At 58.6% G+C, this 113,652-nt stretch carries 108 protein-coding genes and 1 tRNA gene (2 of these 109 only partly in view); 62 read left to right on the top strand and 47 right to left on the bottom strand.

The features are described from left to right. From BFW87_RS12320 to BFW87_RS12355, 10 genes are all read left to right on the top strand, one after another. Positions 1 to 3,787, top strand: partial view of a two-partner secretion domain-containing protein gene (locus BFW87_RS12320; protein ID WP_078740088.1) — the 3' portion only. The gene continues 4,616 nt to the left of window position 1, outside the view; 3,787 of the gene's 8,403 nt are visible here — the last part of the coding sequence; the start codon falls outside the window, past its left edge; the stop codon is at positions 3,785 to 3,787. A gap of 6 nt (positions 3,788 to 3,793) precedes the next feature. After that, on the top strand, positions 3,794 to 4,252 hold the full coding sequence (locus tag BFW87_RS12325; protein ID WP_078740089.1) for an SMI1/KNR4 family protein: 459 nt from the start codon (positions 3,794 to 3,796) through the stop codon (positions 4,250 to 4,252). A gap of 310 nt (positions 4,253 to 4,562) precedes the next feature. Further along, complete coding sequence (locus BFW87_RS31515; RefSeq protein ID WP_139372426.1) at positions 4,563 to 4,955, top strand: hypothetical protein; 393 nt, start codon at positions 4,563 to 4,565, stop codon at positions 4,953 to 4,955. Positions 4,956 to 5,125: 170 nt separating this feature from the next. After that, on the top strand, positions 5,126 to 5,482 hold the full coding sequence (locus tag BFW87_RS12330; RefSeq protein ID WP_254865879.1) for a hypothetical protein: 357 nt from the start codon (positions 5,126 to 5,128) through the stop codon (positions 5,480 to 5,482). A gap of 154 nt (positions 5,483 to 5,636) precedes the next feature. Then, positions 5,637 to 6,086 carry an SMI1/KNR4 family protein gene (locus BFW87_RS12335; RefSeq protein WP_078740090.1) on the top strand — a complete coding sequence of 150 codons (450 nt, stop codon included), beginning with the start codon at positions 5,637 to 5,639 and terminating at the stop codon, positions 6,084 to 6,086. A 162-nt stretch (positions 6,087 to 6,248) separates the two neighbouring features. Next, complete coding sequence (locus BFW87_RS12340) at positions 6,249 to 6,791, top strand: hypothetical protein (protein WP_078740091.1); 543 nt, start codon at positions 6,249 to 6,251, stop codon at positions 6,789 to 6,791. Between the two features lie 178 nt (positions 6,792 to 6,969). Continuing rightward, positions 6,970 to 7,404: a hypothetical protein gene (locus BFW87_RS31520; protein WP_139372427.1), complete on the top strand. Its 435-nt coding sequence runs from the start codon at positions 6,970 to 6,972 to the stop codon at positions 7,402 to 7,404. Between the two features lie 136 nt (positions 7,405 to 7,540). Then, positions 7,541 to 8,164 (top strand): T6SS immunity protein Tdi1 domain-containing protein, encoded by a 624-nt coding sequence (locus tag BFW87_RS12345; protein ID WP_078740092.1) that lies wholly within the window; start codon positions 7,541 to 7,543, stop codon positions 8,162 to 8,164. A 99-nt stretch (positions 8,165 to 8,263) separates the two neighbouring features. Then, positions 8,264 to 8,860, top strand: coding sequence for an imm11 family protein (locus BFW87_RS12350; protein WP_078740093.1), 597 nt, complete (start codon positions 8,264 to 8,266; stop codon positions 8,858 to 8,860). A gap of 68 nt (positions 8,861 to 8,928) precedes the next feature. Then, entirely contained in the window at positions 8,929 to 9,441 is a 513-nt protein-coding gene (locus tag BFW87_RS12355; RefSeq protein WP_078740094.1) for an SPOR domain-containing protein, read from the top strand. 74 nt (positions 9,442 to 9,515) lie between these two features. On the opposite strand, the gene BFW87_RS12360 is transcribed toward BFW87_RS12355, so the two are convergent. Further along, positions 9,516 to 9,773, bottom strand: a complete 258-nt coding sequence (locus tag BFW87_RS12360) for a hypothetical protein (protein WP_078740095.1) — start codon at positions 9,771 to 9,773, stop codon at positions 9,516 to 9,518. 511 nt (positions 9,774 to 10,284) lie between these two features. Here BFW87_RS12360 and BFW87_RS12365 point away from each other — a divergent pair. The 6 genes from BFW87_RS12365 (at position 10,285) to BFW87_RS12390 (ending at position 15,772) form a co-directional block, all read left to right on the top strand. Further along, positions 10,285 to 10,677, top strand: a complete 393-nt coding sequence (locus tag BFW87_RS12365) for a DUF2846 domain-containing protein (RefSeq protein WP_176159749.1) — start codon at positions 10,285 to 10,287, stop codon at positions 10,675 to 10,677. Positions 10,678 to 10,754: 77 nt separating this feature from the next. Beyond that, entirely contained in the window at positions 10,755 to 11,450 is a 696-nt protein-coding gene (locus tag BFW87_RS12370) for a hypothetical protein (RefSeq protein ID WP_078740097.1), read from the top strand. Between the two features lie 39 nt (positions 11,451 to 11,489). Then, a complete protein-coding gene (locus BFW87_RS12375; RefSeq protein WP_139372428.1) occupies positions 11,490 to 11,906 on the top strand; it encodes a hypothetical protein in 417 nt (138 codons plus the stop codon). 64 nt (positions 11,907 to 11,970) lie between these two features. Then, positions 11,971 to 12,423 (top strand): hypothetical protein, encoded by a 453-nt coding sequence (locus tag BFW87_RS12380; RefSeq protein WP_078740099.1) that lies wholly within the window; start codon positions 11,971 to 11,973, stop codon positions 12,421 to 12,423. Next, entirely contained in the window at positions 12,410 to 12,802 is a 393-nt protein-coding gene (locus BFW87_RS12385; protein WP_078740100.1) for an SMI1/KNR4 family protein, read from the top strand. Before BFW87_RS12380 ends, BFW87_RS12385 begins: the two co-directional genes overlap by 14 nt. Before the next feature lie 384 nt (positions 12,803 to 13,186). Further along, positions 13,187 to 15,772: an autotransporter family protein gene (locus BFW87_RS12390; protein WP_078740101.1), complete on the top strand. Its 2,586-nt coding sequence runs from the start codon at positions 13,187 to 13,189 to the stop codon at positions 15,770 to 15,772. Between the two features lie 288 nt (positions 15,773 to 16,060). Here the strand turns inward: BFW87_RS12390 and BFW87_RS12395 are convergent, their stop codons facing one another. Further along, positions 16,061 to 16,648 (bottom strand): hypothetical protein, encoded by a 588-nt coding sequence (locus BFW87_RS12395; RefSeq protein ID WP_078740102.1) that lies wholly within the window; start codon positions 16,646 to 16,648, stop codon positions 16,061 to 16,063. A 16-nt stretch (positions 16,649 to 16,664) separates the two neighbouring features. After that, positions 16,665 to 17,276, bottom strand: a complete 612-nt coding sequence (locus tag BFW87_RS12400) for a hypothetical protein (protein WP_078740103.1) — start codon at positions 17,274 to 17,276, stop codon at positions 16,665 to 16,667. A gap of 437 nt (positions 17,277 to 17,713) precedes the next feature. Between BFW87_RS12400 and BFW87_RS12405 the strand changes: the two genes are divergently transcribed. From BFW87_RS12405 to BFW87_RS12415, 3 genes are read left to right on the top strand one after another with little or no spacing between them, the layout of a single operon-like run. Then, positions 17,714 to 18,394 carry a CsgG/HfaB family protein gene (locus BFW87_RS12405; protein WP_078740104.1) on the top strand — a complete coding sequence of 227 codons (681 nt, stop codon included), beginning with the start codon at positions 17,714 to 17,716 and terminating at the stop codon, positions 18,392 to 18,394. A 29-nt stretch (positions 18,395 to 18,423) separates the two neighbouring features. Further along, on the top strand, positions 18,424 to 18,786 hold the full coding sequence (locus BFW87_RS12410; protein WP_078740105.1) for a DUF4810 domain-containing protein: 363 nt from the start codon (positions 18,424 to 18,426) through the stop codon (positions 18,784 to 18,786). Further along, positions 18,783 to 19,433, top strand: coding sequence for a DUF799 domain-containing protein (locus BFW87_RS12415; protein ID WP_078740106.1), 651 nt, complete (start codon positions 18,783 to 18,785; stop codon positions 19,431 to 19,433). Before BFW87_RS12410 ends, BFW87_RS12415 begins: the two co-directional genes overlap by 4 nt. A 51-nt stretch (positions 19,434 to 19,484) precedes the next feature. On the opposite strand, the gene BFW87_RS12420 is transcribed toward BFW87_RS12415, so the two are convergent. Beyond that, positions 19,485 to 20,852 carry a M10 family metallopeptidase C-terminal domain-containing protein gene (locus tag BFW87_RS12420; protein WP_254865880.1) on the bottom strand — a complete coding sequence of 456 codons (1,368 nt, stop codon included), beginning with the start codon at positions 20,850 to 20,852 and terminating at the stop codon, positions 19,485 to 19,487. Between the two features lie 33 nt (positions 20,853 to 20,885). Here BFW87_RS12420 and BFW87_RS32270 point away from each other — a divergent pair, with 33 nt between their 5' ends. The 4 genes from BFW87_RS32270 to BFW87_RS12435 all read left to right on the top strand — a co-directional run bounded on the left by BFW87_RS32270 (position 20,886) and on the right by BFW87_RS12435 (position 24,588). Further along, a complete protein-coding gene (locus tag BFW87_RS32270) occupies positions 20,886 to 21,344 on the top strand; it encodes a hypothetical protein (RefSeq protein WP_254865881.1) in 459 nt (152 codons plus the stop codon). Positions 21,345 to 21,647: 303 nt separating this feature from the next. Then, complete coding sequence (locus tag BFW87_RS12425; RefSeq protein ID WP_078740107.1) at positions 21,648 to 23,276, top strand: vWA domain-containing protein; 1,629 nt, start codon at positions 21,648 to 21,650, stop codon at positions 23,274 to 23,276. 140 nt (positions 23,277 to 23,416) lie between these two features. Continuing rightward, positions 23,417 to 23,989 (top strand): RNA polymerase sigma factor, encoded by a 573-nt coding sequence (locus BFW87_RS12430; protein WP_078740108.1) that lies wholly within the window; start codon positions 23,417 to 23,419, stop codon positions 23,987 to 23,989. Next, entirely contained in the window at positions 23,986 to 24,588 is a 603-nt protein-coding gene (locus tag BFW87_RS12435) for a hypothetical protein (RefSeq protein WP_078740109.1), read from the top strand. The genes BFW87_RS12430 and BFW87_RS12435 overlap by 4 nt, the downstream gene beginning before the upstream one ends. 207 nt (positions 24,589 to 24,795) lie before the next feature. Here the strand turns inward: BFW87_RS12435 and BFW87_RS32510 are convergent, their stop codons facing one another. Beyond that, positions 24,796 to 25,143, bottom strand: a complete 348-nt coding sequence (locus BFW87_RS32510) for a KTSC domain-containing protein (protein ID WP_368483944.1) — start codon at positions 25,141 to 25,143, stop codon at positions 24,796 to 24,798. Positions 25,144 to 25,906: 763 nt separating this feature from the next. Here BFW87_RS32510 and BFW87_RS12445 point away from each other — a divergent pair. The 4 genes from BFW87_RS12445 (at position 25,907) to kwaB (ending at position 29,863) form a co-directional block, all read left to right on the top strand. Beyond that, positions 25,907 to 27,514 carry a YecA family protein gene (locus BFW87_RS12445; protein ID WP_078740110.1) on the top strand — a complete coding sequence of 536 codons (1,608 nt, stop codon included), beginning with the start codon at positions 25,907 to 25,909 and terminating at the stop codon, positions 27,512 to 27,514. Between the two features lie 50 nt (positions 27,515 to 27,564). Further along, entirely contained in the window at positions 27,565 to 28,083 is a 519-nt protein-coding gene (locus BFW87_RS12450; protein ID WP_078740111.1) for a transcriptional regulator, read from the top strand. 218 nt (positions 28,084 to 28,301) lie between these two features. Then, positions 28,302 to 28,892: an anti-phage protein KwaA gene (gene kwaA / locus BFW87_RS12455; protein ID WP_078740112.1), complete on the top strand. Its 591-nt coding sequence runs from the start codon at positions 28,302 to 28,304 to the stop codon at positions 28,890 to 28,892. Continuing rightward, positions 28,889 to 29,863 (top strand): anti-phage protein KwaB, encoded by a 975-nt coding sequence (kwaB, locus tag BFW87_RS12460; RefSeq protein WP_078740113.1) that lies wholly within the window; start codon positions 28,889 to 28,891, stop codon positions 29,861 to 29,863. The genes kwaA and kwaB overlap by 4 nt, the downstream gene beginning before the upstream one ends. A 233-nt stretch (positions 29,864 to 30,096) precedes the next feature. Here kwaB and BFW87_RS31970 read toward each other — a convergent pair whose 3' ends face one another. Next, the gene (locus tag BFW87_RS31970) at positions 30,097 to 30,279 is read right to left on the bottom strand and encodes a hypothetical protein (RefSeq protein WP_163001582.1); all 183 of its coding nucleotides are present in this window, start codon (positions 30,277 to 30,279) and stop codon (positions 30,097 to 30,099) included. A 74-nt stretch (positions 30,280 to 30,353) separates the two neighbouring features. On the opposite strand from BFW87_RS31970, the gene BFW87_RS12470 reads away from it, so the two are divergent. Then, a complete protein-coding gene (locus tag BFW87_RS12470) occupies positions 30,354 to 32,618 on the top strand; it encodes a restriction endonuclease (RefSeq protein WP_078740546.1) in 2,265 nt (754 codons plus the stop codon). Positions 32,619 to 32,823: 205 nt separating this feature from the next. On the opposite strand, the gene BFW87_RS12475 is transcribed toward BFW87_RS12470, so the two are convergent. From BFW87_RS12475 to BFW87_RS12520, 10 genes are all read right to left on the bottom strand, one after another. Beyond that, complete coding sequence (locus BFW87_RS12475; protein WP_254865882.1) at positions 32,824 to 33,033, bottom strand: hypothetical protein; 210 nt, start codon at positions 33,031 to 33,033, stop codon at positions 32,824 to 32,826. A gap of 64 nt (positions 33,034 to 33,097) precedes the next feature. Next, positions 33,098 to 33,940 (bottom strand): chromosome segregation protein SMC, encoded by an 843-nt coding sequence (locus BFW87_RS12480; protein ID WP_078740116.1) that lies wholly within the window; start codon positions 33,938 to 33,940, stop codon positions 33,098 to 33,100. A 98-nt stretch (positions 33,941 to 34,038) separates the two neighbouring features. Further along, the gene (locus BFW87_RS12485) at positions 34,039 to 36,927 is read right to left on the bottom strand and encodes a DUF927 domain-containing protein (RefSeq protein ID WP_078740117.1); all 2,889 of its coding nucleotides are present in this window, start codon (positions 36,925 to 36,927) and stop codon (positions 34,039 to 34,041) included. After that, positions 36,924 to 37,196 carry a DUF3077 domain-containing protein gene (locus tag BFW87_RS12490; protein ID WP_017734497.1) on the bottom strand — a complete coding sequence of 91 codons (273 nt, stop codon included), beginning with the start codon at positions 37,194 to 37,196 and terminating at the stop codon, positions 36,924 to 36,926. The genes BFW87_RS12485 and BFW87_RS12490 overlap by 4 nt, the downstream gene beginning before the upstream one ends. After that, positions 37,193 to 37,477 (bottom strand): hypothetical protein, encoded by a 285-nt coding sequence (locus tag BFW87_RS12495; protein WP_078740118.1) that lies wholly within the window; start codon positions 37,475 to 37,477, stop codon positions 37,193 to 37,195. The genes BFW87_RS12490 and BFW87_RS12495 overlap by 4 nt, the downstream gene beginning before the upstream one ends. Before the next feature lie 528 nt (positions 37,478 to 38,005). Beyond that, the gene (locus BFW87_RS12500; protein ID WP_078740119.1) at positions 38,006 to 38,344 is read right to left on the bottom strand and encodes a hypothetical protein; all 339 of its coding nucleotides are present in this window, start codon (positions 38,342 to 38,344) and stop codon (positions 38,006 to 38,008) included. Beyond that, positions 38,341 to 38,607 carry a helix-turn-helix transcriptional regulator gene (locus BFW87_RS12505; RefSeq protein ID WP_078740120.1) on the bottom strand — a complete coding sequence of 89 codons (267 nt, stop codon included), beginning with the start codon at positions 38,605 to 38,607 and terminating at the stop codon, positions 38,341 to 38,343. The genes BFW87_RS12500 and BFW87_RS12505 overlap by 4 nt, the downstream gene beginning before the upstream one ends. Before the next feature lie 87 nt (positions 38,608 to 38,694). After that, entirely contained in the window at positions 38,695 to 39,606 is a 912-nt protein-coding gene (locus BFW87_RS12510) for a hypothetical protein (RefSeq protein ID WP_078740121.1), read from the bottom strand. 246 nt (positions 39,607 to 39,852) lie between these two features. Then, on the bottom strand, positions 39,853 to 41,088 hold the full coding sequence (locus BFW87_RS12515; RefSeq protein ID WP_078740122.1) for a tyrosine-type recombinase/integrase: 1,236 nt from the start codon (positions 41,086 to 41,088) through the stop codon (positions 39,853 to 39,855). Positions 41,089 to 41,255: 167 nt separating this feature from the next. Next, positions 41,256 to 41,332 (bottom strand) — tRNA-Arg (locus BFW87_RS12520). Positions 41,333 to 41,701: 369 nt separating this feature from the next. Between BFW87_RS12520 and gabD the strand changes: the two genes are divergently transcribed. From gabD to BFW87_RS12535, 3 genes are all read left to right on the top strand, one after another. Then, positions 41,702 to 43,144 (top strand): NADP-dependent succinate-semialdehyde dehydrogenase, encoded by a 1,443-nt coding sequence (gene gabD, locus BFW87_RS12525; protein WP_078740123.1) that lies wholly within the window; start codon positions 41,702 to 41,704, stop codon positions 43,142 to 43,144. A gap of 182 nt (positions 43,145 to 43,326) precedes the next feature. Continuing rightward, positions 43,327 to 44,604 (top strand): 4-aminobutyrate--2-oxoglutarate transaminase, encoded by a 1,278-nt coding sequence (gene gabT, locus BFW87_RS12530; RefSeq protein WP_078740124.1) that lies wholly within the window; start codon positions 43,327 to 43,329, stop codon positions 44,602 to 44,604. Positions 44,605 to 44,743: 139 nt separating this feature from the next. Beyond that, positions 44,744 to 45,952 (top strand): HDOD domain-containing protein, encoded by a 1,209-nt coding sequence (locus BFW87_RS12535; RefSeq protein WP_078740125.1) that lies wholly within the window; start codon positions 44,744 to 44,746, stop codon positions 45,950 to 45,952. A 143-nt stretch (positions 45,953 to 46,095) separates the two neighbouring features. Here the strand turns inward: BFW87_RS12535 and BFW87_RS12540 are convergent, their stop codons facing one another. Together BFW87_RS12540 and desA are read right to left on the bottom strand one after the other, a co-directional pair. Next, the gene (locus tag BFW87_RS12540) at positions 46,096 to 47,097 is read right to left on the bottom strand and encodes a sensor domain-containing diguanylate cyclase (protein WP_078740126.1); all 1,002 of its coding nucleotides are present in this window, start codon (positions 47,095 to 47,097) and stop codon (positions 46,096 to 46,098) included. 386 nt (positions 47,098 to 47,483) lie between these two features. Next, complete coding sequence (gene desA / locus BFW87_RS12545; protein ID WP_078740127.1) at positions 47,484 to 48,668, bottom strand: delta-9 fatty acid desaturase DesA; 1,185 nt, start codon at positions 48,666 to 48,668, stop codon at positions 47,484 to 47,486. 166 nt (positions 48,669 to 48,834) lie between these two features. Here desA and dibA point away from each other — a divergent pair, with 166 nt between their 5' ends. The 6 genes from dibA (at position 48,835) to BFW87_RS12575 (ending at position 55,197) form a co-directional block, all read left to right on the top strand. After that, a complete protein-coding gene (dibA, locus tag BFW87_RS12550; protein ID WP_078740128.1) occupies positions 48,835 to 50,748 on the top strand; it encodes a phosphodiesterase DibA in 1,914 nt (637 codons plus the stop codon). 301 nt (positions 50,749 to 51,049) lie between these two features. After that, the gene (gene oscA, locus BFW87_RS12555) at positions 51,050 to 51,232 is read left to right on the top strand and encodes a sulfur starvation response protein OscA (RefSeq protein ID WP_010565387.1); all 183 of its coding nucleotides are present in this window, start codon (positions 51,050 to 51,052) and stop codon (positions 51,230 to 51,232) included. Positions 51,233 to 51,299: 67 nt separating this feature from the next. Then, positions 51,300 to 52,310, top strand: a complete 1,011-nt coding sequence (locus tag BFW87_RS12560; protein ID WP_078740129.1) for a sulfate ABC transporter substrate-binding protein — start codon at positions 51,300 to 51,302, stop codon at positions 52,308 to 52,310. A 198-nt stretch (positions 52,311 to 52,508) separates the two neighbouring features. Next, entirely contained in the window at positions 52,509 to 53,327 is an 819-nt protein-coding gene (gene cysT, locus BFW87_RS12565; protein WP_078740130.1) for a sulfate ABC transporter permease subunit CysT, read from the top strand. Between the two features lie 13 nt (positions 53,328 to 53,340). Continuing rightward, positions 53,341 to 54,213, top strand: coding sequence for a sulfate ABC transporter permease subunit CysW (gene cysW / locus BFW87_RS12570; protein ID WP_078740131.1), 873 nt, complete (start codon positions 53,341 to 53,343; stop codon positions 54,211 to 54,213). A 3-nt stretch (positions 54,214 to 54,216) separates the two neighbouring features. Further along, positions 54,217 to 55,197, top strand: coding sequence for a sulfate/molybdate ABC transporter ATP-binding protein (locus BFW87_RS12575; RefSeq protein ID WP_065899550.1), 981 nt, complete (start codon positions 54,217 to 54,219; stop codon positions 55,195 to 55,197). Between the two features lie 111 nt (positions 55,198 to 55,308). Here BFW87_RS12575 and BFW87_RS12580 read toward each other — a convergent pair whose 3' ends face one another. Then, positions 55,309 to 55,833, bottom strand: coding sequence for an Mpo1 family 2-hydroxy fatty acid dioxygenase (locus tag BFW87_RS12580; RefSeq protein ID WP_078740132.1), 525 nt, complete (start codon positions 55,831 to 55,833; stop codon positions 55,309 to 55,311). An 83-nt stretch (positions 55,834 to 55,916) separates the two neighbouring features. On the opposite strand from BFW87_RS12580, the gene BFW87_RS12585 reads away from it, so the two are divergent. Further along, positions 55,917 to 56,603, top strand: coding sequence for a Crp/Fnr family transcriptional regulator (locus tag BFW87_RS12585; protein ID WP_078740133.1), 687 nt, complete (start codon positions 55,917 to 55,919; stop codon positions 56,601 to 56,603). A 38-nt stretch (positions 56,604 to 56,641) separates the two neighbouring features. Next, entirely contained in the window at positions 56,642 to 57,007 is a 366-nt protein-coding gene (locus BFW87_RS12590) for a response regulator (protein ID WP_078740134.1), read from the top strand. A gap of 123 nt (positions 57,008 to 57,130) precedes the next feature. On the opposite strand, the gene BFW87_RS12595 is transcribed toward BFW87_RS12590, so the two are convergent. After that, positions 57,131 to 58,135: an AraC family transcriptional regulator gene (locus BFW87_RS12595; RefSeq protein WP_078740135.1), complete on the bottom strand. Its 1,005-nt coding sequence runs from the start codon at positions 58,133 to 58,135 to the stop codon at positions 57,131 to 57,133. Positions 58,136 to 58,234: 99 nt separating this feature from the next. Between BFW87_RS12595 and BFW87_RS12600 the strand changes: the two genes are divergently transcribed. After that, positions 58,235 to 59,329, top strand: a complete 1,095-nt coding sequence (locus BFW87_RS12600; RefSeq protein ID WP_078740136.1) for a fatty acid desaturase — start codon at positions 58,235 to 58,237, stop codon at positions 59,327 to 59,329. On the opposite strand, the gene BFW87_RS12605 is transcribed toward BFW87_RS12600, so the two are convergent. Both BFW87_RS12605 and BFW87_RS12610 read right to left on the bottom strand, forming a co-directional pair. Then, positions 59,220 to 60,155 (bottom strand): LysR family transcriptional regulator, encoded by a 936-nt coding sequence (locus tag BFW87_RS12605; RefSeq protein ID WP_078740137.1) that lies wholly within the window; start codon positions 60,153 to 60,155, stop codon positions 59,220 to 59,222. The two genes, BFW87_RS12600 and BFW87_RS12605, sit on opposite strands and share 110 nt — an antisense overlap. Positions 60,156 to 60,251: 96 nt before the next feature. Next, positions 60,252 to 61,421, bottom strand: a complete 1,170-nt coding sequence (locus BFW87_RS12610; RefSeq protein WP_078740138.1) for a CynX/NimT family MFS transporter — start codon at positions 61,419 to 61,421, stop codon at positions 60,252 to 60,254. Between the two features lie 107 nt (positions 61,422 to 61,528). Here BFW87_RS12610 and BFW87_RS12615 point away from each other — a divergent pair, with 107 nt between their 5' ends. The 11 genes from BFW87_RS12615 to BFW87_RS12665 all read left to right on the top strand — a co-directional run bounded on the left by BFW87_RS12615 (position 61,529) and on the right by BFW87_RS12665 (position 71,001). Continuing rightward, positions 61,529 to 62,380, top strand: a complete 852-nt coding sequence (locus BFW87_RS12615) for a LysR family transcriptional regulator (protein WP_078740547.1) — start codon at positions 61,529 to 61,531, stop codon at positions 62,378 to 62,380. 414 nt (positions 62,381 to 62,794) lie between these two features. Beyond that, positions 62,795 to 63,616, top strand: coding sequence for an energy transducer TonB (locus BFW87_RS12620; protein WP_078740139.1), 822 nt, complete (start codon positions 62,795 to 62,797; stop codon positions 63,614 to 63,616). 51 nt (positions 63,617 to 63,667) lie between these two features. Then, positions 63,668 to 64,390 carry a MotA/TolQ/ExbB proton channel family protein gene (locus tag BFW87_RS12625; protein WP_139372437.1) on the top strand — a complete coding sequence of 241 codons (723 nt, stop codon included), beginning with the start codon at positions 63,668 to 63,670 and terminating at the stop codon, positions 64,388 to 64,390. A gap of 1 nt (position 64,391) precedes the next feature. Further along, positions 64,392 to 64,793, top strand: a complete 402-nt coding sequence (locus BFW87_RS12630) for an ExbD/TolR family protein (RefSeq protein ID WP_017136714.1) — start codon at positions 64,392 to 64,394, stop codon at positions 64,791 to 64,793. Positions 64,794 to 65,111: 318 nt separating this feature from the next. After that, positions 65,112 to 65,693: an alpha/beta hydrolase gene (locus tag BFW87_RS12635; RefSeq protein WP_078740141.1), complete on the top strand. Its 582-nt coding sequence runs from the start codon at positions 65,112 to 65,114 to the stop codon at positions 65,691 to 65,693. A gap of 50 nt (positions 65,694 to 65,743) precedes the next feature. After that, the gene (locus BFW87_RS12640) at positions 65,744 to 66,670 is read left to right on the top strand and encodes a sigma 54-interacting transcriptional regulator (protein WP_078740142.1); all 927 of its coding nucleotides are present in this window, start codon (positions 65,744 to 65,746) and stop codon (positions 66,668 to 66,670) included. 126 nt (positions 66,671 to 66,796) lie between these two features. Beyond that, a complete protein-coding gene (locus BFW87_RS12645; protein ID WP_063033612.1) occupies positions 66,797 to 67,579 on the top strand; it encodes a MetQ/NlpA family ABC transporter substrate-binding protein in 783 nt (260 codons plus the stop codon). A 492-nt stretch (positions 67,580 to 68,071) separates the two neighbouring features. Further along, entirely contained in the window at positions 68,072 to 68,737 is a 666-nt protein-coding gene (locus BFW87_RS12650; RefSeq protein ID WP_003187615.1) for an amino acid ABC transporter permease, read from the top strand. Continuing rightward, positions 68,718 to 69,377 (top strand): amino acid ABC transporter permease, encoded by a 660-nt coding sequence (locus BFW87_RS12655; protein WP_078740143.1) that lies wholly within the window; start codon positions 68,718 to 68,720, stop codon positions 69,375 to 69,377. Before BFW87_RS12650 ends, BFW87_RS12655 begins: the two co-directional genes overlap by 20 nt. Continuing rightward, positions 69,374 to 70,150, top strand: a complete 777-nt coding sequence (locus tag BFW87_RS12660; protein ID WP_078740144.1) for an amino acid ABC transporter ATP-binding protein — start codon at positions 69,374 to 69,376, stop codon at positions 70,148 to 70,150. Before BFW87_RS12655 ends, BFW87_RS12660 begins: the two co-directional genes overlap by 4 nt. Beyond that, positions 70,147 to 71,001 (top strand): transporter substrate-binding domain-containing protein, encoded by an 855-nt coding sequence (locus BFW87_RS12665; protein WP_078740145.1) that lies wholly within the window; start codon positions 70,147 to 70,149, stop codon positions 70,999 to 71,001. Before BFW87_RS12660 ends, BFW87_RS12665 begins: the two co-directional genes overlap by 4 nt. 99 nt (positions 71,002 to 71,100) lie before the next feature. Here BFW87_RS12665 and BFW87_RS12670 read toward each other — a convergent pair whose 3' ends face one another. Beyond that, a complete protein-coding gene (locus BFW87_RS12670) occupies positions 71,101 to 72,261 on the bottom strand; it encodes an AAA family ATPase (RefSeq protein WP_078740146.1) in 1,161 nt (386 codons plus the stop codon). A gap of 121 nt (positions 72,262 to 72,382) precedes the next feature. Between BFW87_RS12670 and BFW87_RS12675 the strand changes: the two genes are divergently transcribed. The 4 genes from BFW87_RS12675 (at position 72,383) to BFW87_RS12690 (ending at position 80,006) form a co-directional block, all read left to right on the top strand. Then, positions 72,383 to 73,465: an efflux RND transporter periplasmic adaptor subunit gene (locus BFW87_RS12675; RefSeq protein WP_078740147.1), complete on the top strand. Its 1,083-nt coding sequence runs from the start codon at positions 72,383 to 72,385 to the stop codon at positions 73,463 to 73,465. Next, the gene (locus BFW87_RS12680) at positions 73,462 to 74,532 is read left to right on the top strand and encodes an efflux RND transporter periplasmic adaptor subunit (RefSeq protein ID WP_078740148.1); all 1,071 of its coding nucleotides are present in this window, start codon (positions 73,462 to 73,464) and stop codon (positions 74,530 to 74,532) included. The genes BFW87_RS12675 and BFW87_RS12680 overlap by 4 nt, the downstream gene beginning before the upstream one ends. Continuing rightward, complete coding sequence (locus BFW87_RS12685; protein ID WP_078740149.1) at positions 74,529 to 77,588, top strand: efflux RND transporter permease subunit; 3,060 nt, start codon at positions 74,529 to 74,531, stop codon at positions 77,586 to 77,588. The genes BFW87_RS12680 and BFW87_RS12685 overlap by 4 nt, the downstream gene beginning before the upstream one ends. A 231-nt stretch (positions 77,589 to 77,819) precedes the next feature. Then, a complete protein-coding gene (locus tag BFW87_RS12690) occupies positions 77,820 to 80,006 on the top strand; it encodes a glycoside hydrolase (protein WP_078740150.1) in 2,187 nt (728 codons plus the stop codon). 106 nt (positions 80,007 to 80,112) lie between these two features. On the opposite strand, the gene BFW87_RS12695 is transcribed toward BFW87_RS12690, so the two are convergent. The 12 genes from BFW87_RS12695 to BFW87_RS12750 form a co-directional block, all read right to left on the bottom strand. Next, the gene (locus BFW87_RS12695) at positions 80,113 to 80,739 is read right to left on the bottom strand and encodes a class I SAM-dependent methyltransferase (RefSeq protein WP_078740151.1); all 627 of its coding nucleotides are present in this window, start codon (positions 80,737 to 80,739) and stop codon (positions 80,113 to 80,115) included. A gap of 38 nt (positions 80,740 to 80,777) precedes the next feature. After that, positions 80,778 to 81,422: a methionine ABC transporter permease gene (locus BFW87_RS12700; protein ID WP_078740152.1), complete on the bottom strand. Its 645-nt coding sequence runs from the start codon at positions 81,420 to 81,422 to the stop codon at positions 80,778 to 80,780. Next, complete coding sequence (locus tag BFW87_RS12705) at positions 81,412 to 82,527, bottom strand: methionine ABC transporter ATP-binding protein (protein ID WP_078740153.1); 1,116 nt, start codon at positions 82,525 to 82,527, stop codon at positions 81,412 to 81,414. The genes BFW87_RS12700 and BFW87_RS12705 overlap by 11 nt, the downstream gene beginning before the upstream one ends. Further along, positions 82,524 to 83,339, bottom strand: a complete 816-nt coding sequence (locus BFW87_RS12710) for a MetQ/NlpA family ABC transporter substrate-binding protein (protein WP_078740154.1) — start codon at positions 83,337 to 83,339, stop codon at positions 82,524 to 82,526. Before BFW87_RS12710 ends, BFW87_RS12705 begins: the two co-directional genes overlap by 4 nt. A gap of 149 nt (positions 83,340 to 83,488) precedes the next feature. Then, positions 83,489 to 84,841, bottom strand: a complete 1,353-nt coding sequence (locus BFW87_RS12715; protein WP_078740155.1) for an LLM class flavin-dependent oxidoreductase — start codon at positions 84,839 to 84,841, stop codon at positions 83,489 to 83,491. Next, a complete protein-coding gene (locus BFW87_RS12720; RefSeq protein ID WP_078740156.1) occupies positions 84,841 to 86,034 on the bottom strand; it encodes an SfnB family sulfur acquisition oxidoreductase in 1,194 nt (397 codons plus the stop codon). Before BFW87_RS12720 ends, BFW87_RS12715 begins: the two co-directional genes overlap by 1 nt. Before the next feature lie 24 nt (positions 86,035 to 86,058). After that, positions 86,059 to 87,300 (bottom strand): SfnB family sulfur acquisition oxidoreductase, encoded by a 1,242-nt coding sequence (locus tag BFW87_RS12725; protein ID WP_078740157.1) that lies wholly within the window; start codon positions 87,298 to 87,300, stop codon positions 86,059 to 86,061. A 186-nt stretch (positions 87,301 to 87,486) separates the two neighbouring features. After that, positions 87,487 to 88,257, bottom strand: a complete 771-nt coding sequence (locus tag BFW87_RS12730) for a hypothetical protein (protein WP_078740158.1) — start codon at positions 88,255 to 88,257, stop codon at positions 87,487 to 87,489. Positions 88,258 to 88,629: 372 nt separating this feature from the next. Beyond that, a complete protein-coding gene (tcyN, locus tag BFW87_RS12735) occupies positions 88,630 to 89,376 on the bottom strand; it encodes an L-cystine ABC transporter ATP-binding protein TcyN (RefSeq protein WP_078740159.1) in 747 nt (248 codons plus the stop codon). A 3-nt stretch (positions 89,377 to 89,379) separates the two neighbouring features. Further along, on the bottom strand, positions 89,380 to 90,045 hold the full coding sequence (gene tcyL, locus BFW87_RS12740; protein ID WP_016972173.1) for a cystine ABC transporter permease: 666 nt from the start codon (positions 90,043 to 90,045) through the stop codon (positions 89,380 to 89,382). Further along, positions 90,045 to 90,839 carry a cystine ABC transporter substrate-binding protein gene (gene tcyJ / locus BFW87_RS12745; RefSeq protein ID WP_078740160.1) on the bottom strand — a complete coding sequence of 265 codons (795 nt, stop codon included), beginning with the start codon at positions 90,837 to 90,839 and terminating at the stop codon, positions 90,045 to 90,047. The genes tcyL and tcyJ overlap by 1 nt, the downstream gene beginning before the upstream one ends. A gap of 279 nt (positions 90,840 to 91,118) precedes the next feature. Then, on the bottom strand, positions 91,119 to 92,117 hold the full coding sequence (locus BFW87_RS12750) for a D-cysteine desulfhydrase (protein WP_078740161.1): 999 nt from the start codon (positions 92,115 to 92,117) through the stop codon (positions 91,119 to 91,121). Positions 92,118 to 92,283: 166 nt separating this feature from the next. On the opposite strand from BFW87_RS12750, the gene epsC reads away from it, so the two are divergent. Both epsC and betT read left to right on the top strand, forming a co-directional pair. After that, positions 92,284 to 93,210, top strand: a complete 927-nt coding sequence (epsC, locus tag BFW87_RS12755; protein ID WP_078740162.1) for a serine O-acetyltransferase EpsC — start codon at positions 92,284 to 92,286, stop codon at positions 93,208 to 93,210. 411 nt (positions 93,211 to 93,621) lie between these two features. Next, on the top strand, positions 93,622 to 95,583 hold the full coding sequence (betT, locus tag BFW87_RS12760) for a choline transporter BetT (RefSeq protein ID WP_176159750.1): 1,962 nt from the start codon (positions 93,622 to 93,624) through the stop codon (positions 95,581 to 95,583). Between the two features lie 3 nt (positions 95,584 to 95,586). On the opposite strand, the gene BFW87_RS12765 is transcribed toward betT, so the two are convergent. The 3 genes from BFW87_RS12765 to BFW87_RS12775 form a co-directional block, all read right to left on the bottom strand. Beyond that, the gene (locus BFW87_RS12765; protein WP_078740164.1) at positions 95,587 to 95,835 is read right to left on the bottom strand and encodes a hypothetical protein; all 249 of its coding nucleotides are present in this window, start codon (positions 95,833 to 95,835) and stop codon (positions 95,587 to 95,589) included. Between the two features lie 110 nt (positions 95,836 to 95,945). Beyond that, complete coding sequence (locus tag BFW87_RS12770; protein ID WP_078740165.1) at positions 95,946 to 96,854, bottom strand: SDR family oxidoreductase; 909 nt, start codon at positions 96,852 to 96,854, stop codon at positions 95,946 to 95,948. 20 nt (positions 96,855 to 96,874) lie between these two features. Beyond that, complete coding sequence (locus BFW87_RS12775; protein WP_078740166.1) at positions 96,875 to 97,606, bottom strand: SDR family oxidoreductase; 732 nt, start codon at positions 97,604 to 97,606, stop codon at positions 96,875 to 96,877. A 120-nt stretch (positions 97,607 to 97,726) separates the two neighbouring features. On the opposite strand from BFW87_RS12775, the gene BFW87_RS12780 reads away from it, so the two are divergent. From BFW87_RS12780 to mgrA, 3 genes are all read left to right on the top strand, one after another. Then, positions 97,727 to 98,617, top strand: coding sequence for a LysR family transcriptional regulator (locus BFW87_RS12780; RefSeq protein WP_078740167.1), 891 nt, complete (start codon positions 97,727 to 97,729; stop codon positions 98,615 to 98,617). A 161-nt stretch (positions 98,618 to 98,778) separates the two neighbouring features. Continuing rightward, the gene (locus BFW87_RS12785; protein WP_078740168.1) at positions 98,779 to 100,107 is read left to right on the top strand and encodes an OprD family outer membrane porin; all 1,329 of its coding nucleotides are present in this window, start codon (positions 98,779 to 98,781) and stop codon (positions 100,105 to 100,107) included. 108 nt (positions 100,108 to 100,215) lie between these two features. Next, the gene (gene mgrA / locus BFW87_RS12790) at positions 100,216 to 101,253 is read left to right on the top strand and encodes an L-glyceraldehyde 3-phosphate reductase (protein WP_078740169.1); all 1,038 of its coding nucleotides are present in this window, start codon (positions 100,216 to 100,218) and stop codon (positions 101,251 to 101,253) included. Positions 101,254 to 101,532: 279 nt separating this feature from the next. Here mgrA and tauD read toward each other — a convergent pair whose 3' ends face one another. From tauD to BFW87_RS12825, 7 genes are all read right to left on the bottom strand, one after another. Continuing rightward, a complete protein-coding gene (gene tauD, locus BFW87_RS12795) occupies positions 101,533 to 102,369 on the bottom strand; it encodes a taurine dioxygenase (RefSeq protein WP_078740170.1) in 837 nt (278 codons plus the stop codon). Between the two features lie 11 nt (positions 102,370 to 102,380). Beyond that, entirely contained in the window at positions 102,381 to 103,217 is an 837-nt protein-coding gene (tauC, locus tag BFW87_RS12800) for a taurine ABC transporter permease TauC (RefSeq protein WP_078740171.1), read from the bottom strand. Then, a complete protein-coding gene (tauB, locus tag BFW87_RS12805) occupies positions 103,214 to 103,993 on the bottom strand; it encodes a taurine ABC transporter ATP-binding subunit (RefSeq protein WP_078740172.1) in 780 nt (259 codons plus the stop codon). Before tauB ends, tauC begins: the two co-directional genes overlap by 4 nt. A 16-nt stretch (positions 103,994 to 104,009) precedes the next feature. Next, entirely contained in the window at positions 104,010 to 104,987 is a 978-nt protein-coding gene (gene tauA / locus BFW87_RS12810; RefSeq protein ID WP_078740173.1) for a taurine ABC transporter substrate-binding protein, read from the bottom strand. Positions 104,988 to 105,244: 257 nt separating this feature from the next. Next, positions 105,245 to 106,828 (bottom strand): glutamate--cysteine ligase, encoded by a 1,584-nt coding sequence (gshA, locus tag BFW87_RS12815; protein ID WP_078740174.1) that lies wholly within the window; start codon positions 106,826 to 106,828, stop codon positions 105,245 to 105,247. Between the two features lie 214 nt (positions 106,829 to 107,042). Continuing rightward, positions 107,043 to 107,426 (bottom strand): PaaI family thioesterase, encoded by a 384-nt coding sequence (locus BFW87_RS12820; RefSeq protein ID WP_078740175.1) that lies wholly within the window; start codon positions 107,424 to 107,426, stop codon positions 107,043 to 107,045. Further along, the gene (locus tag BFW87_RS12825; protein WP_078740176.1) at positions 107,426 to 109,756 is read right to left on the bottom strand and encodes a Tex family protein; all 2,331 of its coding nucleotides are present in this window, start codon (positions 109,754 to 109,756) and stop codon (positions 107,426 to 107,428) included. The genes BFW87_RS12820 and BFW87_RS12825 overlap by 1 nt, the downstream gene beginning before the upstream one ends. A gap of 355 nt (positions 109,757 to 110,111) precedes the next feature. Here BFW87_RS12825 and ompR point away from each other — a divergent pair, with 355 nt between their 5' ends. Further along, complete coding sequence (ompR, locus tag BFW87_RS12830; protein WP_003187669.1) at positions 110,112 to 110,852, top strand: osmolarity response regulator transcription factor OmpR; 741 nt, start codon at positions 110,112 to 110,114, stop codon at positions 110,850 to 110,852. A gap of 117 nt (positions 110,853 to 110,969) precedes the next feature. Continuing rightward, a complete protein-coding gene (locus BFW87_RS12835) occupies positions 110,970 to 112,283 on the top strand; it encodes an ATP-binding protein (RefSeq protein ID WP_078740177.1) in 1,314 nt (437 codons plus the stop codon). A 169-nt stretch (positions 112,284 to 112,452) separates the two neighbouring features. On the opposite strand, the gene rimK is transcribed toward BFW87_RS12835, so the two are convergent. Then, a complete protein-coding gene (gene rimK / locus BFW87_RS12840; protein WP_003171022.1) occupies positions 112,453 to 113,358 on the bottom strand; it encodes a 30S ribosomal protein S6--L-glutamate ligase in 906 nt (301 codons plus the stop codon). After that, positions 113,355 to 113,652: the 3' portion of a retropepsin-like aspartic endopeptidase RimB gene (gene rimB / locus BFW87_RS12845; protein WP_078740178.1), read on the bottom strand. 185 nt of this gene lie beyond the right edge of the window; 298 of the gene's 483 nt are visible here — the last part of the coding sequence; its start codon lies off the right edge, out of view; its stop codon occupies positions 113,355 to 113,357. Before rimB ends, rimK begins: the two co-directional genes overlap by 4 nt.

A 113,652-nucleotide genomic window follows, 5' to 3' on the forward strand; every position in this document is an offset into this window, starting at 1 on the left:
ACTCGGCTACAACAGCGACAACGCCTGGCGCCGCCTTGGTGACGGCCAGTACGAAACGCGCCTGATCCGCGACGCCGTCCTCGCGCAAACCGGCCAACGCTTCCTCGCCGGTGGCCTCTACAGTGACGCCGACCAGTTCCGCTACCTGATGGACAACGGCCTCGCCAGCAAAGACGCCCTGCGCCTGAGCCTCGGCGTGACGCTCACCAGCCAGCAAATCGGCGCCCTGACCCACGACATCGTGTGGATGGAAAACCGCGTGGTCGACGGCCAGACCGTCCTCGTGCCGGTGCTCTACCTGGCCCAGGCCGAATCACGCAACGTGCGCGGCAACAGCCTGATCCAGGGCCGCGACCTCAACCTGGTCACCGGCGGCGACCTGATCAACGTCGGCACCCTGCGCGCCAGCAACAACCTCTCCGCCGTCAGCAGCGGTAGCATTTACACCGGCGGCCTGATGGAAGCCGGCAACAACCTGAGCCTGCTGGCCCAAGACAGCATCCGCAACGCCATGGCCGGCGAAATTCGCGGCAACCAGGTCAGCCTCGCCGCCCTCAAAGGCGACATCACCAACGACAACACCGCAATTCAAGTGCGTGACGGCGTCGGCATGCGCACGCTCACCGACGCCAGCGCCGGCACCATCGTCGCTCGCGAAAACCTTGCCATGGACGCTGGCCGCGACCTCACCAACCGAGGCGCACTCACCGCCGGTAAAGACGCCAACCTCACCGCCGGCCGCGACCTCAACCTGATCGCTGCCAGTGACACCCGCGTGAAACACGAAACCCGCGACGGCGGCGAAAAATCCACCGTTACCACCGACGTCAAAAACCTCGCCGCCAGCGTCACGGCGGGTGGCGATATCAACCTGAAGGCCGGGCAGGACGTAAACATCATCGGCAGCACGGCCACGGCCGGCAAAGACCTGAACATCCAGGCCGGGCGCGACTTCAACGTGGCGTCGGTCAGCGACATGCACAACGTCGACGGCAAGGAAAAGCACGGCAAGAAACGCATCAAGACGGCGGATGAGCAGACTACCCAAGTGGCCAGCGTGCTGACGGCGGGCGGGGATTTTGTCAGCCAGGCCGGGCGTGACACCACGATAGTGGCGAGCAAGATCAGTGCGGGGAATGAGGCTTATCTGTATAGCGGGGATAAGTTGAGTTTGTTGGCGGCGCAGGACAGCACTTACACCCTCTACGACATGAAAAAGAAGGGCGGCTGGGGCGCGAAGGAGACCAAGCGCGATGAGGTGACTCGCGTTACCAACGTTGGCACTGAGATCAAGACGGGGGGTGACTTATCGCTTGTCAGTGGCGGCGACCAGTTGTATCAGCGCGCCAAACTCGACAGCGGTAATGACCTGACGATAGCCAGCGGCGGCGCAGTGACGTTTGAAGCGGTTAAAGACCTGCATCAAGAGAGCCACGAGAAGAGTAAGAGCGACCTGGCTTGGACGAGCGCCAAGGGTAAGGGTTATACCGACGAGACGTTGCGCCAGAGTGAGCTGAAGGCGCAGGGCGAATTGGCGATCAAGGCTGTTGATGGGCTGAAGATCGATATCAAGCAGATTGATCAGAACACGGTTAGCCAAACGATTGATGTGATGGTCAAGGCAGATCCGCAGTTGGCTTGGTTGAAAGAAGCCGAGAAGCGTGGGGATGTGGATTGGCGGCATGTGCAGGAGCTGCATGACTCGTTCAAGTACAGCCACTCGAGCCTGGGCCAAGGGGCGATGCTGGCGATCATCATAATAGTTACGGCGCTGACTGCGGGAGCCGCGAGTGGAGCGTTGGGAACCGCATTTGCCGGTGCCGGAACCGCTGGTACCGGAACGGCCATGGCTGCTGGAGGCATCTCGGCCACGACGGGCAGCTTCGTAGCTGCGGGATGGGGCAATGTGATGGCCTCTGCTGCGCTGACTTCGGTAGCCAGTAACAGCGCAGTCAGCTTCATCAACAACGGGGGCAATCTGGGTGCAACCCTGAAGGACGTGACCTCCTCAGACAATCTGAAAAGCTATGCCGTATCAAGTGTTACAGCTGGCCTGACCTCCTCATATTTCGACGGATGGACGGGTACCACTACCGATACGGTGACCGGCAAAGTTACGGGCCCTGCACTCAATACGTGGTCGGGTGTGGGGCAGTTTGCAGGAAACCAGGTCCTGCAAGGCGGCACGTCGACCTTACTCAATAAGGCATTGGGTCAAGGCGGCAGCGCAGGAGATGCGTTGAAAAACGCGCTGTTCAATACCCTTGCAGCTGCCAGCTTCAATGCAGTTGGTGACTATACGAAGGATGTATACGCCACCGGTACACCACAGAAAATCGCTATCCACGCGATGGTGGGTGGGCTTCTTGCCGAGATTACTGGAGGCGACTTCAAAACTGGCGCTTTGGCAGCAGGGGCCAATGAAGCTCTGGTTGGGCATCTGAATGATTTGGTTAAAGGTGATCAGAACCTTCTAAGCATGAGCTCCCAACTGGTGGGCCTGCTCGCGGCTGCGTCTCAAGCGGACGGTGATGCCAGTAAGCTAGAGAAGGGCATATGGGTGGCGAAAAACGCCACGCAATACAATCATCAACTTCACAAGTCTCAAACTGATGCGTTGGATGAGCAACGTCGGTTCCATCCAGAAAAAGCTGATCGTTTGAACGCAGCGGCTTGCGCTTTGGTTAGTTGCGCAGAGTCGATCCCGACTAACGATCCGTCTTATAAGGATTTCAAGGAGCTCCAAGATCGCGGCGCCACTTTTGGTGCGGAGATCGCCTTGCTGGAAGCAACCGGCCAATTTGGCGGGCGTAGTTTTCAGGACTGGAGCGACGACACGCTCAACGCGCATGGCAAGGCTGTGCAGGTTGTTGGCGCTAGTAAAGATACCGCCCTTGGCCTTACGGGAGGGGCTGCGGCCTATGCGGGAATGTTGGTTTCGTCACCCGCATGCGTTGGTATCGTGACATGTGCCGTACCACTTGGGTTGGGAGCCCTGGGCACCACCTCAATGGTCGGAGCTTGGGATTCCGCCAGCCAGATTACGGCGGACTTCAAGTCCAGCGAGCCCGATAGGGTTGCGGCGTCTTTTTATCCTGAAAGTTTTCCGGGAGAGTCGAGTGCAACGTCTGATCTAGCGTGGGGGACGGTGAAATCTGCAGCTCAGGCGGCTTTGTTTGGCGGAGCGGGTAAATACTTCAGTGGTCAATTAGCTGGAGAGCTCGCTACTGTAAACAAGGTGGGTGCAAAAGGGCCAGGTTCTGCTGGTACGGGCACGGCGGCGGTTAGTGATGTTGCAAGTACAACGCCTAAAGCTGGTGTTTTTTGGAATAAAACAACAGTTCTAGATAGGACTGTTTATCAACGTAACGACCTCTTTGACCCAGAGGCCGTGTCGACCTGGAGAGTACGAGGTAAAACTGTTCAAGGCTCAAACCTTGAGAGGATGGGCTCGGGTCGAGCACCAATTGGGTATGATGGGAAATCAGTTGAGTTACATCATCTCTCGCAAACTGAAGTTAATGGATTCGCTGGCACTCGTGGTTCGCTTGCAGAAGTTGGTTCTGTTTTCCATAGCCAGAATAGCAGTGTTCTTCATGTCCCATCCAATGCCGCTCAAAGCTTTAGGTATACTCGTTACAAGGACTCTGCAGAATACAGAAGCCCTACGACTGATTATGTTTCAGTTCCTACGGATTTAAATGCAAAAACATTGACAAAGCAGGCTAAAGAGTTTAACTCTTATCAGTCGGATTATTGGAAGTTGCGGGCTCGGAGCGGGGAGTAATTAGACGTGGAATATTCGAGAATAATTAATCTTATTAAAGAGTCGGATTTCGTTGAGTTCGCTGATTATGGTGACGGGATTGCTGATGAGTGGATTTATAAAGCTGAAACTCGTCTTGGGTTGAAGTTGCCTGATAGCTATAAATGGTGGCTGAAGTGTTATTCTGGCGGTGAAATATCTGGGGAAGAGATTTATAGTATCTACGAAATGGATTTTGATAGTGTAAGGGGTGGTGATATCGTTTATATGTCAATCGTTAACGGTCGAAATGGGTTGTGTGGGAAGGAAAGGCTATTTATCTGTGAGCCGCCGGGTGCAGGGGAATCATTTTATTTTGCCACGGACGATGGTCTTAATGATGGGGAGTATCCTGTTTATAGGCTTGATCTTTCTGATCAAACTTCCAGTTTGTATGCGAAAAACTTTATCGACTTTTTAGAAAAAAGAATAATTTCTTTCGGTTGAGTAATGATTGTGCGTTTAAAAATGGTTGAGAAGGGCTAGGTGCAAAGGACTGCGGCAAAGGGGGCAGATTTATTTGATTGTCTTTATTTAATTTAAATAAAGCCGTCCCTTTTGATAAAATAGAATATAGCAGTAGAGATTTGTTGATAAGCAGTATTATCGATAAGTAAGTGCTGACGGAAAAGTGATCGGGCCTTGGATTTTAGATGAAAAGGTATCAGCATGTCGAATGATGTATGTGGGTATGTTTTTCCGCCGCCCAGCCCGGAAGCTTGGACGGCTTTAGATAAGTATATTTCAGAAAGCGATCTTGGGATATTCAAAATTAGCAGTTCTGAGTTGTTTGATTATCCATCTTGCTTATTGCCAAGTGAAAAAAACCTTTGTTTTTTTAATTGGAGATAGACCTGGGTATCCCAATGCCACGTATTTGACGGATTATAATCAGTATGATCCGCTGTATTCGGATATTGGGTTCCCTAGTGATCCGATAGAAAGAGTTGAAATTCTATTAGCGGCAATTTTTGAAATTATTTCGATTTGCAATTCTAAAAAGATTGTATTTTCAATTTCAGACAGTAGTCAAATAGAAACAATTAAGCAGGTTGATATTTCCGAAGCTGCTGATGTTGTTTTATCAGACTTTAAGCGGGTCCAGGCACCTCCGGATACCTTGTACGAAGTTTTTATAGGAGTAACGTGAGTTGGACAGGGAGAAATAGGGGGGCAGACCTTGATTAATGCAAAAGCGTATAGTGATGGTCTGACCCCTATTTTCACTATTTTCAGGTTTGCCGGATCAATCATTCAATCCAAGAAAATAGGTTTGATATGGACGCTCGGTTAACGTCACTTTGCAAAGAAATGCTGAAGATGAGCTCTGAACAGGCCGCAGCTTGGCTGATGAGTGAGTATCCTATCGATTCTGGAAATTGGAGTGAGGCGTTGGTACTTCTACCTCACCGATCTTGGAAGAAGCCCGAACAAAAACTGCTGGCTGATTACTATTTTAAGAATGCCCCTTTTTCAAGCGGTAAAGGATATGAGGCGTTTGCCTCAGTCATGTCGATTAAACTAATGATTTTATGTGTCAAGAGCGCTGTGCCAAAGGATCCAGCCAGAAGTAATTTGATGCTCTATTACCTGATTCCGGTACTAGAGCGGTTTGCGAAAAATGAATCTGATCGAATAGCTATAAATGACTTTGTTTACAATGTTTTAGCAAAGTAAACAAATAAGAGGCGGTTACGAGTAGTGCTATTTTTTTTGCGCAAAAAAGAAAGGAGAGATATTTAAGAGGAAAAGGGCGCAGATTTATTTAATTGAAGTGTTTTGTTTGATTTCAATAAATCTATCCCCTTTTTTTGATTTTTGGTAAATAATTATGAAAAATAAAAAAGTGCTAGAATTATTGATTGATTCCATAATGTCCTCTGATGACTATGAGGGCAATTACGGCTACCGGGTGACTGACGTGAATGCGGCGTTATGTAACGTCGATGAGTCGGATCGGCAGAATGCCCCCAATGACTATCTGGAGTTTCTCACAGAGTTTGGTTTTGGTGAGCTGGACGCAGCCTTTCATCTTGATGATGGTCCGGAAAAATATTCGACTCTATGTGGTAGAGAAATAGAAGGTTCTGAGGGTATGTACGTATTCGGCGGGAACTCGAGTGACGTACTGTATGCTTTCGACGCAAAGAAAGATTGGCAAATCGTAGAGATTAGTTCTGAGCTAGATGAGGTTGATATTTTGGCATCAAACTTTTCTGATTTTATCTTGGAGCGGCTGCATTACATCGTTTCTCTGATAGAACGGCGTGCAGCGCACTGATTATTTGTGCCAAGAGAAAAAGTAGTGAGGGGAAAAGGGGATAGATTTATTTGATCGAGGTGTTTTGTGATTTAAATAAATCTGTCCCATTTTTTCCGCGTAAGGACAGATTTATATTCGCTGCATGAATTTCTGCCAAAAAATCACTAGGAGTATTAAGTCATGAGCTTCGAACATAAAGCATTTATTTTTGATTTCGGCACGTTCGCTCGCGAACTTAAGCCAATGCTGGAGTCCTCTTTGTGTTCGGGAGATTTTGATAAAATTAGAAGCTTTATTATAGTTAATAAAAGTATTTTAGTTGATCCTTACGAAGGCGAACCACTGGATGAGAAGTGGGAAGACATGATTGAAGATAGAGATGTTCACCAATATGGTGATTTTGCGCTAACTAAATATTATTCGCCTAAAGATGATCAGGGGTTAGGTGGTGAGTGGGAAAATTTTCAAGACCTGATCTCGAATGTGAAAACGTTCGAATTTTCACCTTTGTTGGGCTTGCCATTAACAGTAAATGGCAATTTTTTTGATCCTGGGAAAATGGGTTCTTACTTTCAGTCTGAAGATGACGTGGGCGAAAGTTTGCGTAAACTTATAGAAGTTGAGCGCCAAGTCGAAATTCACCTGCTGGATGATATAAAAGGGTATAAGGACCTTCTTGAACAAGCAGTCATTGAAAAAAAGGGGCTGTACGTAACTTTTTGATTAAGTTTTTCAGAGGGCGGGAATGCGGAAAAAGGAAAAGGGGACGAAAAGGAAAAGGGGACAGATTTATTTAGTTAAAGTGTTTTGTTTAATTTAAATAAATCTGTCCCCTTTTTCCATACGCGAAACCAGATTCATGAGTTGAATAAATAATTATTTGATGGGATGTGAGTGAAGTATGAATCCAAATGATTATTTAGGCGGGTCATTGATTGAGGCTTTAGTGAATTTTAGGAAGTCTATACCCATAGTCGATTACGCAAAGGTTGAAGAAGATGAATTTTTAAAATTGCCCGCGTGCGGTGTTTACTTCCAGGCGGGTAGCGATGGAATTATTACAGCTTACAGAGTTTATTATCAGGCCGTCGATGAGTTTTATCGTGCGAACTCGGATACAAGAAGGGAATGTCTGGATGTTGAGACTATTGATAGCCTAATCGATCTACTCGGACAACCTGCACGGGATGTGCCTTCCATACGAATTCCTGGCAGAGCGCCTACCCGTCCCGGATACGAGTTTTTATTAGAGAAAAAAGTGATAACTGTTCATTACGATTCTGGAAGTCGATTTGTCACCTATGTACATGTTAGAAATAAGTCTGGCAATGTGTGAGGAGAAAAAATAGGAATGGAAAAGGGGACAGATTTATTTAATTGAGGTGTTTTTTAATTTAAATAAATCTGTCCACTTTTTTTGTTCTTTTTTTTCGGGAACCAAAATTAACAATGTGGAAATTGGAGGCCAGTAAATGTACGAGATTTTTCGCAATGTGTTTTCCTCTGATTACCGTGTAGATAACGAGAGCCTTTCAGTTTCTGCTGTTAATACTGATACCCGCGGTTTGGCTGAGCTAATGCTGGAGTTTGGAGGGTGTTCATTTGAGAACGCTCTATATCGCGTGATGAAGCCCAGTTTAACTAATGAGTGGAATCGCACTGTAGAAGATGCATTTCCCAACTTTTTTGGGCGTGTACAATGCTTTGGCTTTGATTGGTTAGGGCGTATATTTGCTCTCGACTCTGGGAGACTGGAAGGCGGGCAGCCTGGCGTCATTATGTTTGAGCCTGGTACTGGGCAGGCTTTAGAAATTCCTTGTGATATCGTGAGTTTTCATAATCATGAATTGGTTGAGTATCGAGAAGAAGCGCTGGCACTTACGTTCCATAATCAGTGGCTTGCACGAGGCGGTGCTCCTAAATATGAAGATTGTATCGGGTATAGGAAACCATTATTTCTCGGTGGCCAAGACACAGTGGATAATTTGGAATTCTCAAATCTTGATGTTTACTGGACAATAACAGGCCAAATGATAAGAAAATCTAGAGGACTTCCGCCGGGCACTCCGCTGGGCGAGGTGGTTTCTAGAAAATAGGGGATACACCCTGATGGAAAAGGGGAAGGATTTATTTAATGGAAGTGTTTTGTTTAATTTAAACAAATCTGTCCCCTTTTTTGCTTGCTAGGGATTAATATGAAATATTATTTGCTGCGTCAGGATCTTTCCATTCCCGAAAAGTGGATGCTCGGTGATGTAAGGCATGTGGATAATTGGGATTTTATTAATCCGCCAGTTAACTTTATGGAGCCTGGCAGATATACGCTTTATGTTAGATTTGAAGGTATCGAAATTGACTATTCTGTAGCAGGCTACGCGAGTGTTCCGGTCCTGAGTGAAAAGGCTCGAAATTCACTCGTAGGTTTACCTGAAGTTGACCAGCCGTATCAAAATGTCGTTTTTGAACCTGTTAAGATAGAGGGGAAGCAGGTTTTCCATAATTATTTTTTAATGATTATAGAGACGCAAATAGATTGTGTGGATGAAGATCGCTCCAAGTTCACGAAATTTTCACATAGTGATCCTGTGCGACCGGATATGGCAGGTCAATACCGCGCGTTTTATAATTTAGTAATAGACGAGTCGAAAGTGGGAGATTTCCATGTCTTCAGAGTTAAAAAATACCTAGGGGCAATTATCGTCAGCGAAGACGTGAAATGTCGCTTTGAGGCAGCAGGTGTAGTCGGTGCGGCATTTGAGTTGGTAAATGGCGATAAGGTGACTGTCGCGTAAGAAATGGAAAGAAAAGAAAGAAAAGGGTCTGACCCTGCACCACTCAATTATCAAAACAAGGAAGTTCAATGGGCATCCCGCTCCCCCTCTGGCTCATTCTCACAGCAGTCACCGCTTACATTGCGAGCACACGCGGGCGTTCAGGGCCCAGGTGGTTTGCAATCGCGCTCTTCCTTCCTGGCGTCGCACTGGTTGCCGTGTTGTTAATGCCCCGGATTGCAAAAACCGGTATTGACGCCTTGGTACATCCGGACCTGCGCCCTTGTCCCGCCTGCAATCAAACCATCCAGGCGGCCTCTCGCTGTAAGCACTGCGGTGATGAAGTGGAGCCGATTGCCCTGAGAGATCGCAGCGGTTGGGTCGCGCGCATGACGGCCGATACGGATGAGGCATTTGAACGGCTGGCGGTACAGCTGTCGCTCATCGATATACCGACAGTGCTTGATGAGCCACCACACCTTTACGCGGGGCCGTTTGAGGAGCAAGCCGAGGCGCAAAACGTACTCAAATTCCTGAAGTCTGAACACGGCTTGGATGGGTTGGTGACGTGGCGGTCAGTGACACGAGAACCGGGGATATAGCCGTAAAAACTGGCTGTGGGGAAACAACCAGGTTTGCGCACAAATCGGGCGGCACAAAGGCCGCCCGTTTTCACTCAGGATGGATCGGTATTGAGCCTGCGACTGATGACGTCCAGCAAATCACACCCATCGCGCAGCGGAATAGCCAGCAAATGGGCGAAGTCTTGAAGCACTACGGCATCGCTGCTGAGCTGTTCGCGAAAGGCGAGGTTTTCCAGCAGTTGGGTGACGGCGCGAATGCGGAATACGGCGGCGTCGTGGAGGACGTCGAGGGGCGCCTGGGTGTCGATGAGCAGAGCGGGGACGGTGCAGTCGTGGCCCGTGAGGGGCATGTATTGATTCATGGATAAAATCTCGGTCAGTAAAGTTAAGCCGTCTCCTATCGTCGCCAAACGAATGGGTGACAGCTGTACGCAGGTTGGCGAACCGGGACCGAGTTCCGGCAGACCCGAAGGTCTCCCGCGCACAGCTGCCATAAAGCAGCAGTGCGGGTACGGAAGCCCCTGCAAGCAAGCAGAAAGCTTTCGCATACGGTCAACGGATCGCCAAATCCGATCGCCCTCGTTGGGCGACGGCCGGGACTATAAGCCCCCAACCCAAACCCACGCAAGGCGTCAAACTGATGGCACAATAACATCGCCTCACGTCTTCGCCATCTTTGCCGACACATTGGCGATGACTCAACGCATCAAAGCACCCGCACCGGCCTCTCGCCGGCGCACCCAACCCGTTTCACCGTTAACCACAAGGAAGAAGTACATGATCAAGCTGTTCTGCAAAGCTGCTGTCGTATTGTCCCTGGCCACCCTGTTCGGCTGCTCCTCGACGCCATCGGTCGAGAAGATGCAGGCCGACGTGGCCAACTATTCGTTGCCCAAGGCTGCCGTCGCCGACAAAGGTTTGGTGTACGTTGTGCGCCCAAGCAACGTCGGGATGATGGTGCGCTTCAACGTGTTCCTGGATGACAAGGAAGCCGACTCGGAGATGGGTTACAACCGCGGTAACCAGTACATTTACTTCTTCGTGACGCCGGGCCAGCACGTGATCAGCTCCAAGGCTGAAAACTGGGCCGACATGCCGATCAACGTCAAGGCCGGTGAGGTGGTTTACCTCAAGCAGGAAGTGGATATGGGCTTCGCCATCGCCCGTAACAGCCTCAAAGTGTTGAGCGATTTGGAAGGCCGTTATCTGGTCAAGGATGCGTCCCTGGGCACCGTGGCAAAAGAAAGCAAGTGATCTGAACAGGCGTGAAGCGGCCGGGCTCTGTGCTCGGTCGTTGTCGCTGTTGACTCTCCAAACATTAAAGGACTGATGTGAAAAACCTCCTCTTGATCCTCCTCTCTACCCTCATTCTCGGCGGCTGCGTCAGCCAGCCTCTGACCCCCGAGCACCGCGCGCAGGTCAAGACCGTCAAGGTGTTGCCCGTGAAGTGGGAGTCGCAACAGATGGTCTACATGGGCCGCGAACAAGCCTGGGGCGCGGCGGTCGGTGCCGGGCTCGGCGCGGGCGTCGGCATGGCGGCCGGGGCTTCGAAGGTTGGCACGGCGGCGCTGTCGGGCGCGGGTTTTGCGGCGGGCATGAAGGCCGGCGAGTTGGCCGCGTTGCCGACGCCTACGGCGATTGTCGCGCTGGTCAACGCCGAGCAGATTGATGTGGGCGTGTTGCTCAAACAGAATTTTATCGACGCCTTGGGCAAGACCTCGTCGCTCAAGGTAGTAGGCGACGATGAGCCCGCCGATGCGCAGATTCAGCTGACGGTCACGGAGTGGGGCTTTCGCTTGACCCAGGGCTTCAGCAGCGTGGTGTACCCCACGCTCACCGTGGTGGCGCGCATGGACCGTGGCAGCGAGATGCTCTGGCAAACGGTCGAAACGGTCACCCCGTTCAATGGTCAGAACGTCTACGGCTACACGCCAGACACCTATCGCACCGACCCTGAAGCCTTGCGCCGTGCGCTCACGGGTATTACGCAGATTTCCAGCGGGTATCTGGTGAAGGAGCTCAAGTAATGCGGCCTTTTCGACTTTGCCTTGAGGCGGGAGGCTCAGATGGTTCGTTTTAAGGAAGTCGGATGTCGGGTGGCACAGGGGTTATGCCTGCTGCTGATGTTCGCCAGTGCACTGGTTTCGATGTTGTTGTGGGGCAATCTCACGACCGTCACGGCCTCTGTTTTTGGGTGGGTGACGGGTGTATTTCTGTGGAGTGCCATCGCGCTGCTGTTTGCGTTTGTCTTCGAGCGTTCGCGTACCCCACGCGCAACGGTGCGTCATATGGCGACTCGGCTCGGCGTGGTATTGGTGCTGGCTGCGGGCGTGGCGTACCTGGCAGATTGGGTGTGGTTCGCGCCGGAGCGCGATGCCATCGATGCGCAGTTGAGGGGCCCGTCGTGTGGTCAATACACCGGCACCGTCGAAAAAGGCTGGGAGCTGATTTGCGCCGAGCGGCGTCGGCGTGAGTCTAACTGAAGCCGTCAGCGGAGCATGGCAACGCTCGCTGACTCAGAACTGACAATGTGTTGTTGAGGTACGCATGGAAACAGTCGACGAGACACCCCAAGCCCTACTTGCGCGCAGGCTGGTCGAATTTGAGCGGTTCAGATTCGAGCGCCTGCCGGTATTGCATGAGTTCTGTACGGCCCTCGGGTTCGAGCAGCCTCATGAGGTGTTGATGACGCCCGAAAAATTTTTGACCCGGCTGGACAGCGGTTTCCAGAACGCCGTCATCAGCGAAGAAAACAGGGTCTGGTTCATCACACGGATTGGCTACTACATCGGTGAGTATCTGGCGGTGGTTTACCGTGGATATTGGCTGGTTGACGAAGACCCGGCGTCACCCGCTTTTGCCAGGTATGTCGTGGGTGGTTTTTCGCTTGAAGGCGTTGTGGCGCCGACGGTGGACCCGTTCAGCGTAGCCCAGTGCTACGCAGACACTCCCGCACCACGGTTTCTTGCCGAGGAGATGAAGAAAATTGCCGCCCTATAATTTTACCGAAGGCCGGTTGGATGCCCCAGCCGATGCCGCGTGTGTCGACAGCCTCGTCGCCACTTTGGGCGTCGCGCTGCCGCAGGACTATCTCGATTTCCTGAAGCAACACAATGGCGGCGACGTTCTTATCGGCGAGGAATATTTCGTCTTCTGGCAGGTGCAGGAACTGGCGGAATTCAATCGCGATTATCAGGTTGAACTCTATGCGCCTGGCATTTTTTTGTTTGGCGCGGATGGTGGGGGTGAGGGGTATGGCTTCGACATCGAGGATGCGGCAATGCCAATTGTGCGCGTCCCGTTTATCGGGATGGAACGTCAATACGCCGAGCCGGTTGCACCGAGCCTGACCGAACTGTTCGCGCGGTCAGCCCCTTGAGCCTGCCCGCGATACTCGCAGCATGCGCCGACGGGACTATTCCTGTGCCCCTCTGCACCCTGCCAGCGCCCGCTTATGGGTACGTCTATTGACCTAACCGCAACGCAGCTTGAACATTTTGTGTATCCCAGTGTCTTTTACCCCGCCTACCCGCAACCGGTAGCCCTGCATGGACTGCAGCGTTTTTAAATGACATTAAGGATTAATGTGAACCTCGCCCCCCGTTTCCCCTCTCTGCCACCGCCTGCTGCGGTGCACTTGCGCGCGCCTGCGTTGCAGGAAAGCGTGCCGGGGGAATGCATTCGGATCAATTGATCCTTCGCTCAGCACACCTACTGCCGCCGGGCTTATTGGCGGCTTTGACTGTAGTTCATGGAGTTTGAAATGAAGCGTAAGCCGTTCCGTAAAAGCCTGTTGGCAATCATGGTCAGCGCCATCAGCACGCACGTGTTGGCGGTGGAGTTTGACCTGGGGCAGGGTAAGCATATTTGGGCCAGTGAGACCTTCAATGAGCCTGTGACCATCACCGGGCAGTTCTCCCAAGTTGTCGACCCCACCACGACCCTGCCTGCCGGTTTGGGCTTTGCCAATACCCGCATTCAGGGTTCGCTGGTCAATCGCGCCGACATTACGCTGGACTCGCAGGGGAACACGATTCGGGCCATCGCCATTGACCCGATGTACTGGACCGGCCCGTCAAACCTGAACCCCGGCACGATTACGGGGGATGTGGTTCAGGCCGGCAATATCCTGATGAGCCACGGTGGTTATGAAGGGCTGGAAATCGGCGCCACCACCATCGGAGGCAGTGTGATCAACACCGGCACAATCCGCTCGACGGCACCTGTGCAAGCCGAGCCTTCACTGTTTTTCCAGGGCGGCGGCGAGGGGATTTACCTGCATGGCACCACCATTGGCGGTGACGTTTCCAACACGGGCGTGATCGACATGCAAGGTGAGGGTGCGATTGGTTTGATCCTCGACATCAATGGCGCCACCCCCACCACCATCGGCGGCAAGATCCTCAACTCGGGCTCGATCATCGCCACCGGTGAAGGCGCCTGGGGGGTTGAAGTGGAGACTGAAACCAGCCCGCTGCGCATCGAAAACAGTGGCCTGATCTCCGCCAATGGCAACGACGCGAGAGGCATGTTTTTTTACCACGGCACTGTCGATTACATCCTCAACACCGGCACCCTTGAAGCCAAGGGCAGCGACGCAGGCGCCTTCGAGTTTTCGGGTGCGACGTTCGCTCAGAACAGTGCGTCGGGCGCTCGCGGCATCGTCAACCGTGGAACCATCAGTGCCGATGGTACGGCCATTCGCGTGACCGCCAGCCAAACCTCGCCCTTCGAGATCAACCAGCAAGCCGGCGAGATTCGCAGCAACTCCGGCACTGCCATTGATGCCGCCAACCTGGCGACGCTGAACTGGACCGGCGGCAAAATCACCGGTGACCTGCTTAACCTGAGCGCGGTGAACGTCGCAGGCCAGGCTGATTTCAACGGCCAGCGCATCATTGCGCCGGTGTCGATCAATGCAGGCTCGCTGAACCTCTCGGCGCCAGGTGCTGTAATCACTGGCGATCTTAACGTCGCCAGCGGTGCGGGGGTTGATATGCGATTGGCCGACAGCGTGGTGCCGACCACGCCGTACCTGACGGTCAATGGCAACGCTACTTTCGCTCAGGCGTCGAAGCTGACCGTGAGCGCGCAACCCGGCGACTTCGCCCGCACCCACAACGGCACCCAATACACCTTGTTGCAAGCCACCCGCGTGCAGAACAACGGCCTGTCGGTGGCCAGCTCTTCATCGCTGTTGGACGTGCTCAGCTACTCGGCGGATGCGCAGACCGTCAAGGCTGTGGTGGCGGTTAAAGACAATCAGCAAGTGCAGCAGGAACTGGCCGGTGTTGGCGCCAGCGCTGCAGCCGCCACGGCGGTCAACACCTTTAAAAACGATGTGCTGGGCGGGCTCGGCAGCAACGATCAAGTGTTCCAGGCCCTGGCCAATGCGGGCACGGCGCAGCAGTTGGCGCAGGTCAGCGAACAGCTCAAACCGGACGTCAACCGCGGCGCGCTGGACGTGGCGTTGTCGGGCCAGACCGTGGTCAACGGCGCGATCTTCAACCGTCTCACCGACCAGCGTGAAAGCCATCAAACCGGTGGTGTGTGGGTGCAGGGTTTGAGCAGCAACATGGATCAGGACGGCCGTGGCGGCAACAACGGCTACTCGGCCAACAGCAGCGGCATGGCTGTGGGTGTGGACGGGCGCGTGAACGACACCACTACCTTGGGCGTGGCGTACAGCTACCTCAATTCGAATATCCATTCCGACCTGGGCAACAAGACCGATGTCGATGGCCACGCGCTGTCGCTGTATGGCAACTGGGCGCTGCAGAACTGGTTTGTCGACGGCAGCCTCAGCTACGGCCATAACGACAACGACAGCAAGCGCCATGTGGCGGGCACTACGGCCAAGGGCAGCTACGACAGCAATGTGTTGTCGGCCAGCGTGATCGGCGGCTACAGCTTCAAGCCGTCGCAAGCGGTGGTGATCGAGCCGCGCGTGGCCGCGCGTTACGCCAATGTGCGCATGGATGGCTTCGACGAGAAGGGCTCGTCTGCGGCGCTGAGCACGCGATCGCAGCGTTATGAAGTGGGCGAACTAGGCGCCGGTGTGCGCCTGGCGGGTAACCTGCCGATGGGCACAGGCAGCCTGCAACCGGAAGCGACCTTGATGGCGTATCACGACCTGATGGGCGACCGCGTGGCGCAAACCTCAAGCTTCGTGGCCGGTGGTTCAGCGTTCACCGTCACTGGCGCTTCAGTGGCGCGCGACAGCTATGAAGCCAGCGTGGGCGTGAACTATCAGGTATCCGACTTCACTGTCGGCGCCAGCTACACCCGCCAGGCGCGCAGCGGCTTCGACGCAGACGGCGTAATGCTCAAGGCCCGCTACGCGTTCTAAACCACAGCGCAGAACCCCTGTGGGAGCGGGCTTGCTCGCGAAAGCGGAGTGTCAGTTGATACATCATTGGCTGACCCACCGCCATCGCGGGCAAGCCCGCTCCCACACTGGGGTCGGGGTGTATCAGGACAATTTGCGCTCTATGGCCGGGCATACCGCGCTCCAAGCCACACCGCAGAACCCCTGTGGGAGCGGGCTTGCCCGCGAAAGCGGAGTGTCAGTTGACACATCATTTGCTGACCCACCGCCTTCGCGGGCAAGCCCGCTCCCACATTAGGTTGGGGGGTATCAGAACAATTTGCGCTGCACGGCTTCATCCAGTGTGCTGCGTGTCAACGCATCAACCACTTCACCGGTATTGGCCTGGAACGGGATCCCGAAGATCAGCACCAGGTGCATCCAGGTGCGCACGGATTCGCTTTTACTGACCCGGCCCAACTCTTTGCCGTCTTTGTCCTTGAACACGGTTTCCAGGGTGAACGTGTTCTTCGCTGTGGACGGAATAATGAAGAATGTCGCCCCCGTGATGATCGCTGAGGCCATGCTGAACTGCTCATTGTTATGCAGAGTGGCGTCTGCATAGATATCCGAGTCGACCTTGTCGGTGCTCACCCGCGAGAAGCGGTTGGACTGGCGGAACGCGTCGGCCACGGCCTTTTCCCACACCGCCGCGGATGCACCGGCGGCGGTATTGCCGGGGCCGCCATTGACTTGGTTCAGCGCCGTCGTGCGTACAAACGCCGTCGGCTTTTGCACCGGGGCATTGGCGGTGGGTGGCCAGGTTTGCACCGGTGGCAGTTCGTGTTGCGAGTAGGACACGCAACCGGTCAGCAAAACGGCCGCGAGGACCAGGCTGTGTTTGATCATTCCTTTCATGTGTTGCTCCCTGAAATTATGGTTTGGCCAGTTTGGCGGTAGCGCTGTCGAGCAGGTTGGCGACCAGCTCGTTCAGCTGTTTGGCGCCCATGGTCGGTGCCCAGTATTCGCGGCCGTAGAGGCCCACGTTACGTTCGAACTTGACCTCTTGCTTGGCGCTCGCCAGTTCCTTGCCGTCGCGGTCGACGATCACCAGGTCGCCGGCCACGTCGAAGGTGTCGACGAAAATCGGCCCGTTGACCCAGATCCAGATTGTCAGCGTCAGCAAGGCCCCCGGCACGTAGGCGGGGTGAACGCCGCGATGGCCCTTGAGCGAGGTCATGTTGAATTTGAGCGTGACGTCGTTTTCGCCCAGCTTCACCGGGTACTCGGTCACTTGCTTGAAGTAGCCGGCGGTGCGCACGTACCCGTTGAGTTGGGCACTGAGCGAGCGGCTGATCGCGGTTTTGTTGGCATCGTTCACGTCGGCGGCGCTGACCATTACGTCGGCGACCTGCGCACTGCGCGGGCTGCTGACGGCAGCCGGGTGGAGCGGGGCGCCAATAGGGCCGGTGACGGTGCAAGAGACGCAGCCGGTCATCGAAAGCGTTGCAATCAGGGCCGCAGCCCGGAAGAGAGTTTTCAACACGCACTTTTCCTGATAGTGAACAAGCCAAGTCAGTGTCTCGACCTCTGGCGGCATAACTTTAGAGCGCGCTGCCGTTGGGCGGCGAGATGCTGCTGGGCAGCAAAACCGCTTGAGTACCGCGATCAACCCCGTAAAATGCCGCCGCACATGCTAAAGGGCATTTTTCAAGGATGAATCAAGAAATGCGCATTTCTGCTTATCTCCCGGCCTCCTGCTTTTCAGCGGGCAGCGCCTCCCCAGCCGGACTGCTCCGCGCCGGGCATCCTCTCCAAGACAGTTACCTGCCTGCTCGACACTGCTGATGTTGAAGCGGTGGGCAAATGCGCGCGCATTTCCAGACGCGTCTGACAGCTGCGACATGGCTGATGGCGTACACAACATCCCTTGCCGCCGGTTTACCTGCGGCAACGGCTGATTTCTCACTCCAGGAGCACCCCGTGAAAACACTCTGCAAAATCCTGCTGTCGGGCCTCACCGCCGCAGCGCTGCTGACCGTGGCCGGTTGCGCCACCGAGAGCAACCGCGCGATGCCGGTAGAGCAAGTCGCCAGCGCCAACGTCGCCTATTCGGGCGTGCGTGTGCCGATTGCCGTGGGCAAGTTCGATAACCGCTCCAGCTACATGCGCGGCATCTTCTCCGACGGCGTTGACCGCCTCGGCGGCCAGGCCAAGACCATCCTGATCACCCATCTGCAGCAGACCAACCGCTTCAGCGTGCTGGACCGCGACAACATGGGCGAAATCTCCCAGGAAGCCGCGATCAAAGGCACCGTGCAGAAGCTCAAGGGCGCTGACTACGTGGTCACCGGCGACGTGACCGAGTTCGGCCGCAAAGAGACCGGCGACCGCCAGCTGTTCGGCATTCTTGGCCGTGGCAAAACCCAGGTGGCCTACGCCAAAGTGGCGTTGAACATCGTCAACATCAGTACTTCCGAAGTGGTGTATTCCACCCAGGGCGCCGGTGAATACGCCCTGTCCAACCGCGAAATCGTGGGCTTCGGCGGCACCGCCAGCTACGACTCCACCCTAAATGGCAAGGTCCTCGACCTGGCCATGCGCGAAGCGATCAACCGCCTGGTAGACGGCATCAACGCCGGCGCCTGGAACCCGCGCAACTGATCAGCCACACCCACAGGAGCAGTACACGGATGAACAAGGCAGTGAAGTTGGCGCTGATGCTGACAGCAATCGCGACGGTCGCCGGGTGCCACACGGCGCCTCAACCCCTATATCAATGGGAAAGCTACCAGCCGCAGGTTTACGAGTACTTCAAGGGCGAGCCCAAGGAAGCGCAGGTGGAAGCACTGGAACGTGATCTGCAAAAGATCAACGCCAGTGGCCGCAAGGCGCCGCCGGGTTACCACGCCCATTTGGGCCTGCTGTACCTGGGCATGGGCAAGGATGACCAGATGGTGCAGGAGTTGCGCACCGAGAAGGCGCTGTTTCCTGAATCTGCCGCCTACATGGACTTTCTGCTGAAAAACGCCAAGACCGGAGTCGCCACTAAATGAACCTGTTGAAACTCACCGGCGCCCTGTTGGCCCTGGCTTTGCTCGGCGGTTGCGCGGCCCCCAAAACCATCGACTACACCGCGTACAAACAAGCGCGGCCGAAGTCGATCCTGGTACTGCCGCCGCTCAATGAGTCGCCGGAAGTGCAGGCGTCCTACAGTCTGGTTTCTCAGGTCACTTACCCGTTGGCCGAAGCCGGTTACTACGTGTTGCCAATTGCCCTGGTGGACGAAACCTTCCGCCAGAACGGCCTGACCACCGCCAACGACATCCAGGCCGTGGCACCGGGCAAGCTGCATGACATCTTTGGCGCGGACGCGGCGTTGTACATCACTGTCAGCGAGTACGGCACCAAGTACATGCTGATCTCCAGCGACACCTCCGTAACCGCCTCGGCCAAACTGGTCGACCTGCGCACCGGCACCACCCTGTGGACCGGCTCGGCGCGGGCTTCCAGCGAGGAAGGCAACAACAACGGCGGCGGCCTGGTTGGCATGCTGATCACGGCGGCAGTCAAGCAAGTGATCAACAGCTCCACCGATGCCGCGCACCCGATTGCCGGTATCACCAGTGCACGCCTGCTGTCGGCGGGGCAACGCACCGGAATTCTGTACGGGCCGCGTAATCCGAAGTACGGCACTGACTGATATGTCGAAAAGCCTTTGCTGGCCCTCCGGTCAGCAAAGGCCTGTGCACCCTCAGTTCATCAGAACATCCTTGGGCTTGATCACCTGCGTGCTCTTCACCAGAAAGTCCGGGCTGCGGTTACCGGTCAGGTCGATGGCGACGAAGTAGCGGTAGGTTTGCGGGTTGTAACTGACAATGGTCTCGCCGGCGCGTCCGGTGAATGCGTCCGCCAGCATGAGGCGCGTGTTGGCTTCTTTTCCGATCCCGCGCAGGTCCAGCTTGTCAGTGCCGCTGGTGAAATCGGTGAACAGCCGGGCGTTGGCGAATGTTGAGTCGCTCGCCTTGTTAAAGACGAAACCGGGCCTGGCGGGCGAGGTATCCATTCGTTTTATCAGGGGCGGCACAAAGTTGACGTTGTGAGGCGCCACCATATCCTCGGGTTTGACTCGCCCGTGCGTCTTGATCACCAGGTCGGGTTTGCCATTGCCTGTCAGGTCGATTTCGACCATCCCTGCACCGGTTTTTTCGTCGTAGGTCAGTCGCGCCTGGCCGGCTTTTCCACTCCAGTTGTCTGCAAATGACAGCGAGGTCAGCCCTGCGTTTTTCAAGGCTTGGGACACGTCGATTTTGTCGACGCCGCTGGTGAAGTCCATGATTTCGTCCGGAGCTTCAGGCGTGGAGTCGCTGGCGTGGTTGTAGACGAAGGTGTCGGCGCCACGGCCGCCACGCAAGCGATCCGCGCCGCCGCCACCCGTGAGCCGGTTGTCGGCGTCGTTACCGATCAGCGTGTCGTGGCCTGAGCCGCCGATGGCGTTTTCGATAAGGCAACCGCGGGCAATCGAGACGTTGCCTTGGTAGCCACCCACATCGGAGAAAGAGCCGGTGTTGAGGTTGATGACCTGGTTATTGCCGTAGCCCGAGAAATCCAGCGTGTCGTTACCGGCGCCGTCCCAGACGCAAAAGGCGGCGGCGTCACGGTAATCTCTCAACGAGTGTTCGTCTCGCCCGCTGTTGGAATTGAAGCCGTACGTGTTGTTTTCCCGGCGAGTTTGGTAATTGGCCCCGTACTTGTGCTGGATGGCACTGATGTCATCCATCATGGGGCCCTTTGGCAAGTCTGGGAGGTGTTTGCCACTGCTTTGAGCGCTGAAATAACTCATGACGGAATGGGCTTTGGAGTCTTGGCCGTAGATTCGTTTTGAGTCGTCTGGTCGGCCGTCGTAGTCGCCCGGGTGATTCAGGCCGAGGGCGTGGCCGATCTCATGGGTTATGTGATGGCGTACCGCAAATTTTTCGTTGTAGCGGGTGTCACCGCCGACACTGCCTTTGTAGGTGCGGTAAGGGTAGGCGCCATCGGCCACCGCAATGTTGTCGTGTATGCGGAAGGTCAGCCGACCCTCTGCCCGGGGGCCGTCTTCAGTGAAGGCCAGATTGGCCACATCGCCCCATGATTCAACGGAGCGTTGGGCCTCTTGCTTCTGCTGGGCGTTGAACTCTCTGCCCAGGTGATAGTTGAAGGTGTAGGAAATTTCGGTTTTGTTATTTCGGTTAGAGTCCTGCCAGGTGGTGGTACTTCGTGTGAGTTGCTCGACGGCCTGTTGCTTGTTAAAGGAATGCCTGTTGGCCCTGCTTATGTACGGGTCGTTCGGGCGCAGGGTGGTGTCACGGTTGCCTGGGCTTGCGTTTTGAGCGTCTGTAACCGCGTTATCTGCACGCCGATTGTGTTGAAAATGCTGGTATTGAACTGGGCGCACAAAGCGATGAGGCGTGAGAAGTTGAACAAACGGCCGCAAGAGTGCATGCAAGCCGGAATGTCGAGCCGAGCGCTTGGCCTGTTGGGCGGGTTGTGGTTGGAACGTGTAGGCCGGTGTTCTGAAATCTATTCTCAAGGTCATTATTCTCGTTGGGTAGGTGCAGTGCTCCTTACTTGATCAAGTTCGCGAATTCCCTTCCGTTGAGCACAAAGCTGCCAGTGCGAAGGCGAGTTTCCAAAGGCTGTTATGTGTCCAGGTAAGTCACCAGTCGAAGGTTTACCCGCGCTTGGAACGGGAGCCTGTCTATTCACGGAATGTTTAGTTTTAGCGGTGATGCCCGTCGCCGCTGGGGCGCGGCGCTACATACATTTACCTTGATAGGCTGCTCGGATTTCTCCGGCAACGAAGGCCTTTAACCCGAATGCGCTAAGCCCTGCGTCTGACCTTGTGAATGGATTATTCACACACGAGGTTAAGCCAATGTCCCGTCCTCTTTTTGCTGCCCAAGGCTTCGCCGTTACCCTGCTGGTAACGCTGGCAGGTTGCGGGTTGTCGTCTTCCCGTGATGTGCCGAAACCGGCCGAAGCTGCCCCGGTCTCCGAACTGCAGAGCGAACCCGCCCAGGGTGCATTGAGCAAACGCATGGCCATGCCTGCACCCATGGCCACGCGCCTCGTCATGCAAGATTCGTCGGCGACGCAGTACCGCAGCGAGCCTCGTGAACAGTACGAAAACCTGCCGGAAAACCCGGTGCACCGCGTCGCTGAAACCCCTGTCTCGACCTTCAGCGTTGACGTGGACACCGGCAGTTACGCCAACGTAAGACGTTTCCTCAACCAGGGTAGCCGGCCACCCGAAGGCGCTGTGCGACTGGAAGAGATGGTCAATTACTTCCCTTACAGCTACGCGCTGCCCACTGATGGCTCGCCCTTTGGCGTGACCACTGAAGTGGCCGCCACACCCTGGAACCCACACACCCGACTCCTGCGCATCGGCATCAAGGCCTCCGACCGTGCCGTGGCCGACTTGCCGCCGGCCAACCTGGTATTTCTGGTGGACGTGTCTGGCTCAATGGACCGTCGCGAAGGCTTGCCGCTGGTGAAAAGCACCCTGAAATTGCTGGTGGACCAGTTGCGCGATCAGGATCGTGTGTCGCTGGTGGTCTATGCCGGCGAATCCCGCGTAGTGCTTGAACCTACTTCCGGGCGCGATAAAACCAAAATCCGCAGCGCCATCGACCAGCTCACGGCGGGTGGCTCCACCGCCGGTGCATCCGGCATTGAGCTGGCTTATCAGATGGCCCGTGCAGGCTTTATCGACAAAGGCATCAACCGCATCCTGCTGGCCACCGACGGTGACTTCAATGTGGGCATCAGCGACTTCGACAGCCTCAAGCAGATGGCTGCCGAACAGCGCAAAAGCGGGGTTTCCCTGACCACCCTGGGTTTTGGTGTGGATAACTATAACGAGCACCTGATGGAGCAACTGGCCGACGCGGGCGACGGCAATTACGCCTACATCGATAACCTGCGCGAAGCCCACAAGGTGCTGGTGGACCAGCTGAGTTCAACCCTCGCGGTGGTGGCGCGGGACGTGAAGTTGCAAGTGGAATTCAACCCGGCTCAGGTCAGCGAATATCGCCTGCTGGGTTATGAAAACCGCGCCTTGAAGCGTGAGGATTTCAACAATGACAAAGTCGATGCAGGAGAGATCGGCGCAGGGCATACGGTGACCGCGCTGTACGAAATTGTGCCGAAGGGTGAGAAGGGCTGGCTGGAACCGCTGCGCTACGCTGTCGACGCCAGGGCCGAAGGTAACTCCGCTGAACTGGCGATGCTGCGCGTGCGCTATAAGCCTGCGAGCGGTGGCGCCAGCCAATTGATCGAGCGGCCCATCAGCACCACACCTAGCCGGGCCAGCGACGACTTGCGCTTCTCGGCCGCAGTGGCGGCCTTCGCCCAACAGCTCAAGGGCGATGGCCGCTACACTGGCAACATGAGTCTGCAGGACACCGCCGCACTGGCCCGCTCGGCCCGGGGCGACGACCCGTTCGGGTTGCGCAATGAATTCGTGCAACTGGTGGAGTTGGCGCAGAGTCTCAAGCACTAACGACGATCAAATGTGGGAGCGGGCTTGCTCGCGATGCAGGCAACTCGGTGCATCAGTTAGTCTGAGTGGATGCCATCGCAGGCAAGCCAGCTCCCACACTGGGCCGGTTTTAATTTGCTGAAAGGAGTTCGCCACCAGACATGGCCGTTCCAGATGATTCACCCAGCGACGAATCGCTGCTGGCCCGCTACCGGACCGGCGACGCTGCCGCGTTCGAAGTTTTGTATGCGCGGCACCGCCAGGGCCTTTACCGGTTTCTGGTGTCCCTGAGCAACAAGGCCGAACTCGCCGAAGAGGTGTATCAGGAGACCTGGCTCAGCCTGATCCGCAGCACCACCCAGCCACAGGGGCGCGCGAGTTTTCGTACGTGGTTGTTCCAGATTGCCCGCAACCGCCTGATCGATCACTGGCGCAAGCACGGCATCCACAACCCGCTGCACGACAGCTACGACGAACAACTGCACGCCCAGGCCGACGACAGCGCCGGGCCCGAGCAACAGTTGAGCCTGAGCCGCGACCAGGCGCGCCTTGACGCCGCGCTGCAAGCGTTGCCCGAAGACCAGCGCGAAGTGTTCCTGCTGCGCCTGCACGGCGAGCTCGACGTGCCGCAAATCGCCGAGCTCACCAACACCCCGCTGGAAACCGTGAAAAGCCGCCTGCGTTACGCCCAGCAGAAACTGCGCCGCCTGCTGGCCGAGGAGATAACCGTATGACCGACTCCCGACATACCCAGGATTCCGACGACGTGTTGCTGCAACACTTTCGTCAACACAGCACCGGCGAGCCGCCGGCGTCCCTGGACGCCTTCATCCTCAACGCCGCCCGCCGCGAAGCCCCGGCACCCCAACCGAGCCTCTGGCAACGCTGGCTGCAAGCCTGTATGCGTCCACGCTGGCAGATGGCATTTGCCACCGTCGCTGGTGTAGCGCTGTTGGTCGGCGTGGTCATGCGCTCACCCGTGCCGCAGCCGGACATCTCCACCGCGACCTTCTCCGCCCTTCATCAAGAAGCCGCCCGCCCGGCGCCGCAAGCGTATTCCGCACCTGCGCCCATGGCGCGTATGGCCGCACCAAGGGCTGAGAGCGCCCCGGCGCAAGCGGAAATCGCCGGTTCGTTGGCGGATGCGCCGGCAGCAAAGCTGAGCAAGCGCGCAGCGGTGGTATTGCCTTCGTTGGAGGAGGGGTTGCAAGAGATCGTGAACCTGCGCGAGGCCGGGCAGGCCAGGCTGGCAGATGAGAAGCTGCTGGCGCTGTACAAACGCTTCCCACAGGAAGACTTGCCGGCGCGGCTGGAGGCGTTGCAAAAGCCTTGAAACAGGCGCCCACCAAAAAGCCCCAGGTCTTTCGACCTGGGGCTTTTTTGTGTGTATCTGGTGCCCCGGCGTCGTTTGAACTGGGCGGTAAGATGCCCGGTTTATAAGGGTTCTTGTGGTGGTGTCTCGGTTAGGCATACACAGGGGCATACACGCCCCCTCGTGCTGGGTGTGCATCTGGCATGAAATACGTTCGTATGCCCAGGTCTAGCACTGGTACCGGTCCTTGATCATCCTATCGAAATAAGTACCTTTCGAGCCGGCCCCCATTAGGCCCTGATGGATGTTAGGTGGGACGCGGCAGTAGTCGTAAGTACGCCCTTGCTTGAACGTGATTTTCATCCTGCCTGTAGCTGGGTCATAGCCGACAGCTGTGATCGCCGTCGAGTTGACACGAACCATATCCATAGCGCTTTCCCTACCCCTGATTGATAACGTTCTCTGTTCTGATACTAGTCGGTGTTTCGTTCGGCGGTGCCATTGCGTCCGTCCAAAAGGTGGGCGGTGCTGAAAAGCTGCTGGGGACCCTGAGGTTTTTCTTCCAGCACGGGGCATGAAACCCGCGGGATCGAGTTAGTGGGAGGTGCCGGAAGTTACTGAAATTTCAATCGTTGAAATTGAAAGGATCTTGAAGAAAAAGGGCCATCGTTACAGCTTCGGTAAAGGTGGCCGTATTTGTTGCGGATAGTGAACACCTCCATTGCGTCAACCATGGTGACGGGTGTCAACCACGTCAACCAGTCAACCAACTTAAAAAATCCAGCCGCTAACACGAACGCGCGGGTTCTATGCCCCGTGTCTATCCGAAATGCCCAGGGTCCCCAACGGCTTTCCGATTCATAGGGCAAATGCACTGGTGAACAGCAGTTCACCCGGTTCACCTGTTCACTAAGCTGGGCATCTTTCCGCTGACACGATCACGCGGGTTTCCTACCCCGTGCCGAATCAACATGCGTAGGGGCCCCCGCGTGTCTAGGCAAAACCAGCAGCATGATTGATCTCGCCGCGCTGGGGGTTGCATTTCAGAAGGGGCTCGGGGGGATACCTTAAAAAACGGTGTTACGGGCGTTACGCGTGTTACATGCATGCATAACTATATGATTCCAAACGATTTATATGGTGTTACACGGATATGTTTCATTTGTCGATAGACGTGTTACATAGCAAATAGGTGTTACATCAATAACCGCTCCGGAAGGGGGGTTATGATGATTAAGACGACTGTCACCGCATCAGAACCCTTCGCTTTGAAGTGCCGCTATCGGCCTAAGCGGCCATTTCGTGGCACTCAATTTCACCCTCTAGGAGGCCTATACGGATGCGCAACAAGCCTGGCCGAAATGATCCTTGCCCTTGCGGTAGCGGCCGCAAGCTCAAAAAATGCCATGGGTCCATCAACAATCTCGAAATAGTGCAGAAGCTGAATGGACCGCGCATGCGACAGGAGATACAGATGACACTTGCTCGTCATGAAGCCCAAGAGTTTCAGAGGCGTGAGCAGCAGGGCCTCGGCAGGCCTATCATTTCCGCTGAGTTCCATGATCACAGAATCATAGCCGTCGGTCAGACGATGCATTTCTCACAGAAGTGGAAAACGTTTCACGACTTCCTGCACGACTACCCGAAGATCGTCTTGGGTAGTGAATGGTGGATGTCTGAGGGAAGTAAGCCTCCAGAAGAGCGACATCGTATTCTCACTTGGGCGGTCCGCTGCTATGAGCACTCGAAAGCTCATATGGAACAGATGGGGACAGGTGTTCCGCAGCCGATGACGGGGGCTAATGGTGCCTATATGCGCTTCGCATATGACCTTTACAGCCTGAAGCACGCCATCGAGGTCCAGAAGCTGCTTATCGACCGAATCAAATGCCCTAAGAACTTCCCCGGCGCGTTGTACGAAGTACGGGTCGCCGCCGCCCTGATTCGGGCAGGCTTCAGCCTGCAGCACCAAGATGAAACTGACAGACGTACTACTCACGTTGAGTTCATCGCTACGGACACTAAGTCCGGTGCGATCTACGCAGTTGAGGCCAAGCGACGAGAAGGGGGGCGGATGAAAATCAACAGGCAAATGAATCGCGCTTTGAGCAAAAAGTCGGATCATCCTCGCATTGTTTTCATTGACACAAACGACGGACGCCTGGAACTGGGCAGAGGTCAGCCTAACCCTGTAGCGCTTGTGGAGGCTGAAAACCTCTTAAAGCTATATGAGCGAGACCCTACTGGGCAAAAGCTTCCGCAGGCATATGTCATAGTCACCTTCGATCCAGAGGAGCATCACCTTGATGCAATTGATCTGCCTTACGGAGTGCTGCTGTGGGGCTTCCACCTCGAAGATCTTCACCCTGGGCTGAAAAACCTGCTTCAACAGGTCAAAACTAGGCGCCGGCATGCGCCCGTCTTTGCGCTGCTGGAGTCGATGCAGAAGCACCGGCGCATTCCCGCTACGTTCGATGGAGAGGCCGAGTCGTTCTCTGGTGGAATTCCCAAGGCACGGCTACAGGTTGGTCAGCGGATGGAGGTACCAGGACCTAATGGGACGCAGATCGAGGCGACGCTAGAGAATTGCGTCGTCATGCCGAAGTCGGGTGAGGCATTTTGTATCGCTTGTAGCGACGATCAGCAGCGCTTCATAGTCAAGATTCCGTTGATGGATGATGAACTAAAGGCCCATGCCCAGCACCCTAAGACCTTCTTTGGAGTTATTGATAGGAATGCTGGCCGCTCTAGTCCGAAGACTGACCTGGACTGGTTCGACTTCCTCTTGGAAACATACTCGAGCAGCACAAAAGAGAAACTGATCGAGCTCATGGACCATGCACCCGACATTGAACGATTGAAGGAGATGACCCAAGAAGACTTGGCCGACGAATATTGCGTTCGAATGGCAGGCGCAATGGTGGAAGCCCATATGGAAATGATGTGACTCACTCTCCGACTCTATCGACACTTTTTCGGCGCTATTGAGGTACAGCTATGAACGATATTCCCAAGACACTTGCGGAGACTCATCCGCATCTCAGCGGCTTCATGGACTTCCTTGCCGACTTTAACAAAGAGACGGAGCGCGGAACTGCGTTGGCCGCTGCTGCAATGCTCGATGAGCAGCTTGCTCGGATCATCGAGGCCTTCCTCATCCCTAACAAAGGAAGTAAGGCTCTCATTGACGGCTTCAATGCGCCGCTTGGAACATTTTCCGCACGCATCGCTTCCTCATTCGCCTTGGGCCTTTTATCTGAAGTCGAGTACAGGGAATGCGAGTTGATCCGAAAGGTACGCAACGAATTTGCGCATCAAATTAAGGTTTCATTCAAGAGTGCGAAGGTCGCGAATCTCTGTTCGCTACTGCAGCTTTCGGCGAAAAGCTATGCCGATATTCACGTCGACACCAGAGGCCTGTTCACCACCGCAGCAGTCGCGCTGATCTTGAATTTGACAAATCGCCCACACTACGTTGGGCAAAAGCGGTTACAGGTGGAGAACTGGAAGACGTAACCCTTGCTTTCATAGCCGGGCCGGGCTTACTCATACCAGCGACCGGAGAGGTGATGTCCGCTTTGGGTACAATCGTCTGGTTGAGGGGGGCTGCGGATATAGGCTAGAAATAAGTGAGAGCGCAGAGACAGCCACTGCCATTGCCAATGCCATCATTGTGCTAGTCTGCATTAGCGGCAGCGAATCCTTCGGTGCCACTCGCTAGGAGCGGGTACTGGATGGGAAGTCAGGAGAGTCAGGCGCATTTTCGCCAGTCCGTGATGAAGTTTGAGCTTTACGTAATTTCGCTCTGGCTTTTGTTCCTTTTGATGATCGTAGTTAAAGTTAATATTCCTATCTGCTTTGGGACTGACTGTCAGTATGTCGGCACCTGGGTGCTGATCACTACCAATATCCTTCCAATAATTTCTCTAGCATTTATTGGTGTTGTGGTAATTTGCTATATTCGCTTCAAGTACAGAATCGACTCAAATGTTGGCCTGCCTGTTGTAGTTAAGAAGGTTGAAGATTTAAGCTACGAGCATCTTACCTTTCTAACGACCTATATTGTCCCTCTGATATGCTTTAATCTAGACAATATTCGCTACATCATTGCCCTTTTTATCTTATTGTTTGTAATCGGGCAGATCTACGTAAAGACAGACAAGTTCTATGCCAATCCAACACTGGCAATACTCGGATTTAGGCTTTACAAGCTGGAGGTCGACGGAGCTAGTAAAGTAATGATTACGACGCAACGAATTAGTGAGTTAGACAAAGTTGTATTCACCACCATTGACGAAAAATTCGTGTCTGGAAGGAAGATATGAGCATTGACGCATTGCGATTGACCGCAGAAAGTCTGACAAATGATCCCCAAACTGTGGGTATTATGTTCTTCATCTTGAAAGAGCAAAATACGTTTGTGTCCCGTAAAGTTGAACTTTCAGCTGACGCCCAGCGAGCGTTAACAGTGGAAGTAAAACTGGAACTGAGTGAATTCTTTGAGAGCGATTACGTTTTGAGAGATCTCACTGCTGTTGATCTGCGCCAAGATGCTATCTTCCGCTATAACCTTATAGACTACCCGCCCCAACTAGATGCCTTCGTTGAGACGCTTGATACGCCTAACGCAATTCCAGACTTCAGTCATGTGAATGATGATGTGACTGCTTTGAAGGCGATCGTGGTCGTGTTGGGAAATGGAAATGAGAGCTTATCTATCTACAAGCATCACTATCCTACCAACACTTATCGCAGAAATGGCTTTAGCCTGCTTCGCGCAGGTATTGCACAGGATCGCTTTGAAAAGCTCGACCAAGAAATAATTCGGTTGAGTCACACCGTAGATTTTATTTATGAAGGTACCGATGTATTTGTTACAAACTTCAAGGTTCTCGAAAGGTTTTTTGGCTTCAAAGAAGCGGTCAAGGCTGACGCCAGTGTAAAACTTGCCACACTTAACGTTCGAAATCTCATTGAGAGTATTGCCGTATTGGAAGATAGGATTACTACTCAAGGGGATGTGACATTTGCCCGAAAGGTGATCAGGGCAATTTCCCATTCTAGGGTTCTTGATACCGTAATTAATGATCAAATCATTCAATTTATTAAGCAACACCATAGCTTGAGTAAGAAAATAAAGATCAATGCTGCGGAGACGCAGATCGTCTTGGATACTAAAATCTCCCAGAACTTCTTTATGAAACTGCTTAACGATGACTACCTAAAGTCCGAGCTAACACAATTTGAATATGACGCTGATAGCAAGGATTTGGTGGAGCCACCCGTAGTTCCGTAGGCTATTTCGGCTCTCCTAATGAAGGAGATATTAACGAATGCCTTTTGAGCAATCCCACATCAGCGACTGCTCGTTGCTGATAGGTGTCGCCAACGACCGTTTTCTGCCGATTCTGTTGAAAATCCGGCTTCGAATTCCATGGCAGAAAAGTACGTGCCTGAGATTGAAGTCTTAGTCTTGCGCAGAAGGTTCAGGAGTCGGATTTCACGTGGCCGCGTGCAAAAAAGATGTTTTCATCCATCAATATTCGCGCGTTTTGGGCAAGCCGACTTTTTCAACATAATCGGCCAGAAGCCGACAATCAGATCATCCATGTCTTCGACATCGCGTTGCTGTATTGGAGCAAAGCACCAAGTCATATGGCCCACCAGCCCAAGAAAGCACGCATCATTACGGCTATCACTGCGATGGCTCACGTGTGGCTTCCAACAACTATAATCTCATGCTGAGCGGTTTACTGGCATGTGGTCCACTTCTGAGCGAGGCTTTTGTGAACGATTACGATTTTTCGCGGCTAAACGATAAAGAGTTCGAAGTTTTTTGCACTGACCTGCTAAGCGCGAGGGAAGGGGTCAGATTCGAAAGATTCAAGCCCGGACGTGATGCTGGAGTGGATGGGCGCTTTTTTAGGTCAGAGGGAGAAGAGTGGATTCTCCAGTGTAAGCATTGGATTTCGACGCCGTTAGAAAAACTCGTTAAATCGATTGCGGATTCTGAAAACCTTAAAGTTCAAAAGTTATCGCCGAGTCGATATATTTTAGCCTTGTCTCACTCGCTTTCACTTAATGATAAAAAAATTTTGATGCAGAAGCTTTCGCCGTTTGTTTTGTCTCCAGCAGATATACTGGGTCGACAGGATTTGAGTGACATACTCGCAAAGTATCCAGATGTTGAAAGACGTCACTATAAGCTCTGGATTGCTAGTTCGAATGTTCTTGCGTATATGCTTAATAAACCCATACATGATAGGAGTCAGTTTGAACTTGGCGAAATTATTGAGACCTCTAAGCTGTATGTTGCTACAGTAAATCATAATCAAGCGATTGATAAACTGGAATCTACGAGTGTTGTTATCATCACAGGTCCAGCTGGCATTGGTAAGACAACATTGGCAGGGCAGCTAATCTTACAGTACGTCGCAGACGGCTTTGAGCTTTCAGTAATTTCTGATGATATTAAAGAGGCTGAGAGTATCTTCGACCCTGACTCGAAGCAGATTTTCTATTTTGATGACTTTTTGGGCCGCAACTACCTAGAAGCACTTTCTGGCCATGAGGGTGCCAAGATTGTAGGTTTTATCAGGCGTATAGTCAAAAATCCGCAAAAGCGATTTGTGTTGACATCTCGAACCACTATTCTCAACCAAGGAAAAATTTTAAACGATGTTTTCCATAACTCAAATATAAATAGAAATGAGTTTGAGATTACACTTGAATCTTTGGCTAACATCGATAAGGCCAAGATTCTCTATAATCATATCTGGCATTCTGAAATAGATGCCGATTACGTTGAGCAACTGTACTCGAATAAACGTTATCGAACTATTATTGATCATAAGAATTTTAATCCTCGGCTAATCCGATTTATTACCGATGCTCAGCGATTGGAGGATGTACCATCCGCGTCTTACTGGGCTCATATAACTGATTTGCTAAATGATCCTTCTCAGGTCTGGGATCATCCATTTCAAGCGCAACTGGATGACTGTGGCCGTGCCTTGGTTTTGCTGGTCGCTATGAACGGTCGCGTGATTACTGAGCCTGAGCTTTCAGAGGCATTTGCGCGATATCTAGAAAATCCAGGAGCATCCAGTCTTACTGGGAAAAAAGATTTTCTACTAAACCTCCGTCACCTCTCTGGTTCGATGCTCACGAGATTAGCAGTAAGCGAAAATCAGACTATTATTCGGTTGTTTAACCCGTCTTTAGGTGACTTCGTACTCAACAGATATGCCAGTAACACACCCGTTTTACGGCAGTGCTTTGGTAGCCTAAAGACACAATCTTCATTGAGTACACTGAAGGATATGCAGGATAACAAGATAATCAGTGCTAGCGTGGCGACCGAAGTGATAGGTCATATCTTTTCATCCGTTTTAGATATTAATTTTCTTGGGTCTAGTGCCGAATTTGTAGCTCAACTATGTATTGCAAGGTCTGAGCTTGGTAAAAAATTTAACTTGTCAGATCAAAGCCTCTTAAAAGCGATTAATTTTATTGGCGGTGAAAGGTGTTGCCGATCCTTCTTGGCATCAGCTCGAGTACTTTTATGGGCCCTGCGCATTGGCAGCGTTGATAAACTGACTGTGGAAACATTCGTGGTTGGAGCATTCGACAATGAACCAAATTATGACGAATTACTGATTTTAAGTGAGCTTGTCAAATGCTTTGCAGTTGTAGAGCATCAATCGCTTTACGATGCATATGACCAAGCCATCACGGATTACCTAATCGCGTCAGTTGAAGATGAGTTTCCAGATGCAGAGGTGTTTTCTGAAAGTGGTTCGCAATCAGCAGCTCGCAGAAAATTTATGGAGTTAATGGATGAAAAAGCTTTCGAGTTGGGTGCTAATGATTCATCCAGTGTGGCTGATAGTGTTGTGGGCTTTGTTGATGTGGATAGATTTTACGAAAAATATTTTAATGAAGCAGAGCGTGAACCAGATTATGAGTCTTATAGAGATCAACGCGTGAGATGGTCCGAGCAATCATTTAGTGCTATCGATCCAATTGACGATTTGTTTTCGCGAGATTAAAAAATTTATGCTGAGTTCATATTGCGGACGAATGATATGGTGGGTTTGATTCGCCCTTGGTTTTCAGTCACTTTCAAGGTCTGATTTGGCCGGAAGTAGTCTTAAGTCTTGTATCGTTATAGGCCAGAAGCCGAAAAGGTCTAAATCCTTGCCTGTAAGGATAGGATGTAGTGAAGCGGAAGCTGCTCAGTCTTCCGCTTCTTCATCACCCGCACTTTCTTTTGAGCTGAAGGTCAATGAAATCAAGCTCTGCCTTGATTGCATCAATCGTGAGCGTCTCAACCGTGGTGTCTTTGTTTTCTCTAGCGTTGAGCTTTTTCATGCCAGCCAGGACGACGATTATCCCGTTTAAATGAAGCTTTCGGGCCTTCAGGTAATCCGACATCTGTGCCCTGTTCTGTGGTGGTTTGTTCATTGATGGACCTATGGTAGGCCCGAAACAGCCTGCCTTTCTCAGGCTGCTTCGGGTAAGGTTTGAGTTAAGCTGCCAACAGGTCAAGCAGGCTGTATTGGTGTGAGCGATCCACGAGTTCGCGCCAGGTCCAGCTTCCAAAGTGCTCGCCCTGTTCAGGGATATCCAGCTTCATCAGTGCAATTGGGTCACGACTGATCAGGTTGCGTGCAGCCCACAACTTACCGCCTGTTTCCAGCAGCGCTTTCGCGGCCTCGTTCCACTTTTCTTCTAGCACCGTGTTCGCAAGATGCGCCGCTTCATTCTCGATCTTGGCGCGTTCCTTTTGTGCCTCGGTGATGTGCAGATCAATCGTCACCAGCTCCTGTTCCAGGGCGTTGATGAGCAGTTGTTGGCGGCGGTGATGCTCAACCGCACCCGTGAGGTTTTTTGCTGCCTTTTGAGCTTCTGCGTTAGCCGCTTTCTCGCCCTCTACATCGCCCCAGGCGACAGCCTGTGCATAAGCGGTGGCGGCGTCCGTTTCAGCTTGTCGAGCTTTTGCCATGTCTTCCTGATCGCTCTGGCGGACCTGCTGCAACCGGGTCTCGATGCTACTGCGCTTTTCGTTGAGTTCCATCTCGTCGGCTTTCCAGTTCGCCATATCGCTGAGATATCCCGCAGCCAAGCTCTCACGGTTTGCCAATCTCTCAAGGCGATGAATCTTTTGATTCAGGTTGCTGATCTCCAGATTTCGCGAGTCGATGCGTCTTTTGTGATCGTTGATTTCATCCTGCACGGCTCGTTGACGGCCCTGCTGGATGACCTCCGGGCTTTCCAGCGCCTCTTCAAAGGGAGCCAGGTCACCCTGAATGCTCTCCACTTCGAGGGTCAGTTGGTCGCGACGGTCTTTCAATTCTTGGATAGTGTTCATCTGTATTGTCTCTGGGTACTGCGGTTAATAGGGATGGTTGTCGAATGGCTGGCAAGGCCGGTAATGAGCCGGCGCTACCTCGATCAGCAGACTCGCCATCAGGCGGCCTTGGCCTCGCTTTCATCCGTTCCAGGAACTGTCTTCACCACATAGCAGCGTTGAGGTCCTAACCCCGGCAGGCGAATCAAGCTGTACGCCTTGCCGTCGCTTCCCGGCTCGAGCACGCCCCGTTGCAGCAGCTCCTTGTTCACCGCACTGATGTTCATGCCCTTGAAGATTTCCGCTCTCCAGGCTTCTGGCAGCACGTAGTAGGTGTTGGTGGTGTGCAGGGCGTCGCCCATGCCGTGTTCCAGGGTCTTGCGAAAGCCCAACCGATCAATCGTACGAGGGCCGTGCTCATCGATCTTTGCGGCGGCAGATTCCCAACGGGTAAAGCGGCTTTCTCCAAAGCGTTCGATGACCTGGCGCAGCCGCGCCAAGATCGCATCGCCCTCGAAGTTTCCGGCGCCGCCGCGTTCGGCCAGCCACGCATGCAGACACACCCGAGCGGCGGTCGTGGCTGTGCCATCCGGCCAGCCGGTAACACCAAAGGCGGTAGCCAACTCTCCGGCGGCGGCGGCGAGCCCGAAGCGAAGGGCGGCACGCTGCGCCTGACCACTGGCCGAGGCTGGTAGGTTTTGGGTGATGAACTGTTCCACCGTGCGGCGCACGATCACTGTCCACCTGAGCATTTCCCCAGGCGCACACAGTGCGTGCAGGAAAGCGGTGAGGGGCGTGCCGTAATATTTGGCTACTCGGGCCTTGAGCGCATCGGAGAGGGCGGCAGCGTCCTCAAAACCGTTCAGCACATCGAACATGCCGAGGCCTTTGCTGGCATCCGCTGGCACGGCGAGCATGCGCACCTCCATACCGGCTTTCAGCTCCTTGTTTGCATCCGCCATGTGCTGCGCCAACGTCTTCTCGCCGGTCGAGAGAAACAGCAAGCGCCACTCCTGCACCTGTCGGCCCGCTTGTCCTCGATCATTCGCCCGGGCCTTGCCGGTGCCGTTGCCGAGCATGTACACCGTCTCGCCAATTATGCGCGGGTCGCACATGCCGATTTCATCCAGTACCAGCAGACCGTCTGAGTGTGCGGCGGCGATGGACTCCAGGGCGTTATCCGTGGAGCGCCACGAGCGCACCAGACGAGGCCCACCATAAACCGAGGCTGCGACTTGCAAGTGAGTGGTCTTGCCGCCGGAGCTGTCGCCGTAGAGGTGGAAGCCGCCCGACTCATGTCCGAGCATGTTCAGCAGTGGGCCTGCAAAGGCCACAGAGACGACAAACGCTAAGCGGTGGTTGCCAACGCACAGCGCGCCGATTTGTTGCTGCCATTGCTCCAGAGAGCCGGCCTCGCTGATCGGTGGCAGTTGGGCACCGGCCTCATAAAAATGCAGATGTTCGTAGTGCGAGCCGATCTGTTGTTCGGGCAATAGGAACGCATTGTCGTGCCAGCCCAAGCGCGTCACCAATCGTGCGCGCTGGGCGCTATCGAAGCCGCCGAGGTAACTCTGCAGGTCATTGCGTGCGTTGCGCCCGGATCGACTTCCGGCAAGGCGCAGCCCCATATCTACCAGCGGGCCGAGTACGTCTTTGCCGAAGTCGCCGGTCATGGTCCTGGCCGGAATATTCCAGCGTTTTTTGGCGCCGTCCGGGTCGTCGAATTCGACCAGCAAGCCCCAGTTGTGGCCCTTGTCGTCGCGAGTGCGGGCGATGATTTCGAGAGGCGAACACACGGGGCGTGCCTCACCATCATCACCGGAATAAAACACTCCTTCAGGCGTCAGCCGAAAGCCGCCCGGCAACAGGTCATTTTTCGATTTCGCAGGGCGTTTGGCGGGCGCCTTGGCCTTCTGTTCTTGAGGTTCAGTTGGCTCAGCGGCACTGCCGAAAAACTCACCGCTGCGCACCAGCTCGGCGACGTGGGCAGCGGTCCAGCCTTTGGCTAACGCATCCGCTGCATCGTCGCCGTCTGCCCATTTTCCACCCTTGATGAGCGTGGGCTCTCCGCCTTTGCTGCTGGGCTTGAGCTTGAACACGTCGAGCGAGACTAGTTGTACCGAAGCGACGCCCAGCTCAATCAACTTGAGCTGGATGGCGTCCATGCAGGTCTTGCCGCTGGCATCGTTATCCGGCCACAGCACCACAGCGCGCCCTTTGAGGGGCGTCAGGTCGGCCTTGTGCCAAGAGTTGGAGCCGTTCGGCCAGCAGGTGGCTACGTGGTCGGGCATCAGTTCGGCGGCGGCATCAGCAGCCTTTTCGCCTTCACACAACACTACAGGCGCATCGGCGCGATGTGCCAGCTCATCCAGGCGCAGCAGTGGCCGAGGCTCGGGCAACCCCTGCCAGCGCCATTGTGTGGTTTGCCCATCGGAGCGCTTGCACCAGGTCAGCGGTGCAAAGACCTTCCTCGGTTTGCCGTCTTCATCTGGGCCCAGGTCGAAGCGATACAGCGCCATGACTGGCTGGCCCTGAGCATCGCGATAGATCCACACCTTGGACGGAACACCGTGTTGCCGGTGCTTGGCAGGACACTTGTTCATGGCCTCGACCGGGATCGGCTGAATCGCGATCCACTCCGGCATTGCGTTCTTGGTCGGTGCGCTTTTGGTTGTCGCTGAACCTGCGGAAACACTGAGCAGATCCGCCAGTTTTTTGCAGGCCTCAACGTCCGTGCCGCCATCGATATAACGCACCAGGTCGATCAGATCGCCGCCCTTATCGCCAGTGGCAAAATCCGCCCAGGTGCCTTTGCTCAAATTGACCTTGAGCGAGCCAGCGCGCTTGTCCGTGCGCGTCGGATTAGGTGCGGTGTATTCCTTACCGCCATCAACGCGTTTGCCGTTCGGCAGCCAGTGAGCAAGCACACGGTCGATGTTCTTTAGTGCGGCACTTTTTACGTCGGCAAAGCTCGGACGCTTTGAGGTGTTGCCGGTGCGCTGAGTCATGGTGCGGTCCTCGACTCAAGCAGCGCCTCGTTCACGTCGTCGATCAGCGCCTTAGCCATCTCGCCGAGGTAGAACGCAGGCCAACTAAAGCGCTCGCCCGCATCGCTGATGGCGGCGTCGAGGATCAGTTGATTGGCGTGGTGCAGAATCTGGGAGACGGCTTCAAGTGCGTCCTCCAGCGGGATACCGGCATTCACCCGAAATAGGTTTTGGCCGTTACCGTTGGCAGGGGAAAACTCGGAGCGTCCAAGCGTGTTGGAGTGGGTCACAGAGCACCGCCTTTCTGGCCCATAGGCACAGAAGAGGCATCACCGTACATGGTGAGTGTTTTGATCAAACCCAAGGTGCCGCGCACATCCCAAATAACAGACGAGAGCACGTGGTTGGAGAGGAGGGGTTTATCCCCGTCTAAGTGGTCTTCCAGCAACATGAGAACGGAGTCGGCCCGGTCGAGCGCACAGGTGATGGCGTCGATAGGCAGGCCTGCTTCGGCGTCTGGGCTGACGCAGAGGAGGTCCTCGGGGAGCGCGAACCCTGGGAGCATGCTCATTGGACACCCCCTGCGGCTTCCAGGGCGCGCGCCTTGGACATATGGGCGTTGTAACGGGAAAGGCGTGTAGCGAGGCTGGAGTTGGCGTGTAAAGCGGCGAGAGCCATTGCTCGATGAGCGGCGGCGCGAATTTTGGACGGATTGAGGGCGTGCATCTGGTAAAGCTCCTGTATGTGAGGAGCTGCCACGGTTCGCCGCTAAACGAATTAGGGTGGCAGCTGTGCGCGGGTTAGCGGACCGGGCATACAGGACCCCGGCAGACCCGAAGGTCTCCCACGCACAGCCACCATAAACGAGAGTCGCAGGCACAAAAAAAGCGCATGCAATCGAGTCGGAAGCGCTTGTGCGCCTGTATGTGCTCGGGCCGCTAAACCCGGTCGCTGAATTTGCAGCGACGGCCAGAGAGTAACGTCCGTTTTTTGAAAGTGCAACTGTGCAGATCACTTGCGGATTTTTTCGACGCGGCATAAATTGATCAGGCATGTAGGTTTACCTCAACGCCTCCGGTTGCCGCCGGGGGCGTTTTCGTTAGTGCTGGGAGGCGTTACGACTCAAGTTCATCCAGAACAAGTGATTGCCATGCCGGGAGTTTGTAAGCATCAGCTCCAGCGCAGTCACGTTGGCTTGAACACTCGGAATGAGCTGCTCGGTATCCTCAACCAGCATCCCTTCTGGCGGCTCGATTGAGAGCATCACCCACTCGCGAGATGGCCAGACGAGAAGCATTACGTGAGCCCCTTTTGATATGGCGTCATCGCGCAATGTGCGGAGGCGGTCTTGGCCTTTGGCAGTAACGTTGGGTAGAAGGCCGATGCCGAGTAAGTCACCGGTGTCCGAAGTTGTTTGTGGCAGGAACATAGGAGTCATGCAGCCACCCTGTCGCGAGTAGCGATGCGTGCGTGAGTCCAATCCAAAACTTCAGAAAGGACCCATGCGACGGGCGCCCCCCGAGCGGTGCTGTCGGTGAGCTTTACTGCTTGTGGAAAGCCGCTTTCAGGCTGGCTCATGAGCTTGTAAATGGTGGGGCGGGCGAGGCCTACAATGGCCATTACCTCAGTAATTCTGATTAACCTTGTTGCGGGCGCCAGATCTTTGATGTGTACGGGTTTGGAGGGGAGAGAGCTCGTCATAGTCGTGCCTGTAAAGTGAAAGACAGGCACAGACTAAGAGGCAAAAAAAAAGCAAACATGGTTTGCTTTTCTTCCACTGCATAAAAATTATCTTGGTAGAAAACCGCCTTTCTTTAGGTATTTCCTTACGGTTGGTATAGAGCCCTTGCCCTGTTTAACGAGTATTTTGACGAGGTCGGCCGCTGATATTTTGGGGTCAATAGCGATTTGCTTTATTGCCGATTTGCTTATCTCTTCAAAAAGCTTTTTGGTGTTCTCTTGCTTCGCTGTCCCCGGCTTGCTGTTGGCTTTCCCGGCTGCTTTGGCCCTTTCCGACGCTTTTGCTGCAAATGCCTGATCCAGTGCAGTTCGCAGAAACCGAGATGCGCTCAAGTCGTTCCGGAGGTTGTCCGTGTGGTCAGCTTCTTGGTATAGCGAAGCTAACATCAATGCTTTTGAGGTCTCGCCATACCGAATGGCGAACTCCTCCCGGGCCTCTATTTCAAGTTCGCTGCTACGCTCTCTTTCCCTTTTGAGGAGAGAAGCATACTGGGTGGCGTCAGTCAGCCTGATCTGTTCGACTAGATCATAGTCAAGGTCGTAAAGACGCAACTCTAGGTTGAAAAGCCAGTTGCCAAGTGCCGTTACTGCCTCGACTGCCTGAATGAGCGCATAGGTTGCTACAAGCTGGGTGTCGCTGGCTGGGTGATTGATCCCTAGGACACCTCGAATGACTCTAGGTAGTGAGGTCGCTTCGGAAAAACAAACGTGCTGATCAATCACGCTTCGAAGATGAAACATCTTCGTCGTAGTTGATTCTGCGCAGTCAGCGTAGCAGCCGTCCTCTAGCCAGTAGGACATCGCGTTGTCGATGCAGTGAAACGCATCGCTAAATCTTTCGGAGAATTGGTGATACAACGACAACGTGCGAACAGCGATTTCAACATCGTCGAGATCCCAAAGTAGACAGTCGACATCTACGCCGGCGATTTCTAGTTCCACACCTAGCTCAGTTTCCATTTAGGTCTCCCCGCCGCCCCGAGGCCAGTGAGCTAACGCAGCGATTTTCGGATGGAAACGCCGATGCCAGCAGGGTTGCGGGTGTGGCTTTTCTGTAACACGACTGCTCGATGTAACACGTGGTGTTCACAGACTTCGCATTGCGTGTAACGCTGAATATTTTCAATAAAAACAATGACTTTAGTGAGTGCGTAACACGCGTAACACCCGTAACGCTATTTTTTAGGGGGTACAGGGTTAGCTGCTTCACACGACCTTCCCAAATTGACCGTGCACTACATTTCCGGCCACTAGGGAATCAAGATGATCGGCGTACCACTGCATCATCACTCTGCGCTGAGGGAGGTACACCGCTTTGTTATAGACCCCGGCGATCCCCTCCTTTGCATGAGAGAGCTGTGCCTCTATGTGATTCTCATCGAAACCCTGCTCATTGAGTATGGTGCTCGCGATGTGACGAAAGCCATGACCTGTTTGCCGACCGGCATATCCCAGTCTGCGGAGCGCCATTAGAAAGACGGTGTTTCTACGGGGGATTGTCCTGTCTTTCCTGCCTGGAAATAGGAGAGGGTACGCACCTGTAAGTGTTCGTAATTCAGCGAGCGCTTCGATTGCCTGCCGAGAGAGAGGCACCACATGTTCGCGACGACGTTTCATTCGCTCGGCTGGGATCGTCCATAGCTTTTTGGAGAGATCGATTTCTGACCAGCGTGCTTCTCGGATTTCGCTCGGGCGCGATGCTAATAAGGAAAGCAAGCGAAGCCCTATACGAACGTCCTTTGCGTGAGGGTAGGAGTTGATCGCTCGAAGTAGCGCAGGCAGTTCTTCAATCGAAACGTGTGCATAGTTTTCAGCGCTACGTGATTGCAGGAATTTGCTGAGACCTTCAAGGGGGTTGTGGACGGCTCGTCCTGTTACGCGGGCCAGGTCATAGATCTCTTTGCAAAAGGCACGAACTCGGCCCATTTGTTCAATGATCCCCTTCTGCTCCATGCCACGTAGAAATTCCATCCATTCCAGGGGCAATATTTCTGTGTACACGCGTTTTCCGAAGACGGGGAACACATGAAGCTCAAGTGCGCCAAGTACCCGTCGAGACGTACCTGATTCCCAGCTTGTGCGTCTGGCCTCAAACCACTCGCGCCCTAACGCTTCAAAGGTGTTGTTGGCAGCAACCTGGTCTGCAACCTTCCGAGCCTGCTTACTCACCAATGGATTTTTGCCGGTCGATGCGTCTTCACGCAGTTGAGCTGCTTTCTGTCTCGCCAATGAGCCACTGATTTCCGGGTAGCCGCCGAGACCCAGCCAAGACCATTTTCCGTCTGGCTTTTTGTAGCGCAGCTCCCATGATTTCTGCCCGTTAGGTTTCACCCGGAAGTACAGGCCATTCCCGTCCTGCTCCCGATACGTTGTGTGCTCAGGCTCCAGGCCTGCAAGCGTGGTGTCTGCTAAGGGGCGGCGTTTGATTTCAGTGCGCTTCACTTCCTGTATGCCTCCAGTTATAGGAATCTCAAAGCATACACGTGGGCATACACGGCGGGAAGTTATAGGGGTAGACAGGGATGGATAGCCAGAAACAAGAAAGCCCGCACGGGGCGGGCTTCTTGGGGTGTTTCGTAGACTGTCTGAGACAGCCAGAAACTAGTATATGGTGCACCCGGCGGGATTCGAACCCACGACCCCTGCCTTCGGAGGGCAGTACTCTATCCAGCTGAGCTACGGATGCTTGTGCGGGCGACATCATACCCATGTCGACCTTGGGCGTCCATGCTCGGTTTTGGCCGTTAAGGTGTGGGAAATCAGCGGGCTGCGGTGCTATGTCGGGCGCCGCTGATCAATACGGGGGAACGCGGCCCTTTCACGTTGATCCGAAAGATTCGGCAAATGCGCCGTTTTCGTTCTTTTTTTCGAACAGACTATTGCCCTGCCCCCCCATTGATCCTAGGATTCGTTTGAGATTTCAAACGCTCTGTCTCCCGTGCGCAATTTCCTTCCTCGCGTGCTGGGGCTGATTTCCCTGACGGCAGCCCACAAGGCGCCTTTCAACAACTCTAATTCGCTCCGCGCGCGCGCGGTGCTGTTAAGGAAAGCCGACATGCAGCTTAAAGATGCCCAGTTGTTCCGCCAGCAAGCCTTTATCGATGGCGCTTGGGTCGATGCGGACAACGGTCAAACCATCAAGGTCAACAACCCTGCCACGGGCGAAATTCTCGGCACCGTGCCAAAGATGGGCGCCGCTGAAACCCGCCGCGCCATCGAAGCCGCCGACAAGGCGCTGCCAGCCTGGCGCGCACTGACCGCCAAAGAGCGCGCGAACAAGCTGCGCCGCTGGTTCGAGCTGATCATCGAGAACCAGGAAGACCTGGCTCGCCTGATGACCCTGGAGCAGGGTAAGCCACTGGCCGAAGCCAAGGGCGAAATCGTCTACGCCGCCTCCTTTATCGAGTGGTTCGCCGAAGAAGCCAAGCGCGTCTACGGTGACGTAATTCCTGGCCACCAGCCGGACAAGCGCCTGATCGTTATCAAGCAGCCGATTGGCGTTACCGCGGCGATCACCCCGTGGAACTTCCCGGCTGCGATGATCACCCGTAAAGCTGGCCCTGCCTTGGCCGCCGGTTGCACCATGGTCCTCAAGCCTGCCTCGCAAACGCCGTTCTCCGCCTTCGCCCTGGCTGAACTGGCGCAGCGTGCCGGTATTCCAAAGGGTGTGTTCAGCGTGGTGTCCGGCAGTGCCGGCGACATCGGCAGCGAGCTGACCAGTAACCCGATCGTGCGTAAATTGTCCTTCACCGGCTCGACCGAAATCGGTCGCCAGCTGATGGCCGAATGCGCCAAGGACATCAAGAAAGTCTCCCTGGAACTGGGCGGCAACGCGCCGTTTATCGTGTTTGACGACGCCGACCTGGATAAGGCCGTCGAAGGCGCGATCATCTCCAAGTACCGCAACAACGGTCAGACTTGCGTCTGCGCCAACCGCCTGTACATCCAGGATTCGGTGTACGACGCGTTCGCCGAGAAACTCAAGGTGGCTGTGGCCAAGCTCAAGATCGGCAACGGTCTGGAAGACGGCACCACCACGGGCCCGCTGATCGACGAAAAAGCCGTGGCCAAGGTTCAGGAGCACATCGCCGACGCGCTGAAAAAAGGTGCCAAGCTGCTGACGGGCGGCAAGGTCATCGACGGTAACTTCTTCGAGCCGACCATCCTGGTGGACGTGCCGAAAGACGCCGCTGTCGCCAAGGAAGAAACCTTCGGCCCGTTGGCGCCGCTGTTCCGCTTCAAAGACGAAGCCGAAGTGATCGCGATGTCCAACGACACCGAGTTCGGTCTGGCCTCCTACTTCTACGCCCGCGACCTGGGCCGTGTGTTCCGTGTGGCCGAAGCCCTGGAGTACGGCATGGTTGGTGTGAACACCGGGTTGATCTCCAACGAAGTGGCGCCGTTCGGCGGCATCAAGGCGTCGGGCCTGGGCCGTGAAGGTTCCAAGTACGGGATCGAGGATTACCTGGAAATCAAATACCTCTGCCTGGGCATCTAAGCCGGGGAAAGGTTTGCAGCAGACGCAGAGGGCACGAGAGCGCTGATCCTTTGCGTGTTTCAAGACGTTATTCGCAGTGGCCGGGAAAGCTGTGGCAGTCGATCATCGCATGCTGCCGTAGTTGCCTCCCCGCCACGTATTCCTTGAGCAACGCCACCCGATGAGTGGCGAATGAGGACTTTATGAGCAAGACCAACGCATCCCTGATGAAACGCCGCGAAGCCGCTGTACCACGCGGTGTTGGCCAGATTCACCCGATTTTCGCCGAGTCGGCAAAGAACGCCACCGTGACCGACGTTGAAGGTCGCGAGTTCATCGACTTCGCCGGCGGTATCGCCGTGCTGAACACCGGCCACGTGCACCCGAAAATCATCGCGGCCGTGACCGAGCAGCTGAACAAGCTGACTCACACCTGCTTCCAGGTGCTGGCCTATGAGCCGTACGTGGAGCTGTGCGAAAAAGTTAACGCCAAAGTCCCAGGTGATTTCGCCAAGAAAACCCTGCTGGTGACTACCGGTTCCGAAGCCGTCGAAAACGCCGTGAAAATCGCGCGTGCCGCCACTGGCCGTGCTGGCGTGATCGCCTTCACCGGCGCCTACCACGGCCGCACCATGATGACCCTGGGCCTTACCGGTAAAGTCGTGCCGTACTCGGCCGGCATGGGCCTGATGCCAGGCGGCGTGTTCCGCGCGCTGTTCCCGAACGAACTGCACGGTGTGAGCGACGACGACTCCATCGCGAGCATCGAACGCATCTTCAAGAACGATGCCGAGCCACGTGATATCGCGGCCATCATCATCGAGCCGGTACAGGGCGAAGGCGGTTTCTACGTCGCGCCGAAATCCTTCATGAAGCGCCTGCGTGAACTGTGCGACAAGCACGGCATCCTGCTGATCGCCGACGAAGTGCAAACCGGTGCCGGCCGTACCGGTACCTTCTTTGCCATGGAACAGATGGGCGTTGCCGCCGACCTGACCACCTTCGCCAAATCCATCGCTGGCGGCTTCCCGCTGGCCGGTGTGTGCGGCAAGGCTGAATACATGGACGCCATCGCGCCAGGCGGCCTGGGCGGCACCTACGCCGGTAGCCCGATCGCCTGCGCTGCGGCCCTGGCCGTGATGGAAGTGTTCGAAGAAGAGCACTTGCTGGACCGCTGCAAAGCGGTTGGCGAGCGTCTGGTAACCGGCCTTAAAGGTATTCAAGCCAAGTACCCGGTGATCGGCGAAGTGCGTGCCTTGGGCGCGATGATCGCGGTCGAGCTGTTCGAAGGTGGCGACAAGCACAAGCCGAACGCTGCTGCCGTCGCCTCCGTGGTGGCCAAGGCGCGTGACAAGGGCCTGATCCTGCTGAGCTGCGGTACCTACGGCAACGTGTTGCGCGTACTGGTCCCGCTGACCTCGCCGGACGAGCAACTGGACAAAGGTTTGGCGATCATCGAAGAGTGCTTCTCCGAGCTGTAAGCGGATGCTGACCTGATCGACAGAAAAAACCCGCTTCGGCGGGTTTTTTTATGCCCATCGCCGCACATTCAGGCCCTGTTCATTGTACGCAGGCGGCTCGATTGTCTAAGGTTGCAGCATTGCCGATGGAGCGTGCTGGATGACTGCTGTTGATTTACCCGCTGTACCCCGTGTGTTGATTGCCGAGGCGGACCCTTGGTCGCGGGATTTGCTTAAACAGGTGCTGTTGAACGTGCGCTGCGACGCACGGCTGGATGTGTGTGCTGATGGCCAAGAGGCTGCCACGCTGCTGCGAGAAAAATCCTACGACCTGATCCTGGCGGATTGGGAGCTGCCGGGCATTGATGGCCTGAGCCTGCTGCGCAGCGTGCGCCAGCAGCGTCGCTCGCCCGCGTTGCCGTTCATTCTGCTGAGCAGTCGCAATGACAGTGCCAGCGTGCGTGAAGCCTTGCCGCTGGCGCCCACGGCGTACCTGACCAAACCCTTGAACATGGAAGGCCTGACTCAACGCCTGCAGGATTTGCTGCTCAACGAAGGCGAGAGCGTGTATTGCGAAATACCGCCGCTGGCGCCGGGCGTGACCCTGCCGGTGTTCCTGGAGCGGCGCCGCGACACTTGCGATGGCGCGCCACTGCGGGTGGATGTGAAGGCCGCCGTGCACTACAGCCTCGGCCCCGATGGGCTGGACCTCAAGCGCCTGGAAGACCGGGTGCGCATGGACCCGCAAATCACCGCGGTGCTGATTGCCGCCGCCAACAGCGCCGGCCATCACGGCACGCCGGTGCAGACCCTGCCGGCGGCACTGCACAAGCTGGTGGCGGGGCAGAGCATGAACCTGATCCTGGGGCTGGCCCTCAAGCACAACGTGGTGCTGGGCGACCCGGGTCTGTTGGCCTACGCCGAGCGGTACTGGCAGTTGTCCCAAGACACCGCCGATTACGCCCGTCGTCTGGCGCGCATGCTGGAGCTGGATCACGAGCGCTGTTACAGCGCGGGCATTTTGCATCGTCTGGGTGATCTGGCACTGCTGCGTTGCCTGGAGGACTGGCGCCAGGGTGGTGGCGCGCTGGATGACGAAGGGATTGGCGACGCCCTGTTTACCTTCGGTGCGGCCTACGGCTCAGCGTTGCGCGCACGCTGGCGTTTGCCGCTGGAGCTGCGTCAGTTGATTGCGGCCATTTATTCGCTGGAAGGCGGTGTGTATTCGCGGGATGCGCTGGTGGTGAACCTGGCGGCGCAGATGGCGCGTTTGACTGAGCATGAAGGGCTGGAGGCACTGGCCAAAAGCAAAACCGCACGGTTGCTGAAGGTCGGTTTGTCGGAGCTGATGCGGGTGCGCAACAGCTAACAGCCCCCGCAAAAACCCCCTGTGGGAGCTGGCTTGCCTGCGATGGCATCACCTCGGTATGGCTGATAGACCGAGGTGTCCGCATCGCAGGCAAGCCAGCTCCCACAGAGGGGCAGAGTTGTTGCAGAGGGATGTGTTTGGCTTCAGTCCGCAACCACACGGTTCTTGCCCAGGCGCTTGGCCTCATACATGGCCGCATCGGCCCGTGCGAACAGGCTGTCGAGGGTCGAATCTTCCTCGCGCAAGCTGGCCAGGCCCTGGCTGACGGTCACGGTAAAATCCCGGCCTTCGTAGCTGAACTTCAGCGCCTGGATTTCCTTGCCGAGCCTTTCGGCCACCTGCAACGCCATTTCCGGTGCGCAACCCGGTAATACGGCGGCGAACTCTTCGCCACCAATGCGCCCGAACAGGTCGCCACGGCGCAATACGCTTCGGCCGCTCTCGGCGATACGCCGTAGCACCTGATCGCCCTCCAAGTGGCCGTAGGTGTCGTTGACGTCCTTGAAGTCATCGATGTCCAGCAACAGGAACGCCAGCGGCCCGCCCTGGGCGCAGGCGCTGTCGAAGGCCTGGTTGGCGCATTCGAAAAAATGCCGGCGGTTACTGCTCTGGGTCAGCACGTCGGTGGTGGCCAGGCGGTGCAATTCCAGCTCCATCTGTTTCTTTTCGGTGATGTCTTCGGCCATGCCGACCACGATCACCGGCTCACCGGGCTCCACCTGCTGGTTGATGTAGCACTTGTCACTCAGCCAGCGGATCTGGCCGTCAGCGGTGATGATGCGGTACTCGCGGTCTTCCACAGCACCCTGTTCCAGCACGCGGGCCAGGCTGTGTTCGGCGTAGTCGAGGTCTTCGGGGTGAATGCTGTTGCGCCATTCCCGGTGGTCGGCCAGCAACAAACCCGCTGAACGGCCAAACACACGCTCATAGGCCGGGCTGACGTACAGCACGCGGCGCGTTTCCCAATCGATGGCCCACAGCACGGCGTTCACACTGACCAGCAGCGAGCTCAGCAGTTGCTCGCGCTCACTCAGCCGCTCGACTTCACCCTGGGCATGCATCAGCGCCAGCAGGGTCGCCGCGGCGGCTGGGCGAGAAGGCTCGGCCGTGGGCGTGTCGGGTGCAAAGGGGTTTTCGAGAACCATCGGTACAACTCTCTCTGGGCGCGCCGCAGGATGGAGCCGCGATCACTACAAGGGGCCACCATGATGGCGAAGTGTTCATTGAGAGAGGGGAATTGCGGTGAAGTTCCGTGATCCAGCTGACTAAGAAATGACGTCAGAAACCGGTTGGGGCCCGATTTTCGTGATGAACAGGCTGATTTTGGTGAGTGGTTTTACGGTGGCGAGCGTACTCATTGTGGCGAGCGGGCTTGCCCCGCGTTGGGCTGCGCAGCAGCCCCAAAACCTGACAACGCGTTCTGTATGACAGAACTGCGCTGGTGGGATCAGGGCTGCTGCGCAGCCCAACGCGGGGCAAGCCCGCTCGCCACAGAAAGCCCGCTTGCCACGGGCGGGCGGTGAGTGCCTGTTCAGGCCGCGGCAGGACGCAGTGAATAGGTCTTCAGCTGGTGGGCAAAATCACGCAGGGACTGGATACCGCTGGCCTCGGCCTCATGCACCCATTCCTTGATCGCGGCCAACATATCGTGGCCATTGGAACTGGTCTTGAGCCAGATCTGCTGCAAGGCCAGGCGCTTCTCGTAAATCACCGTCAGGGCGTGGCTGTGTTCCAGCATGCTCTGGATACGCACGTGGTGGCGGTCATCCAGCAAGCTGGTTTCCCGCGACAGCAGGCGCTTGGCGCGGTGGAACTGGTGGCGCACCGAATGATCGACTTTCTCCAGCTCCTGCTTGACCAGCGGGCCAATCACCAACTTGCGGTACTGGGCCATGATCTGGAAGCGGTTGTTGAGGATCGCCATGGCGGTGTCCATGTCCAGATGGCCCTTGCCTTCAACACGGTGCGCGATAGGCGCCACGCGTTGCACCTTGGCCAGTCGGAAAAAGCTGAACACTTTGATCCACGCCCAACCGAGGTCGAATTCCCATTTTTTCACCGACAATTTGGCGGAGTTGGGGTAGGTGTGGTGGTTGTTGTGCAGTTCTTCGCCGCCAACAATGATGCCCCACGGCACCAGGTTGGTCGCCGCGTCGCGGCATTCGAAGTTGCGATAGCCCACGGCATGGCCCAGGCCGTTGATTACGCCGGCGGCCCAGAACGGGATCCACATCATCTGGATCGCCCAGATGGTGATGCCGATGGTGCCGAACAGCATCAGGTCGATAACGCCCATGATCGCCACGCCCAGCAACGGGTAGGGCGTGTAGATGTTGCGTTCGATCCAGTCGTCCGGGCAGTTCTTGCCGTAGATGCGCAGTGTTTCCGGGTTTTCGGCCTCGGCGCGGTACAGCTCGGCGCCTTTGCGCAACACGGTAGACAGGCCTTTGATGACCGGGCTGTGCGGGTCATCGACGGTTTCGCACTTGGCGTGGTGCTTGCGGTGGATGGCGGTCCACTCGCGGGTGTTCTGCGCCGTGGTCAGCCACAGCCAGAAGCGGAAGAAGTGTTTCAGGCCGGCATTGAGCTCCAGGGAGCGATGGGCTGAATAACGGTGCAGATAGACGGTGACCCCAACAATGGTCACATGGGTCATCAACAGCGTGACTGCCACCAGTTGCCAGGCTGACAGGTCAAGAAAACCGTTGTACCACATAGGCTGTATGGCCCTCAGATAAAGAAAAAAACAGCTCACGCATTATCACTAAGCCCACAGAGAAAACCAGCCACCCTTTCAGATAGGAGTGACTGGATGTTTCTTATTCTATAATCCGCAGCCTTTGTAGGGCGATTTTGTTTTTTGGGTAAGGATTACTGACCATATGCTGTTTTCGTACCGAGGTGCCCTTCGTGCGGGGCTGGTATACCTGCTGGTTTCCATCGTGTGGCTCCAGCTCAGCAACCACCTATTAATCGACTTTCTCGATGACCCACGGGAGTTGGGGCGCTGGCTGCAGGTGCGCGGCTATGTTTGGGTGGCCTTGACCGCGCTGGCGATTTACCTGATGTGCGTGCGTTTCGCCCGCACTCACAGGCTTCAACAACCCCTGAAAGAAAACCGCGAGCGCCTGCAACAGGCGGCCGCCGTCTTCGACAGCACCCGCGAAGGCGTGCTGGTGACCGATGCCCAGGGGCTGATCGTTCACGTTAACCGGGCGTTCATGGCCATCACTGGCTACCGCCGCGAAGATGTCATGGGCGAACGGCCAAGCCTGTTCAAATCGGGGCGCCATTCGTCGAATTTTTACCAACAGATGTTCCAGACCCTGGAGAAATCCGGTGAATGGAGCGGCGAAATCTGGAATCGACGCAAAAGCGGCGAGATTTATCCACAGTGGCAAACCATCCGCGTTATCCATGACGACCAGGGCAACGTCAGTCACTTCGTCGCGGTGTTCTCCGACATTAGCGCCATCAAGGATTCCGAGCACGAATTGGCGTACCTCGCGCACCACGATCCGTTGACCGAGCTGCCCAATCGCCTGTTGTTCACCGACCGCGTCGAGCAGGCGCTGGCCTCGGCACAGGTGCATAAACGTGGCAGCGCCCTGCTGATGCTGGACCTGGACCACTTCAAAATCATCAACGACAGCCTCGGCCACACGGTCGGTGACCAACTGCTCAAAGCCGTCGCTGAGCGCCTCAAAGGCCTGTTCGGCCCCGGCGTGACCCTGGCGCGCCTCGGTGGGGATGAGTTCGCGGTGTTGGCCGAAAGTTGTCCACAGGTGGTGCAGGCTGCCGCCTTGGCGCAGCGCATGCTCGATGCGATGAAGCAGCCGTTCATCTTTGATGGGCATCAATTGTTTATCAGCGCCAGTATCGGCATCAGCCTGTTTCCCAGCGATGCCCTGAGCGCCGAACAACTGCTGCGTAACGCTGATTCCGCGCTGTTCAAGGCCAAAAGCGCTGGCCGCGAAGGCTACGCGCTGTACACCGAAGAGCTGACCGCCCACGCCCAGCACCGCGTGGAAATCGCCGGCGAATTGCGCCGCGCCCTGGATCAGCACGAGCTGCGCGTCTATTACCAACCCGTGCACGACCTGCAAGACCACCGCCTGATCGGCGTCGAAGCGCTGGTGCGCTGGCAGCACCCGGAGCGCGGGCTGGTGCCGCCGGGGGAGTTTATCCCCATCGCCGAGCGCACCGGGTTGATCGCCGAAATTGATGCCTGGGTGATGGACCAGGCCTGTCGCCAGATGTGTCAGTGGCTGGCCGAGGGCGCACCGCTGAGTTTCATTGCCGTCAACGTATCCAGTCGTTTGTTCGCCCGGCGCGAGCTGTACGAGCAAGTCGCCCAAGTGCTGCACGCCACGGGCCTTGATCCGGCGGTTCTGGAGCTGGAAGTCACTGAAAGCGCAGTGATGGAGGATCCCGAAGTGGCGCTTGAGCAAATGCACCGTCTGCGCGAACTGGGCTTGCGGCTGGCTATCGACGATTTCGGCACCGGCTATTCCTCGCTGCTGCGCCTCAAGCGCCTGCCGGTGCAGAAGCTCAAGATCGATCAGGGCTTTGTGGCCGGGTTGCCGTGGGATGAGGATGATGCGGCGATTGTGCGGGTGGTGATCGCGCTGGCAAAAAGCATGGGCATGCAGGTGCACGCCGAAGGGATTGAACAGGTGGAGCAGGCGCGGTTCTTGTTGGAGCAAGAGTGTGACATGGGGCAGGGCTACTGGTTTGGGCGGCCTATGCCGGCAAGTGAAATCGATTGGGGCCGCGCCCCTCCAATCCAGGCTTGAAATGCACTCAAAATGTGGGAGCTGGCTTGCCTGCGATAGCGGTAGGTCAGCGATGAATGTACTCGCTGACACACTGCCATCGCAGGCAAGCCAGCTCCCACATTTAGATCTTCTCGAGGCTTTATTTCGGTGTTCGGGCACAAAACCCGCTCGCAACCCCACGTCCTGCCAGAAAATTCTTTCTGGTTATATAAACATTCTTAAATAGTATTTTTAAGAATATCCGCGCTTATCTACTATCGCCCTCACGCCGCAAGCAGTGCCGCCACTGCGAGGCACTATTCATTTCAGGAGCGAGACCATGAGCGCATCTCTACGTAGCGTCGACGGCCAGGACGAAGCAGCCATTTTGCGTGAGATCCAGAGCGCCCTGCGCGATCTGCGGTTTGGCGCGGTGGAAATTACTGTGCACAACGCCCAAGTGGTACAGATCGAACGCAAAGAAAAATTCCGTTTGCAGAACCCAGGCAACAAACCGGCTTAAGCATCACCGGCGATAGACCCGCAGTTATAAGAAAAAGCCAACACCAAAGAATTTTCAGGAGCCTTCTATGTCGTCGATTCGCCGTTACGCCCTGGCCGCATTGGCCAGTGCCGTGTTTGCAGGTTCCGCCGTTGCCAAAGACTACGAGTTGCTCAACGTCTCATACGACCCTACCCGTGAGCTGTACCAGGACTACAACGCTGAGTTCACCAATTTCTGGAAACAGTCCCACCCGGGCGACAACGTCAAAATCCAGCAATCCCACGGTGGTTCGGGCAAGCAAGGCCGTGCGGTCATCGACGGCCTGCGCGCCGACGTGGTGACCCTGGCCCTGGCCGGCGACATCGACGAAATCGCCAAACTGGGCAAGACCCTGCCGGAAAACTGGCAAACCCGCCTGCCGGATGCGAGCACCCCGTACACCTCGACCATCGTGTTCCTGGTGCGCAAGGGCAACCCTAAAGGCATCAAGGATTGGGGCGACCTGATCAAGAAAGACGTGTCCGTGATCACCCCGAACCCGAAAACTTCCGGCGGTGCGCGCTGGAACTTCCTCGCCGCCTGGGCCTACGGCCTCAAAGCCGGTGGCAGCGAAGCCAAGGCGCAGGAATACGTCAAAGAACTGTTCAAGCACGTGCCGATTCTCGACACCGGCGCCCGTGGTTCGACCATCACCTTCGTCAACAACGGTCAGGGTGACGTGTTGCTGGCCTGGGAAAACGAAGCGTTCCTGGCGCTGAAAGAAGACGGCGGCGCCGATAAGTTCGACATCGTCGTGCCGTCCCTGTCGATCCTCGCCGAGCCACCGGTTGCCGTGGTCGACAAGAACGCCGAGAAAAAGGGCAACACCGAAATCGCCACCGAATACCTGAAACACCTGTACAGCCCGGCTGGCCAGGAGATTGCGGCGAAAAACTTCTACCGCCCACGCGATGCAGCGGTTGCCGCCAAATACGCCCAACAGTTCCCGAAACTGGACTTGGTGACTATCGACAAAGACTTCGGCGGCTGGAAAACTGCCCAACCGAAATTCTTTAACGACGGCGGCGTGTTCGACCAGATTTACACCGCGCAGTAAGCCAAAGTACCTGTAGGAGCCTGATTTTCTGTAGGCGCTGGGCTTGTGTGGGAGCTGGCTTGCCTGCGATGGCATCACTTAGGTGTGACTGACACACCGAGGTGAGGCCATCGCAGGCAAGCCAGCTCCCACAGAAAAGCCAGCCTCCCCAGAAAGCGCGCTCCTACAGTGGTTTCTACCCTTTAACCAAGGACTCTTATGTCGCGTCGTATCTCCCCCGTCATACCCGGCTTCGGGCTGACGCTGGGCTACACCGTGGTGTACCTCAGCCTGATCGTACTCATCCCCCTTGCGGCGATGTTTGTACACGCCGCTCAACTTACCTGGGATCAGTTCTGGAACATCATCTCCGCACCGCGTGTGCTGGCGGCGTTGAAACTGAGCTTCGGCACTGCGTTGTACGCCGCCATCATCAATGGCGTGATCGGTACACTGCTGGCCTGGGTGCTGGTGCGCTACACCTTCCCCGGCCGCAAGATCATCGACGCGATGATCGACTTGCCGTTCGCGCTGCCCACCGCCGTCGCCGGTATCGCGCTGACCGCGCTGTACACGCCTAACGGGCTGGTCGGCCAGTTCGCCGCAGACCTGGGTTTCAAAATCGCCTACACCCCGTTGGGCATCACGCTGGCGCTGACCTTCGTCACGCTGCCGTTCGTGGTGCGCACGGTGCAGCCGGTGCTTGCCGATATCCCCCGGGAAATCGAAGAGGCGGCCGCCTGCCTGGGTGCCAAGCCGTTGCAGGTGTTCCGCTACATTCTCGTGCCCGCGCTGCTGCCCGCCTGGCTGACCGGTTTCGCCCTGGCCTTTGCCCGTGGCGTCGGAGAGTACGGCTCGGTGATTTTCATCGCCGGCAACATGCCGATGAAAACCGAGATCCTGCCGCTGCTGATCATGGTCAAGCTCGACCAATACGACTACCACGGCGCCACCTCGATTGGTGTGCTGATGCTGGTGGTTTCCTTTGTTTTGCTGCTGCTGATCAACTTGTTGCAGCGGCGCATCGAAACCCCATAAGGAGGCGCGGAACATGTCCCAATCGTCTATTTCCGCCGCGTCCTCGGCCAACGCTGCCCGCCGTGGCAGCGCAGTGTCGCGACGCATCCTGATCAGCCTTGGCTGGCTGGTGTTCGCATTGTTCCTGCTGCTGCCGCTGTTTATTGTGGTGTCCCAGGGCTTGAAGAACGGCCTCGGCGCGTTCTTCACCGCGATCCTCGAACCCGACGCGTTGTCGGCGCTGAAACTCACGGTGATCGCCGTGGTGATTTCGGTGCCGCTCAACGTGGTGTTCGGCGTCAGCGCCGCCTGGTGCGTGAGCAAGTACTCGTTCCGTGGCAAGAGCATCCTCGTCACGTTGATCGACCTGCCGTTCTCGGTCTCGCCGGTGATTGCAGGTTTGGTTTACGTGCTGATGTTCGGCGCCCAGGGCTTCTTCGGCCCGTGGCTGCAAGACCACGACATCCAGATCGTGTTCGCCTTGCCCGGCATCGTACTGGCAACCATCTTTGTCACCGTGCCCTTCGTGGCCCGTGAACTGATCCCGCTGATGCAGGAGCAGGGCACCCAGGAGGAAGAGGCTGCACGCCTGCTCGGCGCCAACGGCTGGCAGATGTTCTGGCACGTGACCGTGCCGAACATCAAGTGGGGCCTGATCTACGGTGTTGTGCTGTGTACCGCGCGGGCCATGGGTGAGTTCGGCGCGGTGTCGGTGGTGTCCGGCCACATTCGCGGCGTGACCAACACCTTGCCGCTGCACGTCGAGATTCTCTACAACGAATACAACCACGTTGCCGCGTTTGCGGTGGCGAGTCTGCTGCTGATCCTGGCGCTCTTCATCCTGCTGCTCAAGCAGTGGAGCGAGAACCGTATTAACCGCCTGCGCACAGGTAGCGGAGAGGAATAAGTCATGTCGATTGAAGTCCGTAATGTCAGCAAGAATTTCAACGCCTTCAAGGCCCTGAACAGCATCAATCTGGATATCCAGAGTGGCGAGCTGGTGGCGTTGCTCGGCCCGTCCGGCTGCGGCAAGACCACCTTGCTGCGCATCATTGCCGGCCTGGAAACTCCGGATGACGGCAGCATCGTGTTCCACGGTGAAGACGTGTCCGGGCACGACGTGCGCGATCGCAACGTCGGGTTTGTGTTCCAGCACTACGCGTTGTTTCGCCATATGACCGTGTTTGACAACGTCGCCTTCGGCCTGCGCATGAAACCGAAAAACCAGCGCCCGAGCGAAAGCCAGATCGCGGTGAAGGTCCACGAACTGCTGAACATGGTGCAGCTTGACTGGTTGTCGGACCGCTACCCGGAACAACTCTCCGGTGGCCAGCGCCAACGTATCGCCCTGGCCCGCGCCCTGGCGGTCGAGCCCAAAGTGCTGTTGCTGGATGAGCCCTTCGGTGCCCTCGACGCCAAGGTGCGTAAAGAACTGCGCCGCTGGCTGGCGCGCCTGCACGAAGACATCAACCTGACCTCGGTATTCGTGACCCACGACCAGGAAGAGGCCATGGAAGTCGCCGACCGTATCGTGGTGATGAACAAGGGCGTGATCGAGCAGATCGGTTCACCGGGCGAAGTCTACGAAAACCCGGCGAGCGACTTTGTTTACCACTTCCTTGGCGACTCCAACCGCCTGCACTTGGGCGAGGACAAGCACGTGCTGTTCCGGCCGCACGAAGTGTCGCTGTCGCGCCATGAACTGGAAGATCACCACGCGGCTGAGGTGCGGGATATTCGCCCACTCGGTGCAACGACTCGGGTGACCTTGAAGGTCGAAGGCCAAAGCGAGCTGATCGAAGCTGAAGTGGTGAAGGACCACGACAGCCTGACCGGCCTGGCCCGTGGCGAGACCTTGTTCTTCAAACCCAAGGTCTGGCAAAAAGCCTGACGCAAAGATCGTTCCCACGCTCCGCGTGGGAATGCCTCTTGTGACGCTTTGCATCACGCTTTGGGACGCGGAGCGTCCATGGCTGCATTCCCACGCAGAGCGTGGGAACGATCATGCGGGAGAGTTGTGGCGGTTGGTCCGCACCGGCCCCGACCGCTCTTCGATCTGCTGCTTCAAATCCCCCCGCAACCCCACCAGAAACGCCAACTCCGCCACCACAAACAACGGCCCTACGATGAGCCCCGACACATCGTCCACAAACGCGGGCTTCTTGCCTTCGTAGTAATGCCCGACAAACTGAATCACCCAGCCCACCACAAACATCCCGATGCCGCTGCTCAGCCACACCAGCGTGCTCTGCGCCGCCAGTACATGCCCGGCCCACACCGACAAGCCCATCAGCACCGTCATCAGCACGCCCAGCGCCAGTTCCAGGCGTAGGTAAAACCACGCCGAAAACAGCGCGACAATCACCGCCGGTGAAACCCACAGACCGCCCACCGCCCATTCAGGGCGCGACAGCAGCACCGCCACGGCGACGACGATCAGCGGAATGCCGATAAAGTGGCTGGCGATATTGCGCGGGTCGCGGTGGTAAGCAGCGTATTGGCTGAGGTGATCGACGAGGCTTTTCATTGTTGTTCCTCCTGTAGGATGCTTGATCATGCCCTGTCAGCCTGCGCCTGACTGTCAACTGGGCGACAATCTTCGGAGTTCTCATGGACGCAGAGAAATGGCATGCGCGACTGGCCACCGGTCACTGGTTCAGCCACTTGCCCGAGTCCTTTCAGCATAGCCTGCTGGCCCACGCGCGGCTGCGGCAGCTGGCGGCGGGGCAATACCTGTTCAAGCGCGGCGACCCGCCGTGCGGCCTGTATGCGGTGCTGGATGGCACGCTGCGCATCAGTGCGGTGAGTGAGCAGGGCAAGGAGGCGGTGCTGAGCCTGGTGGAGTTGCCGTACTGGTTCGGCGAAATCTGCCTGTTCGATGGCTTGCCCCGCACCCACGACGCCTGCGCCGTGGGGCCGTGCACGCTGTTGCAGGTGCCGCAGCAGGCGTTGCTGAACATCCTCGATCAAACCCCGCAATACTGGCGCGACCTGGCCTTGTTGATGAGCCAAAAGCTGCGCTTGAGCTTTATCAACCTTGAACACCTGAGCCTGATGCCTGCCTCGGTTCGACTGGCCCACCGTTTGTTGATGATTGTTGAGGGGTATGGCGACACCGAGCACGCAAAAAGCGTCCTGCAACTGCCCCAGGAAGACCTCGCGGCGATGCTGAGCCTGTCGCGCCAGACCACCAACGCCCTGCTCAAAGACCTGCAAGCCCAGGGCGTGGTGCGCCTGGGGTATGGCGAGATCGAGATTCTCGACGTTCAGCGCCTGCGTGAGGCGGCACACACCTGAGGGTGTTAGCCTGCACGTCTGATCAATCGAGGTGTGTTATGCGCGTGCTGTTAGTGGAACATGAATCCGACGAGGCACAGCGGATGGCTCGGGGCCTGAACGAGGCCGGCTACACCGTGGAAGTCGCGGCCAATGGCATGGCGGCGTTGCGTTTTGTGGAAAGCATCGAGTACGACCTGGTGATTCTGGACGTGATGCTGCCGGGCCTGAATGCCTGGAAATTGCAGCAGGCGATTCGGTTGAAGGGGCAGACGCCGATGTTGTTTTTGACCACCCCGGGCGGGATTGAAGATCGGTTGCGCGGGCTGGAGCTGCATGAGGATGATTATTTGCTCAAGCCATTTGAAGCCAAGGCGCTGGTGGCGCGGGTGAAGAAGTTGCTGCGGCGTGATCGGGGGCGTTGACTGATCTGACGCCATCGCAGGCAAGCCAGCTCCCACAGTTGACCGAGTTCCAACCATGGAATGCAGTCAGCTGTGGGAGCTGGCTTGCCTGCGATGAGGCCCTCACATTCGCCAAAAATCTCCCTACCGCAACCCATCCCGAAACTGCCCCGGCGTCATCCCCGTCCACCGCTTGAACGCCCGGTTAAAACTGCTGGTATCGGCAAACCCCAACAAATGACTGATCTCTGCCAATGAACACTGCGGGTCCCGCAAGTGCAGCAGCGCCAGGTTCTCCCGGCATTCATTGAGCAACGCATCAAACCGGCACCCTTCATCCGCCAGGTGCCGCTGCAAACTGCGCAGGCTCAGGTGCAGCGCCTGGGCGATCCGCTCGGCGCTCGGCTCGCCATCGGGCAGTTGCGCCTCGATGGCCCCGCGCACCTTGCGCTCCCAGGTCAGCGGTTGCAGCTGGGCGAGGGTGCGTTTGAGCACGGTTTCATTGTGTTCGGCCAGCTCCGGGTTGGCGTCGTCCAGATGGCTGTCGAAATCCCGTGCGGCAAACTCAAGTCGATCTTCTTCAGCGCCGAAGAATACCGGCGCGCGAAATACCGTGTGCCACGGCTTGGGGTCCGCCGGCTCCGGCCTGCGCAGGTGCACCGCCAAGGGCGCGTATTCACGCCCCAGCCGATTGCGGCAGGTGCGCACATAGATTGCCGCAAAGGCATCAATCGCTTCGAACGCCGGCGCCGGGCCGCCCGGCGGTTGCAGCAGCCGAAAGTGGTAGCGCTCGCCATCCCCGCTAAGCTCCAGGATCAGCGCATCGCTGACCACCTGGTGATAACGCACGATGCGCTCAAACACCTCGCGCAAGCTGCCGCTGGCCACCAGCGCGTAACCCAGCGCATGAAAGGTGGTGGGGCTGACAAACCGCGACACCCGCAAACCAATCGCCGGGTCGCCGCTGGCCTGCACCGCCAGTGCCCACAGGCGCGTGGTCGCCGACAGCGGGTAGCGCGCGTTGGGGTCGTCCATCTGCTGTGGGTCGAGCCCGGCTTGCGCGCACAGCCCGGCACTGTCGAGGCCCAGGGCGTCGAGCTGCTTGCGCAGGGCGCGGGTCCAGCTGGCGAGGGAGGTGGGTTCGGTCATGGCGATTGGCGCTTGCGGTCAACAGGTTGGCGTCCGGGGCTGCTGCCTTGGCGCACCAGGTGGGCCAGGATGCAGCTATCGATAACAGAGGATGGAAGCATGGACGGTACTTCTGCAAGTCCCCAACAGATGAACGCGCAACAGCGTTCCGCAAAAATCCGTGAAGTGGTGCTCGCCGAAGGCGTGCGCCTGCGCCAGCAACACCCCTGGCTGCTGCATCAGGACGCGCTGGGCGCGGGCATCCTGGCGTTTGCGCTGGTGGGCATGCTCGGCTCGGCCGCGCTCTACATCACCGGCCATCTGGCCTGGTGGGCGTGCCTGCTGCTCAACGCCTTCCTCGCCTCGCTGACCCACGAGCTGGAACACGACCTGATCCACAGCATGTACTTTCGCAAACAGCGCGTGCCCCACAACCTGATGATGGGTCTGGTGTGGCTGGCGCGGCCCAGCACGATCAACCCGTGGATCCGCCGCCACCTGCACCTCAACCACCACAAAGTCTCGGGCACCGAGACCGACATGGAAGAGCGCGCGATCACCAACGGCGAGCCCTGGGGTTTTGCGCGGTTACTGATGGTCGGCGATAACGTGATGTCGGCGTTCATCCGCATGCTGCGCGCCAAAACCTGGGGCCACAAACTCAAGATCCTCAAGCGCTCGCTGCTGGTATACGCGCCCTTGGCGCTGCTGCACTGGGGCGCGTGGTACGTGTTCCTAGGCTTTCATGCGGCCAATGGCATCGCCAGCCTGATGGGAGCGCCCATCGAGTGGTCGGCCAGCACCTTGCAGGTGATGCAGGTGATCGACATCGCCGCCGTGGTGATCATCGGCCCCAACGTGCTGCGCACCTTCTGCCTGCACTTTGTCAGCTCCAACATGCATTACTACGGCGATGTGGAATTGGGAGACGTGATCCAGCAAACCCAGGTGCTCAACCCGTGGTGGATGTGGCCGTTGCAGGCGTTCTGCTTCAACTTCGGCAGCACCCACGGCATCCATCACTTTGTGGTGAAAGAGCCGTTCTACATCCGCCAGATGACGGCCGGGGTGGCGCACAAGGTGATGGCTGAGATGGGCGTACGCTTCAACGACTTTGGTACGTTTGCGCGGGCCAATCGGCTTGGCTTTCCACCGCCAGAAGGGTTTCGATCAGCGCCTTCGCCGCAGGTGACAACCGAACCCCAGCGCGGCTGATCACGCCGCAGCGGTTGTTCAAGCTATCGAGCGCGTGAGGCAGGTTGCGCCACTGCAAGATGTGCAATTCGCCGCTGGCGAACCCGTCGACAAATGCCTCTTCGGCCCCCAGCCCCACCGCGTCGGACTGGCGCACGATGCTCGCCAGCGCGGCGAACTGCTCCAGTTCGATCGCGGGCGCAAAGTCGATGCGCCCGCTGAGGTTGGCTAGCAGCTTGCGAATGCCCGGCGCAATCAGCGGCGTCGCCAGCGGGTAGGCGAACAAGTCGTTGGTGGACAAGCTGTCCTTGGCCAGCAGCGGGTGCTCGGCACGGCAGAAAAACACCGTGCGCCTGGGTGTCAGGGCCTGAGTCTGGAAGTTCGGGTCGGCCTCGAAGTGGCGCACATCGGCGATAAAAAATTCAATCTCCTCACGGCTCAGACTGCGGCCGAGCTTTTCCCAATTGTCCACCTGCAAGCGCGTACGGACCTTGGGGTAGGCGCTGATAAACCGTGCCATGGCCTGGGGGGCGAGGTTGACCGCCGCCACAGCATCGCTGCCGAAGCACACTTCGCCGGCGTCGAGCTTGGTCATGCGCGTGACTTCATGGCTGAGCAGCGCCGCGCCCTGCACCAGGCTCAAGGCGTGTTGCAGCACCACTTGGCCCTCGGGCGTGGGGCGCAGATCTTTGTGCGCACGGTCGACCAGCACACAGCCGAACTCCTGCTCCAGGCCCTGTATGCTGCGGCTGAACGCTGGCTGCGTGATGCCCATGGCGTCGGCGGCGCGCACGAAACTGCGGTGCTCATTGAGCGCGATGAAGTAGCGCAGTTGGCGAAGATCCATGGTGTGCCCGGCGTCCAGGGGAAAGCCGGGATTTTAGGGTGTGGGTTTATTCCTTAAAAGAAGCTTATGGTTTTTATCTAGATCTTAAATGCATATCTATAGAGCCGGTGCCGTGCGGTAGGTGGCCGGACTGAACACCCGCGTCACCACCAGCATCGCCAGCGCCGTGGCCGTCAGCACCCACCAGGCGCTGACGAAGTTACCGGTGAGTTCGCGCAGCCAGCCGGTCAGCCACGGCGAAACTGCATTGATCAAAAAGCCCACACCTTGCACGAACGCCGCCAGTTGCCCGGCCTGGCGTGGGTCGCGGTGGTGGTCGAGAGTCAGCAGCAGGCTCAGGGCGAAGCACGCGCCCAGGCCGAAGCCGCAGAGCGCCACCCATAGATGCGGGAATTGCAACGGCGCCAGGATCAGGCCGAGGTAGCCCACGGTTTGCGCCAACAGGCTGATGCCGAGCAGTGGGCGACGGTCGATACCGCGTTGCGCCAATACCGGCATCAACAGCGCGGCGAGCACCTGAAAAATGGTCATGAACGCCAGCAGCGAGCCGCTGGGCAGCACGTCCCAACCCAATTGCTGATAGTACGCAGGCAGCCACGCCACCATGCTCATGTAGCCGCAGTTCACCAAGCCGAAATACAGCGCCAGCAGCCACGCGCGGCGATTGCGCAGGCCCTTGAAGGCCGGAATCAGCTTGGCGCTTCTGGCCGCGCCCAGCGGCACGAAGGCCCACAGCAGCAGCGCGGCCATCGCCGGCAATAGCCACACGCCCAGACCTGCCTGCCACTGCCCGAAATGCGTGGACACTACCGGGCTGAGCAAGGCCGCCAAGCCACCGCCTGCCATCAATGAGGCTGAATACACGCCCATCGCCACCGGCACGCGGTGGTGGAATTCGCGCTTGATCATCGCCGGCACCAGCGCCTGGATCAGCGCCACACCGGCGCCGCCGAGCAGTGCGGTCACCAGCAGTGCCGAGGCCTGGCCCATCAGCCAGCGCGCCAGGCACGCCAGCAGAATCATCATCAGCCCCAGTGCAATGCCGCGCCGTTCGCCCAGGCGCGCTTCCACCCGCACACCCACCAACGCGACCAGCCCCATGCACGCCACCGGCAGGCTGGTGAGCAGGGCGCTGCTCTGGAAGCTCAAGCCGGTGGCCTGGCGAATCTCGCCGAGCAGCGGGCTGATCGAGCTGAGGATTGGCCGCAGGTTGAGGCCGAGGACTACCAGCAGGCCCCAGCCGGCGAGGGATTTATTCAGGGTCATGCAACGCCCGTTCGACAGAAATGAGTGGGTGAGTATGGGGAGCGGCGCGGGTATTCTGAAATTAAATATAACCATGCCAACCAGTGGTAAACGTGATGGTGATGCCGATGTTCGACCCCGTGTTGTTACGCAGTTTTGTGGCCGTGGTGGACTGCGGCAATTTCACCCGCGCCGCCGAGCGGCTGCACCTGACCCAATCCACCGTGAGCCAGCAGATTCGCCGTCTGGAAGACGCCGTGGCGTGCCAGTTGCTCGACCGCGATCAGCGCCGCGTGGTGCCGACCGCCGAAGGTGAACGCTTGCTGGCCTACGCGCGGCGCATCCTCGCGCTGCATGAAGAAGCCGCCGATGTGCTGATCAATCAGCAAAGCGACGGCGTATTGCGCCTCGGCGTACCGGAAGATTTCGCCGCCGAGCGCCTGATGCCGTTGTTGTCGTCATTTGTGGCGGCCCACCCGCGCGTGCGACTTGAAGTCACCAGCGGCCTCGGCCCGGAACTGCAGCGCCAATACCGGGGCGGCGAGTTCGACGTGCTGCTGGTCAAACAGATGGGCGACAGCGATGACTGCCTGGCCTCCTGGCCGGAACCGCTGTGCTGGGTCGACAGCCGCAGCACGTCGTCGCTGGGGCGAGACCCGCTGCCCTTGGTAGCGTTTCCGGTGGGCGGCTTGTACCGCAATGAAATGCTGCAACACCTGGAAGTCGGCGGTTGGCGCTGGCGCATCGGCTACTCCAGCGCGAGCTTGGCCAGCGTGTGTTCGGCAGTGGCGGCGGGGTTGGGCATCAGTTTGCTGCCGAGGCGAGTGGTGCAGGCTGGGCATGTGATTCTGGATGAAGACAGTGGTTTGCCGTCGGTGCAAGGCGTGCGCCTGGCCTTGTATGGCCGCAGTGGCCTGGGTGCGGCGGGGCAGACATTGCAGCGCCAATTGCTGGATTTGTGTGCAAACAGCCCTGTGTAGATTTTTGCCCCTGGTGCTTTTGTGGCGAGCGGGCTTGTTGTGGCGAGCGGGCTTGCCCCGCGTTGGGCTGCGAAGCGGCCCCAGAAAGCCCCCCCGAAGTGTGTCAGGCATAAGACGTGTGCTCCTTTTAGGGCGGCTTCGCCACCCAACGCGGGGCAAGCCCGCTCGCCACAGTCGATGCCTTTACTGAATATTTTGTATGCCTTTAAAGCATCGAAAAAACGCCGCATCGCGCTAGCCCGCGCAGCTCGTGGCTTTGACGTTTCCGAATATTTCTCTTATTCAATTTAAGTCTATGTATAACTTCAAAGATTACTTTAAGAGATAAGCGTATGGCCCCGATGATTCAGCCCTCGACGGCCGCTCAGGCAGGCCTGTCGGTTTTTTGTTTCAAAAACCGTAGGGAGTGAATCAATGGGCAATGTCCAGACCGCCGCCAGTGCACACGAGGCGCAGTGGCGCCAGGCACCGGGTGGTGAGTTGGTCGACCTTGGCCGGCCGCACCGCGCGCCGTTGGGGCAGCAGCGTTTGCAGCAAGCCCCGAAACGCTTTTCGAGCCGGCGCGAAGGGATTCTGCTGGGGTTGCTGGTGTTGGCCCTGCACGGTGCGGTGATCTATTGGGTGAGCCAGAAGCCGACGCCGGTGCTGCCGATTGTGCCGCCGGAAATTCCACCAATGACCATCGAATTTTCCCAGCCGGCACCGCCGGTGGTTGAACCACCACCGCCTGTGCCGCCGCCACCACCGCCGCCCGTGGTCGAGCCACCGCCGCCGGTGGTGGACGAGTTGGCGGCCAAACCGGCGCCGCCCAAACCGATTCCAAAACCCAAGCCAAAGCCTGTGCCCAAACCCGAGCCCAAGCCCGCCCCTAAACCGGTCGAGCAACCGCCCGCGCCGCCGACGCCAGCACCACCGGCTCCGGCTGCGCCAGCGGCTCCGCCGTCGCCCGCCCCGGTGACACCGGCGTCGGCCAACGCCGCGTACTTGAAGAACCCGGCGCCCGAATACCCGTCACTGGCCCAGCGCCGGGGTTGGGAAGGCACGGTGTTGCTCAGGGTGCATGTGTTGGCCAGCGGCAAACCGGGTGAGATCCAGATTCAGAAAAGCAGCGGTCGCCAGCAACTCGATGACGCCGCACTGACCGCCGTGAAGCGCTGGAGCTTCGTGCCGGCCAAGCAGGGCGACGTGGCCCAGGACGGCTGGGTCAGCGTACCGATCGATTTCAAGATTCACTAACTATTCGGCTGCGGTGTGTTGCACACGCCACGACCTGCACAGAGGGAAAACATCATGGCATTAGCATCTCCACTTGAATCCATCGAAAGCGCGGTGATCTGGCTGCTGGTGGTCTTTTCGGTCGCCACCTGGGGCTTTGCCCTGCTCAAGGGCGTGCAGTTCGGTCGCCTCAAGGCGCAGGATCGCAAATTCCACAAACAGTTTTGGGCGGCGTCGAGTCTCGACGCTGCCGCCGAGGTGGCGCAAACCCAGCCTGGCGCTGCGGCCCGCGTGGCCCTGGCCGGTTATGCCGCGATCCAGGTAGGCGATGCACCGCATGCGGCCGATTTAAGCCAGGCGATCAATCACCAGGACCGTCTTGAGCGCGCCCTGCGTCAGCAGATCGTGCGTGAACGCCGCTCGCTGGAAACCGGCTTGGCCGTCGTCGCCAGTATTGGCAGCACCTCGCCGTTTATCGGCCTGTTCGGCACCGTGTGGGGGATCATGGAAGCGCTGAAGGGGATCAGCGCGGCCGGTTCCGCCAGCCTCGAAACCGTGGCCGGGCCGATCGGTGCGGCACTGGTTGCCACCGGTGTGGGTATCGCCGTCGCGGTGCCGGCGGTGCTGGTCTACAACTACTTCCTGCGTCGTTTGAAGCTGACGGCGGCTGACCTGGACGACTTCGCTCACGACTTCTACAGCCTGGCGCAGAAAAATTCGTTCCGCGTGCTGCTGCACCCGACACTGACCAAAGCCGCTGCCGGTAACCCGCAAAAAGTGAAGGAGGCGTCCTGAGATGGCCTTCTCCACGCAAGACAGTGATGAGGTGCTGAGCGAGATCAACGTCACGCCGCTGGTGGACGTGATGCTGGTGCTGCTGGTGGTGTTTATCGTCACCGCACCGCTGTTGACCAACTCGATTCCGATCAACCTGCCCAAGACCCAGGCCGTGGCCCCGGTGGAGCAGAAAGACCCGCTGGTGGTGAGCATCGACGGCGCCGGCAAACTGTTTATCAACAAGGACGAAATCCAGCCGGACCTGCTGGAATTCAACCTGCAGGCGGCCAAGGCCAAGGACCCGGAAGTGCGGGTTCAACTGCAGGCCGATGATGGAGTGAATTACGGCGAAGTGGCGCGAGCCATGGCGTCTATCGAGCGCGCGGGCATTACCAAGCTGTCGGTGATTACCGCACGTTAAGTTGCAAATGCCTCGACAATTTTTCGGCCGTCTCCTTGGCAGGGTGCGGCCTTTTTTTTTGCCTGAAATCTAAGGCCACACTCCACATTCCGTTCTGAAATGAGGGCAATGTGGGAGGGGGCTTGCTCCCGATGGCGGTGGGTCAGTTGATGAAGAGGCTGGCTGACACACCGTCATCGGGAGCAAGCCCCCTCCCACATTAGATCTTCTGTGCTTTCGAGTTTTTGGTTATTAATAAATAGCTTCTTATTCCTTAACGAATATAAACCTCGTCCCTATACTGGTCAGCAACGTTAAACGCTGCAGGAGGGCACACCCATGCACAGCGAGTCGATTCGTTACCTGATCGTGCCGGGCTGGCAAGGATCGCCAGAAGATCATTGGCAAAGTCACTGGCAGAACAGCCTGCCCAACAGTGCGCGTGTGGAGCAGGCCGACTGGCTGACTCCGCGTCGCGAAGACTGGGTGGCGGCGCTGGCCGAGGCCATCGCGGCTGACAGCACGCCGGTCATCCTTATCGCTCACAGCCTGGGTTGCATCACCGTTGCCCACTGGGCTGCTACCGCGCCGGTACATTTCCTGCGTCAGGTTCGCGGTGCTTTGCTGGTGGCTCCGGCGGATGTGGAACGCCCGGCCTGTGCCCCCGCCTTGCGCAATTTCGCCCCCATTCCGACCCACCTTTTGCCGTTCCCCAGCCAAGTGGTCAGCTCCGACAACGACAGCGCCGTCAGTGCCCCACGGGCCCTGGAGCTGGCGCGCAACTGGGGCGCTGAAGCCGGCATTTTGTCCGGCGCCGGGCATATCAATGTGAAGTCCGGCCACCAGCGCTGGGAGCAGGGTTTTGCTTACCTTTATCGCTTGCAAAACCGCCTTGAGCACCACGCCCGGCGTAGTGCCTGACATTTTTTAAACGCCCCGTCCCTTAAGTGGATTGGGGGCGGGAGCCTGCCATGAGTCTGCATGAAACCTACGGCCAGCCTTTGCTGACCTTTCCCGACGCCGACAAAAGCCCGCTGAGCATCCGCGCCAAGGCGCTGGTGTTCGTCGACCCGCGTTCGCGCCAACTGCGCGAAGACCTGGAAAGCCTCGCGCCGCGCGCCTTGCCCGTGTTGATTCGCGGTGAGACCGGCAGCGGTAAAGAGCTGCTGGCACGGCACATTCACCGTGGCAGTGACCGCACGGGCTTGTTTGTGTCAGTCAATTGCGGCGCCATCAGCCCGACTTACGCCGATGCCGAGTTGTTCGGTTATGCCGCCGGTGCCCACAGCGGCGCGGCCAGCAGCCGCGCCGGATGGTTTGGTTCGGCCAATGGCGGCACCTTGTACCTGGACGAAATCGGCGACTTGCCGTTACCGATCCAGGTCAAGTTGCTTGCCGCGCTGGAGAACCATGAAGTCACCCGCGTCGGCGCCCCTCAGCCAAGCCCGGTGGATGTGCGCCTGGTGGCGGCCACCAGCATCGATCTGGCCCAGGCCGTGGCGGCGGGCAAGTTCAATGAGCGGCTGTTCCATTACCTGAGCGAAGGCCAGCTGGATTTGCCGGCGTTGCGTGAACGCGTTGGCGACATCCTGTCCCTGGCCGAATACTTTCTGGGCATCTACAGCCAGCGCCTGGATTTGCCGGTGCCGCTGATCAGCGATGCGGCGCAGCGTGTGCTGGAACATCACAGCTGGCCGGGCAATACCCGTGAGCTGGAAAACGTCATTCACTTTGCGTTGCTGGTCGGCAGTGGCGACGAGATTCTGCCCGAGCATTTGAATCTGCCGGCAGCAGGTTCGCCGCTGGAGCAGGTGCGGCAGATCTTCGAGCGGGCCAGCCCTGCCGAGCAGGACGTGCTGCGTAAATTCCTGCATGAACAAAATGGAATATCAACGTGAATAAAAGATATTGTTCGGGAATAAAAAATCTAGGTATTGTCCGTTCCACGCCGCGATAGCATTTCGCTGGCACACCACAAAAAAACGGCCGTCAGAGACGACCCGGAATTTCGATAAGGACACTGCATGAAAAAGGTTCTGTTGTTTACCGCACTGGCGGCTGCCCTCACTGCAAGCTTCGCCCAGGCCAACGAGAAACTGGTGGTTGCCGCCACGCCGATCCCGCACGCGGAGATCCTTGAGCTGGTCAAACCGACCCTGGCCAAAGAAGGCGTGGACCTGGAAATCAAAGTCTTCACCGACTACGTTCAGCCAAACGTGCAGGTTGCCGAGAAGCGTCTGGACGCCAACTACTTCCAGACCCTGCCGTACCTGGAAAACTTCAACAAGGGCAAGGGCACCAACCTGGTCACCGTGGTTGGCGTGCACGTTGAACCCTTCGGCGGCTACTCGAAAAAGATCAAGAACATCTCCGAGCTGAAAGATGGCGCCACCGTGGCCATCCCGAACGAAGGCTCCAACAGCGGCCGCGCCCTGTTGCTGCTGCAAAAGGCGGGTGTGATCACCCTGAAAGATCCGACCAATGCCTTGGCTACGCCGAAAGACATTGCCAGCAACCCGAAAAACCTGAAATTCAAAGAGCTGGAATCCGCACTGCTGCCACGCGTACTGGACCAGGTTGACCTGGATTTGATCAACACCAACTACGCCCTGGAAGCCGGCCTGAACCCGGCCAAAGACGCACTGATTATCGAAGACGCGAAGTCGCCGTACGTGAACTTCCTGGTGGCCCGCCCGGACAACAAGGACAGCGACGCGATCCAGAAACTGGCCAAGGCGCTGACCAGCCCGGAAGTCAAAGCATTCATCGAGAAGAAGTACAACGGCGCGGTCGTGCCAGCGTTCTGATGTAACCCAAAACCCCCTTCAAGGTTTGAACGCCGACGGCTTTTATAGCGTCGGCGTTTTTTTATGGCCGCTATTTGGAATGCAATCAAAACTGTGGGAGCTGGCTTGCCTGCGATAGCGGTGCATCAGCCACACACCTGTAACTGACAGACCGCAATCGCAGGCAAGCCAGCTCCCACATTGAACGGTGGCGTGTCAGATAGCGCGGCTATTGATCGCCTTGCGCAACGCCACCAGCCACTTCACCAGCTCCTGCGGATCAATCGGTTTCGCTTCGTTCATGGTTCGATCCCTCGAATCTTTCGACCCCAAGACCATAGCTGCCACCTGTCAAACCCGCGAATCCGGGGGTTATCTTTTTGGGTGATATCAATATTCTATTTGGGTATTTAAATTTTATTTTTTATACCTTTAAAGTTCGCGCTACCCGGCGTTACCCACGCCGGATTGAACTGCGCTCGCTGCATTACCCTGCGGCGTCATGGACGGCAAATGACATTCGATTTCGCATTTATCCTCAGCACCTTGCCGGCGTTTCTCAAAGCCGTGGGGGTGACGCTGCAAGTGGGCCTGATCGCCATTGCCACCTCGTTGCTGGTGGCGCTGATCAACGCCGCGCTGCTGGTGTTTCGCACGCCTTACCTGTCACGCCTGGTGGCGCTGTATGTGGAGCTGGCGCGCAATACGCCGCTGCTGATCCAGTTGTTTTTCGTCTACTTTGCGCTGCCGGCCCTGGGCTTCAATATTTCCGGGTTCTGGGCGGCGATCATTACCATGACCTTCCTCGGCGGCGCCTACCTCACTGAAGTGCTGCGCGCCGGTGTGGAAGCGGTGCCGCTGGCGCAGATCGAGTCGGGCAAGTCCATCGGCCTGTCGGACTGGCAGCTGCTGCGCCATGTGATCCTGCCCCAGGCCGGCATCCTCAGCCTGCCGGCGCTGTTCGCCAATTTCATCTTCCTGCTCAAGGAGACCACCGTGGTCTCTGCCGTGGCGGTGCCGGAGATTCTCTACACCACCAAGAGCTATATCGCCCTGTACTACAAAACCTACGAAATGCTCGCCGTGTTGACGCTGATCTGCGTGCTGCTGTTTTTGCCGCTGTCGTTGCTGCTCAGCCGCCTGGAAAGGAGGCTCCAGCATGGCCAGTTCGGGTCTTGAATTGCTCTGGGTGTCGTTGCCGCAACTGGGCAAGGGCGCTGCGCAAACCCTGTCGATTTCATTTCTGAGTATCGCGTTCAGCACCGTTGGCGGTGTGTTGTATGGCGTGCTGCGGACTTTGAACAACCGGCTGATCAACGGCGTGCTGCGGGTTTACCTGGAGCTGTTCCGGGCGATCCCGGTGCTGGTGTGGTTGTACCTGTTGTTTTTCGGCCTGCCGATTTTCTTTGGCCTGAGCATTCCGAGTTTCTGGTGCGCGGTGCTGGTGCTGTCGTTGTGGGGCGCCAGTGAAGTGGGCGAGGTGGTGCGCGGCGCGTTGCATTCGCTGCCACGCGGTCAGCGTGAAGCGGGCTTGTCGATTGGCTTATCGGACCCGCAACTCTACGGCTACGTATTGCTGCCTCAGGCGCTGAAACGCATGACCCCGCCGACCATCAACGTCTACACACGCATCATCAAAACCAGCTCGCTCGCCGTGCTGATCGGCGTGGTGGACGTGATCAAGGTCGGCCAGCAAATCATCGAACGCACCTACGAGTCGGTACTGATCTACGGCGTGCTGTTCCTGTTTTTCTTCTTTATCTGCTACCCGTTGTCGGCCGCCTCCAAGGTGCTGGAACGGCGCTGGGCCCAAGCATGAGCGCATTGATCGAGTTTCAGGGTTTCAACAAATTCTTTGGCGAGGCGCAGGTGCTCAAGGGCATCGACCTGAGCGTGCAAAGTGGCGAAGTGGTGGTGATCCTCGGCCCCAGCGGCTGCGGCAAAAGCACCTTGCTGCGTTGCTTGAATGGGCTGGAAGTCGCCCACAGCGGCAGCCTGCGCTTTGCCGGCAAGGAGCTGCTGGACAAGCGCACCGACTGGCGCAAGGTGCGCCAGGACGTGGGCATGGTGTTCCAGAGTTATCACCTGTTCCCGCACATGAGCGTGCTCGACAACATCCTGCTCGGCCCGCTGAAAGTGCAAAAACGCGAACCGCGTGAAGCGCGTGCCCAAGCCGAAAAATTGCTGGAGCGCGTGGGCCTGGCCGACAAGCGCGACGCCTTCCCGCGTCAGCTCTCGGGAGGCCAGCAGCAACGCATCGCCATCGTCCGTTCGTTGTGCATGAACCCTCAGGTCATGCTATTTGACGAGGTCACCGCCGCCCTCGACCCGGAAATGGTCAAGGAAGTGCTGGAGGTAATCCAGGGCCTGGCCCGCGATGGCATGACCTTGCTGATCGTTACCCATGAAATGGCCTTCGCCCGCGCCGTCGCTGACCGCGTGGTGTTTATGGAGGCTGGCCGCATCCTCGAACACAACACCCCCGAGGCATTCTTTACGAACCCGCAGACCGCACGCGCGCAGCAGTTTCTGGAGAAGTTCTCCTTTGTTTCAACACTGCCCAAGAAAACCAAGGAACTGGAGCTGCTATGAAAAAGTTACTGCTGCCACTGTTTGCCGTCGCCTTGCTGGCCGGCTGCGATAAAAAGGCCGAAGAGCCTGCAAAACCCGCGGCCGCTGCTGCGAGCTATATCGATAAAATCAAGGCGCGCGACAAGCTGATCGTCGGCGTCTTCACCGACAAACCGCCGTTCGGCTTTGTGAATGAAGCCGGCCGCTACGTCGGTTTTGATACTGATATCGGCCGTCAATTCGCCAAGGATTTGTTGGGCGATGAAAACAAAGTCGAGTTCGTCGCGGTTGAACCGGCCAGCCGTATTCCGTTCCTGCAAAGCGACAAGGTCGATTTGATCCTCGCCAACATGACCGTGACGCCGGAGCGTAAGGAAGCGGTGGACTTCACCAACCCCAACCTGAAAGTAGCGGTGCAGGCCCTGGTGCCGAACGGCAGCGCGGTGAAAAACCTGGATGACCTGGCCACCCGCACCACCATCGTCACCACCGGCACCACCGCCGACATCTGGCTGACCAAGAACCACCCGGACTGGAAACTGCTCAAGTTCGAGAAAAACTCCGAGTCGCTGCAAGCGCTGTCAGCTGGCCGTGGTGATGCGTATGCGCAAGACAATCTGGTGCTGTTCAGCTGGGCCAAGCAGAACCCGGGCTACCGCGTGCTGGAAGAGAAGCTGGGCGATGAAGCGCCGATCGCGCCGGCGGTGAAGAAGGGCAACATTGAACTGCGCGACTGGGTGAATGCCGAGTTGGCGAAGTTGGGTGAAGAGAAGTTTCTGCTCAAGCTGTACGACCAATATGTGCGTAAAGAGCTGAGCGATGACACCAAGCCTGAGAGTGTGATTGTTGAAGGCGGCAAGTGGCAGGGCTGAAATAGCTATCGCAGGCAAGCCAGCTCCCACATTTGAAGGTATTCACAAATCAAAATGTGGGAGCGGGCTTGCCCGCGATGAGGCCGGCTCAGGCACCGACTATTCCGGCCAATGCCACGCCGGCGCATCCAGAATCCCCTGCCCAACTATTTGGGTTTCCCCCAGCACCTTCTCCAACACAATCGAATTACACCCCTCATCCTGCTCCAGCGCCGCAATCAACCGGCTCGCATGCGACACCACCCACACCTGGCACTGCATGGACGCCTGAATAATCAGCCGCGCCAATGCCGGCAGCAAATCCGGGTGCAAGCTGGTTTCCGGCTCGTTCAGCACCATCATCGTCGGCGGCCTCGGCGTCAGCAGCGCCGCGATCAGCAACAAATAACGCAACGTCCCGTCCGACAGCTCCGCCGCCGACAACGGCCGCAGCAAGCCCTCCTGATAAAACTCAATCGCAAAGCGCCCGCCCTGCAAGGGCTGGATGTTCAGTCGCGCACCGGGAAACGCGTCACTCACCGCCCGCTGCAACGCCTCCGGGTCGCCGATTTCGCGAATGGTCTGCAACGCCGCCGCCAAGTCCCGCCCATCGTGGTGCAGCACCGGCGTGCGCGTGCCCAATTGCGGCTGGCGTACCGGCGCGTCCACGTCGCTGCGAAAGTGATCATAAAAGCGCCAGCCGCGAATGCTCTCACGCAGCAACAGCACCTCCGGCGAGCCGCGCATACTGCCGACCTGGTCGAACAGGCTGTTGTAATTCGGTGTGTGCTGGGCGAGGACGTCCCAGGCACGGCCTTCGCGGGCGCGCACCATAGGGCCGGAGCGCTGCACCAGCAGGCTGGCCGGGCGGTAGATATGCCCGGCCCAGATGCATTCCTTTTTTACCTCCGGGTCCAGGGAGAAGTACGACTGGCTGGGCTCGGGCAGCCCCAACGAGATGGCATAGCTGAAATCTTCCCCGGCAAACCCCAGACGCAGACGCTTGACGCCCTGGCGCACGCTGGACTCAATCGGCACCTCGCCATTGCGCATGCGCCGGGTGATGGTTTCCGGCCCGGCCCAGAACGTCGAATCCAGCCCACCTTCACGGGCCAGCGCGTTGATCACCCCGCCCTGGGCGGTCTCGGCCAGCAAACGCAGGGCGCGGTACAAGTTGGACTTGCCACTGCCATTGGGCCCGGTGATCAGGTTCAACCGGTCCAGCGGCACCACCAATTTGTTGATCGAGCGGTAATTGGCCACCGCGAGGGTTTTGAGCATGTGTATTCAGTCGGTGTGGGAACCTTCGGAGTATGGGATCCTCCCTGCAGATAAGGAACCCTGATCTAAGCTCACAGTCGCATACACACTGGCAAGTCGGCATCACGCAAAAGGAGCCTGCATGGGCGGTCGGACTATCACACTTATCTTCGGACTTGGCCTACTGACGCTGTTGAGCGGCTGTGGCGAGAAAAAGGCCGAACCCAAAGAGCATTCACGGGTGTTTGTGCAGACCGTGCAGTCGGCGGACTTTGCCGCAGCGGTCACGCTCACGGGCGATATTCAGGCCCGCGTACAAACCGATTTGTCCTTCCGCGTAGGCGGCAAGATCATCCAGCGCATGGTGGATGTGGGCGACCGCGTGAGCGCCAAGCAAGTGCTGGCCAAGCTTGACCCGAAGGATTTGCAGACCAACGTCGACTCCGCCCAGGCCCAGGTCGTGGCTGAACAGGCGCGGGTCAAACAGACGGCCGCTGCCTTCGTGCGCCAGGAAAAGCTCCTGCCCAAGGGTTACACCAGCCGCAGCGAATACGATTCCGCCCAGGCCGCGTTGCGCAGTAGCCAAAGCGCTCTGGCCGCCGCTCAGGCACAATTGGCTAACGCCCGCGAACAGCTCGGGTACACCTCGCTGATTGCCGACGCGCCGGGGATTATTACCGCGCGTCAGGCCGAAGTTGGCCAAGTGGTGCAGGCCACGGTGCCGATTTTCAGCCTGGCCCGCGATGGCGAGCGCGATGCGGTGTTCAACGTCTATGAGTCGTTGCTGGTCGAGCCGCCACCGGATGCGCCGATCACCGTGAGCCTGCTGGATAACCCGAGCATCAAGGCGGTGGGCAAGGTCCGCGAAGTGACCCCGGCCGTGGCGGCCAATACCGGTACCGTCCAGGTCAAAATCGCCCTGCAAAGCCTGCCCAAAGGCATGGAGCTGGGCTCGGTGGTGAGCGCCACCGCCAATGGCCCGGCCAAGGCCAGTATCGAGCTGCCGTGGGCGGCGCTGACCAAAGACCTCAGCGAACCCGCCGTGTGGCTGATCGACGGCGATGGCAAGGCGCAACTGCACAAGGTCACCGTGGCGCGCTACCTCACCGGCAAAGTCATTATTGGCGACGGCCTCAAAGGCGGCGAAAAAGTGGTGGTGGCCGGTGGGCAGTTGCTGCACCCGGGCATGATCGTCGAAATCGCCGACAGAGGAGCCCAGCCATGAAGCGCCTGACGGTATTGCTTGCCGCCAGCCTGTTGCTGGCCGCGTGCTCCAAGGAAGAACCGCCACCGGAGCCCGTGCGCCCGGTGTTGTCGATGGAAGTGAAGTCCGAAGACCAGGAAAACCTTGGCCGCTTCGCCGGTACGATTCAGGCCCGCTACGAAAGCAATCTGGGGTTCCGCGTGCCCGGCCGCATCGCTCGCCGCGCGGTGGACGTGGGTGCGGAAGTCGAGAAGGGCGCGTTGCTTGCCGTCCTCGACCCCACTGATCAACAAAACCAGCTGCGCTCAGCCCAAGGTGACCTTGCCCGCGTGCAGGCGCAGTTCATCAACGCCCAAGCCAATGCCCGCCGTCAGCAGGAGTTGTTCAACCGTGGCGTCGGCGCCCAGGCGCAGCTGGACATTGCCCAGACCGACCTGAAAACCACCCAGGCGACCCTCGACCAAGCCAAGGCCTCGGTCAACCAGGCCAAGGACCAACTCAACTACGCCGAATTGCGCACCGACCATGCCGGTATTGTCACCGCCTGGAACGCCGAGGCCGGCCAGGTGGTCAGCGCCGGCCAGCAAGTGGTGACCCTGGCGCGCCCGGACATCAAGGAAGCGGTGATCGACCTGCCCGCCGGCCTCGCCGAACGCCTGCCGCCGGACGTAGTGTTTCTGGTCGCCGGGCAGCTCGACCCGAGCGTTAACACCACCGCCATCGTGCGCGAGATCGAACCCCAGGCCCAAAGCGCCACGCGCACCCGCCGCGCCCGCCTGACCCTGGCCGAGACGCCTGCCGCGTTTCGCCTCGGTACGGCGATCAGCGTGACCTTGAGCACCGCCATCGCGCCGCGCATCGAACTGCCGGTCAGCGCCTTGCAGGAGGTCGACGGCAAAACGCGCATCTGGATTCTCGACACCCAAAGCCAGACCGTGCAGCCGCGCGACGTCACGGTCATCAGCCGTGACGCCGACAGCGCGCTGCTCAATGGCGGCGTCAAGCCCGGCGAGCGCATCGTGACCGCTGGCGTGAACAGCCTGAAACCTGGGCAAAAAGTCAAAATCGACGAGGGCAGCCCGCGATGAAAGGGAGCTTCAACTTATCCGACTGGGCCCTCAAGCATCAGTCCTTCGTCTGGTACCTGATGTTCGTCGCGCTGCTGATGGGCGTGTTTTCGTACATGAACCTGGGCCGCGAGGAGGACCCTTCGTTCACCATCAAAACCATGGTCATCCAGACCCGCTGGCCGGGCGCGACCCAGGAGGAAACCCTTAAGCAGGTCACCGACCGCATCGAGAAGAAACTCGAAGAGCTGGATTCCCTCGACTACGTGAAAAGCTACACCCGGCCGGGTGAGTCCACGGTGTTTGTGTTCCTCAAGGACACCACCAGCGCCAAGGCCATCCCGGAGATCTGGTACCAGGTACGCAAGAAGATCGACGACATACGCGGCACCTTCCCCCAGGGGCTTCAGGGACCGTCGTTCAACGATGAGTTCGGTGACGTGTTCGGCTCGGTGTACGCCTTTACCGGCGACGGCCTGTCGATGCGCCAGCTGCGCGACTACGTAGAGCAGGTGCGCGCCGAGATTCGTTCGGTGCCGGGCCTGGGCAAGGTCGAGATGATCGGCCAGCAGGATGAAGTGATTTACCTGAACTTCTCCACGCGCAAACTTGCAGCATTGGGGATTGATCAGCGTCAGGTCGTGCAAAGCCTGCAATCGCAAAACGCGGTGACGCCCGCCGGGGTGATCGAGGCCGGGCCGGAGCGGATTTCGGTGCGCACCTCGGGGCAGTTTGCCTCCGAGAAAGACCTGGCAAACGTCAACCTGCGGCTCAACGACCGCTTCTATCGCTTGGCGGACATTGCTGAAATCAGCCGTGGCTACGTCGACCCGTCGCGGCCCATGTTCCGCTTCAACGGCAAACCGGCGATTGGCTTGGCGATTGCGATGCAGAAGGGCGGCAATATTCAGTCCTTCGGCAAGGCCCTGCACACCCGCATGGACGAGCTGACCGCCGACCTGCCGGTGGGCGTGGGCGTGCATAAAGTGTCCGATCAGGCCGAAGTGGTGGAAAAGGCGGTCGGCGGCTTTACCGGCGCATTGTTTGAAGCGGTGATCATCGTGCTGGTGGTGAGTTTTATCAGCCTCGGCATGCGCGCCGGGCTGGTGGTGGCGTGCTCGATTCCGTTGGTGCTGGCGCTGGTGTTTGTGTTTATGGAATACAGCGGCATCACCATGCAGCGGGTGTCGCTGGGCGCGTTGATCATCGCACTCGGGTTGTTGGTGGACGACGCGATGATCACCGTCGAGATGATGATCACGCGCCTGGAAAAAGGCGAAACCAAGGAACAGGCGGCGACCTTCGCCTACACCTCGACGGCCTTCCCGATGCTCACCGGTACGCTGGTGACCGTGGCCGGGTTTGTGCCGATTGGCCTCAACGCCAGCTCGGCGGGCGAGTACACCTTCACCCTGTTCGCGGTGATCGCCGTGGCGATGCTGGTGTCGTGGGTGGTGGCCGTGTTGTTTGCGCCGGTAATCGGCGTGCACATCCTCAGCGCCAACGTGAAGCCGCACAACAACGAGCCGGGGCGCATCGGGCGTGCCTTTAACGGCGGCATGTTGTGGGCCATGCGTAACCGCTGGTGGGCGATCGGTATCACCGTCGGGTTGTTTGTGGCGTCGGTGTTCTCGATGCAGTTTGTGCAGAACCAGTTCTTTCCGTCGTCGGACCGCCCGGAGATTCTGGTGGACCTGAACCTGCCGCAAAACGCCTCGATCAACGAAACCCGCAAAGCCGTCGACCGCCTCGAGGCGATCATCAAGGATGACCCGGACATTGCGCGCTGGAGCACCTATATCGGCCAGGGTGCGATTCGTTTCTACCTGCCCCTCGACCAGCAACTGGAAAACCCGTACTACGCGCAACTGGTCATCGTGAGTAAAGGCCTGGAAGAGCGCGGCGCTCTGATCGCGCGCCTGCAAAAGCGCTTGCGCGATGACTTTGTCGGCATCGGCAGCTACGTGCAGCCGCTGGAAATGGGCCCGCCGGTGGGCCGTCCGATTCAGTACCGCGTCTCGGGCAAAGACACTGACCAAGTGCGCAAACACGCTATCGAACTGGCCACCTTGCTCGATCAAAACACCCACTTGGGCGAGATCATTTACGACTGGAACGAGCCGGGTAAAGTGCTGCGTATCGACATCGCCCAGGACAAGGCGCGGCAGCTCGGGCTGTCGTCCGAAGACGTGGCGCAATTGATGAACAGCGTGGTCAGTGGTGCTTCGGTGACCCAGGTGCACGACGATATCTACCTGATCAACGTGGTCGGGCGCGCCGAAGATGCCGAGCGTGGTACGCCGGAAACCCTGCAGAACCTGCAGATCGTCACGCCCAACGGCACTTCGATTCCGCTGCTGGCCTTCGCCACCGTGCGCTATGAGCTGGAGCAGCCGCTGGTGTGGCGCCGCGACCGCAAGCCGACCATCACCATCAAGGCCTCGGTGCGCGATGAAATGCAGCCCACGGATCTGGTGAAACAGCTGGCGCCAACCATCGACAAATTCAACGCCGAGCTGCCAGTGGGTTACAAGGTCGCCACCGGTGGTACCGTCGAAGAAAGCGGCAAGGCCCAGGGCCCGATTGCCAAGGTGGTGCCGTTGATGCTGTTCCTGATGGCGACCTTCCTGATGATTCAGCTGCACAGTGTGCAGAAGATGTTCCTGGTGGCGAGTGTTGCGCCGCTGGGCTTGATTGGCGTGGTGCTGGCGCTGATCCCCACGGGTACGCCGATGGGCTTTGTGGCGATCCTTGGGATTCTGGCGCTGATCGGTATCATCATCCGTAACTCGGTGATTCTGGTGACGCAGATCGACGCCTACGAGCGCGACGGCTACACACCGTGGGATGCGGTGGTGGAAGCGACTGAGCATCGGCGCCGGCCTATCCTGCTGACGGCGGCAGCGGCCAGTTTGGGCATGATCCCGATTGCCCGCGAAGTGTTCTGGGGACCGATGGCGTACGCGATGATTGGCGGGATCATCATTGCGACGTTGCTGACGTTGCTGTTTTTGCCTGCGCTGTACGTGGCCTGGTACAAGATTCGCGAGCCGAAGCAGGAGCCTCAGGCTGAATGAAATCCAAAAACTGTGGGAGCGGGCTTGCCCGCGATAGCGGTGTGTCAGGCAACAAACCTGTTACTGACAGACCGCCATCGCGGGCAAGTCGAATCGTCGCACCGCCGCTCCCACAGTTTTGATCTGCATACGCCTCAGGGGATGTACGAAACTTCCTGAAATAGCTTGTGCCCCTCCGGCAAGCCATCAAGTGTCTTACCCTCGACCACCCTTGCACACAGGTCGACCCCCATGATTTCCCTGCGCCATGTTCTCCTGGTCTGCGGCTTATTGCTCTCACCGATCACCTCGGCAGCCTTGCTGGAAAACGCCTTGTGGCGTATCGAACTCGACCCCGCCACGCTGGCCCTGCGCGCCACGCCTGCCGGTGAAGCCCCGGTGCAGGCCTCCAGCGGCGTTGCTGCGCATTCCGTCAGCGATCTGCAGTCCAGCGCCGAACAGGCCACCTGGCAATGGGACGACGGCGCCTATCGCCTCACCGCCCGCCTTGAGAGACACGACCTTTCCCTGACCATCACCGCACGCGAGTCGGGCGAGTTGCCGCTGCTGCATCAACCCGCTGAGGCCATGGGCAAAGGCTTGATCTGGCCCTTGGCCGAAGGGCATTACGTACCCGCCGACAACCCGGTATGGAAGGCGTTTTTGCTGGAGCAGGGCGAACTCAACACCACACAAGACCTCAGCCTGCCGCTGTGGGGCGTGGACCATGGCCGCTTCACGTTGAACTGGTTGCTGACCAATCCTTATAACAACCGCTTGCAGTGGCAAGCCGAGGGCAAGGGCCTGGCGCTGTCCGTGGCTCACGAATTCACCCGTCTTGACCCCACTGCCCCGATGACATTGCGCCTGCATCTGGGCGCTGCCGACCCTTTGGTGGGGGCCAAGCGTTACCGCGACTGGCGGGTGGAGCAGGGCCGTTATGAACCTCTGGCGGACAAGCTGCGCCAGACGCCAGAGGCGCAGAAGTTGCTGGGTGCCAGCCATGTTTATCTATGGGGCAATGATTTGCTGGCCCTGAAGGATGTGCGTGATTGGCCCAAGCTGGTCATGTTGCTGCGCGCCAATGAACTCAAGGGCCTGCTGGACAAGGAGTCCACACAGGTCCTGAAACAGACCTCTGCGCTCAATCGCTATGAGCAGACCGTGCTGCTGCGCGGCCTCAATGCTGCGATCAACAAAAAGGCGCGGCAGGCTTGGCAGGTCGACGAGCCAGACCCGGCCCGGCTTGCCGCCCGTTATGGTGAGCTGCGCGGTGAACTGGCTGTCGAATTTGCCGGCGCCCTGAGCGACAACCCTGAAAATTGGGGCAGCGAGGTCATTCAATCCCTGAAAGCCGCTGGGCTCCAACGCTTGCTGGTGACGTTGGGCGAAGGCTGGGAAGGCGGGCTCTGGCACCCGGAAGCGATCCGCAGCGGCGTCGACGCGGGCTACCTGATGGCGCCCTACGACTCCTATGAAACGGCGTTATCCGCCACCGAAAATCCGGATTGGACCACCGCCCATCTGGGCAGCAACGCCTATCGCAACTGCGCCATCGTGCTCAAGGACGGCAAACTGAAAACCGGCTTCCAGCAGTCCGGCCACTACACCGACCCGCGCTGCGTAAGGCCTTTGCTGGAAGCCCGAGTGAAGGCGGTGCAAGCCAGGGCCGGTTTCAACGCCTGGTTCCTCGATGCTTACGCCACCGCGATGGTATTCGACAGCTACCGCGACGGCGCGCCAATGACCCAGGCGCAGAATGCCGAAGGCAATATCGACGCGTCCCGCTGGCTCAACATCGCGCTCAAGCTGCCGGCCGGTTCTGAAGACGGCAACGCGATCACCGCCCAGGGCATTCTGTTTGCCCATGGCATGCAGACGCCGGTGTTGGGTTGGGGGGATCGGGAAATGACGAAGGACAAACAGTCGCCTTATTACGTTGGCAACTGGTACCCGCCCGAGCAGCCTGCGGTGTTCTTCAAACCCGTGCCGCTGAAAGAGCCCTTTCGCACGGTGTATTTTGACCCGGCGATGCGCCTGCCGCTGTATCAGGCGGTTTTCCATGGTTCGGTGATTACCACCCACCACTGGCTGTTCGACAGCCTTAAATTGAGCAATGTGCAGGCTGAAAACGAACTGACCCAACTGCTCTATAACGTGCCGCCGCTTTACCACTTGAGTGCTGCGACGGTTAAGCAACGGCTGCCGGTGATTCAGCGTCAGGATGCTTTTTTTCGTCCGCTGCATCAGCGCCTGGCGACTCAGGAAATGACCGGGTTTCGTTGGCTGACAGCCGATCGGCAAGTGCAGGAGACCACGTTTACCGATGGCACGCGGTTGGTGGCGAACTTTGCCGCCGGGGAAAAATCAGGCTACGCCGGGCGTAGTGTGACGGCGTTCGTGGCGGGTGAAAAACCGGCGGTGTATGAAGTGGATTAGTGCTGCCCTTAAGACCTTCGCGAGCAAGCCCGCTCCCACATTTGGAATGCATTCCAAATGTGGGAGCGGGCTTGCTCGCGAAGACGTCAGACCAGACAACCAATATCTATAATTTGCGCCACACACTCGCCAACCAAGGCTGCTGCTCCCGAGGCAACCCGGCCGGTCGGTAGTAATGCTCCAACTCCACAAACCCCGCCTCGGTCAGCAGCGCCTGCCAAGTCGCAAGGTCGTGATACGACCCATACCGTGGCCCATTCCAACCCTCCTGGTTCTCACCCCGAGGGTTCGAACTGAACAACACCCCACCCGGCTTCAGCGCACCATGCAACTCGTTGAGCACACGCGGCAACTCCTGCTTGGGAATATGAAACAGCACCGCATTGGCAAACACCCCGTCAAAGCGCCCGGCAGGCAGATCCAGCTTCAAAAAGTCCTGCTGCAGCACCTCACAACCGCTGTCTTCGCGCGCCATCTGCGCAAACCGCTCCGAGCCATCGAGCCCGACCGCAACGTGGCCCATGCGCGTAAACGTCTGCAAATCCCGCCCCGGCCCGCAGCCGAAATCCAGCACGGTAAACGGCGCAGTGCCCTGGATATGCCGTAGCAAGGCGTCGATGTTCTGACTCACATCGTGGTCGCGGGTGCCTTCGCGGAAGTCCTCGGCCACCTTGTTGTAATGGCCGAGGGTGGCGGAGGTGATTTGGTTAAGGTCGTCGGGCTTGAGGGTCATGACGGGAGCTACCGGTTTTTTCGATGGCCGACTATACCTCACCTCTTGTTGAGTACCCGCGCCAACCGATCCCCACCCAACTGAATCACCGCCACCAGCACCACCAGCAGCACAATCACGGTCAGCATGATCTGCGTATCAAACCGCTGATACCCATACCGATACGCAATATCCCCCAACCCACCCGCGCCAATCGCCCCGGCCATGGCCGACGAGTTGATCATGGTCACCAGCGTGATGGTGAACCCGCCCACAATCCCCGGCAGCGTTTCCGGCAGCAGCACGTGCCAGATGATGTGCCAGCGGCGGCAGCCCATGGCTTGGGCGGCTTCGATCAAGCCGTGGTCGACCTCGCGCAGGCTCACTTCGGCGATGCGCGCAAAGAAGGTTGTGGCGGCGATGGTCAGCGGCACGACGGCTGCCCAGACGCCATAGGTTGTGCCGACGATCAGCCGCGTGAACGGGATCAACGCGACCATCAAAATCAGGAACGGAATCGAGCGGAACAGGTTTACGAACGCGCCCAGCACGCGGTTCAGCGCCGGGGCCTGGTAGATCCCGCCCTTGTCGCTGGTGACCAAAAACACCGCCAGCGGAATGCCCACCAGCAACGCGATCAGCGACGACACACCCACCATCAACAAGGTGTCGATGGCGCCCTGCAATAAACGATCAAACCACATAGCCCAGCACCTCCGCCTGTTGTGCCCAGTTTGCGGCGCGGTTGCGCAATTCTTCGGCGCTGTGGAGTGAGCCATTCACCGCCAGCAGCAGTTGCCCCAGCGCATGCCCCTGAATGCGCTCCACACCGCCTTGCAGCAAACGCACGCGCCCGCCAAGGGCACTGAACAGTGCGGCCAGGTCCGGTTCATCGGTGTCGCTGCCCGTAAACTGCAAACGCAATACCACCGCCGCCTCAGCGGATGACGGCAGGGCCTGCAAGCGGCTTTGCAGTTCTTCCGGCAAACCGTGTTGCAGCGGCGCCAACAGGGTTTTGCTGACGTCGTGCTGCGGGTTGCCAAACACTTGCCACACCGGGCCTTGCTCGACGATGCGCCCGTGTTCGAGCACCACCACGCGGTCGCAAATGTCGCGAATCACCGCCATCTCATGGGTGATCAACACGATGGTTAGGCCCAGGCGTTTGTTGATCTCGCGCAGCAGGCCGAGGATTGATTGCGTGGTCTCCGGGTCGAGGGCCGAGGTGGCCTCGTCGCACAGCAGTATTTCGGGGTCATGCACCAGCGAGCGGGCGATGCCCACGCGCTGTTTTTGCCCGCCGGAAAGCTGCGCCGGGTAGGCCTTGTGCTTGTCCTGCAGCCCCACCAATTCCAGCAGCTCGCGCACTTTTTGCTCGCGCAGGGGCTTGGGCACGCCGGCGACTTTCAGCGGCAATTCGACGTTCTGCCACACGGTCTTGGCCGACATCAAATTGAAGTGCTGGAAGATCATGCCGATGCGCCGACGCAGCGCCACCAGGCGGTCTTCGTCGAAATCGCCGATATCCACCTGATCAATCAGCACGCGCCCGCTGCTCGGCTGCTCGAGGCGGTTGATGGTGCGGATCAGCGAGGATTTACCGGCGCCGCTGCGGCCGATGATGCCGAACACTTCACCGCGTTGGATCGCCAAGTCGATGCCTTGCAAGGCGTGCACGCTGCCGTCGTAGGTTTTGCCCAGGTTGATAAATCGCACGTGGGCACGGTTCAAATCAGGGTGCAGTTCTGTCTGCTCGGCGTCCCTGGGCGGTAAGCCCAGGTCGCGCAGTTGAGCGTTCGCGGCGGTCATTTTTTATCTTCCCAGCCCACTTGGTAGAGCTTGCCGAGGGATTTATCCAGAGACGCGCGGACCACCGGCGAGTGTTGGTAGATATCGACGAACTTGATCACGCGCGGGTCGGTTTTGCTCTTCGGCTGAATCACAAACTGGATCACGTATTCAGGGTGGTCGAGGCCGTCGAACAGCAACGCAGACTCGGCATCGAAGGTCTTGGACAGGCGGATATACGCCGGGTAGCCCTGCACCAGGTCGGCGTCGTCATAGGCGCGCACCAGTTGCACGGCCTCGACTTGCAGGATCTTGATCTTCTTCGGGTTGCTGACGATGTCTTCTTCGGTGGCCTTGTAGCCCACGCCCGGCTTGAGGGTGATCAAGCCCGCTTTGGCTAGCAATTGCAGGCCACGGCCGCTGTTGATCGGGTCGTTGGCAATCGCCACGCTGGCGCCTTGGGGCAGGTCATTGATGCTTTTGTATTTCTTCGAGTACAGCCCGACGTTGTTGATGATGCCCGGCGCGTACGGCACCAGGTCAAACCCGGCGGCGGCCTTGGCGTTTTCCAGGAATGGGATGTGCTGGAAGTAGTTCACGTCGATGTCGCCGGCAGCCAGGCTGACGTTGGGGGCGATCCAGTCGGTGAACTCCACCAGCTCGACTTTCAAGCCTTGTTTACCGGCTTCAGCGACGGCGGCTTCCAGCGGGATCGCGAAGGCGGCGGTGGTGCCGATTTTCAACGGCGCGTCGGCGGCGAAAACCGCCGAGCTGAATAAACCAAACGCCAGGGCCAGTGCTTTGACTGGGTGGGTGAGCAGGGTCTTTTTCATCATCGTTTTCCAGTCATAAGAAGTAGGTACAATTAACTGAGATCGTTCCCATGCTCCGCGTGGGAATGCCTCTCTGGACGCTCTGCGTCCGCTCTTGGGACGCGGAGCGTCCCGGGCTGCATTCCCACGCAGAGCGTGGGAACGATCAGTTAGTGTCGGTAGGTCGATCCGGTGTGTTGTTCGGGTAGGCGAGCGCCAGCGTGGAAGACTTTTTCTCTCAATGTTCCCTGCTCATAAGCCGTCTTGTACGACCCACGCTCCTGCAACTCCGGCACCACCAGATCAATGAAGTCCACATAGCTTTCCGGCGTAACAATGCGCGTCAGGTTGAAACCATCCAGCCCGGTCTCGCTGATCCAGGATTCGAGCTCGTCAGCCACTTGCGCAGGCGAACCGACCAGGGTGATGTAGCGGCCACCCAAGGCGTGCTGTTCCAGCAACTTGCGGCGGGTCCAGTCGTTGTTCTGCAGGTTCTTGGTCGCCGACTGGATCGCGTTGCTCTTCACGTACTGGATCGGTTCGTCCAGTTCGTACTGTGCAAAATCAATCGCCGTAGACGCTGAAAAGTGCGCCACACCGGCCTCCGGGCTGGCGTAGCTCAGGTACTCGGCGTGTTTGGCCCAAGCCAGCTCTTCAGTGGCGCCGACGATCACGTTGAGGCCCATGAATACCTTGATGTCATCCGGATTGCGCCCGGCTGCCACGGCGCTGGCGCGAACCTTGTCCACCTGGATTTTGGTCGCCGCCTTGTTCTGCCCGCTGATAAACACGCACTCCGCATGCCGCCCGGCGAACAGCAAACCCCGGTCCGAACTGCCGGCCTGGAACAGCACCGGCGTACGCTGTGGCGACGGCTCGCACAGGTGATAACCCTCTACCTGATAGAACTCGCCGCTGTGCTCGACCTTGTGCACCTTGCCCGGCTGCGCATAGACCCGCGTTTGCGGATCGTTGAGCACCGCGTCATCTTCCCAGCTGCCTTCCCAGAGTTTGTAGAGCACTTCCAGGTACTCATCCGCCTGGTCGTAGCGCCGGTCGTGCTCCACCTGTTCGGTCAGGCCCATGGCCTTGGCGGCGCTGTCGAGGTAGCCGGTGACAATGTTCCAGCCCACGCGACCACGGCTCAGATGGTCGAGCGTGGACATGCGCCGGGCGAACAGATACGGGGGTTCGTAGGTGAGGTTGGCGGTGAGGCCGAAGCCGAGGTTTTTGGTCACGGCAGCCATGGCCGAAACCAGCAGCAACGGATCGTTGACCGGCAACTGGATCGACTCTTTGAGCGGCACGTCGATGGAGTTTTGATAGACGTCGTACACGCCGACGATGTCGGCGATGAACAGCCCGTCAAACAGCCCACGCTCCAGGGTTTGCGCCAGTTCGGTCCAGTACTCGACGGTTTTGTACTGCGTCGAGGTATCGCGGGGGTGGGTCCACAAACCGTGGTTGATATGCCCGATGCAGTTCATGTTGAAGGCATTGAGCAGGATCTTTTTCTTCGCCATCAGATGGTCCCCCGCAGTGGCGGGTTTTCATCATTGAGGTAGTAATTGCCCACCGCGTGGTACTTCCAGCGCACCGGGTCGTGCAGGGTGTGCACCCGCGCGTTGCGCCAGTGGCGGTCCAGGCCGTGCTCGGCGAGGGTCGCCTGGCTGCCGGCCAGTTCAAACAGCGTACTGCCGGCGGCCAGCGAGATTTCGGTGCTCAAGGCGCGTACCTCGGCCACTGCAATCGAGGCGGCGGCGACGGTTTCGGCGTTGCTGTCAGCCTGGGCGCGGTCGAGGAACTCACCGGAACGTTCCAGCAGCGCTTCGGCGGCGTGCAGGCGGATGCTCAGGTGGCCAAAGCTTTTCAGGGTCAGCGGGTCTTCGGTGGCCTTGTCGTTGCCGGAGTCGATCCACGGGCGGGTCTTGGTGCGCACAAAGTGCAGCGCATCTTCAAAGGCCGCGCGGGCGATGCCGGTGTCGATGGCGGCGTGGAGAATCTGCGCCAGCGGGCCGACAGTGGTCGGGCGCTCGAAGGCGCTCTGGAAAGGGATCACGTCTTGCGCTGCAACCCACACGTTGTCGAACACCACCGAACCGCTGCCGGTGGTGCGCTGGCCGAAGCCGCTCCAGTCGTCGATCACGCTCAGGCCTTCGCTGTCGCGCGGCACAAACGCCAGTTGCTGCACGCCGTGTTCATCCACAACTGACGTGGGGATGCGCTGCGCATAGATCGCACCGGTGGAGTAGAACTTGCGGCCGCTGATGCGAAAACCGTCGCCGTCGCGGGTGATGGCGGTGACGCGGTCGTGGGCGGTTTTGGTGCCCAGTTCCGCCAGCGCATTGCCGAAGCGCTGGCCGGCGAGGACTTCGGCGTACAGGCGTTTTTGCTGAGTCGGGCTGCCATTGACGCGCAGCACTTCCAGGGCATAGAAATGATTTTGCGGGATTTGCCCAAGCGAGGCGTCGGCCTGGGCGATCAAGGCGATCACTTTTGCCAGGGTGACGTTGGATACACCCGCGCCACCGTGTTCCTTTGGCACGCTGATGCCCCACAGGCCGGAGCGCGAGAACACGTCCAGTTCGGGCAGGGGCAGGCGGCGTTCGCGGTCGCGCTGGGCGCTGTCGCGGCGGAAGTCTTCGGCGAGGTCGCTGGCGACAATGAGGGCTTGTTCGTCGCTGGTGATAACCGCGACGTTTGCAGAAAAAGTCATGCGTTTCTCCAGAAGTCTGGTCGGTTAAATCCAGGAGTGACGAGCCGGCAAGGTGCCGTTCAATCGATAGGCGCCGATGGCGTGATACTTCCAGCGCACCGGGTCGTGCAGGGTATGCACCCGAGCGTTGCGCCAGTGACGGTCGAGGTTGAATTCGGCGAGGGTGGCGCGGCTGCCCGCCAGTTCGAAGAGCTTTTCGCTGACCAGCAGCGAGACTTCGGTGGTCAGCACTTTGGCCTCGGCCACGGCAATCGAGGCGCGGGCGGCGGATTGCGCGGTGATTGGCGCGGCGTTGACCTGATCCAGCACCTGGCCGGCTTTGCGCAACAAAGCTTCGGCGGCGTGCAGTTCGATCTTCAGCTTGCCGATGTCAGCGATCACATACAGGTCATCGCTGGCGCGTTCGACCTTGGCATCGATCCACGGGCGCGAGCGCTCACGGACAAAGGCGATGGTGTCGTCCAGCGCGCCACGGGCAATGCCTGCATCGATCGCGGCCTGGATCAATTGCGAGACGGCGCCCTGGATATTCGGGGTTTCGCCGATGCGCCAGTTGTCGACCACCAACTCTGCGTCCACCGGCACGCTGTCCAGCAGCACCGTGCCGCTGGCGGTGGTGCGCTGGCCAAAGCCGGACCAGTCGTCAACGATGCGCAGCCCCTCGGTGCCACGGCGTACAAACGCCATGACCTGCTTGCCATCGTCGTTCAGGGCTTTGACGGCAACCCAATGCGCAAACAGCGCGCCGGTGGAGTAAAACTTCTGACCGCTGATGACATACCCGTCGCCTTCCGCGGTGATGCGCGCCTTGAGTTCCAGGGTGTTTTTGGTGCCGCGCTCCGGGCCGCCATTGCCGATGCGCCAGCCGTCGAGGACGCTCTGGAACAGCTGCTTTTTCTGGCGATCGGTGGCCGCCAGCTGCAGCAGGTGCAGGATGCCGAAATGGTTTTGCGGGATTTGCCCCAGGGCCGGGTCCGCCGCGCTGATGATCGCGAAGACGTCGGCCAGGGTCACGAACGAAACCTGCGGGCCACCGAATTCGCGGGGAATGGAAATACTGCCCAGCCCGCTGCGGGTGAACTGTTCGATCTGCGCCCACGGCAGCTTGCGTTGCTGATCACGCTTGGCGGCTTGCAGGCGCGCAGCCTGTGCCAACTCGTGGGCAGCGTTCAACGCCTCGGCGTCATCTCGCAGCACGGTGGCCGGCAACAACAGGGGGGCAACGTCCAGATCACTCTGGGGGGGTGTTAGAGCCAAGTTAGACATCAGCGCCGCTCCTTGGCTGCACGTAATGCCCTGGCGTTATGCACCGGGGTAATTCTGACCATACCGACCTCGCATTCAATGAAATAAAAACAGAAAAATCAGAGATGTCCGGTGGTCCGGTGCATATACCCTAAGCGTGTTAAATCTTTAAATAAACTAACTTATGGGAATAAGCATAGAAGGGCATCACCCCGGCTCACAGGGTGAGCCCGGGTGACGCGGTTGATAGGTCGACGCGGCCCCGGCCGGGCGGGGCGGCGCCTGTGGCGAACAGGCGGCGATGGCCAAGGTGCGGGGCGGTGCCCAGCGGGAATTATTGCCCACCCGATCCAGAATGCAGTACGTGACTTCCAGGCGGCAATCGTCACCGGCCTCGATAATGACCGTCGACGGCACCCACACCTGAATCGCCAGGCCCACGCCTTTGGCCTGGAGTGTTGGCAGGTCCAGGCGCACATCTCCCCAGCGCAGCGTGATGGCATCGCCTGCGGTCATGTTCAAGTAGGGTTCGATGGTCAACGGAATGCCGCGCCGCACCTGGCTGCTGTTGACGCCGTAACGGCGGATGGTGTCGGGCAGGCTGACGGGAGCCAGGTTCTGGTTTTCATCGGCAAACAGATTCGATGGCTGACCGCCCGGAAAGTGAGTCTTCACACGCACGGTGGTTACCGCCGAGCGCGCAGGGCCGCAACCGATCTGCATGACTTGATAGTGAACCTGCGCCAGGCCGTCCTGCACGAAGCTCTCGGGGATTCGCAGATGCGTGGGCATGCCGACCTTGCAGGCGGTCACCCGTCGCGAGGCGGCAAAGCAGTTGTTCCAGAACAGCTCGATCAGGTCGCCCTCATCCATGCCTGCGTAAGGGGCGATGTCGACCTGCAAGTGAGCGGCAGCCAGGGCATTGATGCCCTTGCGAACGGCCTGGGGCAAAGTCGGGGCGGTGAGCATGCGCGTCATAAGTAATCTCCTTGATGCAGCCAGCAGGAATCGTTCCGGCCCTTTGACGCGGGTGCGCAAGGGGGCCGAAATGAACGATTCAGTGAGTAGCCGGGATAGGATCCAATCCTCTGGGCGCTAGATAAGAGGGTTGGGAGAGGAGCGTCAATGGCGGCAAAGGGCTAAACGGTGGGTTGGAGCAGATTCAGAAAGGGCTGACTGGCGCGGGTATATCCGGGCCCGTGCGACGGGGTGTTTTACAGGCTGGAATAGGGATTACTTGTAGGACCCACACCCGTGTGGGAGCTGGCTTGCCTGCGATGCAGACACCTCGGTTTGTCAGTCACACCGAGGTGATGCCATCGCAGGCAAGCCAGCTCCCACAGGAGCGTTTCAGTGGGCCAGAAACTTGCTCAGAAACTGCTTGGTGCGTTCTTCCTTGGGGTTGGCGAACAGCGCTTTGGCTTCACCCTGTTCCACGATCACGCCCTTGTCGAAGAAGATCACCCGGTTGGCCACATCCCGCGCAAAACTCATCTCGTGGGTGACGATGACCATGGTGCGTTTTTCTTCGGCCAGGCTGCGGATGGTCGCCAGCACTTCACCGACCAGTTCCGGGTCCAGCGCCGAGGTGGGTTCGTCGAACAGAATCACCTCAGGCTCCATGGCCAGCGCACGGGCAATTGCCACGCGCTGTTGCTGGCCTCCGGAAAGGCGCCGTGGGTACGACGCTTCCTTGCCCGCCAACCCCACGCGCGCCAACAGCTTCAGGCCCAGGGCCGTGGCCGCTTCGCGCGGCATCTTCTTGACCACGATCGGGCCTTCGATGACGTTTTCCAGCGCGGTGCGGTGGGGGAACAGGTTGAAGTTCTGGAACACAAAACCCACGTGCTGACGCAAGCGGCGTACCAGGCTCTGTTGCTGGCTGAGCGGTTTACTGCTGTCGATCTCGATGTCACCCACCTTGATCCGCCCGCTGGTGGGTTCTTCAAGGAAATTCAGGCAGCGCAGAAAGGTGGTCTTGCCGGAACCGCTGGGGCCGATGATGGCGACGACTTCGCCTTCCTTGACCTCAAGGTCGATGCCGTTGAGTACCACCTGACCCTTGAATTGTTTGGTCAGTTTTTCAACCACGATCATGCTTCAAGACTCCAGGTCATGCCGGTTGACCCGGTCTTCCAGGCGATTTTGGAAATGCGCCAGGATGCTCGCCAAAATCCAGTAGATCAGGGCGGCGGAGAGATACATGGTGAAGATTTCGAAGGTTCGTGCTGACACCAATTGGGCCTGACGGAACAGCTCGGGCACCTGGATGGTGGCGGCCAGCGCCGTGTCTTTTACCAGCGAAATAAAGCTGTTGCCCAACGGCGGCAACGCCGTGCGCATGGCCTGCGGCAGGATGGCCCGGCGCAGGGTCTGCGCGCGGGTCATGCCGATACTGGCTGCTGCTTCCCATTGGCCGCGCTCGATGGAGCTGATCGCGGCACGCAGGATTTCACAGGCATAGGCGGCCATGTTCAGCGAAAAGCCGATCAGGGCTGCCGGAATCGGATCCAGCTCGATGCCCACTTGCGGTAAGCCGTAGTAGATCAAGAACAGCTGCACCAGCAAGGGCGTGCCGCGAAAAAACGACACGTAGACCCGGGCGGTCCAGCTTGCCAGTTTGAAGCGCGAGAGGCGCATCAAGGCCAGGCCGAAGCCCAGCAGCAAGCCGAAAAACATCCCGCCGAGGCTAAGAATCACCGTGTAGTACGCGCCCTTGAGCAGAAAGGGCGCGGAGTCCAGCGCGAGTTGGAAACCTGCTTCCATTATTGAGTGACGTCAGCGTTGAAGTATTTCTCGGACAGCTTCTTCAAGGTGCCATCAGCGCGCAGTTTGTCGAGGGCCTTGTTCACCGCGTCGAGCAGTTCAGGCTCACCCTTGCGCAGGGCGATACCGGCTTCCTGACGGGAGAAGGCGTCGCCAGCCACTGAGGTGTCCTTGGCTTTCTTGGCGTATTCCAGAGCGGCCAGGCGGTCGATCAGGATGGCGTCGATACGGCCAATGCGCAGGTCCTGGAATTTGGTTGGGTCATCGTTGTAGGTCTTGATGATGGCTTTGGGTTGATTGTCTTTCAGCCATTGCTCGTAGTTGGTGCCCAGGCCCACACCGACTTTCTTGCCGGCCAGGTCGTCTGCGGTCTTGATGGTGCCGACGTTCTTGGTCAGTACCAGCGCTTGAATACCGGAGACGGTGTAAGGCTTGGAGAAGTCGTACTTTTTCTTGCGCTCTTCAGAGATGGTCACCTGGTTGACCACAGCGTCCAGACGCTTGGACTCCAGGGCCGCGAGGATGCCGTCCCACGGGGTGGCTTGCAGCTTGACCTTGACGCCCAGCTCTTTGGCCAGCGCTTCGGACAGCTCCACTTCGAAACCGCTGAGCTTGCCGCTTTCATCGACGAAGCTGAACGGTGGATAGGTGCCTTCCAGACCGATTTTGATCTCGCCGGCTTTCTTGATGTTGTCCAACTGCTCGCCGGCGATTGCCTGGCCCATCAGGCTGGCGCCGAGCGCCAAGCCCAGAGTGCCAACCAACAACGTGCGACGGAATACAGAAATAGTCATGAACAGCCCCTGTGTTTTTTTATGTTGAGCGAAGCAGGTGACGCAGTAGTCGTATCCTGCCTTAAAGCGCGAAGCGCGTCTTCGCCTACGGCGTGACTATAAAGCGAGTTTTTAAGACTTGAAAATAATATAAATTCAATTTGATATTCTATTTTAGAATATGTGGCGTGTTCCATGTGGGAGCTGGCTTGCCTGCGATAGCGGTGTATCAGCCAACAGATGTTTAGCTGACCCACCGCTATCGCAGGCAAGCCAGCTCCCACATTTTTTAGTCCGTGTTCAGTCCGTTAGAACAGAGTCGTAGGCAAACAACGCCGGCGCACCGCCGGTGTGCAGGAAAATAATCGGCCCCTCTTCAAACCGCTGGCGCCCAATGCCGTCCAGCAAACCGGCCATGGCCTTGCCAGTGTAGACCGGGTCCAGCAGCAGCCCTTCCTGGCTCGCCAGCAGCTTGACTGCCGCCAGTGTGCCCGCATTCGGCTCGCCGTAGCGTGGGCCAAAATATTCGTCCCACAGGATCACCTTGAAGGCCTCGTGGATGTCCACACCCAGCAACTCGGCCGTGCGTTCGGCCAAACCCTGCACTTTCGGGCGCTGGGCTTCGTCGGTGCGCGACACGGTCACGCCAATCACCGGCAGGTTCGGCAGCACTTCACTCAAGGCCAGCGCCAGACCGCTGTGGGTGCCTGCGCTACCCGATGCCAATACAACGGCGGCGAACTCGATGCCGCTGTCTTCAATCTGCGCGGCCAGTTCCAGCCCGGCGCGCACATACCCCAGGGCGCCCAGCGCGTTCGAGCCGCCGATGGGCACCAGGTAGGGCTTTTTGCCGTTGCTGCGCAGGCGGTCGGCAATTGCATTGAGCTGATCGTCAACGTTGTCCAGGTTCTCGACCAATTCCACCTTGGCGTCGAACAGCTCCAGTAACAGGCGGTTGCCGTTGCCGAGGTAATTCGGGTCTTCAGTGCCGGTAGGGTTTTCCAGCAGTGCGACGCAGCCCAGGCCGAGCTTGGCGGCCAGCGCCGCCGTCTGGCGCACATGGTTGGACTGAATGGCACCGGCGGTTACCAGCGTATCGGCGCCCTGCGCGATCGCATCGGCTGCAAGGTATTCGAGTTTGCGCAGCTTGTTGCCGCCCATGGCCAGTGGCGTGGTGTCGTCGCGCTTGACGTAGATGTCACGGCCCAGCCAGGCCGACAGCCGCTCGAGTTTTTCCAGGGCGGTGGCGCCGCCCAGCAGTTCCAGGCGGTTAAAACGGTCGAGCTGTCTTTTGATCATGACGACGCACAGTGGCTAAGGAATGGGGGGACTATAGGCAGGCACTTTTCATCGGGCAACCGGCAATCGCTTATGTCGGAAAGTTCTTGGTATCACACCATTGGTTCTTAAGGACGTTCAGGGTGCATACCGTAAAGTGACGGCCATTACGTCAGGAGTGAAAACCGTGAGTGAGCGTTCCAGTCATTGGCAATTGCAGACCATCGTCAGCCAGCTGCGCAGCGCCCGGGACCAGTGGCGAACGCGCAATGGTCGCCTGAGCGGCGAGCATGGCGGCCGTGAGTTACCGTCCCGCGAAGCCGTGGCGCAGATTCTTGAATCGCTGTGCGGTGCGCTGTTTCCGATGCGCCTGGGTCCGGTGGACCTGCGTGAAGAAAGTGAAGATTTTTACGTCGGGCACACCCTTGATGTTGCCTTGAATGCCTTGCTCGGCCAGGCTCGCCTGGAACTGCGCTACGCCGCACGCCAGGGCGGCAAGGGTGACAGTGAGGTCGATGCGCTGGCGATTCGGCTGATCCAGGATTTCGCCCTGGCCTTGCCGTCCCTGCGGAGTTTGCTCGACACCGACGTGCTGGCCGCTTACCACGGCGACCCGGCAGCACGCAGCGTCGACGAAGTGCTGCTGTGCTACCCGGGGATTCTGGCGGTGATTCACCACCGCCTGGCCCATCACCTGTACCGCGCCGGTTTGCCGTTGCTGGCGCGGATCAGCGCGGAGATTGCCCACTCGGCCACCGGTATTGATATCCACCCGGGCGCGCAGATCGGTCCGAGCTTCTTTATCGACCACGGGACCGGTGTGGTGATTGGCGAGACTGCGATCATTGGCGAACGTGTGCGCATCTATCAGGCGGTGACGCTGGGCGCCAAACGCTTCCCGGCGGATGAGGATGGGCAGTTGCAGAAAGGCCATCCGCGCCACCCGATTGTCGAAAACGATGTGGTGATCTACGCCGGGGCGACGATCCTCGGGCGCATTACTATCGGCCAGGGTTCGACCATCGGCGGCAACGTGTGGCTGACCCGTAGCGTGCCGGCGGGGGCGAATATTACCCAGGCGAATTTGCAGCATGAGGATGGTGCGCAAAAATAAGCCACGCCCCTGTCCATGTGGCAGCTGGCTTGCCTGCGATGGCGGTATATCAGCCAACGGCTGTGTTGCTGACCCACCGCTATCGCAGGCAAGCCAGCTCCCACATTTTGAAAGCATTTCAAATTTGAGCCGTTTTTCGCCCAGCAATCGCTGAACGATTTGCCATCCCCGCCCGTCATACCTTTCCTTGAGCTAGTGTAGGAATTGTCTACCACTCAGCCCTGCGATTAGTCCAAAACCGCCTATCCATGTTTAACTTGAATGCTCGTTCAAGTTAAACCCGGTGGTTCGCTGCCCGCTCACAACAGGAGGCTTACCTTTGCTGAGTCCGTTATTTACAGCCACATCCCACACCCCAGGGGTGCATCGTTCATGAGTGCATCGTCCACCCCCGCCAGCGGCCAAGTGCGCATGAATGCGCCGGTGTTCTACTTCGCCGCCACCTTCATCCTGCTGTTTGGCATCACGGTTATCGCTATCCCGGAGCAGGCCGGTGCCTGGCTTTTGGCCGCGCAAAACTGGGCGGCCAACACGGTCGGCTGGTACTACATGCTGGCGATGACCCTGTATCTGGTCTTCGTGGTGGTCACCGCGCTATCGGGCTACGGCAAGATAAAACTCGGTGCCGACCACGACGAGCCCGAATTCAGTTACCTGTCCTGGGCTGGCATGCTGTTCGCCGCCGGGATCAGCATCACGCTGTTTTTCTTCTGCGTCTCCGAGCCGCTGACGCACTTGGTGCAACCGCCGCAAGGCGCGCCGATGAACGCCGATGCCGCGCGCCAGGCCATGCAGATCCTGTTTCTGCACTGGGGCCTGCACGGCTGGGGCGTGTTTGCGTTTGTGGGCATGGCGCTGGCGTACTTCGCCTACCGGCATAACTTGCCGCTGGCGTTGCGTTCGGCGCTGTACCCGCTGATTGGCAAACGCATCAACGGCCCCATCGGTTACGCGGTGGATGGCTTCGGCATCATCGCTACGGTGTTCGGCCTTGGCGCCGACATGGGCTTTGGCGTGCTGCACCTCAACTCCGGGTTGGACTACCTGTTCGGCGTGGCCCACACCCAGTGGATCCAGGTCGGCCTGATCACCTTGATGATGGGCGCCGCGATTCTGGTCGCCGTGGCAGGGGTCGACAAAGGCGTGCGCGTCATGTCTGACATCAACATGCTGCTGGCCTGTGCGCTGCTGCTGTTCGTGTTGTTTGCAGGTCCCACCCAGCATTTGCTCAACACCCTGATCCAGAACATCGGCGACTACCTCGGTGCGTTGCCGACCAAGAGTTTCGATGTGTACGCCTACGACAAACCCAGCGACTGGCTGGGCGGCTGGACGGTGTTCTACTGGGCTTGGTGGATTGCATGGTCGCCATTTGTGGGCCTGTTTATCGCGCGTATTTCCCGTGGCCGGACCATCCGCGAATTCGTGTTCGGCGTGCTGCTGATACCGCTGGGCTTCACCCTGGCGTGGATGTCGATCTTCGGCAACAGCGCCATCGACCAGGTGCTCAACCATGGTTTGACGGCGCTCGGCCAGTCGGCCATCTACGACCCGTCGATGAGCCTGTACCTGCTGCTGGAAACCTACCCGTGGAGCAAAACCGTGATCGCGGTCACGGTGTTTATCAGTTTCGTGTTCTTCGTCACCTCGGCCGACTCCGGCACCGTCGTGCTCTCGACCTTGTCGTCCAAAGGCGGCAACGCCGACGAAGACGGCCCGAAATGGCTGCGCGTGTTCTGGGGCGCGATGACCGCGCTGGTCACCAGTGCGTTGCTGTTTGCCGGCAGTATCGATTCGCTGAAATCAGCGGTGGTGCTGACCTCGCTACCGTTCTCGATGATCCTGCTGTTGATGATGTGGGGCCTGCACAAAGCCTTTCACCTTGAGTCGCAAAAACAGATCGCCCAATTGCATTCGCTGGCGCCGATTTCGGCGGCGCGCAAAGGCCGGGGTGGCTGGCGACAGCGTTTGAGCCAGGCGGTGCATTTCCCGTCGCGCGATGAGGTGTACCGCTTCCTCGAATCCACGGTGCGCCCGGCGATCGAAGAAGTGACCGCCGTGTTTGTCGAGAAGGGCCTCAACGTGGTTACCCAGCCCGACCCGGCCAACGACAGCGTCAGCCTGGAAATTGGCCATGGCGAGGAGCATCCGTTCGTCTACCAAGTGCAGATGCGCGGCTACTTCACGCCGTCCTTCGCGCGTGGCGGCATGGGCTCCAAGGAGCTCAATAACCGGCGCTATTACCGCGCTGAAGTGCACTTGAGCGAGGGCAGTCAGGACTACGATCTGGTCGGCTACACCAAAGAGCAAATCATCAACGATATCCTCGACCAGTACGAGCGGCACCTGCAGTTCCTGCATCTGGTGCGCTAAGGCTCAGGCCCTGAGGTACAGGGCCAGTGCCACCAACGGCGCGCCGAACACCGCACTGCCGATCACCAGCTCCGACACCAGGGGCTGGCCGGCAGTGACCACGCCGACGGCGCCGTTGATGACTGCCGCCGCGAGCCAGATCCCGACAAAGCTGTAGGCCAAGACATTGCGGCCGACGCCGAGTTTTTGCCCGATGAACAGCATCAGGGCGAGCAGAATCAAACCGCAGATAATGACGATGACGGTGTGCATTGCGACGTTCTCCTGTGGGAGCGGGCTTGCCCGCGATACTGGTCTGTCAGTCAGAGGTTTGCTGGCTGACCCGCCGCCATCGCGGGCAAGCCCGCTCCCACAAAGGGACCTCATTCGGATTTGAAAGTGATAGTCGGCGTGAGCAAGTCCTGCAAACCGACCTTCCAAAACAACTCCGCCCGCACCCGATCCGCCACGCCGTTGACCACTTCACAACCATCCTCGGACGGGTCGATATGCCGACGAAACGGGCGTGTGCCCAACGGTAAACCGACAATCTCGACAATCGCCTTGGCCACCTCGCCCACATCCGCATCCGCAGGTTCCAGCGCTGCCAGACCTTTGAGCGCAGCCTCCGCAACACCCGCGTAAGGGCCATCGTTGTATTGATCAACACGCGCCTGATCCGCCGGTTTACCCGAGTGCGCAAAATGATTGGTGCCCTTGGTAAACGCCCCCGGCACGATGATCGAGGTTTCGATGCCCCAGCGCGTCAGCTCGCTGGCGTAGGACACGGCCAGGGAATCCAATGCCGCCTTCGCTGCTAAGTACGGCGCCAGAAACGGTGGGGTGCCGCCCCGAGCACTGCTGGAAGACACCCACACCACCAGGCCTTTGCCCTGCTTGCGCAAGTACGGCAGCGCCGCGCGGTTGACCCGCTGGGTGCTCAGCACGTTGATGTCATACAGCTGTGCAAATTGCTCCGGCGTGAAGGCTTCGGCGGGGCCGAACGACATATGCCCGGCGTTGTGGATAATCACATCCAGACGCCCGCAGTCGGCGACGATTTTGGCGACACCAGCTTCCACCGAATCGCTGGACGCCACGTCCAGTTCGACGCTGCGCAAATCCACACTGTGCTCGTCGGCATAGCGCTGTACTTCGGCCACCTGTGGCGCGTTGCGCCCCAGGGTTTCGCGCATGCTCGCATAGACGGTGTGGCCGGCGTCGGCCAGCGCGCGGGCGGTGAGGGCGCCAAAACCACTGGAGGCGCCGGTAATCAGGATGATCGATTTCATGCTGTTCTCCTCAGGTGAATTCAAACCAGCCCGCCATTGGCACGCAGGATTTGCCCATTCACCCAGGCACCGGCCGGGCTCACCAGAAACGACACCACGCGGGCAATATCTTCCGGCTGGCCGAGGCGTTCCAGCGGTGCCATCTTGGCCAGGCCCTGGATCTGCTCTTCGCTTTTGCCGTGCAGGAACAACTCGGTGGCCACCGGGCCGGGTGCGACGGCATTCACGGTAATACCGCGACCACGCATTTCCTTGGCGAACACCTGGGTCAGGGATTCCACCGCCGCCTTGCTGGCGATGTACACCGCGTAACCGGGGAAGTTAAGGCCAACGGTGCTGCTGGAAAAATTGACGATGCGCCCGCCGTCATTCAGGCGCGTGGCGGCTTCGCGCAAGGCGTTGAAGGTGCCACGGGTGTGGATGTCGAAATTCTGGTTGTAGAGCTCGTCGCTGTGCTGGGCCAGGGGCAGCGCCTTGAGGATACCGGCGTTGTTGATCAGCACATCGACCTTGCCCAGCTGCGCTTCGGTTTCGTCGAACAGGCGCTTGATGTCGGCGGGTTTGGATACGTCGCCTTGAATCGCTATGGCTTTGTGCCCTGCCTGGCGCAGTTCCACTACCAGCTTCGAGGCTTCGGTGGCGCTGCTGGCGTAGTTGATGGCCACGGCGTAACCGTCGGCGGCCAATTGTTTGGCGACAACGGCGCCGATACCACGGGAAGCGCCGGTGATGATTGCTACTTGAGTCGTCATGGTGTGAATGCCTTGAAGTGGGTGTGAGCGCAGAGTCACATGTTTACCCTGGGCGATAAATGCGCCAGAGTTGCCTTGACTGTTCAAAAATCGCCAACAATAAACACGAAGGAGTGCCGCGTGGATCAAGTCAAAGCGATGAAAGTGTTTGTGCGCATTTACGAGCGCTCAAGCTTCACGCTGGCGGCTGAGGATTTGAACCTGCCACGTGCCACCCTGACCCACACGCTGAATCAATTCGAAGCCTGGCTGGGCACGCGCTTGCTGGAGCGCAGCACCCGGCGCGTGCGCCCGACCCTCGACGGCGAGGCGTATTACCAGCGTTGCGTGCAATTGCTGGCCGAACTGGAAGAGGCCGAGCTGGCCTTCCGTAGCGTCGCGCCCAAGGGCCGTTTGCGCGTGGATTTGCATGGCACCCTGGCCAAGTATTTTGTGATTCCGGCGCTGCCGCAATTCATGGCGCGTTACCCCGAGATCGAACTGTCGATCAGCGAGGCCGACCGCTTTGTCGACCTGATCGCCGAAGGCGTGGATTGCGTGTTGCGCGCGGGCACCTTGGGCGACTCGGCGCTGATCGGCAGGCGCGTGGCGACCCTGCGCCAAGTGACCTGCGCCAGCCCCGCCTACCTGCGTAAATACGGTGAACCAAAAAGCCTGGCGGACCTGAGTGAACACCGCGCGGTGAACTACGTTTCACGCACCACGGCCAAGCTGTTTCCGTTCGAATTCATGGTCAATGGCGAGCTTGAAGAGGTGGCGATCGAGAGCGCACTTTCGGTGTTCGGCGCGGAAATTTATTCCGCCAGCGCGGTGGCCGGACTGGGCATTATCCAGTGCCCGCATTACCGCATGGCCGAGTTGATCGAGCAGGGTGTGATGCGTGAAATCCTCAGCGAAACACCGCCGCCGCTGATGCCGGTTTCGGTGTTGTATCCGCATAACCGACACATGTCGCCGAGGGTGCGCGTGTTCGTCGACTGGCTCGCCGAAATCTTCGAAAATGCCCGCTAACCCGCGTCCTTAAAGGGTTGCATAAATTTAATTTCATTCGTGAACTAACCGTTTTGACTCCGAACTGTCATCTGGCCACTGCGTAATTGTGTGAAGCGTTTGACGCTTTCATTTCAGAACAGTGACGGAGATTGGTAACAATGAAGACGTTAATAAGCCCTATGGTGGGTGCCGCCATGGCGAGCTTTATGCTGTCCGCCCACGCCGATTTTATTGACGACAGCCACGCCGATGTGACCCTGCTCAACCGCTACCTCAACCAGCAGGGGCGTGACGTGGTGAACAGCACCGCCAAGGCCCACAGCGTGCGTGATTGGGGCCAGGGTTTCGAGTTCAATTTCAAGTCCGGTTACACCGAAGGGCCAGTGGGTTTTGGTCTGGATCTGCAGGCGTTTTATGGCCTGAAACTCGACTCCGGCGGCGACCTCAATGACAAGGATCATCAGGGCCGCTACCCCGGCAGCATGTTCCCGCTGGACAACGGCAAATCCGCCGACCAGTTCGGCGTGCTGAGCCCGACGTTCAAGATGCATTTCGCTCAGGATGAACTGCGCGTCGGTACGCTGTTTGGCAACAACCCGGTCCTCGCCAACACTGACGGTCGCCTGTACCAACAGACCAATACCGGCGTGCAGTTGGTGTCCAAAGACCTGACTGATTTCACCTTCACCGGCGGCGATATCTTCAAGACCAAGATCCGCAACGAAACCGGTGACCAGGGCATGATCACGGCCGGGGGCACCAAAGAGAGCGACCGCTTCCTGTTTGGCGGCGCGGATTACACCGGCATTCAGAACACCACCGTCAGCCTGTGGTATTCCAACCTTGAAGATTACTACCAACAGTTCTTCCTCGGCGCCAAGCGGCATGACGCCTTGTCGGTGGGTGCAATCGACACTGATATCCGCGTATTCCGCAGCCTGGGTGTGGGCGAAAACGCCGATGGCGACAAGGACTTTGCCGGTGCCGGCCTCTACGGTGACGGCACCTCCAAAGGCCGCATCAACCAAACCACCGCCAGCTTGCTTGAAAGCTACAGCCTGGACGGCCACACCGTTGGTCTGGGCATTCAGAAAAACAGCGGCGACAGCGACTTTCCGTATCTCGATTCCGGCCTGAACAGCGGCGACAACCGCCAGGGGCCGGGCTCGGGCGCCGACACCCCGGCGCTGACCAACATGCAGTTGAATAAATTTCAACACGCCGGTGAGCGCACTTGGCTTGCGCAGTACAAGTATGACTTCGGTAAGCTGGGCCTCACGGGCCTGTCGTTCTCGGCGGCCTACGCTCACGGTGATGACATCCGCACCGTGCAAGGCACCACCAGCGAGTGGGAACGCAACATTGCCGTGGCTTATCAGGTACCGACCGGCACCCTCAAAGGCCTGGGCGTGACCTGGAAAAATGCCCACGCGAGCCCCGACATTACCGGTGCCACCGTACAGGATGAAAACCGCTTCTATGTGAGTTATGTCGTTCCACTCTGGTAGGCAATTGCTGTAGAACGGAACGGCAGACTTAAGCGATTCAGCTGGTTAAAAGGCTTGGGAATAAGCTTATTCCCGAGCCTTGTTTGCCTACGTCCAAGAGAGGATTCGATGACTTACATTGCTGCCGAAAACCGCTATGAATCTATTCCGTATCGCCGCGTAGGCCGCAGTGGACTGGTGCTGCCTGCACTGTCCCTGGGCCTGTGGCACAACTTTGGCGACAGCACCCCCATCGACACCCAGCGCGCCCTGCTGCGCACCGCGTTCGATCTGGGGATTAACCATTTTGACCTAGCCAACAACTACGGCCCGCCCTACGGCAGCGCCGAGATCAACTTCGGCCGTTTGCTGCGCGAAGACTTCAAGCAGTACCGCGACGAGCTGATCATCTCCAGCAAAGCCGGTTGGGACATGTGGCCCGGCCCGTACGGCCAGGGCGGCGGTTCGCGTAAATACATCCTGGCGAGCCTGGACCAGAGCCTGCAACGCCTGGGTGTCGACTACGTGGATATTTTCTACTCCCACCGTTTTGACGCCGACACCCCACTGGAAGAAACCGCCAGCGCCCTCGCCACCGCCGTGCAACAAGGCAAGGCGTTGTACATCGGTATTTCGTCGTATTCGGGGGTGAAAACCCGTGAGATGGCGGCCTTGCTGCAAGAGTGGAAGGTGCCGCTGCTGATCCACCAACCGGCCTACAACCTGCTCAACCGCTGGGTGGAAAAAGACCTGCTGGACACCACCGAAGAACTCGGTGCCGGGGTGATCGCGTTCACGCCGCTGGCCCAGGGTTTGCTGACCGACAAATACCTCAACGGCGTACCGGCGGATGCGCGGGTGAACCGTCCGGGTGGTGGTTCTTTGCAGGCCAAACACCTGTCCGAAGCCAACATTGCCCACGTGCGCGCGCTGAATGATATTGCCCAGCGCCGTGGTCAAAGCCTGGCGCAATTGGCGCTGGCCTGGACCCTGCGTGATCCGCGGGTGACCAGCGCACTGATCGGTGCGAGCCGACCGGAGCAGATCATTGAAAACGTCGGTGCACTGAAGAACCTGAGCTTCAGCGCGGAAGAGTTGGCGGAGATTGATCGGTTTGCGCAGGAAGGCGGGATTAACCTGTGGGAAAAGCCTTCTACCGCTGAATAAGCTGACACTACCGGTTCAAAAATGTGGGAGGGGGCTTGCCCCCGATGGCAGTTTTTCAGTCACTGAAGCTGTGACTGAACCACCGTTATCGGGGGCTTGCCCCCTCCCACATTTTGATTTTCAGTGTGGCAAATTCACTGGGGTAGTACTCGGTCAAGGTGGGAGTCGGGCTTGCCCGCGATGCAGGCAGCTCGGTGTGTCAGTTACACCGCGGTGATGCTATCGCAGGCAAGCCAGCTCCCACACAAGCCAGCTCCCACAGTTGATCTGCGCCAGGCGCTAGACCGGGACGTCACCCAGAATCGTCGCCCGGTGCATCACCCGGCGCTGCGGCCGGTAATCATCCACCGCGTAATGCTGGGTCACGCGGTTGTCCCAGAACGTCACGTCGTTTTCCTGCCAGCGCCAGCGAATGGTGAATTCCGGCCGGGTCGCGTGGGCGAACAGCAGCTTGAGAATCGCCTCGCTTTCGGCCGGTTCCAGCTCGTTGATTTTGGTGGTAAACCCATCACTGACAAACAGCGATTTACGCCCGCTCACCGGATGCGTACGCACCACCGGGTGCGACAGCGGAGGGTTCTTCTTGCGGGTTTCTTCCCAGCGCGCCAGGTCTTCAGCCGTGTTGCCAAAGCGTTCCAGTGGAAAGGACTTGGTGAAGTCATGTGTAGCCGTCAGGCCGTCGAGCAACACCTTCAAAGGCTCGGACAGCGCCTCATACGCCGCAATCCCGCTGGCCCACAAGGTATCGCCGCCAAACGCCGGCAACAGCTTGGCGCTGAGCACCGCGCCGAGGGCCGGAGTGGGCAGGAAGGTCACGTCGGTGTGCCACACGGCGTTGTCACGTACGTCGGTCACGGCGGTGTCGAGGATCAGCACCTCCGGCTGTTCCGGCACATTGGGGTAGATCGGGTGAATGTGCAGGTCACCGAAATTCGCCGCGAACCGCGCTTGTTGCTGCGGGTTGATCGGCTGGTCGCGAAAGAACAGCACCGAGTGTTTGAGCAACGCCTGTTCAATGGCGTCGCGCTCCTCAGTGTTCAACGGTTGGGTGATATCGACGCCACTGATCAGGGCGCCCAAAGCGGTGCTAATTGGCGTAACGGTCAAGCTGCTCATGCTGTTCTCACTCAATGTGCCTGGCCATGCCACGGCACCAGTTTACGCTGCAGGGCGCGCAGGCCCATTTCCATGGCGAAGGCGATCAGGGCGATCACCAGAATCCCCAGTACCACCACGTCGGTGACCAGAAATTGCGCCGCCGACTGCACCATAAAGCCCAGGCCGCTGGTGGCTGCGATCAACTCGGCGGCCACCAGCGTGGACCAGCCCACACCCAAACCGATGCGCACACCCGTGAGGATGTCGGGCAGGGCGCTCGGCAGGATCACATGGCGAATCAGCTGCGCACGGGTCGCACCCAGCGACTGCGCCGCGCGCAATTTGGCCGGGTCGACGGTGCGCACGCCGGTCGCGGTAGCGATGGCGATCGGCGCAAAAATCGCCAGGTAAATCAGCAACACCTTGGACAGTTCGCCGATGCCGCACCAGATCACGATCAGCGGCAGATAGGCCAGCGGTGGAATGGGTCGGTAGAACTCGATCAGCGGGTCGAGAATGCCGCGCGCGATGCGGTTGGAGCCGATGGCAATCCCGACCGGCACGGCCGTCAGCACGGCAAAGCCCAGGCCCAGGCCAATCCGGCTCAGGCTCGCGCCAAGGTGCTGCCAAAGGGTGGAATCCATGTAGCCCGTGGTCGCCAGCAGCCAGCCTTTTTGCAGCACGGCAGACGGCGGTGGCAGGAACAACGGCTCGATCAAACCGGTGGCCGTCACGGCCCACCAGATAGCCAGCAAGGTCAGCAACGTGAGCACGCTGATCCAGCGCGTACTGATACTGCGGCGCACCGGAATCACCGCGTGCGTCACCGGCTTGGCGGCCGTGGCGGGAAGTTCGTAGCTGCTCATGCGGACACCTGCCGTTGCGAGAACACTTTGCCCAGCACGTGTTCGCGGGTTTCGATAAAGCGCGGGTCGGACTTGATCGCCCGTGCCGATTCACCGGCGGCGTAGCGTTGGCCGAAATCCAGGCTCAGGCGTTCGACGATCTGGCCCGGGTTGGGCGCCAACAGGATCAAATCAGTGGCGAGGAACACTGCTTCTTCGATGTCGTGGGTAATCAGGAACACCGGTTTGGCCGTGCGCCGCCACACTTGCAGCAGCAGCTCCTGCATCTGTTCGCGGGTGAAGGCATCAAGGGCGCCGAAAGGTTCGTCCATCAGCAACACACGCGGGTCGGCCGCCAAAGCGCGGGCCAGGCCCACACGCTGTTTCTGGCCACCCGAGAGCTGCCAGATGTGGCGGCTGTCGAAACCGGCGAGGTCCACCAAGGCGAGCATTTCCCGGGCGCGCACTTCACGTTGCGCCTTGGGCACGCCGGCCAATTCCAGGCCGAAACCGACGTTGGCCAGCACGTCCTGCCAGGGCAGCAGGGCGTCGTCCTGGAACACCACGCCACGCTCGGCGCTGGGGCCTTTGACCGGCACGCCATCGAGGGTAATGCGCCCGGCAGAAGGTTCGACAAAACCGGCAATCAGGTTCAACAGCGAAGTCTTGCCACTGCCGGACGGGCCGAGGGCTACCAGCAACTGCTGGGGCCCAAGGTCCAGTGAAATGTCAGACAGTACCGGTGCTGTGGCGCCTGGGTACTGTGCGCTGATGCGCTCCAGCTGTAGCAAGGCCATCGCAATGAACTCCCGATCAGTTAGTGATGAACTTGGCGCTGACAAACGGGGCGTAGTCCGGCAGCACGGCGTCAACCTTGCCTTGTTCCTTGAGGAACGCGGCGGTGTCGGTGACAGCCTTGGTGGTCGGTGCGCCCAGCAGGGTCACTTGGTCAGCGGCCAGTGGGTAAACGTTGCCTTGCAGCAGCAATGGGATGTCACTGGCTTTGGCGCCGGAGAGCTTCACCAGCTTGTCGATATTGGTTTTATCGGCGATCCACGCTTGTGGGTCTTTGCGGTAGGCGGCGTAGGCATCCAGCGTTACTTTGGCGAAAGCGCTGACAATTTCCGGGTGCTTCTCGGCAAAATCCTTACGCACGATCCACGCATCGAAGGTCGGTGCGCCAAATTTGGCGAGTTCGCCGGAGGTGATCAGCACCTTGCCGTTCTCCTTGGCTACGCCCAGCGCCGGGTCCCACACGTAGGTCCCGTCGATATCACCGCGCTTCCAGGCGGCGATAATGGCCGGTGGTGCGAGGTTGAGGATGGTCACTTTCGAGGGGTCGATGTTCCAGTGCTTCAGCGCCGCCAGCAGGCTGTAGTGGCCGGTGGAGACGAAAGGCACGGCGATTTTCTTGCCGATCAGGTCCTGCGGGCTGTTGATCCCCGAACCGTTGCGCACGACTAGCGCTTCTGCACCGCCGATCTGGGTGGCGACGAGGAAGGTTTCTACCGGAACTTTGCGGGTGATCGCGGCGGTCAACGGGCTCGAACCGAGGTAGCCGATTTGCACGTCACCGGACGCGATGGCGGCGATGATGTCGGCGCCATTGTCGAATTTGCGCCAGTCGATCTTGGCGTGGGTGGCTTTTTCATAGGCACCGTCGGCCTGGGCGACTTTGGCCGGGTCCACGGTGGTTTGGTAAGCGATGGTCACATCCGCCGCCTGGGCAAACAAGCTGGCACCGACAAGGGACAATGCGGCCAAGAGGCGCAGAGGGGTAAGCAGTTTCAAAGGGGAAGCTCCTCAATCAGGCGGCCGAGGGTCGGCGTGTGAGGAGACTAAATGATCTAAGAATACGAAAATAAATAACATTTTCGCATTAGCTTATGAGGAGAAAAGTGAAAGCTGATCTTCAGGCTGAGGAGAGCAAATGTGGGAGCTGGCTTGCCTGCGATAGCATCACCGGAGTATCACAGATACACCGAGTTGCTTGCATCGCAGGCAAGCCAGCTCCCACACAAGCCAAGCCCCATAGTGGGCGTCAGGCTTTAGTTACTGATCGCCAGAATGCTCGCCTGGTAAGAACCGACAAACACATCAAAATCACCCACTTCGTTCTGCTCCAGCTCGGCCTGTTGCGCCAGCGATTTGCGCGCCAGTTCTTCAAAGCGCGCCTGCTCCTCGGCCGCCAACGGCTCACGACGGAAGTACTCGGCGTGCACTTCACTTTGATGCAGCGAGAACTGCGCAAAACTCTCTTTGCGCTCGGCCATCGCCGCCAACACTTGTGCTGATGGGGTCAGGGACGAATCCTTGATCTTCGCCAGCTGGGCGTCCAGCGCCTGGCTGTGCTCGTTGATGCCATGGCTTTCATCAAGCAAAGCGGCCAACGGCGCGATCTGCTCCAGCAACTCGGTGGCCCATTCCTTCATGTCCACCGCCTGGCCCTGACGCTGCAACTGCAGGCCTGGGCGGCGTCCTTCCTTGACTACGCTGAGGAAGTTGGAGGTGGCGTTGCCGCATTCGTTGGCGGCAAACAGCGGGCTGTCGTTCAGCGCGCAGTACAGCAGGAAGGCATCAAGGAAGCGCGACTCGGGCAAATCAATGCCCATCGGCAGGAACGGGTTGATGTCCAGGCAACGTACTTCGATGTACTGAATGCCACGGGCCATCAGCGCCTGGATCGGCCGTTCACCGGTGTAGGTCACGCGCTTGGGGCGAATGTTGGAGTAGTACTCGTTTTCGATCTGCAGGATGTTGGTGTTGAGCTGAACCCACTCACCGTCCTTGTGGGTACCGACTTCGACGTACGGTGCGTAGGGCGTTGCCACCGCTTCGCGCAGGCTATCGGTGTAGCTGTCCAGATCGTTGTAGCACGGAGTAAGACCGGCCTGGGCGTTGCTTTGGTAACCCAGGTCGCTCATGCGCAGGCTGGTGGCGTAAGGCAGGTACAGGGTGTCGGCGTCCAGCACTTCAAGCTGGTGCGAACGACCGCGCAGGAAGCCTGCATCCAGGGCCGGCGATGCACCGAACAGGTACATCAGCAACCAGCTGTAGCGGCGAAAGTTGCGGATCAGCGCGATATAGGCGGTGGACTGGTAGTCACGGTCAGTGCCGACGAACCCTTCGGTCTCTTTAAGCAGCGGCCACAGTTCTTCCGGCAACGAGAAGTTGTAGTGAATGCCGGCGATGCACTGCATGGTCTTGCCGTAACGCAGGGCCAGGCCCTTGCGATACACGTACTTGAGCTGCCCGATATTGGACGTGCCGTAGTAGGCAATCGGAATGTCTTCCTCGGCCGGCAACGGGCACGGCATCGAGGGGCTCCACAGGTATTCGCTGCCGAGCTTGGTGTAGGCAAAACGGTGGATCTTGTCCAGGCTGCTCAGGGTGTCGGCCGGGTTGGGCAGGGCCGGAGTGATGAACTCCAGCAGCGATTCCGAGTAGTCGGTGGTGATCAATTCATTGGTCAGCGCAGCGCCCAGGGCTTCAGGGTGCGGCGTTTGCGCCAGGCGACCTTCACCGGTAACGCGCAGGCATTCACGCTCGATGCCGTGCAAGCACTGCTCTAGCAGGGAGAGGTGTTCGCGCTTGCCGAGCAGGGCCAGGCGGCGGTTGAGAAGTTCGCTCAAGTTGGATTCCTTCACGCGTCAGTCGCCCCAATATGGGGGTGGGCAGGACGGTCTACAAGGGTGAAGTTAAAACTGGCGTGATCGCCTGGTTTTGAGTCGATTTGACTCGCTCTGAAAAAGCCGACTTCACTCCTTGAATATGGCTATAGCGCGGCGAGAAAATTCCGACGCTGTTGTGTCAGCGCCGAAATTAACTCAAATCGAGGGCGGGGAGCTATAGGACAGCGAAGGTGCCTTGCGCTTTTGCGACCAGTTTTTCGTCCTGGTACACATCGGCTTCGACCACCAGCGTGCGTCTGCCGGCGTGAATCACCCGGCTGGTGCACAACACATCGCCGTTTTCCACGGCGCGGATGTAGTTGATTTTGCACTCGATGGTCGCGCTCTGGTGGTCGAAACCATGGGAGCTGGAACAGGCGAGCCCCATCGTAATGTCCACCAGGCTGAAAATCGCCCCGCCATGAAGCTTGCCCGCGCGGTTGCGCAGGTGCGGCTCCAGGGTCAGGGCCACCTCGGCAACGCCTTCTTCAAGGCGTTGCAGGCGGCAGCCGATCAGCTCGCTGAACGCGCTCTGGGTCAAACCGGCCGGGATTTCCATCAGCGTTTCTTCAACTGTTTGGCGTTGGCGAACAGCGAGGCCATGGCATTGTTGCTCGGCGCGGCAGCGGTGGTTTCCTTGCGCGGCGCGTCCGAACGGCCCTGCGATTGGCGCGGTGCCGAGCCTGGACGTGCGCCACGGGCGCCGTCGATTTTCTCGCCGGGGGTATCGCTCATGCGCATCGACAGACCCACGCGTTTACGTGGAATGTCGATTTCCATGACCTTGACCTTAACCACGTCACCGGCTTTCACCGCTTCGCGCGGGTCTTTGATGAATTTCTCCGAAAGCGCAGAGATATGCACCAAACCGTCCTGATGCACGCCGATGTCCACAAAGGCGCCGAAGTTGGTCACGTTGGTCACCACGCCTTCGAGAATCATGCCCAGTTGCAAGTCCTTGAGCTCTTCGACGCCTTCCTGGAACTCGGCGGTCTTGAACTCGGGACGCGGGTCGCGGCCCGGTTTTTCCAGCTCTTGCAGGATGTCGGTGATGGTCGGTACACCGAAGGTCTCGTCGGTGTACTTCTTCGGGTCCAGGCGCTTGAGGAACGCGGCGTCGCCGATCAGCGAGCGGATGTCGCGATCGGTCTCGGCGGCAATTCGCTGCACCAGCGGGTAGGCTTCCGGGTGGACAGCGGACGAATCCAGCGGGTTATCGCCGTTCATGACGCGTAGGAAACCGGCGGCCTGTTCGAAGGTTTTTTCGCCCAGGCGTGCGACTTTTTTCAGTGCTGCGCGGGTTTTGAATGCGCCGTTCTCGTCACGGTGGGTGACGATGTTCTGCGCCAGGGTGGTGTTGAGGCCGGAGATGCGGGCCAGCAGCGCCACGGAAGCGGTGTTCACGTCCACGCCCACGGCGTTTACGCAGTCTTCCACCACCGCATCCAGGCCGCGCGCCAGTTTCAGCTGCGACACATCGTGCTGGTACTGGCCGACACCAATGGATTTAGGATCGATCTTCACCAGTTCGGCCAGCGGATCCTGCAAGCGGCGCGCGATGGAGACGGCGCCACGGATCGACACGTCGAGGTCCGGGAATTCCTTGGACGCCAGTTCCGACGCCGAGTACACCGAAGCGCCCGCCTCGGAGACCATGACCTTGGTCATTTTCATGGCTGGGTATTTTTTGATCAGCTCGGCGGCCAGCTTGTCGGTTTCGCGGCTGGCAGTGCCGTTGCCGATGGCGATCAGGTCCACGGCGTGCTTGGCGCACAGGGCGGCCAGGATGGCGAGGGTCTGGTCCCACTTGTTGTGCGGCACGTGCGGGTACACGGTGGCGTGGTCCAGCAGCTTGCCGGTGGCGTCAACCACGGCAACCTTGCAGCCGGTGCGCAGGCCCGGGTCGAGGCCCAGGGTGGCGCGCGGGCCGGCTGGCGCCGACAGCAGCAGGTCGTGCAGGTTGTGGGCAAATACGTTGATCGCCTCGGTTTCGGCGCCGTCACGCAGCTCGCCGAGCAGGTCGGTTTCAAGGTGGGTGTAGAGCTTGACCTTCCAGGTCCAGCGCACCACTTCACCGAGCCACTTGTCCGCAGGACGGTTCTGATTCTGGATGCCGAATTGTTGGCCGATCATGCCTTCACACGGGTGCATGGTGCCCGGCAACTCGTCGCCGACCTTCAGTGCGGAGCTGAGAATGCCTTCGTTGCGGCCACGGAAAATGGCGAGCGCACGGTGGGACGGCATGCTTTTGAGCGGTTCGTCGTGTTCGAAATAGTCGCGGAACTTGGCGCCTTCTTCCTCTTTGCCGGCGATGACGCGGGCGCTGAGGGTGGCTTCCTGCTTGAGGTAAGTCCGCAGTTTTTCCAGGAGGCTGGCGTTTTCGGCGAAGCGCTCCATGAGGATGTACTTGGCGCCTTCGAGGGCAGCCTTGACGTCGGCGACGCCTTTTTCAGCATCGATGAAGCGTGCGGCTTCGGTGTCCGGGGTCAGCGACGGGTCGTTGAACAGGCCGTCGGCCAGCTCGCCAAGGCCGGCTTCCAGGGCGATCTGGCCCTTGGTGCGACGCTTCTGTTTGTACGGCAGGTACAGGTCTTCGAGGCGGGTCTTGGTGTCGGCGAGCTTGATGTCGCGTTCCAGTTGCGGGGTCAGCTTGCCTTGTTCCTCGATGCTGGCGAGGATGCTGATGCGCCGTTCGTCGAGTTCTCGCAGGTAGCGCAGGCGTTCTTCCAGGTGACGCAATTGGATGTCGTCGAGGCTGCCGGTCACTTCTTTACGGTAACGGGCGATGAAGGGCACCGTGGAGCCTTCATCCAGTAGAGCGACGGCCGCTTCGACCTGTTGCGGGCGTACACCGAGTTCCTCGGCGATGCGGCTGTTGATGCTGTCCATAAAACCACCTGAAATTCTGAAAGCAGCTCGCAGGCCCGGAAAACAAGGCCTTGCGAGGCTGGTTGAGCGGCCCGACTGGCGCCGCTGCCTGGGTCAAGAGGCAGCCTATTGACCCTCGAAATCGAAAAAGTCACAGGGAACGGGTGAAAAAAAGCCCTGCGGCGAACGGGAAATATCTGATGTCGCCCTTCGCAAAGGCGCCGCATTATAACCAGCGTTCTGCCCTTCGGGGGACCTCGCCGATGGTTGTAGGGCGCGGGTTGACTGGCACTGGAGGAAAAATCTGCTAACAATGCACACGGTGCGTATAACGGCAGCTACGCCATAATGCGCGCCGAGATAAGAGGAGCATCTAATGAGCAGCACTGCACAAACTGCTGAAGGCGAAAAAATTCTCATCGTTGACGACGATCCGGGGCTGAGCAGCCTGCTGGAGCGTTTCTTCAACTCCAAGGGCTACCGTGCCCGCGCGGTGCCAAACACCGAGCAGATGGACCGCCTGTTGGGGCGCGAAGTGTTCAACCTGGTCGTACTCGACCTGATGTTGCCCGGCGAGGACGGCCTGACGGCCTGCAAACGCCTGCGCGGCGCGAACAACCAGATTCCAATCATCATGCTTACCGCCAAGGGCGATGAGCTGAGCCGAATCAAGGGCCTCGAACTGGGCGCTGATGACTACCTGGCCAAGCCCTTCAACCCTGACGAGCTGATGGCGCGGGTCAAGGCCGTATTGCGCCGCCAGGCCCCAGCGGTTCCTGGTGCGCCGGGCAGCGAAGACGAAAGCGTCACGTTTGGCGACTACGAACTGTCGCTGGCGACCCGCGAGCTCAAGCGTGGCGAAGAAGTGCACATGCTGACCACCGGCGAGTTCGCGGTGCTCAAGGCTTTGGTGATGAACGCTCGTCAACCGTTGACCCGCGACAAGCTGATGAACCTGGCCCGTGGCCGTGAATGGGATGCTCTGGAGCGCTCCATCGACGTGCAGATTTCCCGGCTGCGCCGGATGATCGAGCCGGACCCGTCCAAGCCGCGATACATCCAGACGGTATGGGGCGTGGGTTATGTGTTTGTGCCGGACGGCACCGCTACCAAGTGACCGATGATTTGCAGGGGCGGGCATCCTGGCGTTTGACTCCATGAGGGTCAACGGGATGCCCGGCGTCTGCAATTCTGCGAGCGCCGCTCGTTTCTGCCAGGTGTCCAGCTGTCTCCTATGAAAACCCCGTTGTGGTTCCCGCAAAGTTTTTTCTCTCGCACCCTTTGGCTGGTGCTGATCGTCGTTCTGTTCTCAAAGGCACTGACACTGGTTTATCTGTTGATGAACGAAGACGTGCTGGTGGATCGACAATACAGCCACGGTGTCGCCCTCACGCTGCGCGCCTATTGGGCGGCGGACCCCGAGAACCGCGAGAAGATCGCCAAGGCCGCTACCCTGGTTCGTGTGGCGGGCGCCGGTGTGCCGGAGGGCGAGCAACATTGGCCCTACAGCGAGATCTACCAGCGCCAGATGCAAGCCGAACTGGGTGAAGACACCGAAGTGAGGCTGCGCATGCATGTGTCACCGGCGCTGTGGGTGCGTGCGCCGAGCCTGGGCCAGGATTGGTTGAAAGTGCCGCTGTACCCGCATCCGCTGCGGGGGCAGAAGATCTGGAACGTGCTGGGCTGGTTCCTGGCTATTGGTTTGCTTTCCACCGCATCTGCGTGGATTTTCGTCCGCCAACTCAACCAACCGCTGAAACGCCTGGTGTTTGCCGCCCGCCAACTGGGGCAGGGCCGCAGTGTGCGCTTGCCCGTCAGCGATACACCCAGCGAGATGACCGAGGTGTATGGCGCGTTCAACCAGATGGCGGAGGACGTCGAACAGGCTGGCCGCGAACGCGAGCTGATGCTGGCGGGGGTCTCCCATGATTTGCGCACGCCGTTGACGCGTTTGCGGCTGTCCCTGGAACTGATGGGCAACCATAGCGACCTGACGGATGACATGGTGCGCGACATCGAGGACATGGATGCGATCCTCGACCAGTTCCTGGCGTTTATTCGTGATGGCCGCGACGAAGTGGTTGAAGAGGTCGATCTCACTGACCTGGTGCGTGAAGTGGTCGCCCCCTACAACCAGAATGGCGAGCAGGTGCGTATGCGGCTGGAACCGATCCAGCCGTTTGCGTTGCGTCGGGTGTCGATGAAACGCCTGCTGAACAACCTGATCGGCAACGCCTTGCATCACGCGGGTTCGGATGTGGAGGTAGCGGCTTATGTGTCCGGTGACAGCGCCGCGCCTTATGTGGTGCTGAGCGTGATGGACCGTGGGGCAGGGATCGACCCGGAAGAATTGGAAGGGATCTTCAACCCTTTCACCCGTGGCGACCGCGCCCGGGGTGGCAAGGGCACTGGCCTGGGGCTGGCGATTGTGCGTCGAATTGCCTCGATGCATGGCGGCAACGTTGAGCTGCGCAACCGGGAAGAGGGCGGTCTGGAAGCACGGGTGCGGTTGCCGCTTGGCTTGATGCTGCCCAGAGACGCGGTCTGACAAACACTAAAATTCAACTGTGGGGGCTGGCTTGTGTGGGAGCTGGCTTGCCTGCGATAGCATCAACTCAGTATCACTGATACACCGAGGTGCCTGCATCGCAGGCAAGCCAGCTCCCACACAAGCCAGCTCCCACCTTTGTTTGCGTTGTGCCAAAGGCTGATGTGTATCAGCCCTTGCCCTTGGTCCGGGTCATATTCGGTCCACCATTCTTCTCCAGGTGCTGAATGATGATCCCCGCCACGTCTTTCCCCGTGGTGGTTTCAATCCCCTCCAGGCCCGGCGATGAATTCACCTCCATCACCAGCGGCCCGTGGTTGGAACGCAAGATATCCACACCCGCTACCGCCAGCCCCATCACCTTGGCGGCGCGAAGTGCGGTCATGCGTTCTTCCGGGGTGATCTTGATCAAGCTGGCGCTGCCGCCACGGTGCAGGTTGGAGCGAAACTCCCCCGGCTTGGCCTGGCGTTTCATCGCCGCAATCACTTTGTCACCCACCACGAAGCAGCGGATATCCGCACCGCCGGCTTCCTTGATGTACTCCTGCACCATGATGTTTTGCTTGAGGCCCATGAACGCCTCAATCACCGACTCGGCTGCTGTCGCGGTTTCACACAGCACCACGCCAATGCCTTGAGTGCCTTCCAGCACCTTGATCACCAGCGGCGCGCCGTTAACCATTTCGATCAGGTCGGGAATGTCATCCGGGGAGTGGGCAAAACCGGTCACCGGCAGGCCGATGCCCCGGCGCGATAGCAGTTGCAGCGAGCGCAGCTTGTCGCGCGAGCGTGCAATGGCCACGGATTCATTCAGGGGGAATACCCCCATCATTTCAAACTGGCGCAACACGGCGCAGCCATAAAACGTTACGGACGCGCCGATACGCGGGATCACCGCATCAAAGCCTTCCAACGGCTTGCCGCGGTAGTGGATCTGCGGCTTGTGGCTGGCAATGTTCATGTAGGCACGCAACGTGTCGATCACCACCATTTCATGGCCACGTTCGGTGCCGGCCTCGACCAGGCGGCGGGTGGAATACAGACGCGGGTTTCGCGACAGCACAGCAATCTTCATGCAGCACCTGGGGCAGAAATAGTAGAGACCGGGAACACCGGCTTGTCTTGAACGTACTTGACGCCGGGATTGACCACCAGATGGCCATCAATCAACGCCTTGGAGCCCAGCAACAGGCGGTAACGCATGGCCTTGCGGCAGGCGAGGGTGAATTCCACCCGCCACACCCGATCACCCAACGCCAGGGTGGTGCTGATCACGTAGCGCACCTGCGCATGGCCGTTGGAGCTCTTGATGGTTTTCATCGTCACCAGCGGCGCTTCGCAGCGACGGTGACGCAGTTGCACCACGCTG

Source organism: Pseudomonas fluorescens (genome assembly GCF_002022275.1).
Lineage (GTDB): Bacteria > Pseudomonadota > Gammaproteobacteria > Pseudomonadales > Pseudomonadaceae > Aquipseudomonas > Aquipseudomonas fluorescens_AJ.

What these genes read in the sequence shown, in the direction of transcription:
- BFW87_RS12675 (WP_078740147.1), top strand. Translation starts at nt 72,383, where the DNA reads ATGGGCGGTCGGACTATCACACTTATCTTCGGACTTGGCCTACTGACG.
- BFW87_RS12450 (WP_078740111.1), top strand. Translation starts at nt 27,565, where the DNA reads ATGAACGATATTCCCAAGACACTTGCGGAGACTCATCCGCATCTCAGC.
- BFW87_RS12580 (WP_078740132.1), bottom strand. Translation starts at nt 55,833, where the DNA reads ATGAAAAGCCTCGTCGATCACCTCAGCCAATACGCTGCTTACCACCGC.
- tcyN (WP_078740159.1), bottom strand. Translation starts at nt 89,376, where the DNA reads ATGATCGTGGTTGAAAAACTGACCAAACAATTCAAGGGTCAGGTGGTA.
- ompR (WP_003187669.1), top strand. Translation starts at nt 110,112, where the DNA reads ATGAGCAGCACTGCACAAACTGCTGAAGGCGAAAAAATTCTCATCGTT.
- BFW87_RS12695 (WP_078740151.1), bottom strand. Translation starts at nt 80,739, where the DNA reads ATGACCCTCAAGCCCGACGACCTTAACCAAATCACCTCCGCCACCCTC.
- BFW87_RS12330 (WP_254865879.1), top strand. Translation starts at nt 5,126, where the DNA reads ATGAGCTCTGAACAGGCCGCAGCTTGGCTGATGAGTGAGTATCCTATC.
- BFW87_RS12495 (WP_078740118.1), bottom strand. Translation starts at nt 37,477, where the DNA reads ATGAGCATGCTCCCAGGGTTCGCGCTCCCCGAGGACCTCCTCTGCGTC.
- BFW87_RS12510 (WP_078740121.1), bottom strand. Translation starts at nt 39,606, where the DNA reads ATGGAAACTGAGCTAGGTGTGGAACTAGAAATCGCCGGCGTAGATGTC.
- BFW87_RS12645 (WP_063033612.1), top strand. Translation starts at nt 66,797, where the DNA reads ATGAAAAAGGTTCTGTTGTTTACCGCACTGGCGGCTGCCCTCACTGCA.
- BFW87_RS12505 (WP_078740120.1), bottom strand. Translation starts at nt 38,607, where the DNA reads ATGACGAGCTCTCTCCCCTCCAAACCCGTACACATCAAAGATCTGGCG.
- BFW87_RS12665 (WP_078740145.1), top strand. Translation starts at nt 70,147, where the DNA reads ATGAAAAAGTTACTGCTGCCACTGTTTGCCGTCGCCTTGCTGGCCGGC.
- desA (WP_078740127.1), bottom strand. Translation starts at nt 48,668, where the DNA reads ATGTGGTACAACGGTTTTCTTGACCTGTCAGCCTGGCAACTGGTGGCA.
- BFW87_RS12475 (WP_254865882.1), bottom strand. Translation starts at nt 33,033, where the DNA reads ATGAACAAACCACCACAGAACAGGGCACAGATGTCGGATTACCTGAAG.
- BFW87_RS12410 (WP_078740105.1), top strand. Translation starts at nt 18,424, where the DNA reads ATGAACAAGGCAGTGAAGTTGGCGCTGATGCTGACAGCAATCGCGACG.
- BFW87_RS12600 (WP_078740136.1), top strand. Translation starts at nt 58,235, where the DNA reads ATGGACGGTACTTCTGCAAGTCCCCAACAGATGAACGCGCAACAGCGT.
- BFW87_RS12650 (WP_003187615.1), top strand. Translation starts at nt 68,072, where the DNA reads ATGACATTCGATTTCGCATTTATCCTCAGCACCTTGCCGGCGTTTCTC.
- BFW87_RS12820 (WP_078740175.1), bottom strand. Translation starts at nt 107,426, where the DNA reads ATGGAAATCCCGGCCGGTTTGACCCAGAGCGCGTTCAGCGAGCTGATC.
- BFW87_RS12825 (WP_078740176.1), bottom strand. Translation starts at nt 109,756, where the DNA reads ATGGACAGCATCAACAGCCGCATCGCCGAGGAACTCGGTGTACGCCCG.
- BFW87_RS32510 (WP_368483944.1), bottom strand. Translation starts at nt 25,143, where the DNA reads ATGCCCCGTGCTGGAAGAAAAACCTCAGGGTCCCCAGCAGCTTTTCAG.
- gabT (WP_078740124.1), top strand. Translation starts at nt 43,327, where the DNA reads ATGAGCAAGACCAACGCATCCCTGATGAAACGCCGCGAAGCCGCTGTA.
- BFW87_RS12610 (WP_078740138.1), bottom strand. Translation starts at nt 61,421, where the DNA reads ATGACCCTGAATAAATCCCTCGCCGGCTGGGGCCTGCTGGTAGTCCTC.
- BFW87_RS12500 (WP_078740119.1), bottom strand. Translation starts at nt 38,344, where the DNA reads ATGACTCCTATGTTCCTGCCACAAACAACTTCGGACACCGGTGACTTA.
- cysW (WP_078740131.1), top strand. Translation starts at nt 53,341, where the DNA reads ATGTCCCAATCGTCTATTTCCGCCGCGTCCTCGGCCAACGCTGCCCGC.
- BFW87_RS12640 (WP_078740142.1), top strand. Translation starts at nt 65,744, where the DNA reads ATGAGTCTGCATGAAACCTACGGCCAGCCTTTGCTGACCTTTCCCGAC.
- BFW87_RS12785 (WP_078740168.1), top strand. Translation starts at nt 98,779, where the DNA reads ATGGTGGGTGCCGCCATGGCGAGCTTTATGCTGTCCGCCCACGCCGAT.
- BFW87_RS12355 (WP_078740094.1), top strand. Translation starts at nt 8,929, where the DNA reads ATGGGCATCCCGCTCCCCCTCTGGCTCATTCTCACAGCAGTCACCGCT.
- BFW87_RS12585 (WP_078740133.1), top strand. Translation starts at nt 55,917, where the DNA reads ATGGACGCAGAGAAATGGCATGCGCGACTGGCCACCGGTCACTGGTTC.
- tauD (WP_078740170.1), bottom strand. Translation starts at nt 102,369, where the DNA reads ATGAGCAGCTTGACCGTTACGCCAATTAGCACCGCTTTGGGCGCCCTG.
- BFW87_RS12690 (WP_078740150.1), top strand. Translation starts at nt 77,820, where the DNA reads ATGATTTCCCTGCGCCATGTTCTCCTGGTCTGCGGCTTATTGCTCTCA.
- kwaA (WP_078740112.1), top strand. Translation starts at nt 28,302, where the DNA reads ATGGGAAGTCAGGAGAGTCAGGCGCATTTTCGCCAGTCCGTGATGAAG.
- BFW87_RS12365 (WP_176159749.1), top strand. Translation starts at nt 10,285, where the DNA reads ATGCAGGCCGACGTGGCCAACTATTCGTTGCCCAAGGCTGCCGTCGCC.
- BFW87_RS31520 (WP_139372427.1), top strand. Translation starts at nt 6,970, where the DNA reads ATGAATCCAAATGATTATTTAGGCGGGTCATTGATTGAGGCTTTAGTG.
- BFW87_RS12340 (WP_078740091.1), top strand. Translation starts at nt 6,249, where the DNA reads ATGAGCTTCGAACATAAAGCATTTATTTTTGATTTCGGCACGTTCGCT.
- BFW87_RS12380 (WP_078740099.1), top strand. Translation starts at nt 11,971, where the DNA reads ATGGAAACAGTCGACGAGACACCCCAAGCCCTACTTGCGCGCAGGCTG.
- BFW87_RS12345 (WP_078740092.1), top strand. Translation starts at nt 7,541, where the DNA reads ATGTACGAGATTTTTCGCAATGTGTTTTCCTCTGATTACCGTGTAGAT.
- BFW87_RS12485 (WP_078740117.1), bottom strand. Translation starts at nt 36,927, where the DNA reads ATGACTCAGCGCACCGGCAACACCTCAAAGCGTCCGAGCTTTGCCGAC.
- BFW87_RS12705 (WP_078740153.1), bottom strand. Translation starts at nt 82,527, where the DNA reads ATGACCGCCGCGAACGCTCAACTGCGCGACCTGGGCTTACCGCCCAGG.
- BFW87_RS12605 (WP_078740137.1), bottom strand. Translation starts at nt 60,155, where the DNA reads ATGGATCTTCGCCAACTGCGCTACTTCATCGCGCTCAATGAGCACCGC.
- BFW87_RS12775 (WP_078740166.1), bottom strand. Translation starts at nt 97,606, where the DNA reads ATGACGACTCAAGTAGCAATCATCACCGGCGCTTCCCGTGGTATCGGC.
- tcyJ (WP_078740160.1), bottom strand. Translation starts at nt 90,839, where the DNA reads ATGACTATTTCTGTATTCCGTCGCACGTTGTTGGTTGGCACTCTGGGC.
- BFW87_RS12395 (WP_078740102.1), bottom strand. Translation starts at nt 16,648, where the DNA reads ATGAAAGGAATGATCAAACACAGCCTGGTCCTCGCGGCCGTTTTGCTG.
- BFW87_RS12335 (WP_078740090.1), top strand. Translation starts at nt 5,637, where the DNA reads ATGAAAAATAAAAAAGTGCTAGAATTATTGATTGATTCCATAATGTCC.
- BFW87_RS12770 (WP_078740165.1), bottom strand. Translation starts at nt 96,854, where the DNA reads ATGAAATCGATCATCCTGATTACCGGCGCCTCCAGTGGTTTTGGCGCC.
- BFW87_RS12765 (WP_078740164.1), bottom strand. Translation starts at nt 95,835, where the DNA reads ATGCACACCGTCATCGTCATTATCTGCGGTTTGATTCTGCTCGCCCTG.
- tcyL (WP_016972173.1), bottom strand. Translation starts at nt 90,045, where the DNA reads ATGGAAGCAGGTTTCCAACTCGCGCTGGACTCCGCGCCCTTTCTGCTC.
- BFW87_RS12360 (WP_078740095.1), bottom strand. Translation starts at nt 9,773, where the DNA reads ATGCCCCTCACGGGCCACGACTGCACCGTCCCCGCTCTGCTCATCGAC.
- BFW87_RS12660 (WP_078740144.1), top strand. Translation starts at nt 69,374, where the DNA reads ATGAGCGCATTGATCGAGTTTCAGGGTTTCAACAAATTCTTTGGCGAG.
- BFW87_RS12540 (WP_078740126.1), bottom strand. Translation starts at nt 47,097, where the DNA reads ATGGTTCTCGAAAACCCCTTTGCACCCGACACGCCCACGGCCGAGCCT.
- BFW87_RS12680 (WP_078740148.1), top strand. Translation starts at nt 73,462, where the DNA reads ATGAAGCGCCTGACGGTATTGCTTGCCGCCAGCCTGTTGCTGGCCGCG.
- BFW87_RS12730 (WP_078740158.1), bottom strand. Translation starts at nt 88,257, where the DNA reads ATGACGCGCATGCTCACCGCCCCGACTTTGCCCCAGGCCGTTCGCAAG.
- BFW87_RS12430 (WP_078740108.1), top strand. Translation starts at nt 23,417, where the DNA reads ATGGCCGTTCCAGATGATTCACCCAGCGACGAATCGCTGCTGGCCCGC.
- mgrA (WP_078740169.1), top strand. Translation starts at nt 100,216, where the DNA reads ATGACTTACATTGCTGCCGAAAACCGCTATGAATCTATTCCGTATCGC.
- oscA (WP_010565387.1), top strand. Translation starts at nt 51,050, where the DNA reads ATGAGCGCATCTCTACGTAGCGTCGACGGCCAGGACGAAGCAGCCATT.
- BFW87_RS12560 (WP_078740129.1), top strand. Translation starts at nt 51,300, where the DNA reads ATGTCGTCGATTCGCCGTTACGCCCTGGCCGCATTGGCCAGTGCCGTG.
- cysT (WP_078740130.1), top strand. Translation starts at nt 52,509, where the DNA reads ATGTCGCGTCGTATCTCCCCCGTCATACCCGGCTTCGGGCTGACGCTG.
- BFW87_RS12630 (WP_017136714.1), top strand. Translation starts at nt 64,392, where the DNA reads ATGGCCTTCTCCACGCAAGACAGTGATGAGGTGCTGAGCGAGATCAAC.
- BFW87_RS12685 (WP_078740149.1), top strand. Translation starts at nt 74,529, where the DNA reads ATGAAAGGGAGCTTCAACTTATCCGACTGGGCCCTCAAGCATCAGTCC.
- BFW87_RS12615 (WP_078740547.1), top strand. Translation starts at nt 61,529, where the DNA reads ATGTTCGACCCCGTGTTGTTACGCAGTTTTGTGGCCGTGGTGGACTGC.
- BFW87_RS12445 (WP_078740110.1), top strand. Translation starts at nt 25,907, where the DNA reads ATGCGCAACAAGCCTGGCCGAAATGATCCTTGCCCTTGCGGTAGCGGC.
- BFW87_RS12710 (WP_078740154.1), bottom strand. Translation starts at nt 83,339, where the DNA reads ATGAAAAAGACCCTGCTCACCCACCCAGTCAAAGCACTGGCCCTGGCG.
- BFW87_RS12375 (WP_139372428.1), top strand. Translation starts at nt 11,490, where the DNA reads ATGGTTCGTTTTAAGGAAGTCGGATGTCGGGTGGCACAGGGGTTATGC.
- BFW87_RS12480 (WP_078740116.1), bottom strand. Translation starts at nt 33,940, where the DNA reads ATGAACACTATCCAAGAATTGAAAGACCGTCGCGACCAACTGACCCTC.
- BFW87_RS12435 (WP_078740109.1), top strand. Translation starts at nt 23,986, where the DNA reads ATGACCGACTCCCGACATACCCAGGATTCCGACGACGTGTTGCTGCAA.
- BFW87_RS12415 (WP_078740106.1), top strand. Translation starts at nt 18,783, where the DNA reads ATGAACCTGTTGAAACTCACCGGCGCCCTGTTGGCCCTGGCTTTGCTC.
- BFW87_RS12725 (WP_078740157.1), bottom strand. Translation starts at nt 87,300, where the DNA reads ATGTCTAACTTGGCTCTAACACCCCCCCAGAGTGATCTGGACGTTGCC.
- tauB (WP_078740172.1), bottom strand. Translation starts at nt 103,993, where the DNA reads ATGGCCTTGCTACAGCTGGAGCGCATCAGCGCACAGTACCCAGGCGCC.
- BFW87_RS12700 (WP_078740152.1), bottom strand. Translation starts at nt 81,422, where the DNA reads ATGTGGTTTGATCGTTTATTGCAGGGCGCCATCGACACCTTGTTGATG.
- BFW87_RS12425 (WP_078740107.1), top strand. Translation starts at nt 21,648, where the DNA reads ATGTCCCGTCCTCTTTTTGCTGCCCAAGGCTTCGCCGTTACCCTGCTG.
- BFW87_RS12620 (WP_078740139.1), top strand. Translation starts at nt 62,795, where the DNA reads ATGGGCAATGTCCAGACCGCCGCCAGTGCACACGAGGCGCAGTGGCGC.
- BFW87_RS12590 (WP_078740134.1), top strand. Translation starts at nt 56,642, where the DNA reads ATGCGCGTGCTGTTAGTGGAACATGAATCCGACGAGGCACAGCGGATG.
- gabD (WP_078740123.1), top strand. Translation starts at nt 41,702, where the DNA reads ATGCAGCTTAAAGATGCCCAGTTGTTCCGCCAGCAAGCCTTTATCGAT.
- BFW87_RS12750 (WP_078740161.1), bottom strand. Translation starts at nt 92,117, where the DNA reads ATGATCAAAAGACAGCTCGACCGTTTTAACCGCCTGGAACTGCTGGGC.
- betT (WP_176159750.1), top strand. Translation starts at nt 93,622, where the DNA reads ATGAATGCGCCGGTGTTCTACTTCGCCGCCACCTTCATCCTGCTGTTT.
- rimK (WP_003171022.1), bottom strand. Translation starts at nt 113,358, where the DNA reads ATGAAGATTGCTGTGCTGTCGCGAAACCCGCGTCTGTATTCCACCCGC.
- BFW87_RS12715 (WP_078740155.1), bottom strand. Translation starts at nt 84,841, where the DNA reads ATGGCGAAGAAAAAGATCCTGCTCAATGCCTTCAACATGAACTGCATC.
- BFW87_RS12635 (WP_078740141.1), top strand. Translation starts at nt 65,112, where the DNA reads ATGCACAGCGAGTCGATTCGTTACCTGATCGTGCCGGGCTGGCAAGGA.
- BFW87_RS12835 (WP_078740177.1), top strand. Translation starts at nt 110,970, where the DNA reads ATGAAAACCCCGTTGTGGTTCCCGCAAAGTTTTTTCTCTCGCACCCTT.
- BFW87_RS12575 (WP_065899550.1), top strand. Translation starts at nt 54,217, where the DNA reads ATGTCGATTGAAGTCCGTAATGTCAGCAAGAATTTCAACGCCTTCAAG.
- BFW87_RS12720 (WP_078740156.1), bottom strand. Translation starts at nt 86,034, where the DNA reads ATGACTTTTTCTGCAAACGTCGCGGTTATCACCAGCGACGAACAAGCC.
- BFW87_RS12670 (WP_078740146.1), bottom strand. Translation starts at nt 72,261, where the DNA reads ATGCTCAAAACCCTCGCGGTGGCCAATTACCGCTCGATCAACAAATTG.
- BFW87_RS12595 (WP_078740135.1), bottom strand. Translation starts at nt 58,135, where the DNA reads ATGACCGAACCCACCTCCCTCGCCAGCTGGACCCGCGCCCTGCGCAAG.
- BFW87_RS12390 (WP_078740101.1), top strand. Translation starts at nt 13,187, where the DNA reads ATGAAGCGTAAGCCGTTCCGTAAAAGCCTGTTGGCAATCATGGTCAGC.
- BFW87_RS12350 (WP_078740093.1), top strand. Translation starts at nt 8,264, where the DNA reads ATGAAATATTATTTGCTGCGTCAGGATCTTTCCATTCCCGAAAAGTGG.
- tauC (WP_078740171.1), bottom strand. Translation starts at nt 103,217, where the DNA reads ATGAGCAGCTACGAACTTCCCGCCACGGCCGCCAAGCCGGTGACGCAC.
- dibA (WP_078740128.1), top strand. Translation starts at nt 48,835, where the DNA reads ATGCTGTTTTCGTACCGAGGTGCCCTTCGTGCGGGGCTGGTATACCTG.
- kwaB (WP_078740113.1), top strand. Translation starts at nt 28,889, where the DNA reads ATGAGCATTGACGCATTGCGATTGACCGCAGAAAGTCTGACAAATGAT.
- BFW87_RS12535 (WP_078740125.1), top strand. Translation starts at nt 44,744, where the DNA reads ATGACTGCTGTTGATTTACCCGCTGTACCCCGTGTGTTGATTGCCGAG.
- BFW87_RS12655 (WP_078740143.1), top strand. Translation starts at nt 68,718, where the DNA reads ATGGCCAGTTCGGGTCTTGAATTGCTCTGGGTGTCGTTGCCGCAACTG.